At 39.4% G+C, this 115343-nt stretch carries 117 protein-coding genes, 4 tRNA genes and 4 pseudogenes; 84 read left to right on the top strand and 41 right to left on the bottom strand.

Translation table 11 applies throughout. From position 1 onward, the window contains the following. Positions 1–652: 652 nt before the first annotated feature. The 6 genes from AC056_RS10870 to astE all read left to right on the top strand — a co-directional run bounded on the left by AC056_RS10870 (position 653) and on the right by astE (position 8154). Complete coding sequence (locus tag AC056_RS10870) at positions 653–1927, top strand: Glu/Leu/Phe/Val family dehydrogenase (protein WP_077163612.1); 1275 nt, start codon at positions 653–655, stop codon at positions 1925–1927. Positions 1928–2071: 144 nt separating this feature from the next. Then, on the top strand, positions 2072–3286 hold the full coding sequence (locus tag AC056_RS10865; RefSeq protein WP_068932525.1) for an aspartate aminotransferase family protein: 1215 nt from the start codon (positions 2072–2074) through the stop codon (positions 3284–3286). An 18-nt stretch (positions 3287–3304) separates the two neighbouring features. Continuing rightward, on the top strand, positions 3305–4336 hold the full coding sequence (gene astA, locus AC056_RS10860; protein WP_077163611.1) for an arginine N-succinyltransferase: 1032 nt from the start codon (positions 3305–3307) through the stop codon (positions 4334–4336). Further along, positions 4336–5805: a succinylglutamate-semialdehyde dehydrogenase gene (astD, locus tag AC056_RS10855; protein WP_077163610.1), complete on the top strand. Its 1470-nt coding sequence runs from the start codon at positions 4336–4338 to the stop codon at positions 5803–5805. Before astA ends, astD begins: the two co-directional genes overlap by 1 nt. Positions 5806–5823: 18 nt before the next feature. After that, on the top strand, positions 5824–7167 hold the full coding sequence (astB, locus tag AC056_RS10850; protein WP_019457827.1) for an N-succinylarginine dihydrolase: 1344 nt from the start codon (positions 5824–5826) through the stop codon (positions 7165–7167). A gap of 12 nt (positions 7168–7179) precedes the next feature. Beyond that, positions 7180–8154, top strand: coding sequence for a succinylglutamate desuccinylase (astE, locus tag AC056_RS10845; RefSeq protein WP_077163609.1), 975 nt, complete (start codon positions 7180–7182; stop codon positions 8152–8154). Between the two features lie 62 nt (positions 8155–8216). On the opposite strand, the gene AC056_RS10840 is transcribed toward astE, so the two are convergent. After that, on the bottom strand, positions 8217–8951 hold the full coding sequence (locus AC056_RS10840; RefSeq protein ID WP_077163608.1) for a hypothetical protein: 735 nt from the start codon (positions 8949–8951) through the stop codon (positions 8217–8219). 581 nt (positions 8952–9532) lie between these two features. On the opposite strand from AC056_RS10840, the gene AC056_RS10835 reads away from it, so the two are divergent. Both AC056_RS10835 and AC056_RS10830 read left to right on the top strand, forming a co-directional pair. Then, positions 9533–9841 (top strand): hypothetical protein, encoded by a 309-nt coding sequence (locus tag AC056_RS10835; protein ID WP_077163790.1) that lies wholly within the window; start codon positions 9533–9535, stop codon positions 9839–9841. A gap of 74 nt (positions 9842–9915) precedes the next feature. Next, positions 9916–11271, top strand: a complete 1356-nt coding sequence (locus AC056_RS10830; RefSeq protein WP_077163607.1) for a S8 family peptidase — start codon at positions 9916–9918, stop codon at positions 11269–11271. 98 nt (positions 11272–11369) lie between these two features. Here AC056_RS10830 and AC056_RS10825 read toward each other — a convergent pair whose 3' ends face one another. Beyond that, on the bottom strand, positions 11370–11801 hold the full coding sequence (locus tag AC056_RS10825; protein ID WP_019457822.1) for a hypothetical protein: 432 nt from the start codon (positions 11799–11801) through the stop codon (positions 11370–11372). A gap of 95 nt (positions 11802–11896) precedes the next feature. Further along, the gene (locus tag AC056_RS10820) at positions 11897–12316 is read right to left on the bottom strand and encodes a hypothetical protein (RefSeq protein WP_004705301.1); all 420 of its coding nucleotides are present in this window, start codon (positions 12314–12316) and stop codon (positions 11897–11899) included. 170 nt (positions 12317–12486) lie between these two features. Between AC056_RS10820 and AC056_RS10815 the strand changes: the two genes are divergently transcribed. Then, positions 12487–13383, top strand: coding sequence for a LysR substrate-binding domain-containing protein (locus AC056_RS10815; protein ID WP_077163606.1), 897 nt, complete (start codon positions 12487–12489; stop codon positions 13381–13383). A gap of 37 nt (positions 13384–13420) precedes the next feature. Here AC056_RS10815 and AC056_RS10810 read toward each other — a convergent pair whose 3' ends face one another. Both AC056_RS10810 and AC056_RS10805 read right to left on the bottom strand, forming a co-directional pair. Then, on the bottom strand, positions 13421–14131 hold the full coding sequence (locus tag AC056_RS10810; protein ID WP_077163605.1) for an aspartate/glutamate racemase family protein: 711 nt from the start codon (positions 14129–14131) through the stop codon (positions 13421–13423). 235 nt (positions 14132–14366) lie between these two features. After that, on the bottom strand, positions 14367–15233 hold the full coding sequence (locus tag AC056_RS10805) for a LysR family transcriptional regulator (RefSeq protein WP_077163604.1): 867 nt from the start codon (positions 15231–15233) through the stop codon (positions 14367–14369). Positions 15234–15341: 108 nt separating this feature from the next. Here AC056_RS10805 and AC056_RS10800 point away from each other — a divergent pair, with 108 nt between their 5' ends. From AC056_RS10800 to AC056_RS10790, 3 genes are all read left to right on the top strand, one after another. Further along, entirely contained in the window at positions 15342–16229 is an 888-nt protein-coding gene (locus AC056_RS10800; protein ID WP_077163603.1) for a DMT family transporter, read from the top strand. A 202-nt stretch (positions 16230–16431) separates the two neighbouring features. Further along, a complete protein-coding gene (locus AC056_RS19585; protein ID WP_153575745.1) occupies positions 16432–16755 on the top strand; it encodes a hypothetical protein in 324 nt (107 codons plus the stop codon). A gap of 330 nt (positions 16756–17085) precedes the next feature. Next, positions 17086–17370, top strand: a complete 285-nt coding sequence (locus AC056_RS10790) for a YciI family protein (RefSeq protein WP_016142940.1) — start codon at positions 17086–17088, stop codon at positions 17368–17370. A 52-nt stretch (positions 17371–17422) separates the two neighbouring features. Here the strand turns inward: AC056_RS10790 and glyS are convergent, their stop codons facing one another. The 3 genes from glyS to AC056_RS10775 form a co-directional block, all read right to left on the bottom strand. After that, complete coding sequence (gene glyS / locus AC056_RS10785) at positions 17423–19492, bottom strand: glycine--tRNA ligase subunit beta (protein ID WP_077163602.1); 2070 nt, start codon at positions 19490–19492, stop codon at positions 17423–17425. Beyond that, positions 19492–20469 (bottom strand): glycine--tRNA ligase subunit alpha, encoded by a 978-nt coding sequence (gene glyQ, locus AC056_RS10780; protein WP_077163601.1) that lies wholly within the window; start codon positions 20467–20469, stop codon positions 19492–19494. The genes glyS and glyQ overlap by 1 nt, the downstream gene beginning before the upstream one ends. A gap of 89 nt (positions 20470–20558) precedes the next feature. After that, a complete protein-coding gene (locus tag AC056_RS10775; protein ID WP_077163600.1) occupies positions 20559–20984 on the bottom strand; it encodes a hypothetical protein in 426 nt (141 codons plus the stop codon). A 30-nt stretch (positions 20985–21014) separates the two neighbouring features. Between AC056_RS10775 and AC056_RS10770 the strand changes: the two genes are divergently transcribed. The 4 genes from AC056_RS10770 (at position 21015) to AC056_RS10755 (ending at position 24837) form a co-directional block, all read left to right on the top strand. Next, entirely contained in the window at positions 21015–21431 is a 417-nt protein-coding gene (locus AC056_RS10770) for a lysozyme inhibitor LprI family protein (protein WP_019457812.1), read from the top strand. Between the two features lie 109 nt (positions 21432–21540). After that, positions 21541–22803, top strand: a complete 1263-nt coding sequence (locus AC056_RS10765) for a putative DNA modification/repair radical SAM protein (RefSeq protein WP_077163599.1) — start codon at positions 21541–21543, stop codon at positions 22801–22803. Between the two features lie 3 nt (positions 22804–22806). After that, complete coding sequence (locus tag AC056_RS10760; RefSeq protein WP_077163598.1) at positions 22807–23604, top strand: TIGR03915 family putative DNA repair protein; 798 nt, start codon at positions 22807–22809, stop codon at positions 23602–23604. 132 nt (positions 23605–23736) lie between these two features. Then, positions 23737–24837, top strand: a complete 1101-nt coding sequence (locus AC056_RS10755) for an HPP family protein (protein WP_077163597.1) — start codon at positions 23737–23739, stop codon at positions 24835–24837. Between the two features lie 68 nt (positions 24838–24905). On the opposite strand, the gene AC056_RS10750 is transcribed toward AC056_RS10755, so the two are convergent. After that, positions 24906–25160 carry a PspC domain-containing protein gene (locus AC056_RS10750; RefSeq protein ID WP_077163596.1) on the bottom strand — a complete coding sequence of 85 codons (255 nt, stop codon included), beginning with the start codon at positions 25158–25160 and terminating at the stop codon, positions 24906–24908. A gap of 241 nt (positions 25161–25401) precedes the next feature. Here AC056_RS10750 and AC056_RS10745 point away from each other — a divergent pair, with 241 nt between their 5' ends. After that, positions 25402–26061, top strand: a complete 660-nt coding sequence (locus tag AC056_RS10745) for a hypothetical protein (RefSeq protein ID WP_077163595.1) — start codon at positions 25402–25404, stop codon at positions 26059–26061. Between the two features lie 68 nt (positions 26062–26129). Here the strand turns inward: AC056_RS10745 and AC056_RS10740 are convergent, their stop codons facing one another. Next, a complete protein-coding gene (locus tag AC056_RS10740) occupies positions 26130–27953 on the bottom strand; it encodes an acyl-CoA dehydrogenase C-terminal domain-containing protein (protein WP_077163594.1) in 1824 nt (607 codons plus the stop codon). A gap of 256 nt (positions 27954–28209) precedes the next feature. On the opposite strand from AC056_RS10740, the gene AC056_RS10735 reads away from it, so the two are divergent. Further along, entirely contained in the window at positions 28210–30558 is a 2349-nt protein-coding gene (locus AC056_RS10735; protein WP_077163593.1) for a hypothetical protein, read from the top strand. 48 nt (positions 30559–30606) lie between these two features. On the opposite strand, the gene aroE is transcribed toward AC056_RS10735, so the two are convergent. The 3 genes from aroE to ribA all read right to left on the bottom strand — a co-directional run bounded on the left by aroE (position 30607) and on the right by ribA (position 33255). Further along, positions 30607–31395, bottom strand: a complete 789-nt coding sequence (gene aroE, locus AC056_RS10730) for a shikimate dehydrogenase (RefSeq protein ID WP_077163592.1) — start codon at positions 31393–31395, stop codon at positions 30607–30609. Between the two features lie 179 nt (positions 31396–31574). Next, positions 31575–32525, bottom strand: coding sequence for an oxygen-dependent coproporphyrinogen oxidase (gene hemF, locus AC056_RS10725; protein ID WP_019457803.1), 951 nt, complete (start codon positions 32523–32525; stop codon positions 31575–31577). Between the two features lie 127 nt (positions 32526–32652). After that, a complete protein-coding gene (ribA, locus tag AC056_RS10720) occupies positions 32653–33255 on the bottom strand; it encodes a GTP cyclohydrolase II (protein WP_001121170.1) in 603 nt (200 codons plus the stop codon). Positions 33256–33558: 303 nt separating this feature from the next. Here ribA and dxs point away from each other — a divergent pair, with 303 nt between their 5' ends. From dxs to AC056_RS10680, 8 genes are all read left to right on the top strand, one after another. Continuing rightward, complete coding sequence (gene dxs, locus AC056_RS10715) at positions 33559–35463, top strand: 1-deoxy-D-xylulose-5-phosphate synthase (RefSeq protein ID WP_077163591.1); 1905 nt, start codon at positions 33559–33561, stop codon at positions 35461–35463. A gap of 121 nt (positions 35464–35584) precedes the next feature. Further along, a complete protein-coding gene (locus AC056_RS10710; RefSeq protein ID WP_019457801.1) occupies positions 35585–36415 on the top strand; it encodes an inositol monophosphatase family protein in 831 nt (276 codons plus the stop codon). A 410-nt stretch (positions 36416–36825) separates the two neighbouring features. Further along, complete coding sequence (locus tag AC056_RS10705) at positions 36826–38721, top strand: DEAD/DEAH box helicase (RefSeq protein WP_077163590.1); 1896 nt, start codon at positions 36826–36828, stop codon at positions 38719–38721. A gap of 403 nt (positions 38722–39124) precedes the next feature. Continuing rightward, complete coding sequence (locus AC056_RS10700; RefSeq protein WP_077163589.1) at positions 39125–39943, top strand: ABC transporter ATP-binding protein; 819 nt, start codon at positions 39125–39127, stop codon at positions 39941–39943. Further along, a complete protein-coding gene (gene mlaE, locus AC056_RS10695) occupies positions 39940–40716 on the top strand; it encodes a lipid asymmetry maintenance ABC transporter permease subunit MlaE (protein WP_004705340.1) in 777 nt (258 codons plus the stop codon). The genes AC056_RS10700 and mlaE overlap by 4 nt, the downstream gene beginning before the upstream one ends. Continuing rightward, positions 40716–41399, top strand: coding sequence for an outer membrane lipid asymmetry maintenance protein MlaD (locus tag AC056_RS10690; RefSeq protein ID WP_019457797.1), 684 nt, complete (start codon positions 40716–40718; stop codon positions 41397–41399). The genes mlaE and AC056_RS10690 overlap by 1 nt, the downstream gene beginning before the upstream one ends. 26 nt (positions 41400–41425) lie before the next feature. Beyond that, positions 41426–42067, top strand: coding sequence for an MlaC/ttg2D family ABC transporter substrate-binding protein (locus tag AC056_RS10685; protein ID WP_039253560.1), 642 nt, complete (start codon positions 41426–41428; stop codon positions 42065–42067). 11 nt (positions 42068–42078) lie between these two features. Then, entirely contained in the window at positions 42079–42366 is a 288-nt protein-coding gene (locus tag AC056_RS10680; RefSeq protein ID WP_019457795.1) for an STAS domain-containing protein, read from the top strand. A 74-nt stretch (positions 42367–42440) separates the two neighbouring features. Here the strand turns inward: AC056_RS10680 and AC056_RS10675 are convergent, their stop codons facing one another. Then, positions 42441–43454 (bottom strand): magnesium and cobalt transport protein CorA, encoded by a 1014-nt coding sequence (locus AC056_RS10675; protein ID WP_004705344.1) that lies wholly within the window; start codon positions 43452–43454, stop codon positions 42441–42443. Between the two features lie 157 nt (positions 43455–43611). On the opposite strand from AC056_RS10675, the gene AC056_RS10670 reads away from it, so the two are divergent. Both AC056_RS10670 and AC056_RS10665 read left to right on the top strand, forming a co-directional pair. Continuing rightward, positions 43612–44193, top strand: a complete 582-nt coding sequence (locus tag AC056_RS10670) for a TIGR00730 family Rossman fold protein (RefSeq protein ID WP_004705346.1) — start codon at positions 43612–43614, stop codon at positions 44191–44193. Between the two features lie 14 nt (positions 44194–44207). Then, positions 44208–44606 carry an NUDIX hydrolase gene (locus AC056_RS10665; RefSeq protein WP_068932463.1) on the top strand — a complete coding sequence of 133 codons (399 nt, stop codon included), beginning with the start codon at positions 44208–44210 and terminating at the stop codon, positions 44604–44606. 5 nt (positions 44607–44611) lie between these two features. Here AC056_RS10665 and AC056_RS10660 read toward each other — a convergent pair whose 3' ends face one another. Then, complete coding sequence (locus AC056_RS10660) at positions 44612–45247, bottom strand: ComF family protein (protein WP_077163588.1); 636 nt, start codon at positions 45245–45247, stop codon at positions 44612–44614. Beyond that, entirely contained in the window at positions 45240–47285 is a 2046-nt protein-coding gene (gene recG / locus AC056_RS10655) for an ATP-dependent DNA helicase RecG (RefSeq protein ID WP_077163587.1), read from the bottom strand. The genes AC056_RS10660 and recG overlap by 8 nt, the downstream gene beginning before the upstream one ends. Before the next feature lie 20 nt (positions 47286–47305). Between recG and AC056_RS10650 the strand changes: the two genes are divergently transcribed. Continuing rightward, positions 47306–48133 carry an NAD-dependent epimerase/dehydratase family protein gene (locus tag AC056_RS10650; RefSeq protein ID WP_019457791.1) on the top strand — a complete coding sequence of 276 codons (828 nt, stop codon included), beginning with the start codon at positions 47306–47308 and terminating at the stop codon, positions 48131–48133. A 67-nt stretch (positions 48134–48200) separates the two neighbouring features. Beyond that, positions 48201–49187: a putative solute-binding protein gene (locus tag AC056_RS10645; RefSeq protein ID WP_039253617.1), complete on the top strand. Its 987-nt coding sequence runs from the start codon at positions 48201–48203 to the stop codon at positions 49185–49187. Positions 49188–49229: 42 nt separating this feature from the next. Here AC056_RS10645 and plsB read toward each other — a convergent pair whose 3' ends face one another. Beyond that, a complete protein-coding gene (gene plsB / locus AC056_RS10640) occupies positions 49230–51803 on the bottom strand; it encodes a glycerol-3-phosphate 1-O-acyltransferase PlsB (protein ID WP_004705358.1) in 2574 nt (857 codons plus the stop codon). 274 nt (positions 51804–52077) lie between these two features. Between plsB and AC056_RS10635 the strand changes: the two genes are divergently transcribed. Both AC056_RS10635 and AC056_RS10630 read left to right on the top strand, forming a co-directional pair. Continuing rightward, positions 52078–52950, top strand: coding sequence for an acyl-CoA thioesterase (locus AC056_RS10635; RefSeq protein ID WP_004705360.1), 873 nt, complete (start codon positions 52078–52080; stop codon positions 52948–52950). A gap of 106 nt (positions 52951–53056) precedes the next feature. After that, complete coding sequence (locus tag AC056_RS10630) at positions 53057–54322, top strand: dicarboxylate/amino acid:cation symporter (protein WP_031944580.1); 1266 nt, start codon at positions 53057–53059, stop codon at positions 54320–54322. A gap of 44 nt (positions 54323–54366) precedes the next feature. Here the strand turns inward: AC056_RS10630 and AC056_RS10625 are convergent, their stop codons facing one another. From AC056_RS10625 to AC056_RS10600, 7 genes and pseudogenes are all read right to left on the bottom strand, one after another. Continuing rightward, positions 54367–55317: a metal-dependent hydrolase gene (locus AC056_RS10625; RefSeq protein ID WP_077163586.1), complete on the bottom strand. Its 951-nt coding sequence runs from the start codon at positions 55315–55317 to the stop codon at positions 54367–54369. A 123-nt stretch (positions 55318–55440) separates the two neighbouring features. Next, a complete protein-coding gene (yihA, locus tag AC056_RS10620) occupies positions 55441–56217 on the bottom strand; it encodes a ribosome biogenesis GTP-binding protein YihA/YsxC (protein WP_077163585.1) in 777 nt (258 codons plus the stop codon). Between the two features lie 108 nt (positions 56218–56325). Next, positions 56326–56763 (bottom strand): RrF2 family transcriptional regulator, encoded by a 438-nt coding sequence (locus AC056_RS10615; RefSeq protein ID WP_039253574.1) that lies wholly within the window; start codon positions 56761–56763, stop codon positions 56326–56328. Positions 56764–56847: 84 nt separating this feature from the next. Next, entirely contained in the window at positions 56848–57612 is a 765-nt protein-coding gene (locus tag AC056_RS10610; protein WP_077163584.1) for a globin domain-containing protein, read from the bottom strand. Between the two features lie 23 nt (positions 57613–57635). Beyond that, positions 57636–57766 (bottom strand): annotated as a pseudogene (locus tag AC056_RS20075) (hypothetical protein). Then, on the bottom strand, positions 57754–59289 hold the full coding sequence (locus AC056_RS10605; protein WP_077163583.1) for a helicase HerA-like domain-containing protein: 1536 nt from the start codon (positions 59287–59289) through the stop codon (positions 57754–57756). The pseudogene AC056_RS20075 and the gene AC056_RS10605 overlap by 13 nt, the downstream one beginning before the upstream one ends. Before the next feature lie 43 nt (positions 59290–59332). Beyond that, positions 59333–60523, bottom strand: coding sequence for a PLP-dependent transferase (locus AC056_RS10600; RefSeq protein WP_077163582.1), 1191 nt, complete (start codon positions 60521–60523; stop codon positions 59333–59335). Between the two features lie 168 nt (positions 60524–60691). Between AC056_RS10600 and AC056_RS10595 the strand changes: the two genes are divergently transcribed. The 30 genes and pseudogenes from AC056_RS10595 (at position 60692) to AC056_RS10450 (ending at position 76893) form a co-directional block, all read left to right on the top strand. Continuing rightward, a complete protein-coding gene (locus AC056_RS10595) occupies positions 60692–61420 on the top strand; it encodes a type 1 glutamine amidotransferase (RefSeq protein WP_019457783.1) in 729 nt (242 codons plus the stop codon). Between the two features lie 241 nt (positions 61421–61661). After that, on the top strand, positions 61662–61973 hold the full coding sequence (gene rpsJ, locus AC056_RS10590) for a 30S ribosomal protein S10 (protein WP_000070912.1): 312 nt from the start codon (positions 61662–61664) through the stop codon (positions 61971–61973). Between the two features lie 57 nt (positions 61974–62030). Next, on the top strand, positions 62031–62669 hold the full coding sequence (gene rplC, locus AC056_RS10585; RefSeq protein WP_002117051.1) for a 50S ribosomal protein L3: 639 nt from the start codon (positions 62031–62033) through the stop codon (positions 62667–62669). Between the two features lie 11 nt (positions 62670–62680). Next, positions 62681–63283 carry a 50S ribosomal protein L4 gene (gene rplD / locus AC056_RS10580; RefSeq protein WP_002049755.1) on the top strand — a complete coding sequence of 201 codons (603 nt, stop codon included), beginning with the start codon at positions 62681–62683 and terminating at the stop codon, positions 63281–63283. Further along, a complete protein-coding gene (rplW, locus tag AC056_RS10575) occupies positions 63280–63600 on the top strand; it encodes a 50S ribosomal protein L23 (RefSeq protein ID WP_003653662.1) in 321 nt (106 codons plus the stop codon). The genes rplD and rplW overlap by 4 nt, the downstream gene beginning before the upstream one ends. 11 nt (positions 63601–63611) lie before the next feature. Continuing rightward, complete coding sequence (gene rplB, locus AC056_RS10570) at positions 63612–64436, top strand: 50S ribosomal protein L2 (protein WP_004705377.1); 825 nt, start codon at positions 63612–63614, stop codon at positions 64434–64436. 13 nt (positions 64437–64449) lie between these two features. Further along, positions 64450–64725 (top strand): 30S ribosomal protein S19, encoded by a 276-nt coding sequence (gene rpsS / locus AC056_RS10565; protein ID WP_001138119.1) that lies wholly within the window; start codon positions 64450–64452, stop codon positions 64723–64725. 11 nt (positions 64726–64736) lie between these two features. Beyond that, entirely contained in the window at positions 64737–65066 is a 330-nt protein-coding gene (gene rplV / locus AC056_RS10560; RefSeq protein WP_001982638.1) for a 50S ribosomal protein L22, read from the top strand. A 1-nt stretch (position 65067) separates the two neighbouring features. Further along, positions 65068–65884 (top strand): annotated as a pseudogene (rpsC, locus tag AC056_RS10555) (30S ribosomal protein S3). Continuing rightward, on the top strand, positions 65824–66237 hold the full coding sequence (gene rplP, locus AC056_RS10550) for a 50S ribosomal protein L16 (protein WP_002049688.1): 414 nt from the start codon (positions 65824–65826) through the stop codon (positions 66235–66237). The pseudogene rpsC and the gene rplP overlap by 61 nt, the downstream one beginning before the upstream one ends. Continuing rightward, positions 66237–66434 (top strand): 50S ribosomal protein L29, encoded by a 198-nt coding sequence (gene rpmC / locus AC056_RS10545; RefSeq protein ID WP_000849927.1) that lies wholly within the window; start codon positions 66237–66239, stop codon positions 66432–66434. Before rplP ends, rpmC begins: the two co-directional genes overlap by 1 nt. Next, entirely contained in the window at positions 66431–66688 is a 258-nt protein-coding gene (gene rpsQ / locus AC056_RS10540) for a 30S ribosomal protein S17 (protein ID WP_001291845.1), read from the top strand. The genes rpmC and rpsQ overlap by 4 nt, the downstream gene beginning before the upstream one ends. Before the next feature lie 92 nt (positions 66689–66780). Continuing rightward, a complete protein-coding gene (gene rplN / locus AC056_RS10535) occupies positions 66781–67149 on the top strand; it encodes a 50S ribosomal protein L14 (protein WP_001982634.1) in 369 nt (122 codons plus the stop codon). 9 nt (positions 67150–67158) lie between these two features. Further along, complete coding sequence (gene rplX / locus AC056_RS10530; protein WP_002049703.1) at positions 67159–67476, top strand: 50S ribosomal protein L24; 318 nt, start codon at positions 67159–67161, stop codon at positions 67474–67476. Positions 67477–67491: 15 nt separating this feature from the next. Next, positions 67492–68028, top strand: a complete 537-nt coding sequence (gene rplE, locus AC056_RS10525) for a 50S ribosomal protein L5 (protein ID WP_004705381.1) — start codon at positions 67492–67494, stop codon at positions 68026–68028. Positions 68029–68037: 9 nt separating this feature from the next. Next, positions 68038–68343 (top strand): 30S ribosomal protein S14, encoded by a 306-nt coding sequence (gene rpsN / locus AC056_RS10520; protein ID WP_001074624.1) that lies wholly within the window; start codon positions 68038–68040, stop codon positions 68341–68343. Positions 68344–68354: 11 nt separating this feature from the next. After that, a complete protein-coding gene (gene rpsH, locus AC056_RS10515) occupies positions 68355–68750 on the top strand; it encodes a 30S ribosomal protein S8 (RefSeq protein ID WP_002049732.1) in 396 nt (131 codons plus the stop codon). A 13-nt stretch (positions 68751–68763) separates the two neighbouring features. Continuing rightward, a complete protein-coding gene (rplF, locus tag AC056_RS10510; RefSeq protein ID WP_004705382.1) occupies positions 68764–69297 on the top strand; it encodes a 50S ribosomal protein L6 in 534 nt (177 codons plus the stop codon). A 14-nt stretch (positions 69298–69311) separates the two neighbouring features. Further along, positions 69312–69662 (top strand): 50S ribosomal protein L18, encoded by a 351-nt coding sequence (rplR, locus tag AC056_RS10505; protein WP_002049741.1) that lies wholly within the window; start codon positions 69312–69314, stop codon positions 69660–69662. 2 nt (positions 69663–69664) lie between these two features. Then, positions 69665–70162 carry a 30S ribosomal protein S5 gene (rpsE, locus tag AC056_RS10500; protein ID WP_001141025.1) on the top strand — a complete coding sequence of 166 codons (498 nt, stop codon included), beginning with the start codon at positions 69665–69667 and terminating at the stop codon, positions 70160–70162. 6 nt (positions 70163–70168) lie between these two features. Continuing rightward, the gene (gene rpmD, locus AC056_RS10495) at positions 70169–70345 is read left to right on the top strand and encodes a 50S ribosomal protein L30 (protein ID WP_000849088.1); all 177 of its coding nucleotides are present in this window, start codon (positions 70169–70171) and stop codon (positions 70343–70345) included. Between the two features lie 3 nt (positions 70346–70348). Then, positions 70349–70789: a 50S ribosomal protein L15 gene (rplO, locus tag AC056_RS10490; RefSeq protein WP_002049750.1), complete on the top strand. Its 441-nt coding sequence runs from the start codon at positions 70349–70351 to the stop codon at positions 70787–70789. Positions 70790–70834: 45 nt separating this feature from the next. Further along, complete coding sequence (gene secY / locus AC056_RS10485; RefSeq protein WP_170318186.1) at positions 70835–72154, top strand: preprotein translocase subunit SecY; 1320 nt, start codon at positions 70835–70837, stop codon at positions 72152–72154. A 20-nt stretch (positions 72155–72174) separates the two neighbouring features. Then, positions 72175–72291: a 50S ribosomal protein L36 gene (rpmJ, locus tag AC056_RS10480; protein ID WP_000867907.1), complete on the top strand. Its 117-nt coding sequence runs from the start codon at positions 72175–72177 to the stop codon at positions 72289–72291. 107 nt (positions 72292–72398) lie between these two features. After that, the gene (gene rpsM, locus AC056_RS10475) at positions 72399–72755 is read left to right on the top strand and encodes a 30S ribosomal protein S13 (RefSeq protein ID WP_000090816.1); all 357 of its coding nucleotides are present in this window, start codon (positions 72399–72401) and stop codon (positions 72753–72755) included. Between the two features lie 19 nt (positions 72756–72774). Beyond that, on the top strand, positions 72775–73161 hold the full coding sequence (gene rpsK, locus AC056_RS10470; RefSeq protein WP_001040166.1) for a 30S ribosomal protein S11: 387 nt from the start codon (positions 72775–72777) through the stop codon (positions 73159–73161). Between the two features lie 12 nt (positions 73162–73173). Continuing rightward, entirely contained in the window at positions 73174–73800 is a 627-nt protein-coding gene (gene rpsD, locus AC056_RS10465; RefSeq protein WP_002049716.1) for a 30S ribosomal protein S4, read from the top strand. Positions 73801–73817: 17 nt separating this feature from the next. Continuing rightward, entirely contained in the window at positions 73818–74825 is a 1008-nt protein-coding gene (locus AC056_RS10460) for a DNA-directed RNA polymerase subunit alpha (protein WP_004705386.1), read from the top strand. A gap of 18 nt (positions 74826–74843) precedes the next feature. Next, entirely contained in the window at positions 74844–75221 is a 378-nt protein-coding gene (gene rplQ, locus AC056_RS10455) for a 50S ribosomal protein L17 (protein WP_002049717.1), read from the top strand. Positions 75222–75402: 181 nt separating this feature from the next. Then, positions 75403–76893 carry a flavin-containing monooxygenase gene (locus AC056_RS10450; protein ID WP_039253594.1) on the top strand — a complete coding sequence of 497 codons (1491 nt, stop codon included), beginning with the start codon at positions 75403–75405 and terminating at the stop codon, positions 76891–76893. Positions 76894–76942: 49 nt separating this feature from the next. On the opposite strand, the gene AC056_RS10445 is transcribed toward AC056_RS10450, so the two are convergent. Further along, entirely contained in the window at positions 76943–78115 is a 1173-nt protein-coding gene (locus tag AC056_RS10445; protein ID WP_019457781.1) for an acyl-CoA dehydrogenase family protein, read from the bottom strand. A 189-nt stretch (positions 78116–78304) separates the two neighbouring features. Here AC056_RS10445 and AC056_RS10440 point away from each other — a divergent pair, with 189 nt between their 5' ends. From AC056_RS10440 to AC056_RS10420, 5 genes are all read left to right on the top strand, one after another. Then, positions 78305–78562, top strand: coding sequence for a succinate dehydrogenase assembly factor 2 (locus tag AC056_RS10440; RefSeq protein WP_002049719.1), 258 nt, complete (start codon positions 78305–78307; stop codon positions 78560–78562). 6 nt (positions 78563–78568) lie between these two features. After that, positions 78569–78958 (top strand): hypothetical protein, encoded by a 390-nt coding sequence (locus AC056_RS10435; protein WP_077163581.1) that lies wholly within the window; start codon positions 78569–78571, stop codon positions 78956–78958. Between the two features lie 767 nt (positions 78959–79725). Continuing rightward, complete coding sequence (locus AC056_RS10430; protein WP_019457778.1) at positions 79726–80811, top strand: hypothetical protein; 1086 nt, start codon at positions 79726–79728, stop codon at positions 80809–80811. 84 nt (positions 80812–80895) lie between these two features. Then, complete coding sequence (gene rrtA, locus AC056_RS10425; protein WP_004705397.1) at positions 80896–81462, top strand: rhombosortase; 567 nt, start codon at positions 80896–80898, stop codon at positions 81460–81462. Positions 81463–81649: 187 nt separating this feature from the next. After that, positions 81650–83845, top strand: coding sequence for a TRAP transporter large permease subunit (locus tag AC056_RS10420; RefSeq protein WP_077163580.1), 2196 nt, complete (start codon positions 81650–81652; stop codon positions 83843–83845). 146 nt (positions 83846–83991) lie between these two features. On the opposite strand, the gene AC056_RS10415 is transcribed toward AC056_RS10420, so the two are convergent. The 4 genes from AC056_RS10415 to rnr form a co-directional block, all read right to left on the bottom strand. Continuing rightward, positions 83992–84423: a hypothetical protein gene (locus AC056_RS10415; protein WP_077163579.1), complete on the bottom strand. Its 432-nt coding sequence runs from the start codon at positions 84421–84423 to the stop codon at positions 83992–83994. 11 nt (positions 84424–84434) lie between these two features. After that, on the bottom strand, positions 84435–84644 hold the full coding sequence (locus AC056_RS10410; protein ID WP_002049754.1) for a YheV family putative zinc ribbon protein: 210 nt from the start codon (positions 84642–84644) through the stop codon (positions 84435–84437). 40 nt (positions 84645–84684) lie between these two features. Next, positions 84685–86739 (bottom strand): M3 family metallopeptidase, encoded by a 2055-nt coding sequence (locus tag AC056_RS10405; RefSeq protein WP_077163578.1) that lies wholly within the window; start codon positions 86737–86739, stop codon positions 84685–84687. Between the two features lie 135 nt (positions 86740–86874). Continuing rightward, positions 86875–89295 (bottom strand): ribonuclease R, encoded by a 2421-nt coding sequence (gene rnr / locus AC056_RS10400; protein WP_213033486.1) that lies wholly within the window; start codon positions 89293–89295, stop codon positions 86875–86877. A gap of 260 nt (positions 89296–89555) precedes the next feature. On the opposite strand from rnr, the gene AC056_RS10395 reads away from it, so the two are divergent. The 4 genes from AC056_RS10395 to AC056_RS10380 all read left to right on the top strand — a co-directional run bounded on the left by AC056_RS10395 (position 89556) and on the right by AC056_RS10380 (position 90549). Next, positions 89556–89646 (top strand) — tRNA-Ser (locus AC056_RS10395). 10 nt (positions 89647–89656) lie between these two features. Beyond that, positions 89657–89733: transfer RNA gene (locus AC056_RS10390), tRNA-Arg, on the top strand. 39 nt (positions 89734–89772) lie between these two features. Next, positions 89773–89849, top strand: a tRNA-Arg gene (locus AC056_RS10385). 106 nt (positions 89850–89955) lie between these two features. Further along, complete coding sequence (locus AC056_RS10380; protein ID WP_077163576.1) at positions 89956–90549, top strand: HAD-IB family hydrolase; 594 nt, start codon at positions 89956–89958, stop codon at positions 90547–90549. Between the two features lie 68 nt (positions 90550–90617). On the opposite strand, the gene AC056_RS10375 is transcribed toward AC056_RS10380, so the two are convergent. Beyond that, positions 90618–92696 (bottom strand): beta strand repeat-containing protein, encoded by a 2079-nt coding sequence (locus AC056_RS10375; RefSeq protein WP_077163575.1) that lies wholly within the window; start codon positions 92694–92696, stop codon positions 90618–90620. A 592-nt stretch (positions 92697–93288) separates the two neighbouring features. On the opposite strand from AC056_RS10375, the gene AC056_RS10370 reads away from it, so the two are divergent. Further along, positions 93289–93365: transfer RNA gene (locus AC056_RS10370), tRNA-Arg, on the top strand. Positions 93366–93478: 113 nt separating this feature from the next. On the opposite strand, the gene AC056_RS10365 is transcribed toward AC056_RS10370, so the two are convergent. After that, positions 93479–94171, bottom strand: a complete 693-nt coding sequence (locus tag AC056_RS10365) for a nitroreductase family protein (protein WP_077163574.1) — start codon at positions 94169–94171, stop codon at positions 93479–93481. 224 nt (positions 94172–94395) lie between these two features. Between AC056_RS10365 and AC056_RS10360 the strand changes: the two genes are divergently transcribed. Both AC056_RS10360 and AC056_RS10355 read left to right on the top strand, forming a co-directional pair. Next, positions 94396–94893 (top strand): YcxB family protein, encoded by a 498-nt coding sequence (locus tag AC056_RS10360; protein WP_004705413.1) that lies wholly within the window; start codon positions 94396–94398, stop codon positions 94891–94893. 41 nt (positions 94894–94934) lie between these two features. Further along, positions 94935–95576, top strand: a complete 642-nt coding sequence (locus AC056_RS10355) for a fumarylacetoacetate hydrolase family protein (RefSeq protein ID WP_049064626.1) — start codon at positions 94935–94937, stop codon at positions 95574–95576. A gap of 75 nt (positions 95577–95651) precedes the next feature. Here the strand turns inward: AC056_RS10355 and AC056_RS10350 are convergent. Continuing rightward, positions 95652–96444 (bottom strand): annotated as a pseudogene (locus AC056_RS10350) (helix-turn-helix domain-containing protein). A 105-nt stretch (positions 96445–96549) separates the two neighbouring features. On the opposite strand from AC056_RS10350, the gene AC056_RS10345 reads away from it, so the two are divergent. After that, the gene (locus AC056_RS10345) at positions 96550–97464 is read left to right on the top strand and encodes a DMT family transporter (protein WP_077163573.1); all 915 of its coding nucleotides are present in this window, start codon (positions 96550–96552) and stop codon (positions 97462–97464) included. A 19-nt stretch (positions 97465–97483) separates the two neighbouring features. Here the strand turns inward: AC056_RS10345 and AC056_RS10340 are convergent, their stop codons facing one another. Beyond that, positions 97484–98731, bottom strand: coding sequence for a YihY family inner membrane protein (locus AC056_RS10340; protein ID WP_004705421.1), 1248 nt, complete (start codon positions 98729–98731; stop codon positions 97484–97486). Positions 98732–99018: 287 nt separating this feature from the next. Here AC056_RS10340 and wrbA point away from each other — a divergent pair, with 287 nt between their 5' ends. Further along, positions 99019–99612, top strand: coding sequence for an NAD(P)H:quinone oxidoreductase (gene wrbA, locus AC056_RS10335; RefSeq protein ID WP_174740740.1), 594 nt, complete (start codon positions 99019–99021; stop codon positions 99610–99612). Between the two features lie 53 nt (positions 99613–99665). Here wrbA and AC056_RS10330 read toward each other — a convergent pair whose 3' ends face one another. The 3 genes from AC056_RS10330 to AC056_RS10320 all read right to left on the bottom strand — a co-directional run bounded on the left by AC056_RS10330 (position 99666) and on the right by AC056_RS10320 (position 101855). After that, positions 99666–100241: a xanthine phosphoribosyltransferase gene (locus AC056_RS10330; protein ID WP_002050789.1), complete on the bottom strand. Its 576-nt coding sequence runs from the start codon at positions 100239–100241 to the stop codon at positions 99666–99668. A 71-nt stretch (positions 100242–100312) separates the two neighbouring features. Continuing rightward, positions 100313–101026 (bottom strand): DUF3108 domain-containing protein, encoded by a 714-nt coding sequence (locus AC056_RS10325; protein ID WP_077163571.1) that lies wholly within the window; start codon positions 101024–101026, stop codon positions 100313–100315. A 157-nt stretch (positions 101027–101183) separates the two neighbouring features. Next, positions 101184–101855 (bottom strand): hypothetical protein, encoded by a 672-nt coding sequence (locus tag AC056_RS10320; RefSeq protein ID WP_004705429.1) that lies wholly within the window; start codon positions 101853–101855, stop codon positions 101184–101186. Positions 101856–102087: 232 nt separating this feature from the next. On the opposite strand from AC056_RS10320, the gene AC056_RS10315 reads away from it, so the two are divergent. Then, positions 102088–102972 (top strand): energy transducer TonB, encoded by an 885-nt coding sequence (locus AC056_RS10315; protein WP_077163570.1) that lies wholly within the window; start codon positions 102088–102090, stop codon positions 102970–102972. Positions 102973–103059: 87 nt separating this feature from the next. On the opposite strand, the gene ybeY is transcribed toward AC056_RS10315, so the two are convergent. From ybeY to miaB, 3 genes are all read right to left on the bottom strand, one after another. Continuing rightward, the gene (ybeY, locus tag AC056_RS10310; RefSeq protein WP_004705432.1) at positions 103060–103539 is read right to left on the bottom strand and encodes an rRNA maturation RNase YbeY; all 480 of its coding nucleotides are present in this window, start codon (positions 103537–103539) and stop codon (positions 103060–103062) included. Between the two features lie 276 nt (positions 103540–103815). Continuing rightward, positions 103816–104904 carry a PhoH family protein gene (locus tag AC056_RS10305; protein ID WP_004705435.1) on the bottom strand — a complete coding sequence of 363 codons (1089 nt, stop codon included), beginning with the start codon at positions 104902–104904 and terminating at the stop codon, positions 103816–103818. A 37-nt stretch (positions 104905–104941) separates the two neighbouring features. Next, the gene (gene miaB, locus AC056_RS10300; RefSeq protein WP_077163569.1) at positions 104942–106393 is read right to left on the bottom strand and encodes a tRNA (N6-isopentenyl adenosine(37)-C2)-methylthiotransferase MiaB; all 1452 of its coding nucleotides are present in this window, start codon (positions 106391–106393) and stop codon (positions 104942–104944) included. A 287-nt stretch (positions 106394–106680) separates the two neighbouring features. Here miaB and AC056_RS10295 point away from each other — a divergent pair, with 287 nt between their 5' ends. From AC056_RS10295 to AC056_RS10280, 4 genes are all read left to right on the top strand, one after another. Next, complete coding sequence (locus AC056_RS10295; protein ID WP_077163568.1) at positions 106681–108624, top strand: lytic transglycosylase domain-containing protein; 1944 nt, start codon at positions 106681–106683, stop codon at positions 108622–108624. A gap of 57 nt (positions 108625–108681) precedes the next feature. Continuing rightward, on the top strand, positions 108682–109344 hold the full coding sequence (locus AC056_RS10290; RefSeq protein ID WP_004705438.1) for a ribonuclease T2 family protein: 663 nt from the start codon (positions 108682–108684) through the stop codon (positions 109342–109344). A 210-nt stretch (positions 109345–109554) separates the two neighbouring features. Further along, positions 109555–110541 (top strand): malate dehydrogenase, encoded by a 987-nt coding sequence (locus AC056_RS10285; protein ID WP_002119517.1) that lies wholly within the window; start codon positions 109555–109557, stop codon positions 110539–110541. 162 nt (positions 110542–110703) lie between these two features. Continuing rightward, positions 110704–110949 carry a DUF2789 family protein gene (locus tag AC056_RS10280; RefSeq protein ID WP_068935656.1) on the top strand — a complete coding sequence of 82 codons (246 nt, stop codon included), beginning with the start codon at positions 110704–110706 and terminating at the stop codon, positions 110947–110949. Positions 110950–110999: 50 nt separating this feature from the next. Here AC056_RS10280 and AC056_RS10275 read toward each other — a convergent pair whose 3' ends face one another. Further along, positions 111000–111527, bottom strand: a complete 528-nt coding sequence (locus AC056_RS10275; RefSeq protein ID WP_077163567.1) for a hypothetical protein — start codon at positions 111525–111527, stop codon at positions 111000–111002. 68 nt (positions 111528–111595) lie between these two features. After that, entirely contained in the window at positions 111596–112201 is a 606-nt protein-coding gene (locus AC056_RS10270) for a 2OG-Fe(II) oxygenase (protein WP_077163566.1), read from the bottom strand. 116 nt (positions 112202–112317) lie between these two features. Between AC056_RS10270 and AC056_RS10265 the strand changes: the two genes are divergently transcribed. From AC056_RS10265 to AC056_RS10255, 3 genes and pseudogenes are all read left to right on the top strand, one after another. After that, positions 112318–113175: a 23S rRNA (adenine(2030)-N(6))-methyltransferase RlmJ gene (locus AC056_RS10265; RefSeq protein WP_004705444.1), complete on the top strand. Its 858-nt coding sequence runs from the start codon at positions 112318–112320 to the stop codon at positions 113173–113175. A gap of 41 nt (positions 113176–113216) precedes the next feature. Further along, a complete protein-coding gene (gene pssA, locus AC056_RS10260) occupies positions 113217–114050 on the top strand; it encodes a CDP-diacylglycerol--serine O-phosphatidyltransferase (RefSeq protein ID WP_004705447.1) in 834 nt (277 codons plus the stop codon). A gap of 17 nt (positions 114051–114067) precedes the next feature. Next, positions 114068–115154, top strand: a pseudogene (locus AC056_RS10255) (DUF6670 family protein). Positions 115155–115343: the final 189 nt, after the last annotated feature.

Raw genomic sequence — 115343 nt, 5'->3', positions numbered from 1 at the left:
AATATTTTTTTAATTTCCATAAAATAAAATGATCATGTTCAAAGGTGTTTTTTAGATTGGTTACTTTTTTATTATAAAAAAGATGAGAAATTGATTATTTTTTCTCTGCTTGTTTATTTTAAAATGTTCTAAATTACCTTGCTCTGTGCTATATTTACTTAAAGATTTTATGTCTATATGAAAGCATCAATTATCTGCTTGAGTACCGATATAAAGCTTGCAGTATTAATGAACAATTTTTATTTAAAAAGACTAATGGAGGGATCTATCGATTAGTCAAAAATAATTTTATGGACTTATGGTTTTTCGGTTTATGAACCCGAGTTCTTTTTAACTCCCAAACGGTTGTATCACCTCTTTTGTACTTATTTCCAATCGGCTTGTTTGAGTTGGTTGCGGTGGACTTTTGCTTTTATAAAGACGTTTTTATAGACAGCAGATGAGGCAAAAGAAAGATTGTAAAAGATATCGATATATAAAAGTAAATCGTACTTTTGATATCACAAGATGGAATTTAAAGGGTCTAAAGCTTTAAAAGGGCTGAAGATTTTATAAATAAATCAAAACATTGTTATTGCAAGGTTTTGGTTGCTGAATAATAAAGACTGCGGATTTATCACATCTGAGTCTGTATAGGTAAATAGGAAAAAAGATGTCAGATCTTTCATACGTAAACGAACATAGCGATGCATGGCAAACTTACTTGGCACAAATTGACCGTGTTGCTCCGTACTTAGACCACTTAGCTGAGTTTATCGACACATTAAAACGTCCAAAGCGTGCGCTTATTGTTGACGTGCCAATCGTAATGGATGACGGTTCTATTCAGCACTTTGAAGGTTACCGTGTACAACACAACTTGTCTCGTGGTCCTGGTAAAGGTGGTGTACGTTACCATCCAAACGTTGATTTAAATGAAGTGATGGCGTTATCTGCATGGATGACAATTAAAACTGCTGTTTTGAACTTGCCATTTGGCGGTGCAAAAGGTGGTATCCGTGTTGACCCACGTAAACTTTCAAATCGCGAATTAGAACGTTTAACTCGCCGTTATACGACTGAAATCGGTCACATTATCGGGCCTCAAAAAGATATCCCGGCTCCAGACGTTGGTACAAATGCCAATATCATGGGTTGGATGATGGATACTTACTCTACAAGCCAAGGTTACACAGTAACTGGTGTTGTAACTGGTAAGCCAGTTCATTTAGGTGGTTCTTTAGGTCGTGTTAAAGCGACTGGTCGCGGTGTATTCGTTACAGGTCGCGAAGTAGCTGCAAAAATCAATTTGCCAATTGAAGGCGCGAAAATCGCTGTTCAAGGTTTTGGTAACGTAGGTAGTGAAGCTGCTTTCTTGTTTGTTGAATCAAAAGCAAAAATCACTCACGTTCAAGATCACACTGGCACAATTTTCAATGCTGACGGTATTGATCTTGTTGCATTACGTGAACACGTAAATGCAAACCAAGGCGGTGTTGGTGGTTTCGCTGGCGCGCAAGCAATTGCTGATGAAGATTTCTGGACTGCAGATGTAGACATCATTATTCCTGCTGCGTTAGAAGGTCAAATCACAGTTGAACGTGCTGAAAAACTTAAAGCTAAGTTGATTTTAGAAGGTGCGAACGGCCCGACTTATCCTAAAGCTGAAGATGTTTTAGTTGAGCGTGGCATTGTTGTGGTTCCTGACGTGGTATGTAACGCCGGCGGTGTAACTGTAAGTTACTTCGAATGGGTTCAAGACATGGCGAGCTACTTCTGGACTGAAGAAGAAATCAACGAGCGTTTAGACAAGTTGATGGTTCAAGCTATGCATGACGTTTGGAATACAGCAAACAGCAATGCTTGTACTTTACGTACAGCAGCTTACATCTTGGCATGTGAGCGTATCTTAAAAGCTCGTAAAGAACGCGGTATTTTCCCAGGCTAATCTGAGGAAATTACCTTTTAGAAAAAGTGGGCTGAGTAAATATAAAGGATGTTATAGAGTTATTTTCTCAGTCCCTTTTTCTAAACAAATTAAATAAAAGACAGTAAGACAGATTAAATAAATTAAATAGATACTGAGGTAAGCATGGAACAGCCAATTTCTGTAACTCGAAGCAACTTTAATGACTGGATGGTTCCAGTTTTTGCACCGGCAAATTTCATTCCGGTACGTGGTGAAGGTTCACGTATTTGGGATCAAGAAAATAAAGAATATATCGATTTTGCAGGCGGGATTGCAGTAAACGCATTAGGTCATGCGCATCCAGTGGCAGTAAATGCATTAACAGAACAAGCAACAAAACTTTGGCATGTCGGCAATGGTTATACCAATGAACCAGTTCTACGCCTTGCTAAACAACTCACTGAAAATACATTTGCAGATAAAGTATTCTTCTGTAACTCAGGTGCAGAAGCGAATGAAGCAGCTTTAAAGCTTGCTCGTAAAGTTGGGCTCGACAGCGGTGTAGCAGGTAAAAGCGGCATTGTGGCATTTAATAATGCGTTCCACGGCCGTACCTTATTTACCGTTTCAGCAGGTGGTCAACCAAAATATTCACAAGATTTCGCACCACTTCCAAATGGTATCAACCATGTTGCCTTTAATGATTTAGAAGCTGCAAAAGCAGCCATTAACGAACAAACATGTGCCGTGATTGTTGAGCCGATCCAAGGTGAAGGTGGCGTTATTCCTGCTGACATCGAATTTTTAAAAGGTTTACGTGCACTGTGTGATGAGTTCGGTGCCTTACTTATTTTTGATGAAGTACAAACTGGTGTAGGCCGTACAGGTTCACTTTATGCTTACATGAACTCAGGTGTTACTCCGGATATTCTTACCACTGCAAAAGCATTAGGCGGTGGTTTCCCTGTGGGTGCAATGTTAACAACTGATAAATTTGCTCCGCATTTTTCAGTGGGTACACATGGTACAACTTACGGTGGTAATCCGTTGGCAAGTGCAGTTGCTGGCGCAGTATTTGAGTTTATTAATACACCAGAAGTGCTTGAAGGTGTAAAACACCGTCATCAATATTTCCTTGATGCATTAAATACTTTAAATGCTGAATATCAAGTTTTTGATGAAATTCGTGGTCAAGGTTTATTGATTGGCTGTGTATTAAAAGCTGAATATGCTGGTAAAGCAAAAGACATTACGACTTGGGCAGGCGAAGAAGGATTGCTCGCTTTAATTGCTGGACCAAACGTGGTTCGCTTTACTCCGTCTCTGATTATTCCTGAACAAGATATTGATGAAGGGATTGCTCGTTTAAAAAGAGCTTTGGCAAAGTTGGCTAAATAAAAAAAAGGAAAGCTAGCCATGATGATTGTCCGTCATGCCGAGTTTCGAGACCTTGAAGATATTTATAAATTAGCAGGTAAGTCAGGTGTTGGCCTGACTTCCTTGCCACAAAATATGGATACGCTTTCGGCTCGAATTTCACGTACTCGCAATACTTTAAATGGTAATGTCCATAAGAGCGAACAAGGTTATTTGTTTGTTCTTGAAGATACAGAAGCTCAACGTGTTATTGGGGTAAGTGCAATTGAGGTTGCTGTAGGTTTAATTGAGCCTTGGTACAACTTTCACGTGGGTACTCAAGTTCACGCTTCAAAAGCATTAAATGTCTACAAATCATTACCGACATTATTTTTAAGTAATGACAGAACGGGAAGCAGTGAGCTCTGTACATTATTTTTAGATCCAGAACGTCGTGAGAATCAAAACGGTAAATTTTTATCAAAAATCCGTTTTATGTTTATTGCTGCTTTTAAGCAATATTTCGAGAAGAAACTCATTGCTGAAATGCGTGGTTTCTCTGATGAAAATGGATGTTCGCCTTTCTGGGATGCGATTGGACACCATTTCTTCAATATGGATTTCTCCACAGCAGACTATTTAAGTGGAATTGGTCAAAAAGTTTTTATTGCGGAACTTATGCCACGTTTTCCAGTTTATGTAGATCTCTTACCAAAAGACGCGCAAGAAGTAATTGGAAAAATGCATCCACATACTCTGCCTGCTTATCATGTGCTTGAGTCTGAAGGTTTACGTTATCAAGGATATGTCGATATTTTTGATGCCGGCCCAACGATTGAAGCCAATATTGATGAGTTGCGCGCAGTAAAAGAAAGCCAATTTTTAACTGTCAAAATTACAAATGATGTAACGGTAGGTAAAACACAATATCTTGTTGCCAATGATAATTATCACGACTATCGAGCCATGTTAATGAAGCTTGATCTCGTAGATAGCACTCTAAATTTAACCCATGAACAAGCTGAGAAACTCGGTGTACAAGAAGGCCACGCTGTTCGTGTGTTATCACTAAATCCTATGGAAGTATCCTGATGTCAAACTCTTTATTTATAAACGGTGTCTGGTTACAAGGCAGCGGTACAACATTTGTAAAAACAAATCCGGTTGATAACCAAACTGTATGGTCAGGTGGTGAAGCTACAGCCGTTGATGTTGATAAAGCTTGCCAAGCTGCACGTACAGCATTTCCTGCATGGGCACGTTTACCTCTTGCTGAGCGCGTTGCGATTGTAGAAAAGTTTGCAAAGCTGCTTGAAGAAAATAAAAAACATTTAGCAGAAGTCATTAGCCAAGAAACCAGCAAACCTTTTTGGGAAACCTTAACTGAAGTTCAGTCAATGATTGGCAAGGTTGCGATTTCGATTCGTGCTTATCACCAGCGTACTGGCGAAAGCTCAACTGAAATGGCAGATGGCGTGGCATCCCTACGTCACCGTCCACATGGTGTACTTGCAGTTTTTGGTCCATATAACTTCCCGGGCCATTTACCAAATGGACATATTGTTCCTGCATTACTTGCGGGCAACACAGTTATATTTAAACCAAGTGAATTAACACCTTGGACTGCTGAAGAAACTGTAAAACTTTGGCAACAAGCTGGTTTGCCAAATGGTGTAATGAACTTAGTTCAAGGTGGTCGTACCACGGGTGAAGCGCTAGCTGCTTCACATGAAATTGATGGTTTATTGTTCACCGGAAGTGCAAACACTGGTTATCACTTGCATAAGCAAATGGCGGGTGCACCTGAAAAAATTCTTGCGCTTGAAATGGGTGGCAATAATGCATTGATTATCGATGAAATTGTTGATGTCGATGCTGTGGTTAATCTGGCTATTCAATCTGCATTTGTTTCGGCGGGTCAGCGTTGTACATGTGCGCGCCGCATCTTGGTAAAAAATGGTGCAGAAGGTGATGCATTTATTCAACGTTTCGTTGAAGTTGCTAAGAACCTGAAAGTGGGTCGCTGGAACGATGAACAACAGCCATTTATGGGTGGTGTAATTTCATCAGTTGCTGCAACAAACATGATGAATGCTCAGCAAAAGTTACTTGAACTCGGTGCCAAAAGTTTATTAGCAATGACTCGTCCACAAGAAGACAGTTCGCTACTGACTCCGGGCATTGTTGATGTAACAGGTGTGGCTGGTATTCCAGATGAAGAATATTTTGGCCCGCTTACGACCATTCAACGTTATGACAGCTTTGATGAAGCATTGAAAATTGCTAATGCAACACGTTTCGGCTTGTCAGTTGGTTTGGTTTCTCCAAAACGTGAACTGTTTGATGACTTACTCATTGAAGCACGTGCCGGTATTGTGAACTGGAACAAGCCATTAACAGGTGCTTCAAGTGCCGCACCATTTGGTGGTGTTGGAGCTTCAGGCAACCACCGTGCAAGTGCATTTTATGCTGCTGACTACTGCGCTTGGCCAATGGCTTCACTTGAAAGTGAAAGCTTAAGTTTGCCAGAAAAATTATCTCCAGGGATTGTGTTGCCTTAAACACTAGGGAAAGAAAAAATGAAAGGATATGAAGTAAATTTCGATGGTTTAGTGGGACCAACACATCACTATGCGGGTTTGTCTTTTGGTAATGAAGCATCAACCAAAAACCGCAATAATACCTCGAACCCAAAATTAGCAGCGAAACAAGGCTTATTAAAAATGAAAGCCTTGGCTGATATGGGAATGAAACAAGGTGTACTTGCTCCGCATGAACGTCCACATGTTCCAATGTTACGCCGTTTAGGTTTTACAGGAGATGACATTAGTGTTGTGGCTCAAGCAATGCGTCATTCACCTGAACTGTTATCATCTTTAAGCTCAGCTTCTCCAATGTGGACTGCAAATGCTGCGACAGTTTCACCTTCGGCTGATAGCCAAGATGAGCGCGTGCATTTTACTGCGGCTAACCTGAACAATAAATTTCACCGTTCAATTGAAGCTGAAACTACAAGCCAAGTTTTACAAGCGATCTTTAAAAATGAGCGTCACTTTGTACACCACGAAGCTTTACCACAAGTGGCTTTGTTCGGTGATGAAGGGGCAGCAAATCACAATCGTTTAGGTGGTGATTATGCTAAGCGCGGTATTCAGGTGTTTGTTTATGGTCAACAACATTTAAATAATGGTTTACCGGGACCAAAGCGCTATCCAGCACGTCAAACGCGCGAAGCGAGTGAAGCTATTGCACGTTTGCATCGTTTAGATGATGCACATACGGTTTTTGTTCAGCAAAATCCGGATGTAATTGATCAGGGTGTTTTCCATAACGATGTGATCGCGGTAAGTAACCAACAGGTTTTATTCCACCATCAACATGCTTTCTTAAATCAAGATCAAGCTTTTGCTGAAATTCGTCAAAAAATGGCAAGCATTGGTGAAGACTTTATTTCGATTGAAGTGCCTGAAAACCGCGTTACTGTAGACGATGCTGTTGCTACTTATTTGTTTAATAGCCAGATTTTGACTCGTCCAGATGGCGGTATGACGATTGTTGTGCCAGAAGAATCTCGTCAAAATGCAGCAGTGTGGGGCTATTTGAACGATATGATTCAAATGGGCACACCAATTGATGCGATTCAGGTATATGACCTGCGTGAAAGTATGCGTAATGGTGGTGGACCAGCATGTTTGCGTTTACGTGTGGCTTTGAACGAAACTGAATTAAATGCTGTAAATCCAAAAGTATTAATGAATGATCAATTGTTTGGAACGCTCAATCAATGGGTCGATAAACATTATCGTGATCGTTTAGCGCAAGAAGATTTAGCAGATCCGCACCTACTTATGGAAAGCCGTATGGCACTTGATGAACTCACCAAAATTTTAGGTTTGGGTTCGGTTTATCCTTTCCAAAAATAATGAGGAGGTGGCATGCAAGATTTTCTAGCATTAACCTTACAGGGTAAGCAGCCTACAACTCGCGAAGGAAAGCAAGAAAACTTTTCTTGGCGTTGGCTAGGTGAAGGACTTCTTGAATGTACGCCACATGCACAGTACGACAAAGCTGTCGTACTGTCAGCTGGGGTACATGGTAATGAAACAGCACCAATTGAGTTGTTGTCTCAACTTTGCACCGATTTATTTGCAGGGCGTTTAAACCTTGCTGTGAGGTTGCTGCTTGTATTAGGTAATCCGTATGCAATGCGCCAAGGCAAGCGCTATGTATATGACGATGTAAACCGAATGTTTTGTGGTGGGTATAAAACTCTACCTGTAACAGAAGAGTCTAAGCGAGCTGAGGTTTTAGAGCAGGCAGTTGCTACTTTTTTTAAAGAAAGTGAGAGTAATGCTAAGCGCTATCACTATGATTTGCATACCGCAATTCGTGCTTCTTTGTTAGCCACTTTTGCTTTATTGCCTTATCAAACGCATGACTATGATGCTGATTTGACAGCGAGTCTTGAAGCTGCCGATTTAGATGCTCTGGTTTATCATCGTGCTGCGGGTAAAACATTTACACATTTTACCAGTGAGAGTTTTAAAGCTGCGAGCGCAACCTTAGAGTTAGGTAAAGCCTTGCCATTTGGACAAAATGACTTAAGTCAGTTTGCTGCAATTGATGAAGTCATTCGTCATGTGGTTTCTGAACAAGTTTTACCGAAGCGACATAAATCGAAAATTCGAGTGTTTCAGGTGTCTGATTCTTTAATTAAAAAAGATGAAGATTTTCAAATGAACTTATCGGCTGAGGCTCCAAACTTTTCGACATTTACGAAAGGTGAAATCATTACCATGCAACCTTCTGGGAATTATGTGGTTGAGCAAGATCAAGTCTGGATTTTATTTCCAAACCCAAATGTGAAAATTGGTTTGCGCGCTGGTTTGGTTTTAACTGAAACTCTTTAAATAACTGATTTAAAGTAAATAAAAAAGGGCAATTGATTGCCCTTTTTTATTGCTAGCTTTAATTAGTTAGTACCGAAAAGACCTTTCATGAAAGATTTCTTTTCAGTTTTTTGGGTAGAGCCTTGAGCACCTGCATTTAAGTTTGCATTTGCACTAACTCCAACTGGGGCAACATTAACACCAACGTTTACACCTGTTTGAGCATTAATCGCGTGCGCTGATTGAGCTGCATTTAATTTTACTTGAGCATCAGCTTTGGTGTCAGCCACTAATTCTTTTTGCTCAGCTTGATTTTGAGCTACGCGAGCTTTAACTGCATCTACACGTGCTTGAGCATTAGCTTGTTTTTCAGCAGTAAACTCTTTTTGTTCAGCTTCATGTGCTGCTACTTTAGTTTTTACCGCATTTAAATGTGCTTTTGTATCAGCTTTCGCTTCAACGGCTAGATTTTTAGTACCGTTTGCAGCTTGAGTCGCTACATTTTTAGTACCTGTTACTGCTTCGGTAGCAAAGTGTTTTGTACCATTTGCAGCTTTAGAAGAAAGTTCAGTCACTTTTCCAGTTGCTTTTTTAGTTGCTTTAACTGTAGTGTCAGCAGCAACATGACCAGCATGCTTTGCTGTGCTACCTACAGTGTGTGCAGTACTTTTGACTGTGTTGGCTACGCCACTAACAAGACCACCCGGTTGTACATTTACTTGGGCAGAAGCGTCTGCATTGATGTCCCCACTTTGTGCAAAAATAGAAGCAGAAGCAAGAACACTTGCAGTAACGATAGCTGTTTTCATCATTTTCATTGCGATATCCTTCAAAGAATATACCCTTTTAGTGAGGTATTTCATAAACGCAATCGCATCATAGTCAAACCTTGCTTTGCTTAGGAATAGACTTCAGCAAAACCTTACAACAGTATTACAGTCACTAAACAGATGAGGGAGAAATTGTGGAGAAAAGAAAATATTAATAATAAAGTGAAATAGATATCTATATTTGACTGTTTAAAAAACTAGTAAAAAAATAATTTCTCTTATTTTTAGAAATACAAATAATTAAACTTATTCAACATGACCATTTTTTTATATCTATAAAGAAGATTTCCTTTTCTTTTTTTAATCGAGATAACGGCATAGTTATTGCTTATTATGAGAATAAGGTGCTTTTTGGCACTTTTTTGAACCATATTCTGCCAGAAATATAAATGCACAGGGCAGAACAGTATTTTTGTTTATTCGGGAAAAAGAATTTTAGTGTTCCTCGGGCTTACATGTTTTATGAAATGAAATTTCACATGACATATATCTCAAGAAATAGCGCTTTATTTCGAATAATCAAAAATAAATAGAGATGTCTATAAACAAAAAAACAGAGATCTTAAATGATGAAAATTATTGCTTCCCTTGTCGTATTACTCGGCTTAGTCGCCGTTGTTCTCTATTTTAAGCCATCAAGCGGTGCATCAGATGTGATGAATTCTACTTTGCACAAGTCGAATTCATCGCAATCAGACACTTCATCTTTACATTCCCAACTTAAGGAGCCTGCTCAACCTAAAAATGTATCTTTAAATTCTACTCAACCTAAACCAGTATCCTCAGATACTGTTCCTTTATATGACACAAAAAGTGATCTTTCTATTCAACCGATTGATCCAGAAAAAGATCCTGCTAATGAAATTAAAACACTTTAAATAATCTAGTTTTCTTTATCCAAGAACTACTAGACGTTCAAATGTTCTTTACCAAAGAACTACGGAGAAAAATAATGCAAAGTAAAACGTTATTACTATTAGGTATATCTACAATATTAAGTACAACAGCTTTCGCTCTTCCTTTGGATTCTAAGGGAGCCAAACAGCAGCTAAATCAGGCAGCAAAACAAAAAGTGTTTCAGGGTAAAATCGATTTAGATGCCTTGGTCACCAATGAGTCTAATGACCTTATCGTTGAATATAATATTCCTACGGAAAGCGTGGCTTCAGGTTTGGAACGGCGAAGTTATATTGCTTCAAATAAAAAGAACTTACAGTCAAGGTTTAATCGTGGTGTAGGGGTGCAAGTACTTCGGGACTACAATAATTTGCCCTTAGCTTTTTATAGAGTTAGTAATAGAGAGGCTTTAGTTGATTTACTAAATGACCCAAACGTTAAGGCTGTATATCCAAACCGAATTAATCGGGCCACTACGATGGAAAGTTTGCCTTTAATTAATCAGCCTCAAGCTAATACCAAAGGCTTTAATGGTACTGGCTCTAGTGTGGCTGTATTGGATACTGGGGTAAATTATTTACATTCGGATTTTGGTTGTACGGCAGTTAATTCACCTTCAAGTACATGTCGTGTCGTTTATTCATTTGATAGCGCGCCAGATGATGGTGCACTGGATGATGATGGTCATGGGAGTAATGTCTCAGCAATTGTGTCTAAAGTGGCGAGTAAAACAAAAATTATAGGAATAGACGTTTTCCGAAAAGTTCGCGTGAATGGTCAATTGTTAAGTTCAGCCTATGATAGCGATATCATTGCCGGTATTAACTGGGCAGTAAATAATGCTAAAACCTACAATATTAAAGCGATCAATTTAAGCCTTGGTGTATCTGGCGTTAAATACACATCACAATGCAGTAATAGTAGTTATGCAACAGCATTTGCAAATGCGCGAGCTGCTGGCGTGGTCCCTGTAGTGGCATCTGGTAATGATGCGTTCCCTGATGGAATTTCGTCACCTGCTTGTGTTGCTGGAGCGGTAAGAGTTGGCGCAGTATATGATAGTAATATTGGTGGTGTATCGTGGGGTAAACCTGTGAAATGTACTGACTCAACTACAGCAGCAGACAAAGTAGCATGTTTTAGTAACGGGGGTAGTCTTGTGACTTTACTAGCTCCAGGGGCAATGATTACAGCAGGTGGCTACACTATGGGCGGTACGTCCCAAGCTACACCACATGTTGCTGGCGCAATTGCACTATTAAGAGCAAATAGTGTGACACCAACCGAAACTATCGATCAGACGATTAATCGTTTAAGAACTACGGGTAAACCTATTACTGACCCAAGAACAGGTTTGGTTTTCCCTCGTATTGATTTACTGGCTGCAACAAATGGTTTAACTATTAATTAAATAGCATATTTATAATTTTTTATTAGGTCCAAGAAATTTGAATGGCTATGGCCCGTTGCAGAAAACTGCCTCTGCAACGGGTTTTTTATGGAAAATCTTTAATCACATTTTGCTAAATTGGCTTTACTAAAATTGCTTTGGAGCTTTTTAAAATTATTTTGAATTGCTGGATCTTGAATATTAAAAGTGGTCGAGCTTTTTGTTGTTGAGTTGGTGGCTTGACTTAGTATGCCAGATGAGTCGGGATATTGTTCGGTAAATGATTGAGCTGAAATCAGACCTTTATTATTAAAAATCCAGTGCTCAGTGACTTGGCCTCCACCTAAGTAACCCGTAAATTCGATCATACAAGCTTGCTTATCATGTTTAATGAGCTTGGCTACATTTCCTGTGGTGGTTGGATAAGCTTCAATATTGGTGTCTTGTTCTAAAACCTTTGATTGAGAATAAGAAGAAACAGATTTAGTAGTTGCACATGCAGATAGTGCGATACAGCATAGTGTTGAAAAGAGAAGTTTTTGACTATTCATAAGGCAGATTCCTAGCTCTTTGTAATGGGTAGTATTTCTTTTTAAACGTATACATTTCTATGAGCGCGAAGTAATCGCGCTTCTCAAACCTAATTTTAATTAGTCGTCGTACTAGATTTACTTAACTCACCTTGTTCGATCGGAATGTTTTCACCATTTCGGCTACTGGTGATATTTTGTTTAGCTTGTTCTATTTTCTCTTCAGTATATGCTTTTGCAGTATCTACTTTTTGCTGGGCAACTTCTGATTTTTCAGCTGTAAATTCTTTAGTGCTTTGCCATTTTTCACTAATTTTATTTGAGGTGTTTTCAGAAGCACCTTGAATAGAGTTCCCTAGGTTTTGTATGCCTTTTCCTGTTTTATATAACAACACACGACCTAAACTTGGATTATCACCATAAGGTTGAGCTTTAGACGTTGTCTCATTTGTAGGTTGAGGCTGTGTTGTTTCAGCAAAGAGCGTCGATGAAGCCAATATAGAGCTTGCAATACATAAAACTTTTAAGGTTTTCATTTGGTTCAAACTCCCCAATGACTGTCAAAATATCAAGTGCTGATCTTACTGTTAAAAATAAACCTTGTGCAGCAATGAGATAAAACCCATACGATTTAATTACGATAAATCATCATTTCAAATATACTTAAATAACTTATCTAAATTCCTAGAATGATCTGGAGCTTCAGGTGATACAAAATATAGAATTAAAATGGTTATATGATCTGATCATTCTAGAAAAATACCGAAATTTTACAATCGCTTCTGATATTAGAAATATTTCACAGTCTTCTCTAAGCCGCCGTATTCAGGCTCTAGAAAATAGTTTGGGATTTGAGGTTTTTGACCGAGAAACTTCGCCGTTACAGCTCACAGAAAAGGGTAAGCTTTTTGTTCTGCACGCCAGAAATTTGCTAGATGATTTTGAGTTCAATATAGATCGAATTAAAGGTGACAATCATGTTAGAAGTAAAGTCACTATTGCATCTGCGCATTCTTTGGCAGGTTATATTTTTCCTAAAATTTTAGGAAATTTAAAAAACTACCAAGAAAAGATTTTTCATGTTGAAGCCATTAACGTAAATGAAACCGTAGATTCTCTTAAAAATGGTCAATGTGACTTTATCGCATCTTTTTATGATGATGATCTTATGAATCCACAGTTTTTGTGCCATAAACTATTTTCAGCAAAGCTTTATTTAGTCACTGCACCTAATCATTTAGGTCGTCCCAAATATTCACTCGAAGATGCTTCAGTTCCGCTCATGAATTACACCGACGATAGTTACATGGGTAAAAAAGTAAATAAGTTTCTACAAGAGCATCATTCAGATAAATTTGAGACAAACTTTGTGTCTTCAATGAGTTTATTACTTAAAGACATGATCAAAGGTGGGTATGGAGTAGGGTGGTTACCAGATTACAGTATTCAGGAGGAGCTTGAAAAAAATCAACTTTTGATTGTGCCTTTGAAAGATTCAGTCTTATCTGTAGATATTTATTTATATCGTAGTAGTGCGAGGCTCAATACAGCTTCTGAAAGTTTATGGAACTTTATGAAGGCAATTGATTGGACAATTGCCTAAACTAATTTATGCAAAAGTTGCATTATCTTTAATTTAACTATGCAACTTTTGCTATGGGAGCGTTTTGATACCACGCAATCGCATTTTTAATGAGTACGTCGGTTGTGTCTATGAATAGTTCAGGATAAGCCTCAATACTTTCTTCTAAAATGAGAGGTATTTCTGTACAAGCCAACAGGAATTTTATATTTCTCTTGTTAGTGTAAAAATTAATAACTTCCTTCATCATTTCTCTAGCTTGTTGAATATTTCCTGCTTTGTATTGGTAAATACTTTGCATTACTTTATTTTGCATTTCGGCAGAAGGAGTAGAGAAACCAATACTATTTTCAATAAACTGGCTTTGATAAAGCTCGGTGTTTATTGTGGCAGATGTAGCAAGAATACACACCTCATCAATTTGACTGTCTTGAATAAAATGAACCGCAGACTCAATGATACTGATCATTTTAGTTTGGGTGCGCTTTTGTAGTTGGTTAAACCAGAAATGAGCAGTATTACAAGGAATAATGATACAACCGACTTGTGCTGCTTCTAAGATTTTAAGATATTCAGCCATTTTTGCGAGTGGTTTATCATCATGATTTATAATGGATTGAGTTCTGTCAGGTATATCTGGGATAGAAACTGTAACGACAGGAATATGTTCTTGATCACAATGTGCTGGTGTATTTTTAATAATTTTATTCATAGCATCAATCGTAGCTTGTGGTCCCATACCACCTAAAATTCCAATTGCTTTATTCATGTTGAGCGACTCAAAAAATTCTATATGTTTAGAATGAGCGTATTTTTATTAGGATCATTGCAAAAAGCGGATGGCTTATGCAGATTTTATTTCTAAATCAAAAATTAATTTAATTTAAAGTATTTGTTTTATAAGTATAAAATTTAAATTTCTGAAATTTGGTTATGCTTTTTATGCATGACGATTTTATATAAAGCATAGATTTTTGCATGGATAGTTTGTTTCAAGCAAAAACCTAAACGATAAATTCAGACTTAATTAAGTCTAAAAACATATCTCTCGCTTTGTGATTGCTTACATTTTTGTGCCAGAAAAACTGGTTTTGCATAAAGGCAAGATGTTCAAATTTATAGCCTCGAATATTGGTTAAGTTTTTATATTGCTCAAAAAGACTCTTCGGCACTAAAGACACACCAGAGCCTGCACTCACGCAACCAATAATCGTGGCATAACTGGTAATGCTGGTGATGGGAAGTGAAATATTCTTGAGTTTAAGCCAATCTTCGAGAGCTGCACGGTAAGGGCAGCCTTCAGTCCACATAAAAATTTCCTTACCAATCAAGTCTTCTTGGCAGTGGATTTCACCGAAAGATTCTGGGGCAATTAAAATAATTTCTTCTTGATAAATACCCAGCTTATTTAACATTGGAAATTCAATATTACCCGCGACAATTGCACCATCGAGTTTATGCTGAGAAATATCAACTAATAGCTGTTTCCATGTGCCAGTAATAATTTGAATGGAGACCTCTGGATAGCGCTGATGATATTTCGCAAGTAAGCTAGGAAGACGAGTTGTGGCAGACGATTCAATCGCTCCAATTTTGAGTGGGCCAGAAGGCGGTGCATCTGGGTGAATACTACGTTTTGCCTCATCGCATAGCGCTAAAATTTTATGGCAATAATTAAGAAAAATTTCACCAGAAGGAGTGAGGTTTAAACTTTTTCCTTCCCGATAAAATAGCGGTGCACCTAGTTCTTCTTCGAGTTGTTTAATGCGCGTTGTGATATTGGAGGGTACACAATGCAGTTGCATTGATGCCTTTGCCATTGTTCCGCATTCAACCACGGTTTGAAACATTTTTAACTGAGTGATATCCATGTTTTATCATTCACTTTTAATGAATATATGACTTAATATAAGTTAATTTTATTCAACTATCCATGCGCATATGATGGAAGTGTTCCATTTCACTAGTGCAGATTTAACATGGCAATTTCCCTTGCTGCCGAAACCCAGCCTCCCGTATTTAAGCTCTCTTTATGTATTGCTGTAACCGTCTTTTGTTGGGGTTATTCCCCTATTGGCGTACATAGTGCTTTACATTCATATACACCTCAGCACATTGCCTTGCTCCGTTTTTTGATTGCATCTGTTTTTTTACTACTTTTGGTCATGAAAAAAGGCATTCAGCCTTTAAATTGGAAAGATGTTCCTGCACTTGGGGTGTTAGGATTTTTCTCTGTAACATTGCATCATTTGCTTATAAATACAGGGCAGCAATATGTGACTGCGGTTGCATCTAGTATTTTGAGCCAATCCATTCCACTATTCACTTTTATTATTTCAGCTTTGCTTTTTAAAGAAAAAATCAGTTTTAAACAGTGGTTGTGTATTTTGCTGGGACTTTGCGGCGCCGTGTTGGTGGTCAGTGGAGATCATGGTTTTGGTGTGCCGAGCCCTTATAGTTTGTTGATTGTTTTAGCTGCAATTGCATGGGGGCTGTACTTTAATTTATATAAGAAATTTGCTTTAAATTATGATGCTTTGAGCATGATGTGCTACATCATTTGGTTCGGTACCATTCCTTTACTATTTTATAGTGCCCATTTACCGAATGAGATGTTACATGCTACTTGGCAAGCCAATATGTCAGTTGTCCTATTAGGTATTTTCCCAAGTGCGATGGCTTATGTACTTTGGGGTTATGTACTTAAAAATATGCCGTTAACGATTGCATCGAATTTTTTATATTGTTCGCCGATTGTCGCTATGAGTTTGGCAGTTCTTTTCTTAAATGAAAAACCATCAATGATGGTGCTGCTAGGTGGAGTGATTATTGTGGGGAGTTTGGTGTGGATGAATTGGAAAAAATAATTCTTTGAGCCAGCCAAGTAGATAGCAATTAAATATTATCGTTGTTGAGAGCTGATTTAAAATGAGAGTATTTTATTAAAAAAATGATCATTTAAATCAGCATAACTTGATAGCTATATCTTATAACTCAAAATATTAGTAGTGGAATCATTCTATCCTTTCTACTTTCTCAATATAGTCAGAAGAATTATATGTAATTGCAATGACTACTTTCTCTCTGCTAATTACTGAGTCTGGGATTAATAGAGTTTCGTCCACGGAATCGAGTGGTAATTTACTCGGCATTACACTATGTATTGACGACACGATTGTATTCGCTATTAAGCCGTTATATAAAGCCACTCCGTATGCTTTGGGTTTGTTGTTCATTTTATACGAAGTGATTGTATCTACTCTTTTATCACCAATGAGTCTACTTACTACAGGGGGATGGAATTTATTTAAAAATTCATTTCGAGACATTCCAACTACATTAATCTTTTCTGTAGCAGGTGGATTTGCAGTGTTAGGTAAAGTGATCCGATGAGGATCTATAGAACAGCCCATTTGTCCAACAGATAACATAGAAATAACAAGTAATAGAATATTCTTCTTCATTTATTTATAACTCTAGATGATATTAATTGATAAAACCAGCAGACTTATAACGATATTTTTTAAAAATATCAAATTATTATAATGACTTATATAAGTAAAAGACTTGTATTAGGTAGTGTGGTGAAAAAGTTATAACACTCTAATAATTTTGTCGTTGGGTGGAGTAATTATTGTGGGGAGTTTGGTGTGGATGAATTGGGGGAATAGGCGTACTATCGAATAAGCATATGTAATGCGCTACTTGCTTTAAGAGAATGAGATGATTGTTGTTACCTTGACTTATAAAAAACCGTTAGCCGAAGTTGATGCTGTACTCAAAGAACATATTGCGTTTTTAGATCATTACTATGAGCAAAAGAAGTTTTTAGCATCGGGACGCCGAGAAAATAGAGTAGGTGGGGTAATTTTGGTGCTAAGCTCTTCGATTCAAGAAGCCGAAGAAATCATGAAAAATGATCCGTTTTATATTCATGATGTGGCCGATTATGATTTTATGTGGTTTGAGCCATCGAAAAGTTTAGAAGAAATTAAAGCATTTGTTTAACGTAAAAAATAAAGGGATCTCTAAAAGATCCCTTTATTTAATAATGAGCTAATTAGCCCTGCAATACACTCACATCAGCTACAGCAGTAAACAAGTTACGTAACTGAGCCAATAAACGTAAACGGTTTGCTTTCAGGTCAGCATCATCTGCCATTACCATTACGCCATCAAAGAATGCATCAATCGGCGCGCGAAGTGCTGCAAGCTTAGAAAGGGCAGCAGTGTAATCTTTTGCTGCAAGTAATGGTTCAACCACAGGAGTTACTGTTTGAAGCTCAGCAAATAATGCTTTTTCAGCATCTTCAACCAAGTTTGCTTCAACTACAGAACCTTCTGGTGCAGCTTCTTTTGCAAGAATATTAGCAACACGTTTGTTTGCAGCAGCAAGTGCAGCAGCTTCAGGTAATGTACGGAAGTGGTTAACAGCATTTACGCGCTTGTCAAAATCAAGTGGAGATTTTGGTGCAAGTGCTTGAACTGCTTGAAGCACATCAACAGCAACACCTTGGTCTTCGTACTTAGCACGGTAACGACCTTCCAAGAAAGCAACCGCATCAGCACGAGTTTTGTCGTGGTCTTTAACGATATTGCCATAACCTTGAAGTGCAAGATTTACTAACTCTTCAATAGTTACATCTAATTCATTTTCAATGATTAAACGTAAAATACCAATTGCTGAACGACGAAGAGCAAATGGGTCTTTAGAACCTGTTGGCGCTTGTCCAATACCGAAAATACCAACTAGAGTATCTAAACGGTCAGCAAGGGCAATCGTTGTACCTGTTTTGGTTTTTGGTAAAACATCACCAGCAAATTTTGGTAAATATTGTTCACCTAAAGCTTCTGAAACTTCAGTGTTTTCACCTTCAATACGCGCGTAGTAAGTACCTGCAATACCTTGAAGTTCTGGGAATTCACCAACAAGCTCAGAGGTTAAGTCGCATTTAGCAAGTAATGCAGCTTTTTCAGCATCTGCTGGGTTTGCCCCAGTGATCGGAGACAACGCAACAGCAAGTTTTGCAATACGTGTTGATTTGTCCCAAAGCGTACCAAGCTGTGCTTGGAATACCATATTTGCTAATTTTTCTTTACGAGATGCAAGCGGTTGCTTTTGATCTTGTAAGAAGAAGAATTCAGCATCAGACAAACGAGGACGAACAACTTTCTCGTTACCTTCAATAATTTGAGTTGGATCTTTAGACTCAATATTTGAAACAGTAATAAAGTAAGGCTGTAATTTACCTTCCGCATTGATCAAACAGAAATATTTCTGGTTGTCTTGCATTGTCGTAATAAGAGCTTCTTGAGGAACAGCTAAGTAGCGTTCTTCAAAAGTTGCACGTAAAGCCACAGGCCATTCAACGAGGCTTGTTACTTCGTCAAGTAAGTCAGCTGGAACAATCGCAGTTGCGTTCACTTCATCAGCTAACTTTTTCACTTGTTCTTGAATGGTTGCTTGACGCTTTTCAAAGTTCGCAACGACATAAGCTTTTTCTAAAGCAGCTAAATAGTCATTTGCATGCGCTAAAGTCACAGCTTCAGGTGCATGGAAACGGTGACCATAAGTCACATTGCCAGCTTTATGATCTTGAATAGTCGCGTCAACAATTTGGTTATCTTTAAGTAAGAGAACCCATTTCACTGGACGTACAAATTCGGTGCGGCTTGCAGCAGAACGCATACGCTTAGCAATTGGTAAATTGTCTAATGCAGTTTGTAAAATCTGTGGAAGTAAAGCATCAAGGCTTTGACCTTTTACATCTTTTAAATAGCAAACTTTTTCAACTTTACCAGCTTGGAAAGTAGAAAGCTGATCAACTGTAATACCTTGACCACGCATAAAGCCTTCGAGTGCTTTAGTTGGTTTGCCTTCTGCATCGTAAGCTGCTTGAACAGCAGGACCGTCAAAACGTTTTTGTGTATCCGCTTGAGCAGCATCGATATCTACAATTTTAAGCGCTAAACGACGTGGCGCTGCATAAGCTTCAATTGATGCGAAGTTTAAACCTGCATCTTTTAAGCCTTTTATCGTTTCAGCTTTTAGGGCATCACGTAAGTTTTTTAAGCTTTTTGGTGGAAGCTCTTCACAGCCAAGTTCGAATAAAACAGTATGTTTGCTCATTAGTTTTTCTCCGCCTTTGCTGCTTCACTTTCAGCTTGTGCTTTTAACTGTGCCAATACTTCATCACGTAAGTGTGGTTCTGCCATTGGGAAGCCAAGCTCTGCACGTGCTTGTACATAACTTTGTGCAATAGCACGCGCTAAAGTACGTACACGTAAAATGTAACGTTGACGCTCAGTCACAGAAATTGCGCCACGTGCATCAAGCAAGTTAAAGGTATGAGACGCTTTAACCACTTGCTCATAAGCAGGAAGAGAAAGTTTTGCTTCAATTAAACGGTTTGCTTCTGACTCGTAAAAATCAAAGAGTTCAAATAGTTTTTCAACTGGAGCGTATTCAAAGTTATAAGTCGATTGCTCAACTTCATTTTGATGGAATACATCGCCATAAGTTACAGTACCGAATTGGCCTTTCGTCCAAATAAGGTCATAAACCGAGTCTACACCTTGAAGGTACATCGCTAGACGTTCTAAACCATAAGTGATTTCGCCTGTTACCGGATAACACTCAACGCCACCGACTTGTTGGAAGTAAGTGAACTGAGTCACTTCCATGCCGTTAAGCCAAACTTCCCAACCTAAGCCCCAAGCACCTAGCGTCGGAGATTCCCAGTTGTCTTCTACGAAGCGAATATCATGAGTAAGCGTATCAATCCCGATTGCTTTTAAAGAATCAAGATAGAGCTGTTGGATGTTATCTGGGTTTGGCTTAAGCACCACTTGGAACTGGTAGTAGTGTTGCAAACGGTTCGGGTTTTCACCATAGCGACCATCTTTTGGACGACGTGAAGGTTGAACGTATGCCGCGTTCCAAGTTTCAGGCCCTAAAGCACGTAAGAATGTTGCGGTGTGGAATGTTCCAGCGCCCATTTCCATGTCGTAAGGTTGTAATACGACGCAGCCTTGTTCGGCCCAGTAGTTTTGTAGGGCAAGAATTAAACCCTGAAATGTATCAATATGCGAGATGGCGCGACTCATGTAGCATCCACGAATTTATGAGAAAAATTGCCCCTAAGTATAAGGATTTTGTAGGGGAGTGGCAAAGGCTTAATCAAAGGAATACGCGATTAGCCTATTTGTTTTCGGCTTAGCCACTTCAAGCTTAACCAGTAGCAAAAGCCGGTAAATAAAATCATGAGATAAAAACTGTAAATCTTATAAATATCCCACCAAGGAGATGGAAATGACCCGACAAAAAACAAACGTGCAATAGGGCTTATCAAAATCCAGATCGCAGTTGCGCTAATGAAAATACTCATCAGATTTAAACGATTTTTACGGGCGAGTAAATATGAAATGACATATGTGAAAGGAGTAACCAGAAGGCCATAAAAAAGTAAATAAAATAAGAAGTGGGCTAGAAAAATAACTCCAATCGAATAAAGGTTGAACTCAGCATTTAATGTCATTACTCCTAAGGCAGATAAACTTAGCAATGGTATAGGTGCAAGCGCAAGTGCGTGAATAATCGTTTTTTTGTTATATTGAAGCATATTAAAAAATTATAGAACTGAGAAGAAGTTATGTTGAAATTTTGCTGCAAACTTATTGTTTTATCCAGCCTTTTCTGTAGTCCGTGGTTATACGCACAAACCGAAACTGATGAGCAAGATGAATACAACCAATGTGTAGACCAGACTATTAAAGAAATGAAGCTTGAAAGTATTAATAACATGGTTGTGTATAGTTGTTCTGATAAAGCTAAAAAGACTTATGAAGAAAAAATTGTTGCTCTGATTGATCAAATTCGTGCACAAAGCGAAGAATACAAACAGCCAGAACGTTACCAAGATATTTTAAAATCTCAGCGACTCTGGAAAGCCTATGTAGATCAGGAATGTAATAATGCAGGTTCATACATTGGCTCACCGATGTATTCATATTGCCCAATGCAAGAGTATGAAAAGCGTGTAAAGCAGCTTGAAGAATACGTTAATTAAGCTAGTTCATTTTAAACGTCATCTCATGACGCTGACCGTACTTCACTAGATTAAATTTAAGAATGCGACATGATATTTTTTAAACGATGCCACAAATGAGTCGTTTGATATGTCTGATCGCATTCGAGAAAAACTACAGATTCTTGCTGATGCTGCTAAATATGATGTGTCTTGTTCATCAAGTGGCAGTGACCGTAAAAACAAAGATAAAGGTCTAGGGGATGCTAGTCATTCGGGTATTTGTCATAGCTATACTGAAGATGGCCGCTGTGTATCTCTCTTAAAAATTCTATTTAGTAATGTTTGTATTTTTGACTGCGCCTACTGTGTTTCACGCCGTTCTAATGATGTCCAGCGTGCGGCATTTACGGTGCAAGAGGTCGTAGACTTAACTATTAATTTTTACCGCCGTAATTATATTGAAGGGTTATTTTTAAGCTCAGGCATTTTTAAATCGGCGGATCATACGATGGAGCGTATGCTTCAAGTCGTGAAAAAGTTGCGTCTTGAAGAAAACTTTAATGGCTATATTCATCTAAAAACCATTCCGGGAGCATCGCCTGAACTGATTCATGAAGCAGGTTTATACGCTGACCGAATGAGTATTAATTTAGAGATGCCAACTGAGATTGGGCTAAAAACTTTCGCCCCAGAAAAATCACATCAGGAAGTACAAAAAGATTTAGGACTAGTCCGTGACAGGCTCATTCAGCTTAAAGATGAGCGACAAATCATTAAGCATGTACCGAAATATGTACCAGCAGGGCAAACCACTCAAATGGTAGTGGGGGCACATCAAGAGTCAGACCAAGATGTCTTGTTTATGGCAGACAAGCACTATAAGGAATTTAAACTCAAGCGCGTCTATTTTTCGGGTTATATCCCAATTAATACCGAAAATAATTACTTGCCAGCAGTGGGTTCTGCACCGCCGTTGCTTCGTGAAAATAGGCTCTATCAAAGCGATTGGTTGATGCGTTTTTACGGTTTTCAGGTCAATGAAATCGTCAATGAAAAACACCCAAACTTAGACCTTGATGTAGACCCGAAATTAAGCTGGGCTTTAAGGCATCCTGAACAGTTTCCAGTAGATTTAAACCGTGCAGATTATCAAATGATTCTGCGTGTACCGGGCATTGGGGTGAAATCGGCCAAGAAAATTGTGCAGGCTCGCCGTTTTGGAAAAATCCATATCGATTTACTTAAAAAATTAGGCGTGGCCTACCAGCGTGCAAAATTCTTTATTCGCTGTGAAGACAGTCCAAAATTCCAAAAGGAACTATCTTCTGGGTATATTCGACAGCAGATTTTAACGCAGGGATCTTCGAAATATGTGCAGCAACTCTCGCCACAATTAAGCCTTGGGTTTTAGGCCATGTTTAATGAGGAAGTTGCTTACTATTTTGATGGTTCAATGGTTGGGCTGCTAAGCTGTGTTTTTCGTGCATTTCAATTTAAAGAATTACAGGTCAAACTCTGTCTGAATGATGCAGCTCAGCATGGCTTATTTGCCGATAAAATTGAGGTTGCAAATAACGAGCAACATGCCGAACGTGTGTGGTCTGCGTTACAAAAAAAGCTTTCATCTTCTTCGTTAAAACAATTTTATTTTGCTTATTTATCTGAATCTTTAGACGCCTATCAGCACTTATTTAATTACTGTATTTATGTGTTTAGTAGTCATTCGTCTGTAGAAAAAGATTACTCGCACCCAAGTGTTCTAGCAATTGCACAGTGGACGAAAAAAGTCGGGCGAGAAAAGCATAGAATGGAGGCTTTTATTCGCTTTAAGAAAACTAAAGATGAGCTTTTTTTAAGTCTGGTTCGTCCCGATTTTAATGTTTTACCGCTTATTCAGCCGCATTTTAAACGGCGTTATCAAGATCAGCGTTGGCTCATTTATGACGAGCAACGTAATTTTGGTATTTATTATGATTTAAGTGAAATACATGAAGTTTCACTCGAAGCTTCTGAAGTTGACCGTAATTTAAAAAATGGCATGAGTCAAAGCTTTCAACTTGAGCTAGATCAACAAGAAGTTTTGTATGATCAACTTTGGAAAGATTATTTCAAGAGCGTAAATATTACAGAACGCCAGAATATAAAACTTCATGTGCAGTATTTGCCAAAACGTTACTGGCGCTACTTAAATGAAAAATTGATGGAATATTAAAGTTTTAAAATAGTAAGAATAACTTCAACAAATTCTCTGAACATTAAAAGATATAATTTAAATGCATTTTATATGGCTTTGGGCGTATACTTTTGCCCGTTATAAATAACGGCATATCCCCAAAGGTGTACTGTGAGTGTTATACAGCGAGAATGGTTACAGATTTTAAAACCAAATTTTAAGGTTTTACCTCTTAAAGAGCGGTTGCTTTGCGGTATTGGAGCGTTGTGTGGTTTAGCAATTTCTTCTTTAATTAGCTGGTATGTTCTTGGCGGAATTAATGCTTGGTACATCGCGCCTATGGGTGCCTCATCTGTTCTTTTATTTGCAGTTTCAACCAGTCCATTGGCTCAACCTTGGAATGTGATTGTTGGCAATACTTTAGCTGGCATTATTGGCGTTGCTTGTGCACAGTGGATTCCTGATTTAACTACGGCTTTTAGTGTGGCTGTCGGGCTTGCCATCTTTTTAATGATGACTACCGACTCGTTACACCCACCAAGTGGAGCAGTTGCAATTACGGCTGTACTGGGTGGTGCAGCCATCCATAAATTAGGCTTTTATTTTATTTTTTATCCAGTTTTACTCAATTCGCTTCTTTTACTTGGGTTTGCTGTTTTCTTCAATCGATTGATTGGGCGACATTATCCCGTTACCGCACATTTAAATGAGCGAAGTAAGGACCCAACGCCAACTCAGAAAGTGTCGATTCAGCCAAAAGATATCGAGTATGCATTAGGGCATCACACTGAACTGTTAGATATTAGCCAGTACGACTTAGAAAAAATCATTTTAGAAGCTCAAGAACATGCCAATGAACGCATGGTGAACCAATATATCTGTCAGGATATTATGAGCCGTGATGTGATTAAACTACATGAAAATGACGATATTCACCAAGCACTCGATAAGTTTAAACAAGTGAACTTGATGAGCTTACCTGTGGTCAATGCAGACAACCATTTGGTCGGAACTTTAGCGCTCTATGAAGTCGTCGAGTGGTTTAAAGGCGCAGCCGATCCAAGAAACTCTTGGCAGCATTATGTAAAGCAGATCATGAGTCGTCGAGTGGTTACTGTACTACCAACCCAACCTATTCAAGATTTAGTGCCATACTTTGTTGAAAAGTCTTTTAACTACATTCCTGTTGTTGAAAATCGTAAGCTTATAGGAATGATTAGCCGTGCAGATATGATTGCTGCATTACAGCAACAGCTAAATCGGAAGCTATAATTTTAGAATAAAAAAAGCTACGGTTGATTAGGGGATGCAACCGTAGCGACCAAAATAAACTAAGTTATTTAATGTACTTGTTCTTCTCGTACAGTACGAACAGGCTGTTGATAACCATGGACTTGTTCAGGCTGTCTTTTAGGAATGACTAACCATAAAACGAGATAAACTAAAATCCCTGGGAAAGCCGCACTCATTACCGAAACCAATACGAAAATAATGCGTAATAAATTTGTGTTCCAACCAAAACGTTCAGCAATACCGCCCATTACACCGGCGATCATGCTTTGTCGGTTCGAGCGATATAAACCAGAATTGGCCATCTAATTCTCCTCAAATATATAAACTACAAGGAATCATTTATTCACTTGTTTAATAAAGATATGGAGATCGAATTACCAAGTTAAAGTCTTAATAAAACTAAAAATGGTTAAAATATGTAAACGATTTAAGGGAATGAAAGAAACATCAACTAAAATGCACTTTTTCAGGGCTAAATCTTATTTATATAGGTAAATAGTTCTTGGATTAAAGATAAACTTGTAACATTGCTGTCGTATTTAAATGATGTATATATCTTTGAAGCAGTCTGGTTTTGTAATAAAGCATTTAGGTTTAATGATTATCCTAGGCATAGGGTTAACTGCCTGCGATATAAACCATGCGGAATCGAAAGATCATTCCAGCGTATCCACGACAGCTTCAAAGCATGAAAATGATGCTATAAAAAATAATTCGGCAGTAACAACTTTAGATGCTGCGGCTGGTCGGACTTTTCTACCAAATAATTCACAAGGCCACTTACAGAAATTGTCAGCCTCATCATTACAGTATGTTGGACGTTATCATACTCGCATATCTTGTACAGATGCTTTTGCTGATTGTGAGAATGGGGAAGCAGAATATATTTTAAATTTACTAGCCGATGGTTCTGCCTACTGGAATGTAATTCATTACGGACGTATAGGTACTAAAGATGGAGCTAAAAGTGCGGTTGTAAATCAATTGTGTCCTAACTTAACGTGGAAAGTAGATAATGTAGAACATAATTTAATTATTCATTGCCCCGCATCAGATGTGAATTTCTACTTTAATATTGATTCAGAAAGAATTTTATCGGTAAATTTAGAAAAACTCTTTTATAGTGATTATGGTAAAAATCGTGAGTTTCTAGAACAAAATTATTTTGTACCTACAAAAGCTTATATCCTTAAAAAAGAATAAAGTTAATTTAAATATAAAAAAGAGCGCAATATAAATTGCGCTCTTTTAATTTTAGTATTTACAAATCATTAGTAGTCGAAGCTAAAGTGTTCAACTGGTAATGAAGTAAGTGTGCGAGATGTAGTTACCATCGATTCTGCATGACCTTGTGCACGTGGCAATAAACGGTCGAAGTAGAAATCAGCAACTTTAATTTTTGCTTTATAGAACTCAGGGGTTTCTTGACCGTTGCCAGCTTCTAATTTTTCAGAAGCAATCACAGCTTGTTGAGCCCAGAAGTAAGCCATCATGACATAGCCTGAGAACATTAAGAAATCTACAGAAGCAGAAGACACGATGTCGCGGTCTTTACGAGCAGCAAGCATGATACGAACTGTTAAAGTGTTCCACTGAGCACAAAGCTTAGTTAAGTCCCAAGCAAAACGACGTAAGTATTTATTACGTGCGTGAGCAGCACAGAATTTTAAGATTTCAGCAGTGTATTCACGTACTACTTTACCTTTTGAACTTAACAACACTTTACGACCAATTAAGTCGAGTGCTTGAACACCAGTTGTTCCTTCGTATAGGGTCGCAATACGTGCATCACGTGCGATTTGCTCCATACCCCATTCTTTAATATAGCCATGACCACCGTAAACTTGCATACCGTGGTTAGCTGCTTCTAAACCAAGTTCAGTTAAGAAACCTTTTAAGATCGGGGTATAGAAACCAAGTTTGTCATCGTAGTCTTCGAAAGCAGCTTGGTCACCACGTGTTAACGCATCTGTCATTTTGTCAGCAATTTGCGCAGCGTAGTAAATCATTGCACGACCGCCTTCAGCGATTGCTTTTTGAGTTAAAAGCATACGGCGTACGTCAGCATGGTGAATGATTGCATCAGCAACTTTATCTGGATCTTTCTTACCAGAAAGGGCACGCATAGACATACGGTCTTTAGCATATGGAAGAGCACCTTGGAAAGATAACTCAGCATGTGCAATACCTTGAACAGCAGTACCGATACGCGCTGTGTTCATGAAGGTAAACATTGCATGTAAACCTTTGTTTACTTCACCAATCAGGTAACCGGTTGCATTGTCAAAGTTGAGTACAGCAGTTGCAGAAGCACGAATACCCATTTTGTGTTCAATTGAACCACAAGTTACGGTATTGCGTTCACCCACACCGCCATCTACTGTAGGCATGAATTTAGGTACGATAAACAATGAAATACCACGTGTACCTGCTGGCGCATCTGGAAGGCGAGCAAGTACGATGTGAATAATGTTTTCAGTTAAATCGTGTTCACCCGCAGAAATAAAGATTTTTGTACCCGTGAGTTTGTAAGTACCATCTGCTTGAGGTTCAGCTTTAGTTTTTACTTGGCCTAAGTCTGTACCACATTGAGGTTCAGTTAAGCACATTGTGCCGCTCCATGTACCTTCAACAAGTTTAGGCATATATGTTTGTTTTTGCTCATCTGTACCGAATTGCAAAATCGTGTTCATACAACCTGAGCTTAATCCTGGATACATGGTAAATGACCAGTTTGCAGTACCCATCATCTCTGATTTAATCAGGTTTAGAGACATTGGTAGGCCTTGACCACCAAATTCTTCAGGATAAGAAAGTCCTTGCCAGCCACCCATTACGAACTGGTCATAAGCTTCTTTAAAACCTTTTGGCGTTTTTACTTCGCCGTTGTCAAAATGGCAACCTTCTTCATCGCCAGATTGGTTAAGTGGTGACAGTACATTTTCACAATAATCTGCCGCACCTTCAAGAATCATATCTACAGTATCTGGATCTGCACTTTCACCATTTGATAAAGTTTTATAGTGAGCAGGATAATCTAGTACTTCATTCATTAAGAAGCGGATATCGTGTAGGGGAGCTTTATATGCTGGCATGGCTTTAATCCTAATTTTGAATCATTGTGGGATTATCTCAATCGATGATTTGATTATTCACTCGCATGATAAAAATACAATGTTAATCACACCCGAAAAGAATGTCAGAAAAGCGAATTTTGTCGAAAATAAATACACCGTAAATTATATTTTCTGATAAAGTCAGGGCTTATACTTTTATGTGAAAAAACAACTAATTTTTTATTTTTAGCAAGTTTTGCTGAAAAGATAAAGCGATAAGGTTTTAAAAAAGGTTATGCATTTAAAATATCTCAGTTTATGTTTATTTAGTTTGGGCTTGACGGCGTGTGCGCAACACAGTGTGCGTCCGCAATTAGCCTCTGCGAATTTAGAGCAAAAAGCTATTCAAAGCGTTAACGCGATGTATGAATATCCAAGTTATGATTATCGCGGAAACTTTAAAATTACGGTTGATCCATCACAAATAAAGCAAAATTCAAAAGCTGAAAATACGCCAAAGCTTGATGCTGAATTACAAAAGAAAGTCGATCAGTACTTACGTGAGCAAAAGGTTGGCTTAAGTAAAGCACAGAAACAAACCCTCTATGCGGCTATTGCAAATGAACAAGGTGATTTGGGACTGACCTCATCAGCACGTTCTGACAAAGTAAACGCCGTATTAATTAATTTATTAAATGATCTTCAATTTAGCTATGACGGCTCAATTCATTATCGTCAGAAAATGGGTTCATTTAACCTAACTGCTAGATATGAAAAGCCAACGCTATTGGTCCAGGCAAAATTGCCAATGGTGCTTGATTTAGAAAATTATAAGTTTTATGTAAATTACTTCGGTTTAATGCCGTATTTAGTCAATAAAGAAAATCAAAACAATTTAACTTACATTGATTTTTCAAAATACAAAGACTTCTTTAAAAATGTCGATATGAAGAAGTTTATTGAATATCTTAAAGCTTCTAGTGCAGTGTCATATCGGTTGGCTGACCCGCAAAACTTACAACGTGTATCTCTGACAGATACTGATCGTAAGGCTGGGGCTGTTGATAAAATTCGTTTGAAAACTACGATTGAAGAGTTGCTTTTAGAAGTTGAGCTGTATGGTCAGGTCAATGATAAATACCTTCAAAAAAGTGTTTTAGGCTTCGATAATGAAAAGATGGCAGAAAAGGTAGCAACTGAGCTTGCTGCTTCTGAAGCAAAAAAAGGAGCAACTAATAAGGAAGAACTAAAAGTTTCTTCCGATGACGCTGCTGCTGTAAGTCAGGAACTATATAGTTTAATCAACGCACACTTTGATGGCGCTCTTTCATCAGATGATGAAGGTGAAGATAATTTAAGTGCGGCGGCGCAAGCTCCTGAAGCTGCAGATGCATCGGCTTCTGAAGACGAAGATGCCAGTGAAGAAGCTGCTGCAGATGGTGTACAAGATGCACAAGCTGAAGAGGTTGTAACTCTCACTGAAGATCAATGTATTGAATTAAAAACACTGAAGAAACCTGTTGCTTTAGGTGATATTAATTATTGCCAAGTTTATGGCATTGATGTGCTAGACCAGAGCGCTGCAAGTGCTGAAAAAGTTCAAACTAAGTCTCGCCGAGACGCTTTAAAACAAACGTTTGAAGCTTATAACCAAAACCAGTTTATCAATGATGAAGCTTTCAAAGCTTTATGGTTAAAACATAAAGCTGAGATTGAGCAAGCTTTACCGAAGCAAAGAAATCCAATCACGATTGATGTGGCTTTAGATGACAAAGGCCGTGCAGTGAACATGGCTTATGATGTTGCTTATACGCCAGCCGAGTTTAAACATAGCTTCAATATTAAAGCTGATATGCAAATTTTAAACTACGGTAAAGCGACCTCAATTGATCAACAGCAGCTTAAACAAGCCAAATCTGTAGCTGAAGCAAGTAAAGGTTCTATGCTAGAAAACTTTATTAAAGGTTTTGGTGACAAACTCGGTCAAGGTGATGTGTTAGAGCATCCAGTAGGCACGCATAGTGACGTACAAGATCTAGATGCAAATCTGGCTGTACTTGCAGATAAAACCTATGACGCAACGCATGCCTATGACAAAACTTATAAAGCAGTATTTATTGCCAAATTGACTGCTGAAAAACCGTCATATATTAAGTATTACTCTGTTCAACAGCTACAAGAAATTGCTGAGGTTTATGCTTACTGGTTCTCAGAAGAAGATACCTATAATCCTCAAGGAAAAGCCTTAGAACGCATTACAGCTTTACAGAAAAAGCATCATCTTGAGCAAGATGAGCAGTTTGACCATGAGTTAGGTCGTGCTGTAGATCATATTGTAATAGAGACCATGCAAGGTAAAGCAGGGCGTGAAGCTTGGCAGAAATTACAGAAGCAATATAAGCAACCAGCCCAACTTTTCTCAAAACAGTATCAGTTAGAGTTTGAAAAACAAAACGGTGTTTCTGCTGAAGAAAAACATTTGTTATCAGAAACCGCTGATATTTTAGGAAACGTTTATGTGGCCGCTCGTAAACAACAGCTTACGGAAAAAACAATTCAGAAGTTAAAACCTGAACATAATGAATTTATTGATTATGAAATTTTCCGAGATGTTTATAAGCAAATGGTCGCTGCTAAAAAATAGTAAATGAGATAAAAAAAGAACCTACTTTAAGTAGGTTCTTTTTTTTGTTTATAAGAAATCTTTTAAGTCTGGCCTTACACCATTCCAGATATAAAAAGCTTCAATCGCTTGGCCTACTAACATGCCAAAACCTTCTGCATAAGGCACATTGCGTTGTTTCGCTTGATCTAGGAAATTAGAAGGTTTGCCGTAAGCCATTTCGTAAGCATGTTTGAATTGTAATTTTTCAGGTAATTGTAAAGCATCGCCTGAAAGGCTTGCAGAAGTCGCATTAACTACAATATCAAAATTCCCTTCTAAGTCATTTAGAGAAATAGCTTGTAATTGAGCTTGCGGAACTGCTGTTTTTAAGTCATCTACGAGTTGCTCTGCACGAGCCAGAGTTCGATTTGCAATCATAATCTTTTTAGCGCCAGCTTGTACAAGCGGATAAATAACACCACGAGTTGCACCACCAGCTCCTAAAATTAAAATAGTTGTATTATCAAGGTTCCATTCTAATGCTTGAATTGCAGCAACTAAACCTTGACCGTCAGTATTGTCACCATGCAATTTGCCATTTTCCATCCATAACGTATTTACAGCTTTAGCAATTTGGGCACGCTCAGTTAACACATCACATAAAGCAAAAGCTTGCTCTTTAAACGGAACGGTAACGTTCATACCACTTCCGCCCTCTGCAAAGAAGCCGCGCATGCTTGATTCAAAGCCATCGAGAGGAGCCAGTCGTTTTTGATAGTCGAGATCAACACCTGTTTTTTCAGCGAAAGCATGATGCAATTCAGGAGAGCGTGATTGTTCGATCGGGTTGCCAATTACTGCAAACTGTTTGGTCATTCTTGTATCCAAAATTTTAAAATGGCGTGAAGCAGATAAAGCCTATACTAAATATTCAGCAGGCCTCACTATAAGTCAAATTGGCACAAGAAAAAATATTGGGAGGGTGTCAGAAACCTTGAAAAATAAAAAAGGAGATTCTTTAGGGTGGAAGCCAAAGAATCCCCAAAACAAAAAAACTAAGCGACTTTTTCTTTTAGACCTAACCAATCACGCGGTTTTAAATAGTAGTCAGTTAAACGTTTCTCTGGTGAGTCTTCATCCCACTCAGGACGATATGACCATGCAGCTAAGTTAGGAAGGCTGACTAAAATAGACTCAATACGGCCACCTGTTTGTAATCCAAACAACGTACCACGGTCATAAACCAAGTTATATTCAACATATCTACCGCGGCGATAAAGCTGAAATTCTCGTTGAGCTTCGGTATACGGCTGTTCACGGTGTTTTTCGAAAATTGGCAAAATGGCATTTAAATAACCGTTGCCTACAGCTTGAATATATTTAAAGCAAGTTTCGAAATCCCAGCAATTTAAGTCATCAAAAAATAAACCACCGACACCGCGCTGTTCGTCGCGATGCTTTAAATAAAAGTAGTCATCACACCATTGCTTGTGTTCGTTGTAAACATTGTCTCCAAAAGGTTTACATAGGTCATAAGCAGCTTGATGCCAATTTAAAACATCTTGGTCATCTGGATAAAATGGCGTTAAGTCAAAACCACCACCAAACCACCAAATCGGATCTTGTCCTTCACGTTCTGCAACGAATAAACGAACATTTGCATGAGAGGTTGGAATATTTGGGTTTTTAGGATGAATAACTAAAGAAACACCGAGTGCTTGAGCTTTAGCACCTGCAATTTGAGGGTGACGTTCTGTTGCAGAAGCAGGAAGTTTGCTAATGTTGATGTGAGAAAACATCACACCGCCTTTTTCGATCACTGTACCATTTTGCAGCACACGTGAACGACCGCCACCACCTTCTGGGCGTTCCCAATCATCAATAATAAATTCTGCCGTACCACCGCCAGCTTTTTCTTGTTGTTCTAAACCAGCGCAAATACGGGCTTGTAAATCGAGGAGAAATTCGCGGACACGTTGAATATCTGTGGAAGTCGGATGTTGCATAATGACCCTCAAAGATGATTGATATAAATTAAATACATCAAAACATAAAACCATAAAAAAAGTAAGGGATTTTTTCTAAATCTTGAAAAAATCCCTTAAACATTGTTTTTAAACTTTACCCTTGAAATCAAAAATCATCTTTTTGATAAAGGTGATCCATTCTTTCACGTTTGGTTTTTAAATATTGTTCATTAAAAGGATTACGACCTACGGTTAACGGTACACGGTCTACAACGTTAATACCTTGATCTTTGAGTGCCTGAATTTTCAAAGGATTATTGGTAATTAACTTCACTTCTTTTACTTTTAAGTGGTCGAGCATAATGCTACACATATCGTAACGACGTGCATCGGCAGGTAAATTCAATAGTAAATTGGCATCTACCGTATCGTGTCCCTGATCTTGTAGGGCATAAGCACGAATTTTATTGGTTAAACCAATTCCACGACCTTCTTGGCGTAAATATAAAATTACGCCTTGTCCTGCTTCATTGATGAGTTTTTGAGTCGCTTGCAATTGTGGGCCACAATCACATTTCAATGACGCAAAAGCATCACCTGTTAAACATTCAGAATGTACACGGACTAAAACAGGGCCTGTTGGCGGATTTTCTAACCCTTTAGAAAGTGCCACATGTTCTTCACCTGTTGCTGGATCTTGAAACACAGAAATATTGAATTCACCAAAAGCGGTCGGGAGTTTTGATGTTGCAATGAACTCTATAGGCACAGATTAACTCATCTTTTAACCGAAAACGGTTTAAAGTATAGCGTAATGCTGGGAGATTGGTCGAATTGTCATAATCATTTTGCACACTAAGGTTTTCTTTTTTGTATAAAGAAGACGATAATAGTTGATAAATAGTCAGATTATTCAGGATAATCTGCCAACCATACCCATAATGTATGAGAGACTGCTTTGCATGATCTCGTTCGCAAATGTGGCTGATTGAAGGTGACTTCATTCGATTGTATGATCGACCCATTTTGACCCAGCTTAGGATTTGCCAGGCTTATAAAGGCTTTGCCACATATGTTGTATACCGAAATTCCAACTCAACGCCCTGTTACGCCATTGTTAGATGCAATTGATCATCCTCAACAATTACGTCAGCTCGAGCATAGCCAACTGGTTCAAGTGGCTGATGAGTTGCGTCAATATATTTTATATGCAGCAGGCCAGAGTGGTGGCCATTTCGGTGCTAACCTCGGCGTGGTTGAGCTGACGGTTGCGCTGCATTATTGCTTTAATACACCAAATGACCGTTTAGTTTGGGATGTGGGACATCAAGCATACCCACATAAAATCCTGACTGGACGTCGTGAACAAATTACCACTATCCGTTCAAAAAATGGTTTAGCAGCTTTCCCTGCCAGAGAAGAATCAGTTTTTGATACCTTTGGGGTAGGGCACTCATCGACAGCTATTTCTGCTGGCTTGGGCATGTCACTTGCACGCCGTTATCAAAATGACCCATGTGAAGTGGTATGTATCGTAGGTGATGGGGCAATGACTGCGGGCATGACTTTTGAAGCGATGAATGATGCTGTTGCACATGATGCTGACTTGATTGTTGTACTCAATGACAATGACATGTCAATTTCTTGCAGTACCGGTGGCTTCGCTAAGCATTTAGCTGCAATTTGGGAAAAGGGTCATTTAGTCAATGTAGATGAACATGGAGAGGCTTACATTCAGCCACACCCAAAATGGACCTATAACTCTCGCTTACACCAATCAGCAACCGATGCAGCAGATAATTTATTTAAAGCAATTGGTTTTGACTATTTTGGTCCATTTGATGGGCATGATGTTACTCAATTAGCTCAAGTTTTTAACGCGCTCAAAAAACGTAAAGGACCGCGTTTAGTACACGTTTATACCAAGAAAGGAAAAGGATTTGCTCCTGCTGAAGCAGACCCGATCACTTACCATGCGATTGGTAAAATAAATGCCTCTTCAGGTGGCAAAACTCCACCAAAGTATTCTGATGTATTTGGTGAGTGGTTGTGTGATGAAGCTGTTCAAGATGAACGTCTGCTTGCGATCACACCTGCGATGTGTGAAGGCTCAGGTATGGTTAAATTTGCCAAGCAATTTCCACAGCGTTTTTTTGATGTAGCGATTGCAGAGCAGCATGCTGTAACACTCGCGGCTGGTATGGCTTGTGAAGGGCTCAAACCTGTTGTTGCAATTTATTCAACATTTTTGCAGCGCGGTTACGATCAGCTTATTCATGATGTTGCTTTACAAAACCTTGATGTAACTTTCGGAATCGACCGTGCAGGTTTAGTGGGTGAAGACGGCCCAACTCATGCTGGTGCTTATGACTATGCTTATATGCGTACTGTCCCGAATATGGTGATCATGGCGCCAAAAGACGAAAATGAATGTCGTCAAATGCTTCATACTGCTTATGTCTACAATGGCCCAGCCGCTGTACGTTATCCACGTGGTGCTGGTGTTGGTGTCGAAATTCAAAAAGAAATGACGATTCTTGAATTAGGTAAAGCTGAAATCGTTGCAGAAATTAATGCAAACAATGATGAGCAAATTACAATTCTAGCGTTTGGTAGCCGTGTCATGGTTGCTATAGAAGCTGGTGAGCAACTTGCACAAAAACATGATGTTGGTGTGCGTGTGGTAAACATGCGCTTTGTAAAACCGCTTGATGAACAAATCATTCGAGACTTGGCTGAGCATACTCATTTATTCGTAACAGTTGAAGAACATGCGATTATGGGTGGTGCAGGCAGTGCAGTGAATGAGTTTATGGCACAAGAACAAATTGTTAAACCTATCATTAACTTAGGTTTGCCAGACTCATTCTTACATCAGGCTTCACATAATCAAATGCTGCAAGATTGTGGTCTAGATACGAAAGGTCTTTTGAACTCAATTGAGAGAGCTTGGCTTAAGCAAAATCAGGTCGTTTAAGCCTTTCACAAAAAATTTGAAACATTTTTTCCCATAAAGCGCATTCATTTGCTAAAATGTATGCGCTTTTATGCATTATTCTTTGTCAAAATCTTCAAATTTGTATTGTAGTGGGTGTTCAATGGAACCTATGGTGGTTATGGCTGCGCGTGCGGCTCAAACAGTTGGTCAAGAGCTTTTAAAAGCGCATCAAAATCGTCATAAACTCGATTTGCAAGTTGAAGAGAAAGGCATTGATGGCCCGGTAACACGTGTAGATCGTTATTTGGAACAATTAACGATTGATACATTACGTAAAAGTTATAAAAACCATAGCTTCTTAGGTGAAGAGTTTGGTATGCAAGAAGGCAAAGGCCACGATGCAGACTGGTGCTGGGTCATTGACCCGCTTGATGGCACGCAAAACTTTATTAATGGTTTCCCTCATTTCTGTATTTCTATTGCAGTTCAACATAAAGGCGTTACTCAGCACGGCGTAATTTACGACCCAGTGCGTGACGAATTGTTCTCTGCAAGTCGCGGTCGCGGTGCGGTTATGAACCAACGCCGTATTCGTGTAAATGTAAAAGATAGCTTAGAAAATACATTCTTGGCAGTAGGCCATCCTTACCGCGCTAAACGTGCTGGTGAGATCGTATCTTATGCAGAACAACATTTCGCATCATTATTAGCAGTGACTCAAGCGGGTGCTCAAATCCGTCGTGGTGGTTCAGCTGCTCTAGACTTGGCTTATGTTGCTGCTGGTCGTTTCGATGGTTTCTTTGAACTTGGTTTAAAACCATGGGACATCGCTGCTGGTGAGCTTATTATTAAAGAAGCGGGCGGTGTAGTTGTTGATGCTCGTGGTGGCAATGATTCACTTGAAAATGGTCAAGTGATCGCATGTTCACTTAAAATGTTAAAGCCATTAATGCAAACTGTTGTTCCTGCTTGGGACAAAGCTGCAAAATAATTTAGAAATAGTTTCTCTATTAAGACCCTCTTTTTATAGAGGGTTTTAACTTTTTAATGATCGGTAAAATACAAATAATAATAGAAATAACGAGAAAGTTGATTAAAACACATGACTTTTAAATTCTTTCTGCTATAATCCGCCCACGCACTTAAATTTCCGTTCATTACCTGAACATTCTGTTCTATTCATTGTAAGCGCACGCTGTCCATAGAGAGGACCATTTCTTGCGCCCCGATCGCTCAGCGATTCTTCAGGTTCGGCCGTAATCAAGCGTGCGTTTAATCCACATCGTCGTTACTCGGATTGCCGCTGAATAATAAGGTTCAGCTAATTTTGCTTTGCCGCTTTGTGCCGATGTCTATTTTGTACTTATTAAAAATGGAGCACCCATTAGGGTGAAACTCTCTATGAGCAAAACTTTTGCCGAATTTTCTTTGCATGAAACCTTACAACAAGCGCTTGAAGGTTTAGGTTTTACTACCCCGACTCCTGTGCAAGAACAATCTATTCCTGCAGCTTTAGAAGGTAAAGACCTTTTAGTTTCTAGCCAGACTGGTTCTGGTAAAACTGCAGCTTTCTTATTGCCGACATTAAATAACTTGGCTGGTCAAGAAACTTTCGTTCCGTTCAAAGAACGCATGAAAGCAGTAACTCAACCAAATATTTTGGTTATTTCTCCTACTCGTGAATTAGCACAACAAGTAAGCCAAGATGCAATTGCATTTGTACGTCACATGAAAGGTGTTCGTATTGCTGCAATTATGGGTGGTATGCCATTTGCTAAACAAATTCAACAGTTAAAAGGCGCGCAAGTTGTTGTTGCAACACCGGGTCGTTTACTGGACTTGGTAAACCGTCGTCAAATTAAATTAGACCAAGTAGATGCTTTAATTGTTGATGAAGCGGACCGTATGCTTGACCTAGGCTTCTCTGAAGACTTAGAAGCAATTAGCGAATTAGCGGCTAACCGTAAACAAACATTAATGTTCTCTGCAACATTTGCTGATCGTATTATTCGTCTTGCAGCATGCATGATGAAAGATCCAATGCGTATCGCAATTGAAACTGGTCATTCAACCAATACAGATATTACGCAAACATTGCATTGGACTGATGGCTTTGAGCACAAGAAAAAATTACTTACTCATTGGTTAAGTGATGAAAACTTAGATCAAGCTGTAGTTTTTGCAAGCACTCAAGAAGACACTGATATGTTGGCTGAAGAACTTGCAGAAGCAGGTCATTCAGTTGTTGCACTTCACGGTGCGATGCCACAAACAGTACGTAACCGTCGTTTACGTAGTATCCGTGAAGGTCGTGCGAAGATCTTAGTTGCAACTGACGTTGCTGCTCGTGGTCTTGACGTACCGACTATTTCTCACGTAATTAACTTTGGTCTTCCGATGAAGCACGAAGACTACGTACACCGTATTGGTCGTACAGGTCGTGCTGGTCGTACAGGTCAAGCGATTACTTTAGCGACTTATCGTGAACGCGGTAAGATTCGTGCACTTGAAGAATACTTAGAAGCTCGTTTAAGCGTTTCTGAAATTGAAGGCTTAGAGCCATCTCCACCTCCTGCTCGTTCAGGTCGTGATGGTGGTGGTCGTGGTCGTGGCGGCAATGGCGGTGGCCGTGATGGTCGTCGTGGTGGCGGTTTTGGTGGTGGTCGTCGTTTTGAAGGCGAAAGCAACTTCAAACGTCGTGAAGGTGGTCGTGATGACCGTCCACGTCGTAGCTTTGATGACAAGCCACGTGGTGATCGTCCATTTGGTGGCGAAGATCGTCCACGTCGTGAGTTCAATTCAGATCGTCCACGCCGTGAAGGTGGTTTTGAAGACCGTCCACGTCGCGAAGGCGGTTTTGAAGATCGTCCACGTCGTGAGTTCAACTCAGACCGTCCGCGTCGTGAAGGTGGTTTCAATGATAAACCGCGTTTTGACTCGAATGATGACAACCGTGGTAACCGTGTAGACTATAAACCACGTCGTGAAAGCGGTTTTGGTGATCGTCCAAAACGTAGCTTCGGTGGTGAAGATCGTCCACGTCGTAGTTTTGATGACAAGCCACGTGGTGAGCGTCCGTCATTTGGTGGCGAAGATCGTCCACGTCGTGAGTTCAACTCAGATCGTCCACGTCGCGAAGGTGGTTTTAATGATAAGCCACGTCGTAGCTTTGATGACAAACCTCGTGGTGAACGTCCATCGTTTGGCGGTGAAGATCGTCCAAAACGTAGCTTCGGTGGTGAAGATCGCCCACGTCGCAGTTTTGATGACAAACCACGTCGTAAATTCGACCGTTAATCTTTAAAAAGATTAAAAAAAAGGCCAGTTAATAAACTGGCCTTTTTTATTTTTCAGTTTTGCTATAAAATAATAAAGTGTGAAGCAGTTCAAATTTAATTGTAATAATGCGTAAAAGTAATCGAAAAAGGGCATCTTTGGCATGGTTGAGTAAATTATTACTTCAACATGGGTTGCCATATCTTTTTATTGTGCTCGCTTTGTGCAATGGGATTTACTTTGCCTATGCTTTGCTAACAGGCCATTTTGTAGATCAGTTCCAAGTGCTCAATCAGTAATTCCCTTCAAAAACTAACCTATATTTATACGTTTAGTTGTCTTTGCTTTTGTCAAAATTACAACAAGATTCCCAAAATTCAGTGTTATAGTATGCGGGCATAAAAGTGCAGGAATGATTGCCATTATGAATAATAAAACTCCTCTCTCGGCTCAATCACTGATAGAAGTGAAAAATTTGAGTTTTAATCGAGGGGAACGCGTCATTTATGACAATATTAGTTTAAATATACGTCGCGGTCAGATTACGGCCATTATGGGACCATCTGGTACAGGTAAAACGACTTTATTACGTTTGATTGGTGGACAACTTGTTCCTGATCAGGGTGAGGTTTTGCTTGATGGTAAAGATATTGCTCAAATGTCGCGTCAGGAATTGTTCGCCGCTCGTGCGCGTATGGGAATGCTCTTCCAAAGTGGCGCTTTATTTACCGATATGTCGGTTTATGAAAATGTCGCTTTTCCAATCCGTGCACATACCAAGCTTTCTGAAAATTTGATTGCTGAACTGGTTGCTTTAAAGCTTGAGTCTGTTGGCCTGCGTGGAACAGAACAGCTCATGCCTACCGAGTTATCAGGCGGTATGAATCGACGAGTTGCTTTGGCTCGTGCAATCGCGCTTGATCCAGATTTAATCATGTATGACGAACCATTTGCTGGGCAAGACCCGATTGTAAAAGGTGTTTTAACTCGTCTAATTCGTTCGTTACGTGAAGCTTTGGATTTAACCACCATTATTGTTTCGCATGATGTTTCCGAAACCTTATCTATTGCCGATTACATTTATGTCGTAGCGGAAGGAAAGATTCAAGGGGAAGGAACGCCGGAAGAATTGCAAAAATATGCTTCTCCTTTTGTAAAACAGTTCTTAACCGGTTCGGCAGAAGGTCCGGTTGAGTACCAGTTTAGCCACCAAGCTTATTTAGATAACGAGGTTCGTCCATGAATACGATTGCCTGGTTAGGTAGACTCGTTATTGAGCGGATTCGAGGGATTGGTGTTGCGGCACTGATGCTCTTACAGATTATTTTTTCATTACCTTCATCGGGTGGTTTTGGGCGTTTCGTCTATCAAATGCATCGTGTAGGGGTAATGTCTTTACTTATTATTACGGTATCAGGTTTATTTATTGGTCTGGTACTCGGACTGCAAGGCTACTCAATATTGGTCAATGTGGGTAGTGAATCAATGCTAGGCACTATGGTGTCTTTAACTTTGCTACGTGAGCTTGCACCAGTTGTTGCTGCTTTACTATTCGCTGGGCGCGCAGGTTCTGCATTAACTGCTGAAATTGGTTCAATGAAACAAAGTGAGCAGCTTGCCAGTATGGAAATGATTGGTGTTGATCCTTTAAAGCAAATCGTATCACCACGTCTTTGGGCTGGCATAGTCAGTTTGCCAATGTTAACCGTTATCTTTGCTGCGATTGGTATTGTTGGCGGCAAAATGGTTGGCGTTGATTTTCTTGGCGTTGATGAAGGCTCCTTCTGGAGTGGTATGCAAAATAATGTTCAATTTGGCCATGATGTTGTAAATGGCATCATTAAGAGCATTGTATTTGCTTTACTTTGTACATGGATTGCAGTTTTCCAAGGGTATGCGTGTGATCCAACACCTGAAGGCATTGCGACAGCAATGACCCGTACGGTTGTATATTCTTCATTATGTGTTTTAGGTTTTGATTTCGTGTTGACTGCGGTCATGTTCGGAGGGATTTAATGAAATCACGTACTAGTGAGCTGGCCGTAGGTATTTTTGTCATTATCTTCGGTATTGCTTTGTTTTTTTTAGCGATGAAAGTAAGTGGTTTAGTTGGTACAAACTTGAGTGATGGCTACACGATGAAAGCTCAGTTTGACAACGTTAATGGACTTAAGCCTCGTGCTAAAGTAACGATGAGCGGTGTAACAATTGGTCGTGTTGATTCAATTACACTTGATCCGGTTACACGTTTAGCTACAGTAACTTTTGACCTTGATGGAAAACTGACAAGTTTTAATGCTCAGCAGTTAAAAGAAGTTCAAAAAAATGCTTTAGACGAATTGCGTTATAGTTCTGATTATACGCAAGCGACGCCAGCGCAACAAAAAACAATGGAACAGCAACTGATCAGTAACATGTCATCCATCACCAGTATTGATGAAGATGCTTATATAATGGTTGCAACCAATGGTTTGTTGGGTGAGAAATATTTAAAAATCGTACCAGGTGGTGGTCTTAACTACCTTAAACGTGGTGATACGATTTCTAACACCCAAGGAACGATGGATTTAGAAGATTTAATTAGTAAATTTATTACTGGTGGTGGCGCAGGTAAAGTTGCCGCTGGTTCATCATCCTCAGCAGAAGAAAAAGCTCCTGCAAGTACTGACAGCAGCGCACAGCCGTCATTTGTTGAGTAAGAGATTATTTGAAGGAGTGGTTCCAGGTGAATAAGTTGTTTAAACAAACCCTGACAGCAAGTATTTTGTCTACTATGATTGCTGGTACAGCTTTTGCTGCACCTTCAGAAGCACCACCTGATTTTATTAAGCGTGTTGCTGATGGTTTGATTGCGCGTTTGAAAACAGACCATGCCAAGTTGCAAAACAACCCTGCTTTGGTTAAATCAATCATACGTCAAAACTTAGACCCGTATGTTGATTCACAAGCTTTCACTCGTATTGTGATGGGTACTTATGCAACAAATCAGTATAGTACTGCTGCACAACGTGCTCAGTTTGAAACAAACTTCCGTAATACTTTAATTGAGAATTACGGTAGTGCATTTGCTAAATACACAAACCAAACTTACACCATGCGCCCTTATAAAGCGACAGCAGGTAAAAACCCTGTTGTAACTTTAGATTTCAACCATAATGGCGACAAAATTCCTGTGTCGTTCCAGTTGGCTGATAAAGGCTCACAGTGGAAAATCCGTAACATCAATGTTTCTGGTATTGATTTAGGTTTACAGTTCCGCAACCAGTTTGCTGCAACTGTGAAACGTAATGGTGGCGATTTGAATAAAGCAATTGCGACATTCCAACCTGATGCAGATGCTGCTGTTAATCAGAACAAACAAAAATAAGTAGGTGAAGAGTGGTTCAGTATCTTAACCAAGAGTTAGTTGTTTCAGGCAAAATCGATTTTGAAAATGCTGAGCAACAATACCAAGCTGGATTGGCAATTATTAAGAAGCAAACAAGCTTTCCTTTAATAGTCGATCTAAAACAGCTTGAGCATGGTAATACGTTGGCATTGGCGGTGTTAGTCCAATGGCTACGTCAGACTCCGCAGAAGGCTGGCTTACATTTTAAAAATGTTCCAGAGAAGATGCTGAAAATCATTCAAGCTTGCCATTTGCAAGAAGACCTACATTTGGTCTAGTCATGCAAAAATAAAAAAAGCACCTAAATTTAGGTGCTTTTTTTATAAAAATTAATAGGGGGTAAGTGCAGGCTTTAAATCCATTTCTTCCAGCGGAAGTAAATGATAGGGCCAATAAAAAAGCCGACAATAATTAATAGCACTGCGATAAAACTACTTTTACCATGAGCAAAAGGCAATACTTCAGTGTTCATACCATAGATACTCGCGATCAGCATTGGTGGCGCTAACATACTTGGTAAAATCGAGAATCGACGAATCGTATCGTTTTGCTCGGTGTTAATGAACCCAGACGTTGTATCAAGTAAGAACCGTACTTTTTGGAATAAGAACGCATCATGTTCTACAAGTGAGCGGACATCTTCACTGAGCTCTCGGATATCTGCGTCGTAGATGTGACTACCTAAGGCTCGTGGACGAGATAAAAAGGTTAAGACCCGACGTAAATCAATTAAACAAAGTTGTGCCTTTCCAAGCATGTCTTCTTGTTGAGCCAAGCGGGTAATCATGTCATCAAGGTCTAAAATTTTCTCACGTTGATGGTTGTTAAGCACCTCAGTAGAGTATTTTTCTAGATCCTTGTGGATATCTTCTAAGATATCCGCAAGCTCATCTAGCTTTGCTTCAAGCAGTCCTAATAAAATCCAAGTTGGATCTTTATAATCCATTTCATAGTCGTTACGGCGAGCTCGGGCACGAAATGCACGAAACGCAACGAGCTTTTCACCGCGTAACGTAAATAAGCGATCTTTGTGTAAAATAAATGCTACGGTTTGCACCATGGCAAGCATATGTGATGACTCTTCAGCATCTCCATCGACCTGATAATTTTTATTTTTCGTTAAAAAATAGGTGCTGATATGCAAAATACCGTCATCATCGCGGTAGAATCGAGCAGAAGAAGAAATGTCTTCTAGGGACTTTAGTGTAGGTAAGTTCTGATCGTAGGCATCTAAGACCCATTGTTGTTCTTCTTGAGAGGGTGCAATTAGATCAAGCCATACTAATTCGGGATGTAGATCAAATCCACCGTTGATGGTGGCATCTTCCAGACTTCCGCGTTCTGTGGCATAAAAGGCTTCAAGCATGTGTCTTTTTTCCTCACGCAGTCTGATGGAAATTGATGGGTGTATTTTAGACAAGGATTTGCCGAAAAACACTTGCCAATACACTATTTTGCAAAAAAAAACTCTGTCGATAGTCTAGTTTGTCAGCATGACAGTTCAATAAAACGGTTTTTATACTATGAATTCAATTTGCATTTTCTGTGGTTCATCTTTAGGTTCAGACCCAATCTTTCAACAAATTGCTCAATTAACCGGTCAAACTATTGCCAAGCAAGGTAAAACTCTCGTTTATGGCGGTGGTCGTTCAGGTTTAATGGGCGTTGTCGCTGATAGTGCTTTGCAAGCCGGTGGGCAGGTCATTGGCGTCATTCCTCGTGCTTTAGTCGATCGCGAGTTAGCTCATCCCGGACTGACAAAATTATATGTCGTCGAGAATATGCATGAGCGTAAGACCAAAATGGCAGATCTGTCGGACGGTTTTATTGCGTTACCAGGTGGGGCAGGTACATTGGAAGAAATCTTTGAACAATGGACATGGGCACAATTAGGTATTCATCAAAAGCCGTGTGCTTTTCTAAATGTAGCGGGCTTTTATGAAGATTTGCTTAAAATGGTTCAAGGAACTGTAGATAAAGGTTTTAGTCAGGCACGGTTCGCTGATAAATTGATCGCTTCGGATAAAATTGAGGATATTCTTCAACAATTTGAACAATATCAACCACCAGCTCCAAAATGGGCTAATGCAGATGTTCAACCATAAACGAGGTTAAATCGGTGAAAATAATTACGGTCGCCGCTGCGGTGATCTTAAATGAGCACAATGAATTATTACTGGTTAGAAAGCGTGATACACAAGCTTTTATGCAAGTAGGCGGTAAGCTGGAGCCGAATGAGGCTCCGGAAACAGCCATACAACGTGAAATTTTGGAAGAAGTTGGCAGCTCTTGCGTAATAGAACAGTTTATAGGGCGTTTTGAGACAGCGGCTGCTAATGAGCCAGATCATACGCTGATTAGTCATTTATATTTGGTTCGATTAAAACAATCCCCACAAATTGCAGCCGAGATTGCTGAAATGAAGTGGATAAAATTTAATGATTCCGAAACTAAACTTGCGCCATTAACCAAAGAAATAGTAATTCCATGGTGTGAGCAAAACTTATCTGCAATTTAATAATTTTAATATGATGTAGATGAGGCAGCAGCTAGGCAGCTTGCATAAATAGATGTGCACCCTAGCTGTTTTAGCACTAGACTTAAAGCGGAAATTGAACTTCCTGTTGTGATCACATCATCAATAATCAGCACACGACGGTAGCGCCGTTTTTCTTGAGGTATCGCAACAAATTGCTGTTCAATATTTTCAAATCTTTCGAGTCGAGATAATCCTTTTTGTGAACGCTCATTGAGGCGTTGGACAGGCTGCCAAACGGGTATTCTTAATTGTTTACTTAGAAGCTTGGCAAGTAATAATGATTGATTAAAACCTCGCTCCGTTAGACGCTCTTTAGAAATGGGCATCGGTACTATGGCTTGTACCTTAGGAAATTTTAATTGCTGTAAAATTTCAGCAAGTAGGGTTTGGTAATGTAATTTTTGTTCATATTTAAACTGCTGAATTATGCGGTTCATTGGATAGGCATAATGGCAGGCCACAAGGACAGATAGATCATTTCGCTGAACTGTCTGCTTAAGCCATGGCAGTTGTTCCCAACATTCTTTACAAAGCGAGTGCTTACCCCGCGTTCCTATTTCACATAACAGGCAAGGGGACAATAACTGAAAAAGATATTGAGGATTGAACAACTTAAACATAAGCGTATCGGGGTGCTTCAGGTAGCCAGCGTTTCAAGAGGGCATCAGCTTGTTGTGGATAGTCTTTTAGAACCTGTTGTGCAACATAATGCGCTTGACTCAGTAAATGATCATCTCGTTCTAATCGCGCGACTCTAAATCCCATATCACCTGTTTGTTTTGTTCCTAATAGTTCACCAGGGCCTCTCAGCTCAAGGTCTTTTTCTGCAATCACAAAGCCATCGTTACTTTCTCTTAAAATCGAAAGTCTTTCTTGCCCATTTTGTGAAAGTGGTGGTTTATAAAGAAGAACACAAAAACTAGCCTTTGCACCTCGTCCGACACGACCACGTAATTGATGTAGTTGTGAAAGGCCTAAACGCTCAGCATTTTCAATAACCATAATTGAAGCGTTAGGTACATCTACACCGACTTCAATGACCGTTGTCGCAATTAAGAGCTGTAGTTCGTTTTTTTTAAATGCTTGCATAACAGATTGCTTTTCATCAGCTTTCATTTTGCCATGAACCAAACCGATATTAAGTTCAGGAAAGCGCTCTCTCATTTCTTGATAGGTGGCTTCCGCGGCTTGAGCATCTAAAGTTTCGGACTGTTCAACCAGAGTACATACCCAGTAAGCTTGTTTGCCTTCTCGACAATTTGTAGCAATTCGATTTAGCACTTCTTCACGACGGTCTAGCGGAATCGTGACTGTCTGAATTGGTGTACGACCTGGTGGTAATTCATCAATAATGGATGTGTCTAAATCGCCATAAGCACTCATAGCTAATGTTCTAGGAATTGGCGTTGCAGTCATGACCAATTGATGTGGAGTGAGTTGTTCTGCGCCTTTATTGCGTAGAGCCAATCGTTGGTCTACACCAAAACGATGCTGCTCATCAATAATCACAAGACCTAACTTTGCAAACCCAATGTTATCTTGAAATAAGGCATGAGTACCTACAATCAGTTCGGCATGACCTTCTTTAATTTGTTGTTCAGCTTGTGCTCGCGCTTTACCTTTTTGTTTGCCTGACAACCAAGCGACCGTAATGCCTAAAGGTTCAAACCAACGTTTAAAATTTAAATAATGCTGCTCTGCCAAAATTTCGGTAGGTGCCATTAATGCAACTTGCCAATCGGCCTCTAATGCATGACATGCTGCAACTGCTGCAACCAAAGTTTTCCCTGCGCCTACGTCACCTTGTACTAAACGTAGCATAGGCTGGTGTTGTTTTAAGTCGCTTAAAATTTCTTTGGATACACGCTTTTGTGCATTGGTCATTTGAAAAGGTAAGGCTTCTAACAGTTTTTTTGCCAGTACCTTACTACTTGGGAAAGCGGGTGAGGCAATTTGACGAATATAGGCCCGTCGTGTGAGAAGGCTAATTTGGTGTGCGACCAGTTCTTCAAAAATAAGACGCTGCTGTGCGGGGTGAGATCCTTCGGCCAACTGAAGCATATTGGCATCGACAGGTGGCTCATGAATGTAATGTAATGCTTCTTTGAGTGCATATCCATTTGTATATTGTTTAGGGAGCAACTCAGGTAAGGCATCACTATGATGCTTCAACGCCTGTTTAACATATTCGCGTAATTTAGGTTGTGTTAATCCATCAGTACTCGGATAAATTGCTGTGAGCTGCGTTTTTGGCAGAGGTGTGTGTTCATTAATGAGCTGAATTTCTGGATGATAAAGCTCAAGTCCTCGTGCACCTACGCGAACTTCACCAAAAATACGTAAACGGTTACCAGGTTTTATTTTATCGGTTAAGTTTTTATAAATATGATAAAAACGTAAAGTCACCTTACCAAATTCATCTTGTATTAATGCAGCCATAGATTTACGTTTACCTGGAGGGAAATCAACAGATTTGACTTCACCCTCAAGTAAATAACTACGACCAACCACCAACTGATTCATAGGAATAATGGTACTGCGATCTTCATAATCACGGGGCAGATGAAACAGTAAATCATCTGTGGTAAAAATATTTAGTTTTTCGAGTAGGGCTGCTGAAGCCGATCCAACGCCTTGTAACTGATGGACTGAAGTCATGTCCCCTCAACGAGTTCTCTATGCATATATTATTTATCGGTTATGGTAAAACATCTCAGCGTGTTGCTAAACAACTATTTGAGACAGGACATCAAATTACCACAATTAGCCGTAGTGAAAAAACAGATCCTTATGGGACACACCTCATACAGGATATTTTTACGCTCGATTTAAGTGAAATTGCGCCTGTAGATGTCGTTTATATTTTGCTTTCTCCAGACGATAGTACAGTTCAAGGTTATCATCATACTTACGTGGATAGTATTGAGCCTATTCGACAGGCCTTAAAATCACATCCGGTCAAAAGATTAATTGTGGTGTCATCTACGCGGGTATATGGTGAAAATTCTGGTGAAACGATTGATGATGATAGTCAGATTCACCCGAATGATGCTCAAGGCCATATTCTTCATAATATGGAATTGCTATGGCAGAAATACTTTCCAGCTCAATGTGTGATTGTACGTCCCACAGGGATTTATGGTGCTTCGGTTGATCGATTAAAACGAATGGCTGAAAACACACAAACCTATCCAAATATTCACTATAGTAATCGTATTCATATTGATGACTTGGCAAGATTTTTAGCATTTTTAGCCGATTATGAAAAACCACATAAGAGTTATCTTGTTGCCAATAATGCCCCTGTACCGTTACATGAAGTCATCCTTTGGTTTCAGAGCCAGTTAGACTTACCGCTACTTACTTTAGATTCAGCTCATGTTTCAGGTAAAAAAATATATGCGAAACATTTATTTGAAACAGGTTTTCAGCTTGAACACCCAATTTGCTTTAATGACTATTTATTATGTTTAAATGCTCATGGTACAAATCAAAATTTAGACTAAACTTTAAATAACAATAGAAATACCTGAAGAGGCAAATAAATTGCCGATAAAGATAAAAATGTTGAAAGTGAAGAAATTTTGTTTAGCGCTTATTTTGAGTGCAACGTCTGTTGCGAGTTGGGCAGAGGATCAGTTGTGGTGTACATATGATCCTATGGGCACCCAAGGGGATATAACACGTCGTTTAAATGACATCCGATTATATGCTCAGCAATATAATGTCAAATTCAAAGTTGTCAGTTATCAAAAAGAGCAGCAAGCCATTCAAGCTTTTGATGAAGGGAAGTGTTCAGGTTTAGCAGCCAGTAACTTTAATACGTATCAATACAATCATTTTATGGGAAGTAGTTCAGGTATAGGCCTTATACCTAATAACAGGACTGCCCGAAATTTATTACAGCTTTTAAATCACCCGACAATTGAGAAAAAACTCATTAATCAAGACTATGAAGTAGTTGGTATGATTCCCGTAGGAACTGCCTATATGGTCATGAAAAACAAAAAAATATCGAAAGTGGCACAGCTTAGAGGTCAACGAGTCGGGGTATTAGCCAATAATCCGCCACAGCAGGCGTTGGTGAGAAGTGTAGGTGCACAGCCAGTCTATGTTGATTTATCCAATGCAATCACTCAGTTCCAGCAAAACAAAATCGATATTATGCCTGCACCGATTTATGGGCTTTTACCATATAACTTACAGAAAGATTTTGGGCCAGACACTCAGGTGATTAACTTTCCATTGGCTTATTTTGGGGTAAATCTAATTATTAAGCCTAAATCGTATCCTGCCAATTTTGGCCGAAAAATTCGTTCTTGGTTTGTGCAAAATAGCCAATTATTAACGAATCGAGCGATACAGTGGGAAAACCATTTACCTGCCTATTATTGGGTAGATGTTTCTTTTTACGAAAAGCAGAGCTACGACATTATGGTAGCCAAAATACGCAATCAATATGTGCGTTCTGGATATTACGATGCTTACTTTGTTGAATTAATGAAGCGCTTACGCTGTATTGATGATCCACGTTACTTCGAGTGTTCAATGCCTCGATAAAATAAAAGGCAACTTAAGTTGCCTTTTATTTTGAGTCAAACTTTAAGATTTTTTACGTTTTAAACGACGTTTCGCTTGTTGAGAGGCCATTGCTTCAAGTGCTTCTTTTAGTTCTTCATCAGTAAAGGTCGTGATGTGCTGCAACATCTGCAATGTTACTTCATCAAGTACTAACTGTGCGCCTGCTGCCATTTGACGGAAATTATCGTCAAACTCAATCTGACCTTGGTCATTAGTACGGATGTAATTTTGCTGAGTTAAAACTTTAATAAAGCTTTGGAACAATGCTTTGTCAAAGAACTCTGGAGAATTAAACTCGTAAAGAACAGACAAGCGTTGTCCTAATAAATGACTTAGTTCTTCAACTTGTTTTGCTGAAATATTGCCTGAACCGCGCTGAGTAATTAAAGCTAAAGTCATGTAATAACGTTCAAGACTTTGCTTAACAGGTGTTGCCAATACAACAAGCTGATTGTGCTCCTCAGTGTTTGGTGCAGAGCTAATCAAGTTACCTTCTTCATCTTGATGAATAAGGTTTGATTGAACCAATGCATCTGCATATTGTTCAATCTGTTCTTTAAGCTCACTGCTTTGCCACTTAAGGAACAGTTCAGCTTTTAAGAATGGATAAAGTGTGTAGATGACATTACTTAAATCAGCACGACTGATTTTACCGTTATGCTCAACAAGCGATGCAACCAATGAAGGTAAAACGAAAGCATGCAAAATGTTATTACGGAAGTATGTAAGCAGAACTGCTTGATTATCTTCAATCGCAATAATATCGCCCAGTGCATGCTGTACACGCTTAATTAATTTTAGCTTTAAGCCGTAAGCAATAATTTCCTTGCCAGATAGTGGCGTTACTTCTGTACGCTGATCGTATGGGAAATTCGATGCTAAATTGCGGTAAGCTTCAAGCTGCTTAATACAGATTTCTTCATCAAGGGTATGCTTTGGAGTAGCAAGCAAAATAATTGAGAGTAAAGAAACCGGGTTAATGACTACCGCACGGTTAATGTTTTCTAAAATTGCATGTGCAGAGCTATTTACAGCATCTGAAACGGCTTGAGGAATAGGGTCGTCATTTTTCTCGATATAGACATTTTCTGCGTTATGCTGTTTAAGCAAATCATCAAGAAAAACGGGTTCACCAAAGTTAACGTGTACCTTACCGAAAATGCGTTCAATTTTTCGTAATGTTTTAACAATACCAAAAATAGATTCAGCTTCTTTTGGCTTACCTTGCATTTCGCCAACGTAAGTCGAACCTTCCATCAGGCGCTCATAACCAATATAAGTTGGTACAAATACAATTGGCTTTGTACGGCCACGTAAATGGCTATGAACCGTCATGGCAAGCATACCGGTTTTCGGTGGTAATAAACGACCTGTTCGCGAACGACCACCCTCAATAAAGTATTCAAGTGGCGTATTGCGAGAAAGAATGCTGTATAAATATTCTTTAAATACAGTTGTATAAAGACCATTACCACGGAAAGAGCGGCGAATAAAGAAAGCACCACCACCACGTAAAAGCTGACCTACGAAAGGCAAGTTTAAGTTGTCACCAGCAGCAATATACGGAACCATTAGGCCGCGTCTATAAATCACATAAGACAATAATAGGTAGTCAATATGGCTGCGATGACACGGTGTATAAACAATTTCGTAATCTTTCGCGAGTTCACGAACCGTACTAAAGTTGTGAACCTCTACGCCGTCATAAAGCTGAGTCCATAGGCGTGTTAATGCTAAATCTGCAAAGCGGACTGCTGAGTGTGAGTAGTCAGATACGATTTCATTGACATAACCAATCGCACGACGTTCTGCTTCGAGCATACTGATTTTGCCTCGAATACTCTCACGTCGAATAGCCTCTTGCACGTCACGAGACTTTACAACTGACTGCATGACATTGCGACGATCTGATAAGTCAGGGCCTAAAACCACTTCACGTTGACGGTCAAGGTAGTCATTTAAAGTGCTAACAATATAAGTCGCTGGTGAAAGGTTTGGATAATGCTGTTGAGCATATTCAACAAGGTCACGTAAAGACTGCGGTTCATGGAACTCCAAATAAGATTGGCGACCATGTAAACCGATATTCACAAGCTGCTTAACTGTACTTGGTGTTGCCCATGTGTCTGAGAACAAGAGCTTGAACCAAGAGTCTTCTTTATCTGGAGAACGACCCCACAAAACGGTTACTGGAACCAGTTCTATATCGAGCTCAGGATTTGCCTGTAAAACTTCAATCAGTTTAATTAAGCGAGGTGGAAAAGCATGAGGTGGGGGATTTAACAGGTTATTTTCATCATTATGTTGTAAAAATAAAACTGATGCTTTTTCCTGATGAGAACCGATCACTAATGGATCTAATGCAGGCTTTAAATTTAAACGACGAGTTTCCCCATCCACCACTAAAGCATTGCTGCGAGAATGGTTTTGTAAGACATAGCACACCACTTTTTGGCGCTCAGTCTTTGCTTCAGTTTCCGTTGTTTCTGATACTGGTTCAGTAGGAACTTCCCCAAGAACATGTGGTGTTACCACGAGGTCAAGTAGCTTACTCGAAAGCCGACGATACATTTGACCAAACCCACTCTTGGACATAAGAACTCCTACTTCTTAAAGACAAATCCCGGCACCAAATGCAGAGGGTAATTATTTTGAGGCATTTATTAAAAAAACAATATGCTACTTTCTTATAAATTATAATGCTTTTGGCATTTTTTATCGTTAAAAATCGTATTTTTAGCTGTTTTAAGGGTAATGTTCGTCAGAAGTTGACTGATTGTTCCATGTACAAATAGTTTTTTATGGCACAATAGATTCTACACATCTGTCTTTTAATACCAATTTTGCCTGCAATATGAAGGTATCTCTCATGAATGCGTTAACCCAAGAACTGGTTGAGCTGCTCACTTTAGAAAAGCTTGAAGAAAATATTTACCGTGGAATTAGCCGTAATTTGGTCGGTAAACGTGTTTTTGGAGGTCAGGTTTTAGGTCAGGCTTTACGTGCTGCCTCTTATACAACCGACCGTCCTGCGCATTCAATGCATGCTTACTTTTTATATGGTGGTGACATTAATGCTCCAATCATCTATGAAGTAGATCGTTTGCGTGATGGAAAAAGCTTTGTTAGCCGTCAAGTTCGGGCAATCCAGCATGGTCGAGTTATTTTCTCGGCAATGGTATCTTTTGCTAATCCTGAAGAAGGCTTGAACTACCAACATTCAGAACCAGAATACCCTGCTCCTGAGACGTTAAAGTCAGAAAGTGAGCTTAAAGAAGGGATTCTTAATTTTGTACCAGAGAATGTCCGTGCAAGTTTCATGCGTGAACGTCATGTTGAAATTCGTCCGATTGATCCAGTCAATCCATTTCAGCCTCAGCCGGAAGCACCGTTCAATGCGCACTATATCCGTACCCATGATCGCATTCCAAAACAGCTAGATGACATTGCTTTACACCAAGCAATTGTAGCGTTCTATTCAGATTTTACTTTAATGACTACGGCTTTAAGACCTCATGGTTTAAGCTATATTTCTCCAAGTTTGCAGTGTGCCAGTATTGATCATGCCATTTATTTCCATCGCCCACTTCGTGCTGATGAATGGATGCTTTATGACATGGAAGCCACAGTGAGCGCAGCTTCTCGCGGTCTAAACTTTGGCCGTATGTGGCAAAATGGGCAGCTCGTTTGTAGTACGGTGCAAGAGGGTTTGATACGTTTGCGGGAAATTGAAACTCAATAATTAATAATGAGCCATCTAAAAAGATGGCTTTTTTATTTTTAATTCAAAGCATGTGACAAAAAATTGCTCGAATGAAAATCAAGCTCATGTCATATTTGCAAAAGTATTGCCTACTGAAAAAAATAACGTTGATATGAACTTAAATACACAAATTCTGATTGCCGCGATTTTAGGTTTAGCCTTTGGCTTCCTACTCACCATGTATCCTGATACTGCTTTTGTAAAGCATAGTTTATATGGCTTGGGTATATTGAGTAGTGTTTTTATTGGGCTACTCAAAATGTTGTTGGTGCCATTAATTTTTAGCTCGATTGTAGTTGGAGTTTCAAATTTACAGGCAGGCGGACAGCTAGGTCCTGTTTGGAAAATCACATTTTTATGTTTTATCACCACCACCACATTGGCCTTAATCTTAGGTATTGGCTGTGCTCATTTATTTGAGGTGGGCCGAGGCGTGGATATTTCAATTTTTCAGGCATCAATGCAGAGCTATCAAGCACCAGATAGTTTAAATCCAGCAACTTTTTTTACTAACTTTATTCAAAATACTTTAATTAATCCCTTTAAAGCATTTAGCGACGGAAATGTTTTAGCTGTTGTGGTATTTGCACTATTTGTAGGTTTTGCATTGGTTCAAGGTGGTGAGCGTTTTAAGAGTATTCGTTTATTGAGTCATCAGTTTTTTGAAATGATGATGATGCTGGTTGGATGGGTAATGAAACTGGCACCATTAGGAATTTTTGCATTACTTGCTAAATTAATGGCGACAGAAGATATTTCAGTATTAAGTCGCTTGGCAGAGTTTGCTGTTGTGGTAACTGGAACCACTATTTTTCATGGTGCTGTTGTTTTGCCATTACTGCTTTGGATTGTTGGTCGTATGAGCCCTTGGACTTTTTTCAAAGGTACGCGTACAGCCTTAATTACTGCATTTGCAACAAGTTCTAGTTCGGCAACAATGCCACTGAGTATGAAATGTACACAGGAAAACTTAGGTGTTCGTCCTCAAACGGCAGGTTTTGTTATTCCACTAGGCTCGCAGCTTAACATGGATGGTACAGCTTTATATGAAGCTGCCGCTGCGCTCTTTGTTGCAAATTTAGTTGGACTAGACTTAAACCTAACTCAGCAAATTGTTGTGTGTTTAACTGCGATGATTGCATCACTTGGAGCACCGGGAATTCCGAGTGCAGGTATGGTCACCATGATTATGGTATTGCAGTCTGTGGGTCTACCAGCCGAAGCAATTGCTATTTTACTTCCAATCGACCGGTTGCTCGATACAGTAAGAACGGTGGTAAATGTGCAGGGCGATATGATGATTAGTGTGGTTGTAGATCGATATACCAAAGAGAAAGATATCAGTATCTGATCACTCAATAAAAAAGCAGGATTTATATCCTGCTTTTTTTATTTTTAAGCGGCTTGTAGCTCGGCTCTTTTTGCTGCTGGAGATTGAGATAAATAACTTACCGCATCTTCAGTGCTACCTTCTTTAACTGGATCATACCAAGGCATGAGGTAATCAATTTGCTGAGCAATAAGCCAAAACGGATTTGGTAATACCTGATTATCCTTACGGCTAATCTTATACCACTCTACAGCAACCCAAGCTGGAAAAAATTTAGATTTGGCAGCATCGGCAAAGCGAGGATCTTGCTTCATGATATGTGCTGCACCATCTACCCACAATCCCAGCACAAGGGTAATAACTGCAATGCTTAAGTAGTAACGTGGAATATATCCGCCACCAAGATGACGATATAAATCAAACGCTACTGTGCGATGTTCAATTTCTTCAGAACCATGCCATTTAACCAGATCAACCATTTCAGGGTCTGCGCCTAGTTCCTCCCAACGGTTGTTATAAAGCGCATATTTACCGAGTACACAGGTCATATGCTCAACAGTTGCAATAACACCTAAACGGAATAAATCCCATTGCTCTTGCAAGAACTGAGGCACTTCTTTGTCAAAAGGTTTATCTGCCAAAGCGGTGGTAAATAGATAATTCATAATGTCCAGATTTCTCTGGATATCAATATTACGTGCACTTAAATATTCTTTATTGGCAGAAGAGTGTGCATTTGCATGCATAGCCTCTTGGCGAATAAATGCTTGAACGTCCTGTTTAAGTTTTTCATCGGTAATGCGAGGTAAAACTTTGTTATATAAACGGCAGAACCAGAACTCTCCAGCAGGCAAGATATTATTAATTTCATTAATAAAGTAACTTGCAAACGGTTGGTTTGGAATCCAGTCTACAGGCGTGTCTTTCCAATCAAATTTCACCTTGCGTGGAAGAATTTTATAATCAATAGAAGAACCTAAAGCCTTATTCTTCAAAAAAGATAGCAATTTCATCATTTAGTCCTGATTTTTAACTCGATGAAGTTATAACGAGTATAAAAAAAGCCCCTGCATTTGTGTTTAGCAATAGGGGCCATTTGAATATAAATTTGATAAAGAAATTGTATCTGTTATGACGATTTACTCTTCAGCATCCTCATCGCTTGCTTCAGGAATCGCATCAACGTTAAATTCTGGCTCTTGATCAAGCGTAAAATGTAAGCGTCCAGCCATTACACTGGCGAGTTCTTCTAAGCCTAGTTTGTTCAATGAAGAGAAAAGCTGAATCGAGAAATCAAGCTTCATTTTTTTCAGTTGTTGTTTAACTTCAAGCAAGACTTTGTTTGCTGGGCCACGATTAAGTTTGTCTGCTTTAGTTAAAAGAATATGTACAAATAGATGGCGTGAATAAGCCCACTCTAACATCATCATGTCAAAGTGCTGTAAAGGGTGGCGAATATCCATAAGTAAAACTAATCCTTGTAAGCTTTTACGATGGATTAGATAGTTCTCTAATTCTTTTTGCCATACACGTTTCATGTCCTCTGGTACGGCAGCATAACCATAACCAGGAAGGTCAACTAGGCGCTGATCAGGATTACCTAGGCTGAAGAAGTTAATCATTTGTGTACGGCCAGGTTTTTTTGAGGCGCGTGCAAGTTGTTTTTTGTTGGTTAAGGCATTAATAGCACTAGACTTACCAGCATTTGAGCGTCCTGCAAAAGCAATCTCGTAGCCACTATCTTCAACACAAAGTGCCAATTTAGGTGCACTCATTAAAAACTCAGCTTGGCGTAACCAGTTCAGAGATTGTACGGCATATTCCGTGATCGCTGGATCTGGTTTCTTTTCATAACTGATCTTTTGTTTGGGTGCGAGTCTGGCTTTGGTGTCTTTCGATTTTTCACTACGACGCATAAAAAATAACTTTTTAAATGAGAGGGCTCGCGCCTAGTATAAAGGAGCTTGGTTATTCTTGCTAATTTTCAGTAAGCTTGCTTGTAAAGATAAATAGAATTACGAAGTTTAGATTTGCAAAAAGTCTATCGGAGAGGTATTTGAAGCAGATCTCGGCTTTTGTAAGACTTCTCCAAGTGTGTACTGGTCTAAGCTTTGATAAAAACTTTCTAAAGCCTGATCGAGAATTCCTTTTAAGCCACAATGAGAGCGTAAAACACATGGTGGTGTATTGCATTCAACGATTTGATTATCACCTTGTAATATACGAACAATTGCACCCAAATTTGAGTTTAGTGCATTAGGATTTAAGCGAATTCCTCCACCTTTGCCGCGAATGGTAATAATCCATTCTTGCTTACCCATGAAATGAACAACTTTAACCAGATGGTTTTGCGAAACATGCAAATCTTTCGCGATTTCTGCAATCGTATACGGTGCATCACTTGGTCGAGCGACGTACATTAATATTCGTAAAGCATAATCGGTAAATTTATTAAGTTGCATGATCACCAAAAACTAAAGGTTGACGGACGATCATCTTAGCCTGAAAGTCTAAAGAAGAAAACTTTCAGGCCAGAGCTTTTTATATTAGAGCGTTAAAGGAGCTGAAACTTGTACTTGGTCACCCACTCTATAGTGCTCAAGTAAAATATTAGCAACGGAAAATTCAGTATGATTTTCTTCTGGCTGCACCTCAAAGTGGTACGCATTATTTTCCTGAGCTTCTGTAAATTTAAATGCTTTAGGTTGTTCCAGTTGTTGCTCAGGAACTTGAACTTTTACTGAAATAAAAGCATTTGCTGGGCTAGTCAGTACATCTTCATGATCAGTCGCTTTTAACGTAAAGCGCTTGCCAGACTCAAGTGGATCAATTTGTGTAATTTCAAATGAACGCCAGCCAGCCCATCCACCTTTTAAGCTTTCAAGCTGTTCATATTTTTGTTTTTCAACGCCAATTAAAATATCTGCCAACTGTAAATAAGCTTGTTTCCACGCTTCAATCAGTTCTGATTCAAATGGGACATTTAAAACTTCACTAATTGAATGAAGTAAGTTGTCTCCAACAATTACATATTGATCTGGTTGAATATCTAAACTTACGTGCTTAGTGGTAATACGCTCAACTGCTTTGGCAAGCACTGTAGGATTTTCAATATTTTCAGCATATGCGAGTACTGCTGCTGCGAGGGCGCGAGGTTGGCGTAAGCTTGTCTGGTCATCTAGGTTAAAAACATTTTTTAATTCAGGACTGTTATTTAACATCCGCTTATAAAAGTATGTGGTCAGTGTAACGCCGTGTTCACGCAATACAGGTACAGTAGATTTTACGAGTTCAATTTGTTGTGGAGTCATGGCTAGACCTTAATTATCTGGCTTTATAAGATGTATTTAAAATACATCTTATAAAAATTAATCGCAATAGTTTTCTTAATAAAACCATAAAAAATTTAAGGGATATAAAATCCCTTAAAATAAAGTGCTGATTTAAATGGTCTATTTTCCAAATAATGAGCCAAGTAATCCGCGTACCAATTTCTGTCCTGTACTGCCGCCTAAAGTGCGTGCAGCGCTTTTTGCAAAAGTTCCCACTATATCTTGAGTTAGTTTTGCTCGTTCTTTTGCAGCACGTTCTTCTTCCTTTTGCTGTTCTCGTGCTAAACGTTCTTGTTCCTTGGCTTGTTGCTTCGCTAAAGCTTCTTGCTCTTTGGCAAGCTCAGCATCCTGTTTTTGCTGCTCACGTTCAGCAACTTTATTTTGGAGCATTTCATAAGCGCTCTCACGGTCTACAACTTGTTCATAGACACCAGCAATAATACTTTGGGAAATTAGGGTTTTTCGTTCTTCAGGTGTAATGGGTGTAAAAGAGGAGTAGGGGGCCATCACCCAGCCACGCTCTACAATTTGTGGAGTACCTTGTTCATCTAGGCAACTAATGAGGGCTTCACCTACTGCTAGCTGTGTAATCGCTTCATCCACTTTGAAATTAGGATTAGCACGAAACGTATCTGCAGCAGTTTTTACTGCCTTTTGATCTTTCGGAGTAAATGCGCGTAGAGCATGTTGTACGCGGTTACCAAGCTGACCCAAAACACTTTCTGGTAAATCAAGTGGATTTTGAGTAATAAAATAAATACCGACACCTTTAGAGCGAATTAAACGTACAACTTGTTCAATTTTCTGTTGTAAAGCTTGACTGGCATTATCAAATAACAAGTGAGCTTCATCGAAGAAAAACACGAGTTTTGGTTTATCCATATCGCCAACTTCTGGAAGCTGTTCAAATAATTCGGAAAGCATCCATAATAAAAAAGTAGCGTATAGCTTGGGTGTATTCATTAGCTTGTCAGCAGCAAGAATATTGATATAGCCGCGGCCATTAGCATCGGTTTGTATAAAGTCCAGAATATTTAAAGCTGGCTCTCCAAAGAATTGATCCCCACCTTGGTCGGCAAGAGCGAGCAAATTGCGCTGAATTGCTCCTAAACTGGCTGGAGATAAGTTGCCGTACTCAGCTTTAAATTCCGCTGCATGTTCACTCACAAAAGTGATCATGGCTTTTAGGTCTTTAAAGTCGACTAACAGTAATCCTTGATCATCTGCGATGCGGAAAACAGCAGATAGAACACCTTCTTGAGTGTCATTTAGATTGAGTATACGTGCTAATAAAATTGGCCCAATTTCAGAAATAGTGGTTCGAATAGGATGGCCTTGTTGCCCAAATAAATCCCAAAAAATAACGGGATTGGCAGCAAAAGGAACGCTATCAATTTGTAGAAGCTTTAAACGCTCATTAAATTTATCCGAAGCCTCTCCAGCTTTTGCTAGGCTAGAAACATCGCCTTTTGCGTCGGCAAGAAAGACGGGAACACCGATTCTAGAAAAACTTTCTGCAAGAACCTTTAGAGTGACTGTTTTACCTGTACCCGTAGCACCTGCAATTAAACCATGCCGGTTAGCAAATTGAGAAAGCAAAACAATTTCTTTAGAGGTGTCATTAATATTTTTAGCAATAACAATCGGTGTACCCATATATTTTTATCCTTCGGTGTGAGTCACTGTTGATCTTGTCGTTTTACAAATATTTCAGCGCATTTTCGATATCTTGAATTAAATCTTGCGGATCTTCCAGACCTATACACAAACGAACCAATAAACCTTGTTGTAAATGTGTATTTTCAAGTTTTCGCATCATTTTTAGATCATAAAGCATGACAAGACTAACTGGACCACCCCAACTAAAACCAAGTTTAAATAGCTTAAGAGCATCGCAAAAGCGACGTATAGCTGAAATATCATAATCAGGTTTAAATATGACACTGACTAATCCTGCACTCTTACCTGTAGTGCAAATCTCTTGCCAATATTGATGACCTGGGGAAGCTTTATCACTTGGATGTAGAACTTGTGCAAATTGAGGCTGTTGCTTTAACCATTCCAATAAAGTTTTCGCATTATTTGATTGCTGTTCATATCGTAGAGACATGTGTGCGAGGCTACGCTGAACTTGTGCTGCATCATCTCCTGAAATAGCAATACCTAGAATTGCATGTGTACGGAACAGGCGGTGATATAGTTTTTCATCACGAGTTACAATGCTACCCATCAATATATCGCCACCACCACTTGGATATTTGGTAAGTGCATGCACAGTTAAGTCAACTGATAGATGTTCGTTAGAAAAATCAAAAGCATTAAATGCAAGCCCAGCCCCCCAGGTGTTATCTAAAGCTGTTAAAACACCTTGAGCTTTTGCCTTTTTTACTAACTCTTTAAGATTTGGAAACTCCATAGTGACAGAGCCCGCGGCCTCTAGCCATAAAAGCTTGGTTTGTTCAGTAGGTTGAAAAGTTGAAACATCAATTGAATTATAAACTTTAACCCTGATGCCATATTGTGCTTTTAAATAGTTTAAATGCTCTAGGTTTGGACCATATATATTGTCTGGTACCCAAACTTCATCACCTGTTCCTAAGAAAGCAGAGTTAACTATATTTATTGCAGATAAACCACTTGGTGCAAGTAAGCCGTACAAACCACCCTCTATTTGCGCAATATTGTCGGCTAAAGTGAATGTGGTAGGTGTGCCATGCGTCCCATAGCTATAATCATAAGGGTCAGTCCAATGGCGATCAAAAAGGTGCGTAGTTGATTTGAAAATAATAGTTGATGCACGAAATAAGGGAGGTTGCACGGTCTCGATAAACTGAGGTGCTTTTCGTGGTGCATGAATGAGTTGGGTTTGAAAATTGTTATGCTTTTTCATAGGGCGCTGTACTTTAAATAATAAGATTAGATTAAGAGAAAACTTACTTATTCGCTAGATTTTTGATTATTTCTAAGATGTTTCGTTACTGCTGTAACATTCACTAAAAACTTGGCTTTATTTTTGCAAAGATCTAACCAACATTCTAACAACAATAGGTTTAAGCGCATGAAGTCGCATTTACGTGTTCACTATTTCCAACATATTGCTGGTGAAGGTTTTGGAAGTTGCTACTCATTTTTAAAAGCTCATCATGCAACTATTAGCTCTACTGAGTTTTTTGCACTTCCAGTTGACCGTTCTCTTGAAATAGAAGCTTTGCCACGAATTGAAGAAGTTGATTTGTTATTGGTTATGGGTGGAACCATGAGTGTTAATGACGAAGCAAATTACCCATGGCTGAAAATAGAGAAAAGATGGCTACGTCGATATTTAGCGGCAGGTAAGCCAGCTATAGGTCTTTGCTTGGGAGGCCAACTGATCGCAAATGCATTGGGTGCAGCGGTTAGCCGTAATCGTTATCAAGAACTTGGATGGTCGACAGTTCAAAGAGTTGCAAACTTACCTCAGGAAAGCTTTCCTTTGCCTGAAGAAATTAATGTGATGCAGTGGCATAGCGAAACATTTGAAATACCTAAAGGTGCTATACGTTTGGCTGAGAGCAATGCTTGTCGTAATCAAATGTACCAGATTGGAAAGAATGTACTAGGCTTTCAGTTTCATCCAGAGATGACCCCAGCAGCCCTAAAACTTCTTTTGGAAAATGAGGAAGAACTTTCAATTTTTAGTGGGGAATATGTGCAATCTACACGTGAGCTTGAATATTCAGAGGCAAAAAAATTTGAACAGGGTAATCAGCTTTTAAATAAAGCGATTGAATTTGTAATAAATACCTAAAATGATTAACTAAAACAGGATTTGAGCAAAAAATAGAAAAAGAGAATTGCATAAGACTTAAACAATCGTTATAATGAGCGACCCTCAATAAGAGGGCATTTACTGCGAAGAAAGTAGTAAATGTGCATTACAGTCGTGGCATCGATCATGACCTTAGTGATTATCACTGCCTTTGACACTTACCAATGGGTGAGATGCGTCAAAGGTGATTCTTTATATATTTGGCTTGGAGTTTACTGGTATGTCTAACCAGAGAATTCGTATCCGTCTTAAGTCTTTTGATCATCGTCTGATTGATCAATCTGCTCAAGAGATCGTAGAAACCGCTAAGCGTACTGGCGCACAAGTGTGTGGTCCAATTCCGATGCCTACTCGCATCGAACGCTTCAACGTTCTTACTTCACCGCACGTTAACAAAGATGCGCGTGACCAGTACGAAATCCGCACCTACAAACGTTTGATCGACATCGTTCAACCTACAGATAAAACTGTTGATGCATTGATGAAATTAGATCTTGCAGCTGGTGTTGATGTTCAGATCGCTTTGGGTTAAGGCTTTCGGTTAATTAACGATTAGTTAATTAGGCCGCTTTTTTAGAGGTTTATGCACATGGCTATTGGTTTAGTCGGTCGCAAATGTGGTATGACTCGCATCTTTACAGATGCTGGTGTTTCTGTACCTGTTACAGTCATCGAAGTCGATCCAAACCGCATTACGCAAATCAAAACACTTGAAACTGATGGTTATCAAGCTGTTCAAGTAACTACTGGTGAACGTCGCGAATCTCGCGTAACTAACGCTCAGAAAGGTCACTTCGCGAAAGCTGGTGTTGCTGCTGGTCGTTTAGTTAAAGAGTTCCGTGTTACTGAAGCTGAGCTTGAAGGTCGTGAAGTTGGTGGTACTATCGGCGTTGATTTGTTCACAGTTGGTCAAGTTGTTGACGTAACTGGTCAATCAAAAGGTAAAGGTTTCCAAGGTGGTGTTAAACGTTGGAACTTCCGTACCCAAGACGCTACTCACGGTAACTCAGTTTCTCACCGTGTATTAGGTTCTACAGGTCAAAACCAAACTCCTGGACGCGTGTTCAAAGGCAAAAAAATGGCTGGTCACTTAGGTGACGAACGCGTAACAGTACAAGGTCTTGAAATCGTATCTATTGACGCTGAACGTTCTGTTTTAGTTGTTAAAGGTGCAATTCCTGGTGCAACTGGCGGCGACGTAATTGTACGTCCTACCATCAAGGCCTGAGGGGAAATACCGTGAATTTGAAAACTGTTTCCGGCTCTGCTGTTGAATTGTCTGAAGTTGCTTTCGGACGTGAATTTAACGAAGCTCTTGTACACCAAGTTGTTACTGCTTACTTAGCAGGTGGTCGTCAAGGTACTCGTGCTCAAAAATCGCGTGCAGACGTTTCTGGCGGTGGTAAAAAGCCATTCCGTCAAAAAGGTACTGGTCGTGCTCGTGCGGGTTCTATTCGTAGCCCTATCTGGGTTGGTGGTGGTAAAACTTTTGCTGCTCGTCCACAAGATTGGTCTCAAAAAGTAAACCGTAAGATGTACCGCGGTGCAATGCAATGTATCTTAGCTGAACTTGTTCGCCAAGATCGTCTTGTATTAGTTGAAGAGTTTGCTGTTGCTGCTCCAAAAACTAAAGAATTGCTTGCAAAGCTTAACGACTTAAATGCTGCTCGTGCATTAATCGTTACTGACGCTGTAGATGAGAACTTATATCTTGCAGCACGCAACCTTCCACATGTAGATGTGGTAGATGCAACTGCAATCGATCCTGTGAGCTTGATCGCGTTTGATAAAGTTGTGATGTCTGTAGCTGCTGCTAAGAAAATTGAGGTAGAACTCGGATGAACAACGAACGTATCTATCAAGTCCTTAAAGGACCAGTCTTCTCAGAAAAGGCACAAGTTTTAGGTGATACTGTTGGCGTTCAAGTATTTAAAGTAGACATCAATGCTACTAAACTTGAAGTTAAAAAAGCAGTTGAAAAACTTTTTGGTGTAGAAGTTGTTAAAGTTAACACTACTATTACTAAAGGTAAAACTAAGCGCTTTGGTAAAACATTAGGACGTCGTTCTGATGTTAAAAAAGCATACGTCACCCTGAAAGCCGGCCAAGATGTTGAAATGGCTGACTTGGGCGATACCGCTGAAAGCGCAGCGGAATAAGGACGAAAATTATGCCGATTCAAAAATGTAAGCCAACGTCTCCAGGACGTCGCTTTGTAGAGAAAGTGGTTCATGACCACCTTCACAAAGGCGCTCCTTACGCACCGTTGGTTGAAGCTAAAAAACGTACTGGTGGTCGTAATAACAACGGTCACATTACTACTCGTCACGTTGGTGGTGGTCATAAACAACACTATCGTATCGTTGACTTTAAGCGTAACAAAGACGGCATTCCAGCTGTTGTAGAGCGCATTGAATACGATCCAAACCGTACAGCACATATTGCTTTATTGAAATATGCTGATGGTGAGCGTCGTTATATCATTGCTCCTAAAGGTTTACGTGCTGGCGATAAAGTACAATCTGGTAACGATGCTCCAATTCGTCCAGGTAACTGCTTGCCACTTCGTAATATGCCGATCGGTTCTACGCTTCATAACATCGAACTTAAAATTGGTAAGGGTGCGCAATTAGCGCGTTCTGCTGGTGCTTCTGTTCAGTTGTTGGGTCGTGATGGTTCTTACGCAATTGTTCGCCTTCGTTCAGGTGAAATGCGTAAAATTCATGTTGAATGCCGCGCTGTAATTGGTGAAGTTTCTAACCAAGAAAACAACCTTCGTTCATTGGGTAAAGCTGGTGCTTCGCGCTGGCGTGGTGTTCGTCCTACCGTACGTGGTATGGCGATGAACCCAGTTGATCACCCGCACGGTGGTGGTGAAGGGCGTAACAAAGGTATTCAACCTGTAAGCCCATGGGGTCAAAAAGCTAAAGGGTACAAGACACGTACCAATAAGCGTACGACTAAGATGATTATTCGCGACCGTCGCGTCAAGTAAAGGAATCTGACTAATGCCTCGTTCTCTGAAAAAAGGCCCATTCGTCGATGCGCACTTGTTCGCTAAGGTTGAAGCGGCTGTTGCTAGTAACTCTCGCAAGCCGATTAAAACTTGGTCTCGTCGTTCGATGATCCTTCCAGATTTTGTTGGTTTAACAATCTCTGTTCATAATGGTCGTAATCACGTTCCAGTAATTGTTACTGAGCATATGGTTGGTCATAAACTCGGTGAATTCGCGCCAACTCGTACCTATCGTGGTCACGGTGTTGACAAGAAATCTAAACGTTAATAGGTGTCATGATGGAAGTAACTGCTAAATTACGCGGTGCCGCTATCTCGGCACAAAAGGCACGTTTGGTTGCAGATCTTATTCGCGGCAAATCTGTTGCGCATGCTTTAAACATCTTAAACTTCAGCAATAAAAAAGCTGCTGTTTTAGTGAAAAAAGCATTAGAATCTGCGATTGCAAACGCTGAACACAATAACAGTTTAGATGTTGACGATCTTAAAGTTTCTACGATTTACGTTGATGAAGGCATGAGCCTTAAACGTATTATGCCACGTGCTAAAGGCCGTGCAGATCGTATTACTAAGCGTACTTGTCACATCACCGTTAAGGTAGGGGTTTGATATGGGTCAGAAGGTTCATCCAATCGGTATCCGCCTAGGTGTTGTGAAACGTCATAACGCTAACTGGTATGCGAATCCGAAACAATACGCTGAATACTTGCTTAAAGATCTTCAAGTTCGTGAGTTTTTAACTAAAAAGCTTAAGAATGCGATGGTAAGCAATATTCTTATCGAACGTCCATCAGGCGCTGCTAAAGTAACTATTAGTACAGCTCGTCCTGGTATCGTAATCGGTAAAAAAGGCGAAGATATTGAGAAATTACAGCGCGAACTTACCAGCATTATGGGTGTTCCAGCGCAAGTAAGTATCAACGAAATTGATCGCCCAGACTTAGATGCGCGTTTAGTTGCTGAAGCAATTGCTTCTCAATTAGAAAAGCGTGTTATGTTCCGTCGTGCTATGAAGCGTGCGGTTCAAAACACTATGCGTGCTGGTGCTAAAGGTATCAAAGTTGAAGTGTCTGGCCGTTTAGGTGGTGCAGAGATTGCTCGTACAGAATGGTATCGTGAAGGTCGTGTACCTTTGCATACATTACGTGCAGACATTGACTATGCAACTATGCGTGCAGAAACAACTTACGGTACGATTGGTGTTAAAGTTTGGATTTTCCGTGGCGAGATCTTAGGTGGCATGAAACAAGTCATGAACCCTGCTCCTGCTGAAGATCGTCCAGCTAAACGTGGTCGTGGCCGTGGTGAAGGTCAAGAGCGTCGTGGTCGTCGCGGTGACCGTGCTGCTGACAAGGGAGAATAATCCATGTTGCAACCTAAACGTACCAAATTCCGTAAAGTGCACAAAGGCCGTAACACTGGTCTAGCGCATCGTGGTAGTACAGTATCATTTGGTTCGATTGCAATTAAAGCAACTGAACGTGGTCGTATGACTGCGCGTCAGATTGAAGCTGCACGTCGTACTATTAGCCGCCGTATTAAGCGTGGTGGTAAAATCTTTATTCGCGTATTCCCGGATAAACCAATTACTCAAAAGCCTCTTGAAGTGCGTATGGGTAAAGGTAAGGGTAGCGTGGAATACTGGGTTTGCCAGATCCAACCAGGTAAGATCCTGTACGAAATTGAAGGTGTGAACGAAGAATTAGCGCGTGAAGCATTTGCTTTAGCTGCTGCTAAGCTTCCGTTTAAAACCACTATCGTGACTCGGACGGTAATGTAATGAAAACTAAAGATCTACGTGAAAAATCGGTAGAAGAGTTGAAAGCTTTGCTTGATGAGCAACAGCTTAACCAATTCCGTCTTCGTATGGCGAAAGCAACTGGTCAGTTGGGTAAATCGCACGAAGTGCAAATTGCTCGTAAGACAATTGCTCGTATTAAGACACTCCTTACCGAAAAACAGGGGAACGGACAATGAGTGAAAAAACAGTCCGCACGTTAACCGGCAAAGTCGTAAGTGACAAAATGGATAAATCTATTGTTGTTCTTATTGAACGCCGCGTTCAACACCCGTTGTATGGCAAGTCAATTCGCCGTTCAACTAAGTTACACGCTCATGATGAGAACAACGTTGCTAAAATTGGCGATGTTGTAACCATTAAAGAAAGCCGCCCAATTTCTAAAACTAAAGCTTGGACTTTAGTGGAAGTAGTTGAAGCAGCTGCTGAGTAATTCGACGTTCTTGTTGCATCATCGGTCAATTTCGAGTACTCTTTGAGCCTTTCGAAATTGTGACCGGTGATGCTCGGTTTTGGAGTAGGGCAATGATTCAAACCGAAACTATGCTCGACGTAGCAGACAACAGTGGTGCTCGCCGCGTACAATGTATTAAAGTACTTGGTGGTTCACATCGTCGTTATGCTTCTGTTGGCGACATTATTAAAGTTACTGTAAAAGAAGCAATCCCACGCGCACGTGTTAAAAAAGGTGACGTGATGAATGCGGTTGTAGTTCGTACTAAATTCGGCATTCGTCGTCCAGATGGTTCTGTGATCCGTTTTGATGATAATGCTGCAGTTATCTTGAACAACAACAAAGCTCCGATTGCTACTCGTATCTTCGGACCAGTGACTCGTGAACTTCGTACTGAACAGTTCATGAAAATCATTTCATTGGCTCCTGAAGTTCTATAAGAGGCAATCATGGCTAAGATTAAAAAAGGCGATCAAGTTATCGTGATCGCAGGTAAAGAAAAAGGCAAACAGGGTACTGTATTGTCTGTTTCTGAAGACCGCGTTAAGGTTGAAGGCCTTAACTTAGTGAAGAAGCATCAAAAGCCGAATCGTGTAACTGGCGCTGAAGGCGGTGTAGTTACTCAAGAAGCTTCGCTTCATATTTCAAACGTGGCAATTTTAAATGCTACAACCCAGAAGGCTGACCGTGTTGGTTACCAAGTGATTGATGGCGTGAAAACTCGCGTTTATAAATCAAATGGTGAATCAGTGGCGGTAGCGAAGTAATAGGTTGAAAAGGCAATGGCCAGACTTAAAGCACGTTACAATGATGAACTTAAAGCAAAGTTAAAAGAAGAACTTAGCATTAAGAACGTGATGGAAATTCCACGCATCACAAAAATTACCCTAAACATGGGTGTAGGCGCAGCTGCAACTGATAAGAAATTATTAGATGGCGCTGTAGTCGACATGCAATTAATTGCTGGTCAAAAACCAGTAATTACACTTGCTCGTAAATCTATCGCAGGTTTCAAAATCCGTGATGGTTGGCCGATTGGTTGTAAAGTTACTTTACGTGGCGACCAAATGTACGAATTCTTGGACCGTTTGATCTCTATCGCAATCCCTCGTATCCGTGACTTCCGTGGTTTCTCTGCGAAATCATTTGATGGTCGTGGTAACTACTCAATGGGTTTGAAAGAGCAAATCGTTTTCCCTGAAATCGATTTCGATAAGATTGATCGTATTCGTGGTATGGATATTACCATTACTACGACTGCTCGCACCGATGACGAAGGCCGTGCGCTTATGCGTGCATTCGGCTTCCCGTTCAAATAAGAGGTCGATATGGCTAAGAAAGGTATGATTAATCGCGAATTGAAACGCGAAAAAACTGTTGCTAAATACGCTGCAAAACGTGCTGAATTAAAAGCTACGATTGCAAACGTAAATGCTAGCGACGAAGAGCGTTTCGAAGCGATGTTAAAGTTACAAGCATTGCCGCGTAATGCATCTCCGGTACGTCTTCGTAACCGTTGTGGTTTAACTGGTCGTCCTCATGGTTACTTCCGTAAGTTCGGTTTAAGCCGTAACAAACTACGTGACACAGTAATGCAAGGTGATGTACCAGGCGTTGTTAAGGCAAGCTGGTAAGGAGCGACTAAATGAGTATGCAAGATACCGTTGCCGACATGCTAACACGTGTTCGTAACGCACAAATGGCTAAGAAACAAACTGTTTCTATGCCTTCTTCTAAGTTGAAAGTTGCTATTGCAAACGTACTTCAACAAGAAGGTTATATTTCAAATGTAGAAGTTGCTCAAGAAGAGACAAAATCTACTTTGACTATTACTTTAAAATATTTCGAAGGCAAACCAGTTATCGAAATGGTTAAGCGCGTAAGCCGTCCAGGTCTTCGCCAATACCGTGGTAAAGATAAACTTCCAAGCGTTAAGCAAGGTTTAGGTATTGCAATTGTTTCTACAAGCAAAGGCATCATGACTGATCGCGCTGCACGTGCTGCGGGCGTTGGTGGTGAAGTTATTGCTTTTGTTTCTTAATAGGTGATTCCTCATGTCTCGTGTGGCTAAAGCCCCAGTAACTGTACCTAATGGTGTAGCAGTTACTCAGAACGGCCGGCAGGTCGAAGTGAAAGGCACTAAAGGTACATTGTCTTTCAACCTGCATGCGCTGGTCGAGCTAAAACAGGAAGAAGGTAAACTTCAACTTGCTCCAGTTAAAGAATCGAAAGATGCTTGGATGCAAGCTGGTACTGCTCGCGCTGTATTGAACAACCTTGTAAAAGGTGTTAGCGAAGGCTTCGAACGTAAGTTGCAGCTAGTTGGTGTTGGTTATAAAGCTGCGGTTAAAGGTACTGTTGTAAACCTTAACCTTGGTTACTCACACCCAATTGACTACGCTTTACCAGAAGGTGTAACAGCGGAAACTCCAACTGCTACTGAAATCATTTTGAAATCAGCAAACAAGCAGTTGTTAGGTCAAGTAGCGGCAGAAATCCGTGCATACCGTGCTCCTGAACCATATAAAGGTAAAGGTGTTCGTTATTCGGATGAAGTCATTCTTCGTAAAGAAGCTAAGAAGAAATAAGGCGCGAGGTTCTTATGAACGAAAAGAAACAATCCCGTTTGCGTCGTGCGAAAAGCACACGCTTGCACATTCGTGCATTGGGTGCGACTCGTTTGTGTGTAAACCGCACTCCGCGTCACATCTATGCTCAAGTTATTTCAGCAGATGGTGGCAAAGTTTTAGCGCAAGCTTCAACTTTGGATGCATCTTTACGTAGCGGTACTACAGGTAATGTAGATGCAGCTACTAAAGTAGGTGCTTTAATCGCAGAACGTGCGAAAGCAGCTGGTGTAACTAAAGTTGCATTTGACCGTTCTGGTTTTAAATATCATGGTCGTATCAAAGCCTTGGCTGATGCTGCTCGTGAAAACGGCTTGGAGTTCTAATCATGGCTAAAGTTGAACAAAACGAAGGTCTTGTTGAAAAGCTGGTTGCCGTTGATCGTGTAGCCAAAGTTGTTAAGGGCGGTCGTATCTTCTCTTTCACAGCATTAACAGTTGTGGGTGATGGTAATGGTCGTGTTGGTTTTGGTCGTGGTAAAGCACGTGAAGTTCCAGCTGCTATTTCTAAAGCGCTTGAAGCTGCTCGTCGCAACATGATCACTGTAGACCTTGCTGGTACTACTTTACAACACCCTGTGAATGCTCGTCATGGTGCAAGCCGTGTATACATGCAACCTGCTTCAGAAGGTACTGGCGTAATCGCTGGTGGCGCAATGCGTGCCGTTCTTGAAGCTGCAGGTGTACATAACGTACTTGCTAAATGTTATGGTTCTACTAATGCTGCTAACGTAGTAAACGCAACTTTTAAAGGTTTGCGTGATATGACTTCTCCTGAGAAAGTCGCTGCGAAACGTGGTAAATCAGTAGAAGAAATTCAAGGGTAATCAATCATGAAAACGATTAAAGTTACCCAGACTAAATCTTCTTCACATCGCTTGAAAAATCACAAGCTTTGCTTACAAGGTTTAGGTCTGCGTCGTATTGGTCATACTGTAGAAGTGCAAGATACGCCTTCTAACCGTGGTATGATCAACAAAGTCTACTATATGGTTAGTGTAGAGGAATAAGCCATGACTCTGCGTTTAAATGAGCTTGCACCTGCAGAAGGTGCAAAACGTGAACACCGTCGTTTAGGCCGTGGTATCGGTTCTGGCGTTGGTAAGACTGGTGGCCGTGGTGTCAAAGGTCAAAAATCACGTAAAAGTGGTGGCGTTCGTCCAGGTTTCGAAGGCGGTCAAACAGCGATTTATCGTCGTTTACCTAAATTCGGTTTCACTAGCCAAATCGCTTTAAAAACTGCTGAAGTACGTTTGTCTGAGTTAACTAAAGTGGAAGGCGACATTGTTAGCCTTGAAACTTTAAAAGCTGCGAATGTTGTTCGTCGCGATCAAATTCGTGCTCGTATCGTGCTTTCTGGTGAAATCACTCGTGCATTCACTGTTCAAGGTGTTGCATTGACTAAAGGCGCTAAAGCTGCAATTGAAGCAGCTGGCGGTAAAGTCGAGGAGTAATCTCGAGTGTCTATGTCTCCTAGTTCTTCAGGTCATGTCAACATGATGAAAGGTCAGCCATTTCATGTGAAATACCGTGAAATTATTCGCCGGATGAGTTTTCTAATCGGTGCATTGCTGGTCTTTCGACTAGGAGCGCATATTCCAGTACCAGGCATTAATAATGCTGCGTTAGAAAATTTATTTCATGCAAACCAAGGAACTATTCTTGGGCTATTCAATATGTTTTCTGGCGGTGCTTTAGAGCGAATGTCTATTCTTGCTTTAGGGATCATGCCTTATATTTCTGCATCAATTATTGTGCAGTTAATGTCAACAGTGATTCCTTCTCTTGAAGCCTTGAAAAAGGAAGGGGAGCAAGGTAAGCGTAAAATTAACCAATATACGCGTCAGGGTACATTATTACTTGCAGTGGTTCAGGCAGTAGGTATGTGTGCAGGCTTAATTGGTCAGGGTATTACTCTGTCTACGGGTCTTGCATTTTATATTCCTGCTGTTACGTCACTTATCGCTGGAACTATGTTCTTAATGTGGTTAGGTGAACAAATCACTGAAAGAGGTATCGGTAATGGTATCTCAATGATTATTTTTGCAGGTATTGTTGCTGGTTTGCCTAAATTAATTATGCAATCAGTGTCATCTGTAGATAATGGTCAAACAAGTTTGATTGGTCTTGTCATCTTTGGTCTTTTGTCTCTTGGCGTATTGGCTGCGATTGTGTTTATTGAAAAAGCACAGCGTCGTATTCCAGTAAACTATGCACAAAAGCAACAAGGTCGTCGTATATTTACAGCTCAGCAAACACATCTACCATTAAAAATTAATATGGCTGGTGTGATTCCTGCGATTTTTGCAAGCTCTTTATTGTTGTTCCCAGCTAGTTTGGGTCAATGGGTAGGTAGTGCAGATCCGAATGCTGGTTTAATTAAGCGTAGCTTACAAGATTTAGCTCTGGTATTGTCGCCTGGACAGCCTTTGTATTTGGTGCTCTTTGGTGCGTTAATTATCTTTTTCTGTTACTTTTATACGGCTTTAGTATTTAGCCCTAAGGAAGTATCAGAAAATCTAAAACGCAGCGGAGCTTATGTGCCTGGTATTCGCCCAGGTGAGCAAACTGCTCGTTACTTAGATCATATTCTTAATCGTTTGACGTTTATTGGTGCGATTTATATTACAGTCATTTGTTTAATGCCAATGATTTTACAGAGTTCTTTTGGTATTCCATTCTATTTAGGTGGTACCTCATTACTTATCGTAGTCGTTGTTGTTATGGACTTTATGGCTCAGCTACAAGCGCATTTAACTTCTCATCAATATGACAATCAAACATTAATGAGAAAAACGACTGCTCATCCTAAGGGATAAGCGCACTTAGAGGTTTCATCATGAAAGTACAAGCTTCTGTAAAGAAAATTTGTGGTAGCTGTAAAGTTATCCGTCGTAATGGGGTTATTCGCGTGATTTGTAGCGCAGAACCTCGTCATAAGCAGCGTCAAGGTTAATCTAATCAAGACCTGTTGATTTCAGTAGGCGAATTGGGTTAATATCCGCCCCTCAAGATTTTTGTGGGGCGGTTGATTATCTCTACTGCCTTTTTGGAGAAAAGTGAATGGCTCGTATTGCCGGTGTAAACATTCCGGATAACAAGCATGCTGTTATCTCCCTCACTTATATCTTTGGTATCGGTCGCCATACTGCTAAGAATATCTTAGCTACAGTTGGCATCACTGAAACTACTAAGATTCGTGAGTTGGACGATGCACAGCTTGATGCGATTCGTGCAGAAGTTGCTAAGGTTCCTACCGAAGGTGACTTACGTCGCGAAATTTCCATGAACATTAAACGTTTAATGGATTTAGGTTGCTATCGTGGCCTTCGTCATCGTCGCAGCTTGCCTGTCCGTGGTCAACGCACCAAAACTAACGCACGTACCCGTAAAGGTCCGCGCAAACCGATTAAAAAGTAAGATTTCTGGAAGCTAAAAGATGGCTAAAGATACTCGCACACGCAAGAAGGTCACTCGTACCGTCTCTGAAGGTGTTGCACACATTCACGCGTCTTTTAATAACACCATTGTTACGATTACCGATCGTCAAGGTAATGCATTGGCTTGGGCTACCTCAGGTGGACAAGGCTTCCGTGGTTCACGTAAATCAACTCCGTTTGCTGCTCAGGTAGCTGCTGAAGTTGCTGGTAAAGCAGCTTTAGATTACGGTTTGAAAAACCTAGACGTCCTTGTAAAAGGTCCTGGTCCAGGTCGTGAGTCTGCGGTTCGTGCATTAGGCGCAGTGGGTTATAAGATTAACAGCATTACCGATGTGACTCCAATTCCTCACAACGGTTGCCGTCCACCTAAAAAACGTCGCGTGTAAGGAGAAACATTCATGGCTCGTTATATTGGTCCAAAATGCAAACTCTCTCGCCGCGAAGGGACAGACCTGCAACTTAAATCTGGCGTTAAACCATTTGACGTCAAAACTAAAAAAGCTAACAAAGCACCTGGTCAACATGGTCAGGCTCGCGGTGGTAAGCAATCTGAGTATTCACTACAATTACGTGAAAAACAAAAAGTCCGTCGTATTTACGGTGTGTTAGAGCGTCAATTTAGTAACTACTATAAAGAAGCAGCTCGTGTTAAAGGCGCAACTGGTGAGAACTTGTTGAAATTGCTTGAAAGCCGTCTTGATAACGTTGTTTATCGCATGGGTTTTGGTTCTACACGTGCAGAAGCTCGTCAGTTAGTAAGTCACCGTAGCATTACTTTGAATGGTCGTCGTGTAAACATCGCGTCTATTCAAGTTAAAGCGGGTGATGTAATTGCGGTTCACGAAGGTGCTAAACAACAATTGCGTATTAAAAACGCGATTGAATTAGCTGCTCAACGTGGTATTCCAGCTTGGATTGATGTTGATCATTCTAAACTTGAAGGTACGTTTAAAGCTGCACCAGATCGTTCTGATTTACCTGCTGAAATCAACGAAAGCTTGATTGTAGAATTGTATTCTAAATAATCCTTGAGGTAGCAATAATGACGCGTACTGCAAACGAGTTTCTCACTCCGCAAGCGATCAAGGTCGAAGCGGTAAGCGGGACCTCGGCAAAAGTGATTCTAGAACCTTTAGAGCGTGGTTTTGGCCACACTCTAGGTAATGCTTTACGTCGCATTCTATTGTCTTCTTTACCTGGCGCTGCTGTGGTTGAAGTAGAGATAGAAGGTGTCGAGCACGAGTACAGTACTTTAGAAGGCTTGCAGCAGGACATCGTCGAGCTCTTGCTGAACCTAAAAGGATTGTCTATTAAGCTGTTCGATCAAAATGAAGCTTATTTAACATTAGAGAAACAAGGTCCTGGCGATATTACTGCTGCTGACCTTCGTTTACCTCATAATGTTGAAGTGGTTAACCCAGATCATTTAATTGGTACTTTGAGTGCTTCAGGTTCATTAAAAATGCGCTTGAAAGTTTCTCAAGGTCGTGGTTATGAAACATCTGATTCTCGTTTCCCTGAAGGTGAAACACGTCCAGTAGGTCGTTTGCAATTAGATGCTTCTTATAGTCCGATTAAACGTGTTTCTTACACCGTTGAAAATGCGCGTGTTGAACAACGTACCGATTTAGATAAACTGGTAATCGACCTTGAAACAAATGGAACGGTTGATCCGGAAGAAGCAATACGCAAAGCGGCAACAATCTTGCAACAACAAATTGCAATTTTTGTTGATCTTCAGAAAGATCAAACTCCAGTTGCTCAAGAACCTCGTGAAGAAGTTGACCCAATCTTGCTTCGCCCAGTAGATGATCTAGAGCTTACTGTTCGTTCTGCTAACTGTTTGAAAGCAGAAAATATTTACTACATTGGTGATCTCGTTCAACGTACTGAAGTTGAGTTGTTAAAAACGCCTAACCTTGGTAAAAAATCGTTAACAGAGATCAAAGATGTTTTGGCATCGAAAGGCTTACAACTCGGTATGCGTCTTGAAAACTGGCCACCAGCTAGTCTTCGTATGGACGACCGTTTTGCCTATCGTAGCCGTTAATTAAGTAGGACTATCACCATGCGTCATCGTAATAGTGGTGTGAAATTAGGCCGTACAAGCAGCCATCGTAAAGCGATGTTCCAAAACTTGGCTAATTCTTTATTTGAACACGAGTTGATCAAAACAACTGTTCCTAAAGCTAAAGAATTACGTCGTGTTGCTGAGCCTTTAATCACTCTAGCAAAAAACGATACTGTAGCAAATCGTCGTTTAGCATTTGCTCGTACTCGTAATGCTGCAACTGTAGGTAAATTATTTACCGTACTCGGCCCTCGTTACAAAGAACGTAACGGCGGTTATCTACGTGTTCTTAAAGCGGGCTTCCGTGCTGGTGATGCAGCACCGATGGCTTACGTTGAGCTTGTAGATCGTGAAGTGAATACTTCAGCTGAATAATTGATATTATTCGAAAAAGGCCGGCTTTATGCCGGTCTTTTTTATTTTCTAAAAGTTATAAAAATAAAAAATTGTCCCCAAGTGACATAAAAAAGCGGATAAACGGTCAAACTTGACATTGTGTATTGTCAAAATTGTGCTTTAATAAAGTCATATTCTCAACAATGGGTATAAAAATAAAATGGAAAAGCAAGTTGATATTCTAATCATTGGTGCCGGCATTTCAGGAATCGGAGTTGCTGCCCATCTATCTAAAAACTCTCCGCAGCGCCAATTTGAAATTTTGGAGCGTCGTGAATCTTTTGGGGGGACTTGGGATCTTTTCCGTTATCCTGGTATTCGTTCAGATTCAGATATGTCTACATTTGGTTTCAACTTTAAACCATGGTGTAAAGCAAATGTACTGGCTGATGGTGCTTCAATTAAAGGTTATTTAGGTGAAGTAATTGATGAGTTCAAATTAAAAGAAAAGATTCACTTTGGTCATCGTGTGCTTTCTGCAAATTATGATTCTACTTCAAAGAAATGGCATGTTGTTGTCGAGGATAGCAATAAAAAGCAACAGACTTGGGTAGCTAACTTTGTTGTAGGTTGTACTGGTTATTATAATTATGACCAAGGTTATGCTCCGACTTTCCCTAATCAAGATGCTTTTAAAGGTCAACTCATTCATCCGCAGCATTGGCCAGAAAACTTAGACTATACAGGTAAGAAAGTAGTAATTATTGGTAGTGGAGCTACTGCAATTACTCTGGTTCCAGCAATGTCAAAAGGTGGAGCAGGTCATGTGACGATGTTACAACGTTCGCCTACGTATATTGCAACTGTTCCTTCTATTGACTTCATCTATGAAAAGACTCGTAGATTTATGTCTGAAGAGGCGGCTTACAAATTTACCCGTGCTCGTAATATTGGTATGCAACGCGCAATTTATGCATTATCTCAGAAGCATCCTAAAACAGTTCGTCGTTTACTCTTAAAAGCAATTGAAATGCAGCTTAAGGGTAAAGTAGATATGAAACACTTTACGCCTTCTTATAATCCTTGGGATCAGCGTTTATGTGTAGTACCTGATGGTGATCTATTTAAGATTCTTCGTGAAGGTAAGGCGAGTGTTGAAACTGATCAGATTGAGAAATTTACAGAAACTGGTATTCAATTAAAGTCTGGTAAACACCTTGATGCCGATATCATAGTATCTGCAACTGGTTTACAAGTTCAAATTATGGGTGGTGTTCAAGCTAAAGTTGATGGTAAGCCAATCAACTCCTCAGAACATATGCTTTACAATGGCATTATGCTAAGTGATATTCCAAATATGGCCATGATTATTGGCTATGTGAATGCATCTTGGACATTAAAAGTTGATATTGCAGCTGATTATATTTCCCGTCTATTAAACTATATGGACAAGAATAACTATGATGAGGTTATTCCAGCGGGTAATAAAAACGAAATGGAAGAAGATACTGTAATGGGTAAATTGTCTTCTGGTTATATTAGTCGTGCAGCTCATGAGCTTCCAAAACAAGGTAAGCATGCTCCATGGCAAGTAACCAATAATTATCTTGAAGATAGAAAGTCATTACAAAATGCTAAATTTGATGATGGTATTCTTCATTTTCACAAACATTCAGATGTAAATACACGTAAGCCAAAGCTAGTGTCTTAAGATTTGAAATAAAAAAGGAGGCAAATAGCCTCCTTTTTTATGCTTGGTATTAAAGTGTCCTAGAGATTAATTCTTTCATAATTTCGTTTGTACCTGCATAAATGCGGTTTGCTCGGTGATCAATATAAGCACGAGCAATTGGGTATTCCAGCATGTAACCATAACCACCATGTAATTGAAGACATTCATCGACTATTTTCGAGAACATATCCGAAATTTTATATTTAGCAGCTGCGGCAGCTTCAACACTCAACTTTTCTTCAAGTTGTAATTCCATACAACGATCTAAATAGGTACGGCAGAAATCAATTTCAGTACGTAGTTCTGCGAGTTTGAAACGTGTATTTTGGAAAGCACTAATTGGCTTGCCAAATGCTTTACGATCTTTTGTATATTGAACAGTATGTGCAAACGCTGCTTCTGCACCAGCTTGGCAGATAATTGCAACCAACATACGCTCCCATGCTAATTCTTTCATGAGCATAATAAAGCCCATACCTTCCATGCCTAAAAGATTTTCTTTAGGAACACGAACGTTATCAAAGAAGAGTTCACATGTATCTTGGCCTTTCATGCCAATTTTATTGAGTGGTTTACCTTTAGTAAAACCAGCACGGTCAGCTTCAACAATAATAAGTGATAAATTGGCAGAGCCTTTATCACTGTTGCCTGTTTTACAGACCACGATGGCCATATCACACAAATAGCCATTGGTAATAAATATTTTTGAACCATTAATCACATATTCATCGCCATCAAGAACGGCTGTAGTTCTTACAGCTTGTAAATCTGAACCTGTGCCTGGTTCTGTCATGGCAATTGCGGTCACTGTTTCACCAGTTGCCATTTTAGGGAGCCATTTTTGCTTTTGTTCTTCGTTTCCAAAGTTATTGATATAGTTGGCGACAATATCGGAATGTAGCGAGAAACCTGTACTTGAGTCCATTGCGTATGCTTGTTCTTCGATAAGAATCATACTGTATAGGCGATCCACACCTGAGCCACCGTATTGTTCTGGCATGGTGGTGCACAGTAAACCTAATGCACCAGCTTTATTCCAAAGATCTCGGTCCACATGTTGTTGTTTTTCATATTTTTCAGTATTTGGTACAACTTCCTTCTCATAGAATTTACGTACCGTTTCACGAAAAGCTTCATGTTCTTCGTTAAATAGATGGCGAGGTAACATATTTGGAATGGGACGAATAGCACCAGATTGCATTGTATTTCTTCCTTGGTTTGGGCTTGATGTTATGAGTCTAAACATAAGGCAAGCTCATTAGGTCTAACAATGTGATGAATGCTCATTTATAGCTATGAAGTGATAAGTTTGGTCAATTTGAGATTTTTAGCGAACTTTCTTATGTGATCAGGTAAACTAGGCGCACTATCAACGCAGATGGGGAAATAAATGTCTGAAGAAATGACCTTGGAAGAACGTAAAGTAGTTTATCGCGCACGCCGCGGTTTAAAGGAAATTGATGTCTATTTTGACCCGTATGTGAAAAATTATTATTTAAAGGCAGATCCAGCAGAAAAAGCATTGTTTGCTGAATTAGTAGAGCAGGAAGATCCTGATTTACTTGACTGGTTTATGGAAGTATCTGAACCGCCGCGTACAGAATTACGTGATTTTATTCATAAATTAAAGCATTATGTTCATGGCTGATTAGTTTTGGTCAACCAATTGAATTTTAAACTGAAATATAGCCGTTTCTCGATTATATTTCAGTTTTTTATTGGCTTAAGCTTAGCAGTTCTGTTTTATCAACTCCTACCAATACTCTGGTGGTTGGTTACGGTCAGTTTACTATTTATAAGTTTTGTTTTCTTTTTAAAGCGACCACGGCTCGCTCAAATTGCTTATTTAGATCAGAAATTATGGTCACTTAGCTTTCATTCAGAACAAACCATTTCTCGTGTAGAAATTTTAAAAATAATTGATTATCAGATTTTCATAGTGATCTATTTTGAAGGGCATAAAACATTAACTTCTGTGATTTGGTTTGATCAAATGTCCTTATCTCAATGGAAACAGCTTAAGACTTTAGAAAAATTCTATTAATTGTTAGACAATTCTACATTTGTATATTTATTTAAAAATTTGAAAAATCAAACAATTAAGATTTATTTCTTTTCGGAAAATGTAAATTGTCTAGTTAAAATACAGAAAAAAGAGCAAGAAAGCTAATTGTCCGACAATTTCTCAATATGGTTATTATTCTATCGGTTAAAGTACAAACACCAACGTAAAGTGTGTCGGAGGTCTCAAATGGAGATGCCAACATGGTCGTTCTTGGTCATTGCCATCATTCTGGCAGTGGTGATAGGAAGAGCAGGAACTTTACTCAGGGAACATCTTAATAAAGCTAATTATAGCAAAGTTAAGAGACAGAGGATGCAAAGGTCGTCGGTCAGTCAATAGTTTAATTGGTTAATCGATTCATTTCATCAAGTGTCCAGTTTTACTGGGTGCGAATGTAGTAAGGAGGTCTCTCATGGAGATTTCAATGTGGATGTTTCTGTTAATTGCAGTTGTTATGGCTGTAGTAGTAGGAAGAGCAGGAACTTTACTCAAGGATTATATAGAACAACAATAATATAAGCCGTTAAAAGCTTATCCCAGTTAATAAGTAGCATGTGCTGAACCGTCGCAATGCTACTTTTTTTTGCCTAAAATTTTTGTTTCCCTCAAAAACTGTCAATTTTATCTGCTGTAAAGTGTGTCAAAGTATAAGCGCTACAATTAGAGTAATTACTCTTTTATTCAAGATATGCATCTGCTAATGTACATCTGAAAAGGAAAAAACAAATTACATCGAGGACAGGAAGATGTCTAAAGTCCAAAAAATAAGCCAAGGTTTGGCGATGAGTTTTCTTGCAGCTTCAGTTTTATCAGGTTGTTCATACGTCGTGAAAAGCGGAGCAAATGTTGCTTTAGGTTTTACGGAAAAGCACGTTGTTCCACCTATTTTGGCAATGCAAGATGCTGAAATGGTTTGTAATACTGGTAGTGCCTTAACTCCTGCAATCATGTCGACTAAAGGGATGGGTGCAGATCCTACTCGTGTTGCTGTCTTAATGTATGCTGCTTCAGGTGTATGTGCGGAAAACCAAGCATTAGAACAGGAGTTACGTTATTTGCGCGCTTCAAAAGCAGGACAAGTAACAGAAGCTCAAGATGCACGTATTGCGCAGAAGCGTTGGGCTGCAATTGCTGCAGAGCGGCAATATACGGGCTATAAATTATTCGCTGATCGTTGGGAATCTAAATATAAGTACCATTTAGGTGACTCTTGTCCAACTATGCGTAGTGATACCGATCAGACTGTATATCTACTTGGAATGATCAGTGGTCTTCAAGCGGTGACGAATGACATTAACTCAGGTGGTTCTGTCAATGTTCCGAAAGATATTGCTGCTATCGTAGAGCGTGGCATGGTTTGTCTTGATAACCAAAAGTTCTGGGGAGCACCAAATGCAACACGTGCGGTGATCTGGACTTTATTACCAGGAGCTAATGAAGGTAAGCCAGACCCGTATGAGACTTTAAAACAGTCAGTGCAAATCGGTGAACAAAAAGGTGTCCGTTTGTCTCACGCACTCTATGCTGTAGCTGCACAAGCAAGTGGTGATGATGCCAAAATCCGTGATGCATTAAAAACTTATGCAGCATCTCAAGCAGATGATAAACCAGTTAATCCGAACTTTAAGTTAATCGATAGTATGGCTGGTTTAATTGTTCGTGGTATTTCTGACCGCTATTGGACTGAGCATACAGGCGTTCGTACAGGTGACGGCGGTATGTCTCATTTCTGGGATGAGAAAAACGAGGGTTCAGCAGAACTGGATGAGTTATTTGACGGTGGGGCTGCATCAGAAGTTCCAGCAGACTCAGCAACTGCACCTGCACAGTAAAAAGATCTGAAGAAACTAACTCCTTGCGTTGCTACTTATTTTTCGTATTAATCGTAAGGAGTCTAGTTTTAAAAGGAGTGTGCTATGAAGGATCATGTACTCAATAAAAAAGTGCTTTTGGTCGCAGGGTGCATTTCTGTTTCTGCATGTCTACAAGTATTTCCAGATTATTTTATTTATTGGCGTGAAAGCTTACTTGGTGAGTTTTGGCGTTTGTGGACAGCGCATTGGGTACATGTGGGGTGGATTCACTTCCTTTTAAATATGATGGCATTTGCATGTTTGCCCTTCATATTTCCACATACCAAAGTGTGGCATATCTTAATTCTTCTTTTTCTTCTACCACCATTTATTAGCTTGGTGTTCTATTTTTATTTACCTTATATCGATGCATATGCCGGCCTATCTGGTGTACTTCACGGGCTATATACAGCCGTTGCTCTAGTTTATTTGCAATATCGCAAAGAACGGAATTTTGCATTGTTAGTTTTAGGACTAATTATTGCCAAACTGGTTTGGGAAAACACCTTTGGGCAAACGGGCACTGCACAACTAATTGGTAGTCCTGTTTTAACCGAAGCACATTTGTATGGTGCGATAGGCGGTGCAATCTTTGGGGGATGCTATTGGCTTATACAGAGATTCAAGTAGGAAGATTGACAATACAAACTGTTAAAAAAGAGATTTTAGTCATTCTTTATTGATAAAGTTTGATGCAAATTTGATCGTTGAATAAAGGGATTGGTAGAAAGGGGATGGACGATACCCCTGACCAAGGAAATTGCATGACTCAGAGCCTTTGTTATGAGGGATTTGAGAGAACAAAATTGGAATATTTATGCAAGAATATCAAGAAAAAAGATCTGGATTAGGTCTGCTGGGTTATATATGGAACGAATGGATCTCAACATTCGTAATCCTCATTTTGCTATTAATGACACTAATCATTGGTACCGGGGAGATGATCCACGGGCAATTATTACGTATCGGGGAGCGCCTTTATGGTGACCCTGCGATAGGCATGCAATATTCATTTTTGCGTGCTGAACCTGAAAAGCCATCTTGTGATCGAAATCCAAATATTGATGCTCAAGTAAAAGAGCAAATGAAAGCGAATGCATCTGATGATTTCGCAAGCTTCTTTGGTGCTGCCTCAGAAAGTGATGTCCGTGCATCCTTACAAGCCGCAAAGCAGCAATGTGAAGATAAATATAAGGCCTACGATAAAACTATTAAATATATTGAGGCAAATCCGGGAGTACGTACATACCGTACGATTGAAACGGGTTTCTTCGGTATATTTAAATTTGGTACAGAGAACCGCGCCATTTTACTGGTCTTTATGGTTTTAATTTCTGCAATTACTGCATCATTGAAATATCACCATATTGGCTTGCGTAATCCAGCAACAAAAATTGATTACAAAGTGTATTCTCTCTTTATGTTGCTTGGTAATGCACTACTAAGTTTTTCTGTGATTAGTCAGTATCGTTCTGTCATTAATTCTGGGGTAACACCTACTTATGAAACAGTAACAATTTACTGGATATGGATGATTCTGTTTGTTGTTCTGAGCTTAATTAGTCTGTATCAATTATTTGTTTCACCTCCACCAAAACGTGAAGGCGGTAACATAGGCTTAGCCTTACTCTCTGTGCCTTTATATGCTTATATGGCACTAATTACAGGTATTGTCTTCACATTCTTTATGGACTATCCAATGGGGCAAGGGATTTACCTTGGTTTGTTGGTTGAGTTCTCAGGTATTTTCTTAAATCTTGCCTTATTTATTTGGGCAGGTATGTTACTTACACAAACACGTGTTATGGACTTGTTCTTAAATGTACTTCGTCCATGGAACTTAGCGCCAGAAACCTTAACTTGGTTAATTCTGATTGCTGCTGCTGTACCAACAGCTTATACAGGTGCATCAGGGATTTTCGTTATTGCGGCCGGTGCGATTATTTATAAGGAAGTTTGGAATGCAGGTGCTCGCCGTCAGTATGCACTTGCTGTATCTGCAATGTCAGGTTCATTAGGTGTTGTGGTACGTCCATGTCTATTGGTCGTTTTAATTGCCATGCTAGACAGTCGCCATGTTACATCTGATGAATTATTTGGACATGGTATTTACGTATTCTGGTTAACTGCATTTATTTTCTTAGGTGTATCTCTTTTCTTGGCAGAAGAAAAGTTCCGTGTGAACTCACCGAAAGTAGCACTTCCAGGCATGGCACGAGCTTTCGTACCCGTTATTCCATATATCTTAATTACAGTAGTTGTTCTTGCATTTTATAAATATGCATTAGATACCGGAATGAATGAATTTACTGCACCAGTCATTCTGCCACTCGTACTGATTGCGATGATCTTGTACGATAAATTGGTGATGCCTAAAGAGACACCAGCTTTAAATATTCATGAAGCAATTGTTCGTGAGCATGAGAAAAAATCTCCGTTCTTACAATCACACGATCCGCATAGTTCGCAGTTCCGTCTTGGTTTTGGTGGTGCATTGCGTTTTGCGACATCAGAAACCGTTGGACATATCGGTGCCTTAATTATTTTGATGGCATTGTCTGCAAGTGTAGGTGGTTTAATTGAGCGCTCTGAAGTGGTTGAGTTATTACCAACTCATTTGGGCAGTATCTATATATCACTGGCGTGTATTGCATTGTTGCTTGCTATTATCGGTATGTGTACAGATCCATTTGGTGCTGTAATTTTAGTAGCAGCAACGATTGCGCCTGTAGCTTACGAAAATGGTATTCATCCAATTCATTTCTGGATGATTGTATTGGTTGCATTCGAATTTGGTTATGTAACACCACCAGTTGCCTTAAACCATCTACTCACGCGGTTGTCCGTCGGAGATGATGAAGTGAACGCTGCTGATGCTGAAGCGAAAGAGAAATACACAAGTTTCTATTATCGATATGAACGTTGGTTATTACCAATTATTGTCTTGTTCTCTTCGTTGGTACTGGTAACTTATGCTCCATTAGTACTGAAACTTTTTGGTTGGTACAAATAGTTTTAAATGTATAAACCTAATAAAAACACTCTCTAAGGGGGTGTTTTTTTTATGGTGAGTTTTTAAATAAGCCAGTTTCTAATTAGTAAAAAAGCTAGTTCAAGGTGAACTAGCTTTTTTACGTTATCTTTAGATTTAGGCAAAAGCTATTGTTGTTTAACCTGAGCTTCGAGCAGTTTTACTTGCTCTTCTTTTAGCTTAATAAGTTGATCGGCATCAGCGTGTTGAGCTTTTAAAGTCGCTTCCTGATCTTGTAATTGATGGTTGATATCATTGAGCTTAGAAACTTCTTCTTTTGCTAAAGATTCTTGAGCTGGAACAGGCTGTTTGAGCACATCTTCATTCACAAGCTGCTGAGAACTAGCAGTTTGCGGTTGAGCTACAGGTATGGAACTTGCTGAGGGTGCTGTAGGTTTTTCAGGAGCAGGTGTCGATACAGGATGAGGATCGACTATCGGTGCTGGCGATTCAGTTTTTTTTAAAAACCATTGTGCTGCGAAAAAAAGCACTGCCAGAATGCTTAAGCCCCCAATTAAAATCCACAAGAGTTTTGAGTTTTGTTTTCTTTGTAGTGGCATCTCTAAGACCTTTAGTCAGAACGACGAGGCTTGAACTGTATTACTCCAACTTCATCAGGTATAGCAGGTGTTTCCGGTTCATCAACATGAGTCGGACGATTTTCGCTATAACCGCATTCGATACATTCAATCCATTCGTCTTCAGCGGTGGTTAGCATGACAATCCGATCTATGGCTTCACATTTTGGACATTTAGCCCCAGCAATGAAACGTTTTTTCATCTTTATCACCCTAACCACACGATCAATTTAGGCCCATAGTTTAAGCGGTTTTGTTGTCGTTCGTCCAACCTTGATGACGTAACAATGCATCAATTTTTGGTTCACGACCACGGAAATTGACAAATGCTTCAAGAGCAGTATCTTTCCCACCTACAGCTAAAATTGCTTGACGGAATTCTTTACCTGTTTGAGTGTTGAAAATACCTTCATGTTCAAAGCGGTCAAAAGCATCACTTGCTAAAACTTCTGCCCACTTGTAAGAGTAGTAACCCGCCGCATAGCCGCCTGCAAAAATATGGCTAAAGCTATGTTGGAAACGGTTGTAGTCGACAGTTGGTACTACTGCATATTGTTGGCGTATGTCATTTAATGTCTCTTGAATTTGCTCGCTATTCAACGCAGGAGTCTTGGTGTGAATAGTTAAGTCAAACAGTGCAAATTCAAGTTGACGTAAAGTTTGCATACCAGATTGGAAGAAACGCGCATTTAATAAAGCATCAAGTAATTCTTGAGGTAAGGTCTGCTTGCTCTCAATATGTTCACTTAAAACATCAAGACTTTCTTTATCCCATGACCAAAACTCCATAAACTGACTTGGTAACTCGACTGCATCCCAAGCAACACCGTGAGTACCTGCAACCGAAATATTATCTACTTCAGTTAGCATATGGTGTAAGCCATGTCCAAACTCGTGGAACAAGGTAATAACTTCATCGTGAGTCAGTAAGGCTGGCTGATTACCTACAGGTGGAGTGAAATTACACACCATATAGCAAATTGGTTTTTGTAAACCATGAACAGTTTGCATACGTGAGCGGAAGCCGCTCATCCATGCGCCGCCGCGTTTACCGGTACGTGCATATAAATCAAAGAAGAACCCGCCAACCACTTGGCCTTGGTCTTCTAACTCAAAATAACGTGCATCTGGATGCCAAACAGGAGCTTCACGTTCAACGATATTAATGCCGTATAGGCGCTGAACAATCTGGAATAAGCCCTGAATGACTTTCGGAGCAGGGAAGTAAGGTTTTAATGCTTCTTGAGATAAGTTGAACTGTTGCTGTTTAAGCTTTTCAGAATAGTAAGTCGTATCCCAAGGTTTGAGCACTTCAATTCCATCTTGTTTGGCAATTGCTTGTAGCTCAGCAACTTCTTGAAGAGCAGGTGTACGTGCATGCTCAGCGAGATCAACTAAAAAGTCATGTACCGTTTTTACATCTGGTGCCATTTTGCTTGCAAGAGAATATTCAGCGTAGTTATTGAAACCAAGTAGCTTCGCCATTTCCTGACGAAGACTTAAAATTTCTTCCATAATTTTGCTGTTATCAAACTCAGTTTGCTCAGACTGATCAGATGCGCGAGTAACATAGGCTCTGTAAAGCTCTTCACGTAATGCGCGATCATCTGCATAGGTCATGATTGCAAAATAAGCTGGGAAATCTAAAGTCGCTACTGCTTGGTCAAGCTCGCGCTGTTTACCGTACTGCTTTAATAATTCAATATTACTTTCTGGAAGACCTTTTAACTGATCTTCTGTAAGCGGTTTAAAGTAGGCTTGTGTAGCATCAAGTACATGGTTCGAGAAATCAGAAGAAAGCTGTGAAAGACGTGCAGAAATTTCTGCATAGCGTTTTTTCTTTTCACCTTCTAGAGCAACGCCAGAAAGCTTGAAATCACGTAATGCGAGGCGGATGGCACTTTGTTGCGCAGCGCTAAGTGTTGTATAGCTCTGACCATCATGAATATGTTGATAAGTCTGATATAGAGCCGTGTGTTGGCCTAGTTGAGTGTAATATTCACTTAAAGCGGGTAAGAGTGACTGATAGACTTCTCTGGTTTCTGCATTACTCATCACTGCATTTAAATGTGACAACACTCCCCATGATTCACTAAGGTTATTTTCAAGTGCATCAATTTGTTCAAGCACGGCAAGTTGCTGATCTGTCTCGGATGGTGCAACCGTAAGGGTATTTAAGAACTCTTGTCCTGCTTGAATTGCTTGTTGAATGTCTTGTTTTAAATTATCTAATGTAATTTGGTCAAAGCGGGGAGTAGGTAGAGTTGCTTGCTGTAAAGTCATTGCTAGTAGCCACATTATTTTTTAAACATAGTATTAGATGTAGGTATTGTTAGGCAGGAAATCAAGCTTAATTTGAAAAATAAACGTTCTAAAAGTATTAAGCCCCCATTTTTGGGAGCTTAATAATAAATAATGTAAAAAAACTATGGATTAGTCAGCCTTGGACTTGGCATTCGACTTTTTCTTTTTGGGTTTTACTTTTTTCTTTACTTTTTCTGGCTTGGCCTCTGCTTTCGTAGTGGTTTTTTTACCAGACTTTTTAGTATATGAACTTGGTTTACCTTTTTCCTTCTTTTTACGGACAGGTTTTTCACCATCATTTGAAGTGGTAGGTGGTTTACCAAAAACTTCTTCAGTTGCTTGGGTTGATGTTCTGGTTGTACGTGGGGCACGACTGCGAACTACTCGTCCAGCATGGGTGACTTGCTGAATAAGTTGAAAATCGATCTTACGTTCTTCTAGATTTACAGCAGCAACCTGAATCTTAACTTCATCACCTAAACCAAAGACCTGACCGCGATTTTGTCCAATAAGGTTTTGACTCGCTTGATCATAAATAAAGAAGTCATCGCCAAGCTGGCTAATATGAATCATGCCATCGACATATAAGTCTTTAAGGGTAATAAATAGGCCAAATTCAGTGACAGCACTTACTATACCAATGAATTCATCACCTAAGTGCTGTTGCATATAGTGGCACTTCAACCAAGTCGTTACACTGCGAGATGCTTCATCTGCACGGCGTTCAGTTTGAGAGAAATGTTCACCAGCATCGTCTAAAGCTGCACCCGAGAGTGGGGACGGCTTTTGTTTTAAATGAGCTTTAATTGCGCGATGTAACAATAAGTCTGGATAGCGACGAATTGGTGAGGTGAAATGCGTATAAGCTTCATAAGCTAAACCATAGTGGCCTGCATTTTTTGCGCCATAGTAAGCTTGCATCATTGAGCGTAATAACACGGCATGAATGCTTGGTGCATCAATACGGTCTTTAGTTGCCTCAATAACTTTTTGATAATCTGCTTGAGTTGGTTGGTCAGGGAACGGTAAACCAAGAAGTTTTACAAAGTCTTTTACTTTCTGAATACGTGAGAACTCAGGCGCTTCGTGTACGCGATATAACATTGGAACATCATGTTCTAATGCATATTCAGCCGCAGCCACGTTAGCAAGCAACATGCATTCTTCAATAAGTTTGTGTGCTTCATTACGTGTGCGAGGCAAAATTTCTTTAATTCCACCTAGCTCATCAAAAGTCATATACGTTTCAATGGTTTCAAATTCCATTGCATGACGATCAGCACGTAAATTTTTCAAAATCTGATAAAGCTGGAAAAGCGTATTGAGCGATTTGTGAATATCACGATCTTTCGGAATTGCGTCAGTTGCACCGTCAAAATATTGCGCTACCTGCGTGTAGGTCAAACGTGCTTTTGAATGCATGACCGATGGATAAAACTCATAACCCGTTACACGACCAGTACGGGAGAGTTTCAGGTCACAAACCATACATAAGCGATCTACATGCGGGTTAAGTGAACATAATCCGTTTGATAATGCTTCTGGTAGCATTGGTAATACAAAATGAGGGAAGTAAACCGAAGTACCACGTTCTTCCGCTTCCTCATTAAGAGCTGAATCTAAGCGCACATAATGGCTCACATCGGCAATTGCAACTACAACGCGATAACCCCCACCTGGACGTTTTTCTGCATACACGGCATCATCGAAATCTCGTGCATCTTCACCATCGATTGTGACAAGCGCTAAATCTCTTAAATCAACTCGCCCTTCGCGGTCTTGTGCAGAAGGTTCTTTAAAACTTTCAGCTTCTTTTATAACTTCATCTGGAAATTCGTAAGGTAAGCCAAACTCAAGAATGGTCTGCGGGATAATAATTTCGGTATCCGCTTTATCTGCCATAGATTGAATAATATGCGCTGTTGCAAACTCTTCACGTGTTGGGTAGGTATCTATAGCAATACGAAGCATGTCGCCAACATTTGCGTTGGCATGTGCAACTAATTCTTTTTCTAATGGAATCGGTTGGTGCTGATTTGGATTATTAGGTTGAATAAAGTATTCACCGTCGTGTATAGACAATTTACCAATTAACTGTTTTACACGGTGCTGTAGAACCTCGGTAATGAAACCCCACGGTTTACCTTTACGATCTACTGATGTCTGTCGAACTCGAACCCGATCACCATTAAAGACTAAGCGTAATTCACGTTCAGGAAGTAAAAGGTCATTTTGGCCGTCAATATGAGCGGTACCTAAACCTTTACTATTAATATAGACAGTCGCTTCATAAGTGGGTTGGTCTGCCACCAACTGAAACTTAAACCCGTCTTTCATGATTTGACCATCGCGAACCATTGCACTTAAGCGATGACTAAGAGCTTCGATACTTTTCTGGTCTTGAATATGAAAATGGTCAACAAGTTCTGCATGGGATTGTGGTGTCTGCAATTGCTCCAATGTATCTAAAATAAGAGTACGGCTTGGAATCGGATTGTCATAACGTTCAGCTTCAGCTTTCGCTTCGGGGTCAGCCCAGTTTTTTGTCATGTCTTTTGGTTTCACGCTTGGCAGATAAGTTTAGCATAAGTCATGCAGACCCGAACTGCACGTTTAGGTTTGCAATAATGTGTATGCACTACTGTATTTTAATGAAGAAATAATATCTATCTTAACAAGCGTTTGATCGAAAAAGATGAAAATAATAAGGAAATTGCTTAAAAAATAATTCATTGAACTAAAAAACAAGAAAATTTCACTATGATGACTTGAACAATAGGGTTTTAGTTTGTATTATGGCGGCTCGTTCCGGTGAGGTGGATGAGTGGCTGAAATCACTTCCCTGCTAAGGAAGCATACCTATTACTGGTATCGAGGGTTCGAATCCCTCTCTCACCGCCATTTACTTAATGCGCTCATAGCTCAGCTGGATAGAGCACTTGGCTACGAACTAAGGGGTCGGGAGTTCGAATCTCTCTGAGCGCACCAAGTAAAATAGAACGAATCGCTGAAAGGCACACAAGTTACGCGCTCATAGCTCAGCTGGATAGAGCACTTGGCTACGAACTAAGGGGTCGGGAGTTCGAATCTCTCTGAGCGCACCAACTTGAAGAATTAACCGCTTTTATAGCGGTTTTTTTGTGTCTGCTATTTAGTAATTTTTAAAAATTTAAATTTATAACTTTTTAATTATATTAGAGATAATCATAAATGAATCTGGCTTTATTTGATTTTGACGGCACGATAACCCATAACGATACTTTTAGTTTGTTCCTTAAATTTTCTTTGAGCAGGAAAACTCAAATACTTGGTGGTATTCGACTTGCACCTTATATTGCGGGCTATAAGTTTGGCTGGGTAACGGATAGAACTATACGGACCAAGCTCTGTCAGGTAGGATATGTTGGCTATAATGCCGATTCTCTGAAACATATAGGACAAGAGTTTGCTAACAAAGTAATTCCTACCTGTATTCGTGAAAATGCACTAGAACGTATTCTCTGGCATAAACAGCAAGGGGATCAGGTTGTTGTTGTATCTGCTTCGTTAGGGGTTTATTTAGAAAGTTGGTGTCAGTCATTAAACTTAGATGTTATTTGTAATCAACTTGAGATACATAATGGTGTCTTGACTGGTAATTTTATTAATGGTGATTGTGGTTATTTAGAAAAAGTAAATAGAATAAAAAATAAATATGATTTAACCAAATATTCTACTATTTATGCTTATGGTGATACTCCTAATGATTATCCGATGTTAGGGTTAGCGCATAAGAAATATTATAAATGGCAGGAAATGAATTAATATTAATTAATCTTTAAAAATATATACAAAAATAAAGCCACTATAAATAGTGGCTTTATTTAATTTTATTAAAGAGTGTGTGAAGAGCTATATAAGAAATTATCAGTAAGTAATGATTGAGGAACTAAAGTATGAACCGTATTTGTTACGCTTGATACTGTAGAAGTTACTCCTCCTAAGTTACCTGTTAATCCACCTAATAGCCCAGAAATCACATCTGAGCTACCTGTGCCAGTTACACCACCAGTTAAGCTACCCACGATATCTGTTACGATGCCAATAGGATTGCTGCCAGCTGTACCGCCAGTTACGCCACCAATGATATCGGTAACTGTACCAAGTGGATTGCCACCAGTTAAACCACCAAGAAGATCAGTAACTACACCGAGTGGATTATCGCCACCAACACCACCAGTTACGCCACCAATAGCGCCAGTCGCACCACCAAGAATGTCAGTTAAAATACCAGTCGCAGTTGTACCATTTGTAATGAGTGTGTTGACAATATCAGTTGCATGATCAGTTGCACCTTGGATATTACCGCCCACCAAATCAGATACAACCTCAAGCGCACCATTCACTGTATCGTGAGACGTTTCAAAAGTTAAAGTGCCAAGATGAGCAACATCGGTAACAGGGTGTTCCGTTTGAGGAAGCACACCAACCACAGTGTCTGCAACAGTATTAATTGCTGTATTAATAATACCAGTTTTTAAAGTTTCCACGCCCTGAAGAACATCGATACCACTTTGGACCACATCAATTACTGGAGATATAGGAGATGTGCCGCCACCAATAATACCGCCAGTCACACCGCCAAGAATGTCAGTAACAGTACCAAGTGGATTGCCGCCAGTAACACCACCAGTCAAGCCGCCGATAGTGCCAGTCACACCGCCAAGGATGTCAGTAACAGTACCAAGTGGATTGCCGCCAGTAACACCACTAGTCAAGCCACCGATAGTACCAGTCACACCGCCAAGGATGTCAGTTAAAATGCCTGTTGCAGTTGAACCGTTATTAACAAGTGTCCCAAGAATACCTGTTGCAGATTGAGTAGCTCCTTGAATGTCGCCACCTACTAAATTAGATACTGTTTCTAATGCGCCATTGACTGTATCGCGAGAGGTTTCAAAAGTTAGAGTGCCAAGATGAGCAATATCGGTAACAGGATGTTCCGTTTGAGGGAGTACGCCAACTACAGTGTCAGCAACAGTATTAATTGCTGTATTAATAATACCAGTTTTTAAGCTTTCAACGCCTTGAAGAATATCAATGCCGCCTTGAACTACATCAACAACTGGAGAAATAGGAGATGTACCACCACCAATAATACTACCAGTTAAACCACCGATAGTGCCAGTCACACCGCCAAGGATGTCAGTTACTGCACCGATTGGATTGCCGCCAGTGACACCGCCAGTTAAACCACCAGTCAGACCGCCGATAGTGCCAGTTACACCGCCAAGGATATCAGTTACTGCACCGACTGGATTGCCGCCAGTGACACCGCCAGTTAAACCACCAGTCAGGCCGCCGATAGTGCCAGTCACACCGCCAAGGATATCAGTTACCGCACCGACTGGATTGCCACCAGTCACGCCGCCAGTTAAACCACCAGTCAGACCGCCGATAGTGCCAGTTACACCGCCAAGGATGTCAGTTACTGCACCGACTGGATTGCCACCAGTCACGCCGCCAGTTAAACCACCAGTCAAGCCACCGATAGTGCCAGTCACACCGCCAAGGATGTCAGTTACTGCACCGACTGGATTGCCACCAGTCACACCGCCAGTTAAACCACCAGTCAGACCGCCGATAGTGCCAGTTACACCGCCAAGGATGTCAGTTACTGCACCAACTGGATTGCCGCTAGTAGCACCACCAGTTACACCACCAACAGCACCTGTTACTGTTCCGACTACACCAGAAACTAAGCCTGTTGTGTGAGAAACGGTATTGGTTACAGTTGAAACAACATTAGAAAGTAAGCCTGATGTTGAAACATTTCCAGTAGCAATATTTATATCAGAAACGTTTACGTTAACAGAGGAACCTGTATTTACAATTGGGGTTACCGATATAATATTACCCAAGTCTTGGGTAACTTTTGATATCGAAGTTACTAGATTTTTTAATAAGAACATGATGGTCTATTTCCTGTGTATTTATGTATTTTTAAGTAAGTATTTATTTATTACGTTAGGCAATTATTGAGATATGCTTCTCAATAATTAAAAATTAGTATTGGGTACATCTCAAAAAGTGTCAATGCATATTTCTACTCAAATAATTTGATACTTATAATGTTTTGACAATTAGATATTCATTTTGATTTAGACATAAAAATAATAATTTTTTTTATAATATATGGTTTAAAGATCAATGTATTTTTTCCTCTTTTTTTGATTATTTTTTATAAATATTAAAGCTAAATAAACTAGCTAATAAAAATATTTATGGGCAGATAGAAATATTTTATTTATATAATCCTGACTAAAAAACTATACTTTTATTTTTATGCATTTGGCCAAAATGCCCAAATTGGAGTGTAGCCGTAAAGAACTTTAATTGAAAAAAAATATTTCAAACTGATTTCATAGCTAAGCAGACTACATTCCTGAGCGAGATCATACCTTTGTATTTTCTTATGGCTAAGAACTAGACGTTCGATGTCAAAAAGATGAAAAATGTCTTTCTAAAATAGAAAAAATGCGTATAATGCCCTCCATCAAGTACGCGCTCATAGCTCAGCTGGATAGAGCACTTGGCTACGAACTAAGGGGTCGGGAGTTCGAATCTCTCTGAGCGCACCACTTGAAGAATTAACCGCTATTTATAGCGGTTTTTTTGTGCCTATTTTTTATAGTTTTATTAAAAAAGCTGGTGCTCATGGCAACCAGCTCTAAACAATAGTACAAAATATTGATTAGCCAAATGTTTTAAAGCGGCTTGAATCATCAATAAAGGCTTTTTCTCCAGCATTTCCTTCAATAGAACCGAAAACTAACTGAGCTCTTAGCTTCCATTCAGCTGGGATATTGAAAGCAGTATTAATTTTCTCATCAATAATTGGGTTGTAGTGTTGCAATGAAGCACCAACACCTTGTTCAGCTAATACGTTCCAAACTGCAAATTGAGCGATTGCTGTTGAGTGCTCAGACCAGATTGGAAAATTATCAGCATAAGCTTCAAACTGTTCTTGTAAGCCTTTAACCACGTTCTGATCTTCATAAAACAAAACTGTGCCTGCACCAGCGGCAAAACTTTGAATTTTTTGTTCTGTTCCAGATACAGCTTCAGCTGGGATAATACTTTTTAAAACTTCTAGAACAGTATCCCAGAATTTTTGATGTGATTGTCCAAATAAAATAACAGCGCGAGATGATTGAGAGTTAAATGCAGAAGGACTATGTCTGATTGCTTCTTGAATTAATTTTTCAATTTCGTCGTTGGTTTGGCTTAAGTTATTTCCAATTGCATAAATAGAGCGGCGGTTCTTAATGAGTTCTAAGAAAGAAACTGCGTTTGAAGGCTCTAGTTTTTGAGTGGCTTTAACAGCCACATCTTCTTGAGTTGCCGATTTTTGATTTAAGCCAAATAGTTTTGCAAAGAAAGACATGACGAATTCCACTAAAAGAGACAATAGAAGCATTCTATAAATTTAAGAATATGAAATAAGCCTTATAAATATGAATCTATGTTCTATATATGAAACGAGTAAGCCGCTTGTACAACTGAAAGTCTTATAACTTGAGCAAAAATAAAAAATCACTTTTGATTCATTTTAAAGCGTAGATGAATATGCTCTAATAGTTTCGATTTATTCAATATTGACACATTGTGATGACCGAGCAAAAAAGCGCTTTATCTTTACGTTATTATTTAAATTTAGAAGAGTCTCAAGACGGGTTTGGCTTGGTGACGTTCGGAAAGAAGCAATTCAGCCGTTTTTTAACCCCTGTTATTAGTGTTGCAATCATTATTTGGGGGCTTTATTTAGGTTTCTCAGGTGTTGGTCGTTACTATGTTGCTTTAGGTGTTTTTTTCCTAATTATGCAAGGTTTAATGCGCTATTGGCTTTTACCAATGATGTTTAAACGTCAGTTTGTACGTTATCAGTTTGGTAAGAGTGAGCAGGGAATCGATTTATATCAGGATTATTTTGAACTTTATGCTGCGGGTCGTAAACAAGTTGTACAGTATGGTGACGTACAAACTTTTGCCATAGGTAAATTGACTTATATGCTTGAGCTAAAAAATAAGACGGTCATTATTGTACCTAAACGTGCTTTTGCTCAAGCTTCAGATCAAACCGTATTTGAAAATACATTTAAGAAATAAGTTATTGGAATTATTAGTCGCAACAATATAAAGGAAGCCTCATGAATACACGTCCTTCAAAAATCGTTTGCGTAGGCAGAAGTTATGCCGATCATGTAAAAGAGCTGAACAATGCAATGCCGGGACGACCAGTATTGTTTATCAAACCGCCAAGTAGTTTGATTGGTTTAGATGAAGGTATTTCGTGGAATCCATCTTGGGGTAGTTGCCATTTCGAATGCGAATTTGTTTTACGTATTGATAAGCCACTAAAAGGCGAAACTGATCCGCAAAAAGTATTGCAAGCTATTGGTGCGGTAACTTTAGGGTTAGATTTAACTTTGCGTGATATGCAAAATGAATTGAAGGATAAAGGCCAGCCTTGGGAAAGAGCAAAAGCATTTGATGGTTCATGTGTACTTGCGGACTGGGTAGATGTAAGTGAAATTACCAATTGGGAAGATACTAAGTTTACTTTCCATATAAATGATGAATTACGTCAAGATGGTAATACAGCCTTGCTTATGTTTAACATTGCTTACTTATTGGTTGATATAAATCAGGTGTTTTCACTTGAACCGGGCGATGTCATTATGACAGGTACGCCAGCAGGTGTAGGGCCGTTGAATGCTGGTGATCAGTTAAAAATGACTTTGAAAGGTGCTACTCAAGATTTTGTTTGGGAAACCTTTGTTAAAGCATAATTTGATTTAGAACATTAAGTTTTGAACCCTATTATTGAACTGATAATAGGGTTTTTTATTGCACTCGACATTAAGTTATTGATAGAGTTTTCGGAACTGGTCTGGGGTAAATCCCATCCAGCGTTTAAACATATAAATAAATGCTGATGCACTGGCATAACCTAAATCAAAAGCAATGCTTTCAATTGTTTTTCCTTGATTAAGCATAGTCATTGCTTTCATAACTTTTAATCTTTGTCTCCATTCATGTAAAGACATGCCTAACTCTTTTTGACTGTAACGAGCCAAAGTCCTTTCGGTCATATTTATACGTTCAGCGAGTTCTTGCAAAGTACTGTTATCGGCAGGGTTATGATGTAAATCATTTAAAACTTTTGCTAAGGCTGGATGATGTGTTGTTGGTAAATAACTACCGACTAATTCAGCTTCTATGAGTTGATCTAATAGAACCTGAAGTAGACGTAAATATTCAACTTGAGTTTCATCCTGATGATATTGCCTTAAGTGGTCTAACAACAGGTACAAGCGGTGAAGTTAATAATATTCCTGCTTTCTGCGGTAACTTTTGGCACAGACTTTCATGAATATATAAGGTTGCATGGGTTACTTCATTGCGATTAATTCCGCTATGTTTGGTATAAGGTGGTAGCCAAATCCCGTAAGGTGGCGGCGTTAAATAGTTGATTTGATCAATATTAACTTCAAGTACACCACTAAAAGCATAAATAAATTCACCCCATGCATGTGCATGTTGAGGATAAACTGTTTCTGCTGGCGCATTTCGCACACGAAACCAGAGTAAATCAGGAATTGAGTTGTGAGCGGGAATTTCTAGAAAATCTTGCACACGTTGAGCTGATTTTTTCATCTATGAAAATTGCCTGAAAATGCAAATAGCTTGTCTGTTTTTCACTATATCATGCAAATACGACAGTTCTATAGTCTGATTTTTCGCTATAAATAAAGGTAACAAATGGACGAGCGCAAAAATCTGGATACCAGAGCTTCGGCTTTAATGGTGCTTTTATGTATGATTTTAGGACTTCAACAAGTGGTTCTAAAAATAGCGGCTACAGATATTACGCCGATTATGCAAATTGCTTTATGTTCTGGATTATCTGCACTTTTAGTATTACCTTTATTGTGGCGTGATAGTTCTATCCATCTGTTTTCTTATCAACAATGTAAAGCCGGTGCGCTTGTTGCTTTATTTTTTTCATTAGAGTTCTATTTTGTAACTCAAGCTTTAAAACTCACTTCGACTTCCCATACTGTAGTTTTACTCTATACCGCTCCAATTTTTGTCGCATTGGGACTTCATTGGAAATTTCCTACTGAACGCTTGAACCGAGCGCAGTGGGGAGGCATTACTTTGGCTTTTATGGGAATTATTATTACATTTTACCCGACAGCTACAACTCTAAATGGCGCAGCATTAGTGCAAGTTTTATTGGGTGATTTATATGCACTTATGGCGGGAATGGCTTGGGCATTAAGCACTATTATTGTTCGTTTATCTTCTTTGGCCCAAGCCCCAGCAACGCAAACCTTGTTTTATCAACTCACGGGTTGTTTTATTTTATTAATCTTAATCGCTTTTGCGACAGATCAAATCACAATGCATCTCACGAAATTGACATTTTTAAGTTTAAGCTTTCAAACATTGATTGTATCTTTTGCAAGTTTACTACTATGGTTTTGGCTATTAAGAAATTATTTAGCCTCACGTTTAGGCGTATTTTCCTTTCTGACGCCATTATTTGGTGTGCTTTTTAGTGTGTTGTTCTTAGATGAAAAATTAGAAATCAAATTTGTAGCTGGAAGTATTTTGGTTTTATCAGGAATCATTATTATGAGCTTAAAACAGGGCCAACCAAACAAAGGCTAAACCCTGTTGTTCATGTATATTATTTCTCTTCAAAAATCGTTGAAAGTGGAATAGAAAGCTTTGCAGCTAAATAGTCGTTTGATTCAACTAGTGCAGGGCCAATTCTTTCCATCCATTCGTCGTCGTCATGCACATTGAGTACATCTAGACGTAGGGGAAGTGGATAAGGCAATGCAGTGAAGAAGCTCCAGAAGTCGACTTGAGATAAATTGCGAACTAAAACGTATTCATCTTTATCTGTGCGTTTAACTAAATTTTGCTCTTCAAGTAAGACGACATAAGCGGGCCAACGACCAACTTCACCGCGGCCTAAAATACCTAATGCTTCTTTATCGCTTACACTTTCACCAAGTTTCTGCTTTTTATAAAAGAGTTCTAAAATATCGAGTAGCATGAGTACTGGATGTCTTTTTTGCTCTTTACCTGAATGGAAAGCGGTAAGGGCAAAACTCACCTCGACCCCAAGCAAAACAATATTCCAAGATAAGAAAACCCATAGTAGGAAAATAGGTACTGCCGCAAATGCACCGTATATGATTTCATAACTGGTGAAGTTGGACATTAAAAAGCCAAATAAGTTTTTGAGTATTTCAAATAATACAGCACTTAAACATGCTGCAATTGCTGCTGAAAATAACGGGACCGTGCGGTTGGGAATGGTCCAATATAAAATAAAGAATCCCAATACAGTAAGAACAAAAGAAATGAGCCAAAGTAGAAAGGCGCCATCAAGTTGATAACCTGTAAAGTTATTACTTAATAAGTTCATTGATGCAACGGTTGATGAAATAACGAAAGCACTACCTAAAATAATAGGGCCAAGCGAAATAATGGTCCAGTAGCGCATAAAACCTACAATGCCACTACGAGTTTCTTTCACTCTCCATATCCGATTGAAGGCAGTTTCAATTGTTGTCAGCATTAAAACTGTCGTGACAAATAGGAACAGCACACCAATTACAGTTAAATTACTGGATTTTTCAGTAAATGCATTGAGTGCCTTATCAAATGCAATGGTACTTTTAGGTAAAAAGTTACTATAGATTAAGTGCTGTAACTGTTGTCTAGCAGGTTCTAACGCTTTAATTGAAGAAATAATAACTAAAAATACTGTTAGCATCGGCACAACAGCAAAAAGAGTTGTATAAGTAAGTGCGCCAGCCTGCTCCCGGCAGCGATCAGCTTCAAAACGCTTAATCACGAATAAAATAAATTGAAACCAGGTCTTGTTATAAAAAGGAAGTCTCTTCAAAAAACGTTCTAACATGCGTCATCTATCCCGATTTTTTTAATCATGATGTGGGTGATTGATATTCACCAGTGTCTTCGTTTGAGAACACTATCGTTGATATGGGTAAACTTTAACCTAAAGAATAAAAAGTATTCTGAAAGTTCCGTATGTATCATCGTAACAAAACATCGTAAAAAGCTTTTACCGATATTTGTTACTGTTGCCCTTAAAAATCAATCACCTCTAAAATTTCATAGAATTGGCTTCGCCAAAAAAATAAAAAATACCGTATAGTGTTCTTTTTAACAAAATTCATGAAAGCGATGCAACCTTACATTCTTGTGCTTTATTACAGTAAATATGGTTCTACTAAAGAAATGGCGCATCTTATTGCAAATGGTGTTGAGTCTGCTGGGGTTGCTGTAAAAATAAGAACAGTACCTAATATTGCAACAGTTGTAACAGAGGCTGAACCGAGCATTCCTGAAGAAGGCGATATTTATTGCACTTTAGAGGATTTAGCTAATTGTGCTGGCTTGGCATTAGGGTCTCCAACTCGCTTTGGTAATATGGCGAGTGAAATGAAATATTTCTGGGACCAAACGACAAGTCTCTGGCTCAATGGTGCATTACATAATAAACCTGCTTGCGTTTTTACTTCTTCTGGTTCAATGCACGGTGGGCAAGAAAGTACTTTATTAACAATGTTACCGCCGTTATTTCATCATGGCATGATGATTTTAGGTTTACCAAATTCTATTCCCGCCTTATCAAATACGAAAACAGGCGGAACGCCTTATGGTGCTAGCCATGTGAGTGGTCCACGTCATGACCAAGGTTTAAGTCAAGATGAAAAGGTTTTATGTGAAGCGCAAGGTAAGCGTTTAGGTGAAATCGTAAAAAAACTTCATTCTTAATTTTTATAGTAATAAAAAAGAGCGGAAATCCGCTCTTTTTTATTAAAACAATTTTATTCTTTAACAAAAGTTACTGTGCCATCAGTAAGTGATTTAACTCGCGCTAATGATTCAACGCGGTAACCTTTTTCAAGCAATAAATCACGGCCAGGTTGGAATGATTTTTCAATCACAATACCAACACCTACAACTTCTGCATTTGCTTGATGAATTAAGTCAATCAAACCAAGTGCAGCTTGACCATTTGCTAAAAAGTCATCAATGACCAAAGCTTTATCGCTTGAGTTGATGTGCTTGTTTGAAATAGCAATGGTACTTTCAGTTTGTTTAGTAAAACTAAATACTTTGGCGCGATATAAATCGTCTTTTAAAGTGAGCGATTGATATTTACGAGCAAAAATCACAGGTACACCAAGTTCTAAACCTGCCATGATTGCTGGCGCAATACCTGAAGCTTCAATGGTAATAATCTTGGTAATCCCTGCATCTTTGAAGCGAGCGGCAAATTCTTTACCAATCTGCTGCATGAGGACAGGGTCAATTTGGTGATTTAAGAAAGCGTCGACTTTCAACACTTGATCAGATAGAACGATACCTTCTGTTAAGATTTTCTGTTCTAGTGCGTGCACGGGAGAATCCTCTAGACGGATGCTTTTAAAGCAAATGCGTATTTTAAAAAGCATCCGAAAAAATGCAAGCTTTAATTCGTTTTACCGCTATAACTTGTTAATAACAAACCATAAGATGTTTTGCCATCAATATGGCTTACCTTAACTGGTAAGTAGTCTAATTTAGGTGCTAACCAGAAAATCGTACTGCGATCTGGTCTGCCGTGCTCTAAGACCACTTTTACAGTGTCAAAGGTGCCATAAGAAGTTTTAACTTTTTCGTTGCCTTGTTTTACAAAACGGCGGTTTTCAACTTCTTTTGCATCGGCAAGAGGGTAAGACGATTTAAGTGAACCATTTTTTAAATCTTCACGGACTTGTAATTCAGCATTTAGCTCATCAAGTACGCCTGGCTGCCAAGCAAATGAGCGTGCTTTATCATCTTTCTTAGTGCTGATTGTCTTATTACCAGGGTTAAAATTAATATTCATAGTGTTGTTATGAATTAAAATTTTGCTGGTACGACTAAAGCTTTGTGAACCAATTTTGCCATTAGCAAAACTAAATTTACTTGTTTCACTTGCAGAAGCGATTCCACCAGCTTTTGCAGTGAATAGATAAGTCCAGTTATTTCCTTGTTGACTAAGTGCGCGTGTTGCTGAACCCATGCCTTTATTATTATAGGTAAACTGATAATTTGCCTGAAATGGGCTCATGGCAAGTGCATGGCTAGAGAAACTTGCAATAAGCAAAGTTGTCGAAATACCAGTTGCGATGCTGAATGATTTCAGAAATTTTGTTGCCATAAGTAAATATCCTTGTACAGACTGAAAGGTCAGTGCTGATGCATCTATGACTTTTGCATATTATGCCTGTTGATCATGGAGAAAAAATCAGGATTTATGCTAAATATGTAATCTCTTAGTGTTTTTTAGCAGCGAATTTCTTTAGCTCATACAGTTGTTATGCATCTTTTTGCTGTATTGGCGTAATCTCAGAGTCTTCTAGTTCATCTTCAAAATCGTCATCTTGATCTTTGAAAAGTAAAGCTGCAAGGTTCACATTACCAAAGACGACCAATTCTGCTTCACGAACCCGCGCATAGTTAATATGAACTTTGCCTAATGTTTCAATAATACTGGCTTTCTTACCGAACCAACGGTTCAAGTCTAGGAAGATAAGATCATCTTTTTCTTGGGCTACGTTAAAACGTTCCAAAATCATGCCCAAAGGATCTTTTTTTAGAATTTTGTGATAGTAAAAAATAGCAGCTTTGACAGCAATTTTTTGCCAGAAATTTTTATATTTAGCTTCTACTATTTGTGTATTACTAATCTGTTCAAAAACGATTAGTTGCTGTTCTTTATTAAATTCCATCTGAATCAGTTTTAAGTCGACAGATAAAGTCGTCTCTAAACCTTTGACATGCATTGTGGCATAAAGCCTTAACCAATCGTGATAAAGGTCTGTATGCAAATCATCTAGAAATTCGACATTATTGGTAACATAGCGTTCTAATGTCGCGTTTAGAAAAGTTTGCGACAATGTAAAATCTCTTTCTTCCTCAATGAAGGCTTCAGCTTTGCGGTAGACTTTATGAAGACGTTTGACTAGTGAGGAAAATAGCGTTTGCATAAAAGAACTTCCAGAAGATGAATTATTAAAGAAACAACACACTCTTTATTATGTTAAAAACACGTTTTGATATTGCAGTGTAACAAATTTAATTGATACATTTTCACAAAATGAAAATGGATAAAAACTCATATTTGAAGTGAATCACACTTTTATCCATATTTGAATATCAGTTTGTATTTTGTTCGGTATCAGTACCGTGGGGAAAAGGCATTTATATGCTTTTAAGATTATGTTGAAAAAAAGAAGTCTTCCTATAGAGCCTTTTCTTTATTGGTGGCAAGACCGAGTCTTTATCGTTGCAATAATACTCGCAATCTTGTTGCATACTCTTGTGCTGCTTATTCATTTTGCTATGCCTGCGCCGTCAGAGCAATCCACAAAAGAAATCGCTATATCTATTCGTCCTGCTGAGGATGCTGTTAAGCATGCAGATTTTTTAGCGCAAGCAGACCAACAAGGTTCAGGAACTTTTCGAGAGGCTCATCGGATGTCTAGTAATTCTCCGACGCCTATGACTACTGATGCTTCGACGGGAGAAGCCCAGTTAGAAACTTTAGAAAAAGTACAGCAACAAAGAGAACTTAAGTTTGAAGAAAAAGTACTCATGACTGTGTTGAGCTGGCAGAAACAAGCTGAGGAGAGTCAAAGAAAGAAAGCACTTGAGCAATTAGAAAGCCAGTTTCAAGCTAAAGCTGCAATGGTCGCGAGCCTAGAAGCTCAATATTTACAACGTCAGCAAGATTTCAGTCGTCAACAAAAAATAAAAACAGTCGATGGTATTCAAGCCAAGAAAGATGCTTCAGCAGCTTATTTAGATAAGTTCCGTGAAAAGGTGGAGCTTTACGGTAATCGTTATTATCCAGAAGAAGCTAAACAACAACAATTAAAAGGTGAAGTTCGCCTTATGGTGATTTTGAATGCTCAAGGGGGCATTCGTGCAATTCGTTTACTTGAAAGTTCAGGACATTCAGTTTTAGATGAAGCTGCAAAAGCTTCTGTACGTCGTGGTGCACCATTTGGTCATTTTGATAGCAATATGAAAGATATTTCTGAACTACGTATTATTCGTACTTGGCGTTTTGATCCAGCTGAAGCTGAATTTGAGGTACATTAATGAAAAATGTGGATAACTTGTAGGATATCCACATTTTAAAAATAAATTAGAAAACTGATTCTATTATGAATCGTTTAAAAATGAAATTTATGATTCCTGATAAGGATTAGCAATATTGAGTTTAGCTAAAATTTCAATTTCTAAGCCTTCCATTTCTTCGGCATCTTCATCGCTTGTTTCATGGTCATAACCAAGTAAATGTAAAACACCATGAACCAATAGATGTGCAAAATGATTTTGAGCAGTTTTCTTCTGTTCCAAAGCTTCTTGTAATACTACTGGAATACAAATCACCAAATCACCTAATGGTAGTGCATCAAGCATTGGTAAAACTTCTTCTGGAATATCACTTGGGAATGATAAAACATTGGTAGGTTTATCTTTTTCTCGATATTGCAAGTTAAGTTGATGGCTTTCTTCCAGATCAACACAGGCAATACCAATTTCACAATCTTCTTTGTAGCCAACGTGGCGTAAAGTTGTCTCAATAATTTTTTTGAGTTGAGCTCGTTTGAGCTCTAACTCAGGTGATTGAAAGTCTTGTTGTAAACTTAAACTGATTTTCAAAGTGAATCCTTAGGGTCTGTTAAACATTCACAGATGGTTGCGACATCGAGTGTTTTTAGATGATATAAGGCGTGGACTATGAAATTTAGTTATTCTAAATGAATAGTTCACAACGATGTAGCAACAAAAAACACTCTTGTCCCGAAGGGTTGTAGCTAAAATTATCTCAGACTACGTTATGAAACTTGGAAAGGGGTTTACCCTTCCCATCATTTCATGCCTTGCCTGCTCAATTTTAGCCGACAACGCAATCCAATTTTGAATATTCAACAGACCCTAGGCATCCTGGTGTTGCAAGTCTGCTGCTGTATCGTTTTCAGCAACTAATGCTTCTTGACGTGCTTTACGTTCAGCACGTGCTTCAGCATTAAGACGCTGTTGTTCACCATCCCAACCTTCATACGCTTCAACAATTTTTTGAACAAGTTGATGACGTACAACGTCACGAGAATGGAAACGGGTAATATGAATTTCTTTAATATTCTCAAGTACTCGAAGAGCGTGTGCCAAACCAGATTGTTGGCCTCGAGGTAAATCTACTTGGGTAATATCACCTGTAATCACTGCACGAGAGCCAAAACCTAAACGGGTCAAGAACATTTTCATTTGTTCAGGTGTTGTATTTTGGGCTTCATCCAAAATTACAAATGAATGATTAAGAGTACGGCCACGCATATAAGCAAGGGGTGCAACTTCAATCACTTGACGCTCGATTAGTTTGGCAACTTTTTCAAAGCCGAGCATTTCGTAAAGAGCGTCGTAAAGAGGCCGTAGGTATGGGTCAATTTTCTGAGTAAGATCACCAGGTAAGAAACCGAGCTTTTCTCCTGCTTCTACCGCAGGACGTACAAGTAAAATCCGCTGGATTTCGTTGCGTTCGAGCATATCTACGGCTGCGGCAACTGCTAAATAAGTTTTACCTGTACCAGCAGGGCCGACACCAAAAGAAATATCGCTTTGTAAAATACGCTGTACATAACGCTTTTGGTTGGCACCACGCGGATTAATACGGCCTTTTCGAGTCTGGAAATAGACATCCATCGGTGCATCATGCTCATCCATCTCTTCACCAACCAGCTCGAAATTACGCTCGGTTTGAGAAGATTGAATGAGTAGATGCAACAAGTCAGCACTGATTTGCTGGGATACCTCAGACTCTTCATAGAGTCGCTGCAATAGTGCTTCGGCTCTCCCAACAGCATCTATCTCACCATCTATGTGAAAAACATCTCCACGATGAGTAATTTTGACATCTAAACGCTGTTCAATTTGCTTAAGGTGCCCATTATAGGCACCCAAGATGCTCTTTAAACGTTCCATTGAAACTTCAGGAAATGTTACGGTACGTCGAATCGCTGCAGTCAAGAGAAAACCTTTCAGTAGACTTTAGAATACCTCTACATTACGCCACGTCAGGCTCAAGATTCAAGAGCTCGCCGTAAACTAAATTTAAAGTTTTAATTTCAGTAATCTCGATCTCCGCAAAGCGACCCACCCATGAAGCATCACCTACAAAAGTGACTAGACGAGTATTGTCTGCGGTACCTAATAAAATATTAGGGTCTTGATCAGATACTTTTTCAACGAGAACACGTTCAATTTTGCCAAGCATTGCGTCAGTCTTTTCAATACTAGATTGCTTAATCACTTTCTGAACTTGAGCTAAACGTTCTTTTTTAACCTGTTCAGGTGTTGTATCTGGTAAGTCTGATGCTGGTGTACCAGGACGTTTTGAGTAAACGAAGCTGTATGAGTGGTCGAAATCTAAGTCTTTGATAAACTGAAGTGTTTCTGCGAAATTTTCATCAGTTTCACCAGGGAATCCAATAATAAAGTCGCTCGATAAATGCATGTCAGGGCGTATTTTACGTAACTTGGCAATCTTATCGATATACACATCAATGGTGTGATTTCGCTTCATGGCCTGTAAAACATCGTTAGATCCGCTTTGTACAGGCAAATGTAAATGTGAAACCATTTGAGGTAAATCTTCATAACACTGAATAAGCTCATCAGAGAACTCAAGTGGATGTGAAGTTGTATAACGTAGTCGTCCAATACCCGGAATTTCTGCAACGAGTCGTAACAATTCAGGGAAGGTACAAATGCCACCTTCGAATGTTTCACCACGGTAGCCATTTACATTTTGACCCAGCAATGAAATTTCACGGACACCTTTTTCAGCAAGACCAGCAATTTCTGCGAGTACATCATCTAGTGGACGAGAAACTTCCTCACCGCGTGTATATGGCACTACACAGAAAGAACAATATTTAGAGCAACCTTCCATAATAGAAACGAATGCTTTAAAGCCTTCTACGCGTGGTTCAGGTAAAAAGTCGAATTTTTCAATATCTGGAAAAGAAATATCAACCAGTTTGATTTTATCTTTTTTCGGTTTTTCTATTTGAGCATTATGCTGATCAAGCATTTGCGGTAAGCGGTGGAGGGTTTGAGGGCCGAAAATCATGTCCACATAAGGAGCACGTTTTTGAATATTGTCACCTTCTTGAGAGGCGACACAACCACCCACACCAATCACAAGGTCAGGGTTTTTATCTTTTAATTTGCGCCAGCGGCCTAATTCACTGAATACTTTCTCTTGTGCTTTTTCACGGATAGAGCAAGTATTCATGAGCAGAATGTCTGCTTCATTAGGATTTGACGTTAAAACGTAGCCGTGAGAATCCCCTAAAAGGTCTGCCATACGGTGACTGTCATACTCATTCATCTGACACCCTTGAGTTTCAATATAAAGTTTTTTTATTGAAACATCAGTGGTGTGCGTTGGCTGGGTAACAGTGTTTTCTGAGGCAGCTTTGGCACCATTGGGAATGAAGGTTTGAACCGTCATGCAGGCTCCTAACAGATCGATCTAGTTAAATAATAAAACAACCCAAAACGGGTCAAACCCAACATTATAACAGTATTTGAGCTGAACAGATAAAATTAAACTGCCATAAGCGAGCTATGATTTATGGAGATAAATGACATAAATTTTAATGATGTTGAATCAGAGAGTTACATAACACAACAAAAGAAAGCACGAAGAATAATTAAACTATGCCTAAAGGTGGATAGTCAGGGTTTAACATATTTATGAGACCAAGTAAAAAGAGCTCATCAAACAAGAGTCGTGTGATGAAAAATAAATATGCACATCGTGGCTGGTTAGGGGCTGTGTGTTTACTTGGTTGTTCATTGTCTTATGCAGCAGAAGAACAATTTAATGATGCATTAAATGCCGCAAATAGTGGTAATACAGCCTTGTTAGATCAATATCAGGCTGCAATGCAAAATGACGTATTGGGTTATTATCCTGAATACTGGAAATTAAACAGCAATCTAGGCTTTCAATCTCCAACATCAATTGTAAGTTTTGCACAGCGCTATCCTCAATCTGCTATGGCAGAGAAGCTTGCAGCAGACTATGTAGAAGAAAAAGTAAAACAAGCTGACTTTGTATCTGCTCAACCACTTTTATCTTATGTTTCTAACCCTGATCCAGCCGAAAATTGTGCTTTAGCGCAGGTGAGAGCTAAAAGTGGTGATGCATTAGTATTTGCTGAATATAAAGATGTTTGGTTGGCAACAGAATCTCAACCAGAATCATGTGTTGGGCTAGGTCGTATGATGATTTCTAGTCCATTAATGAGTACTCAAGATAAGCAACAACGTCTTTGGGTACAGCTACGCTCTGGTCTATCTGGACAGGCACTTGCTACTGCTCAAAGTTTAGGAATAAATCTTTCTTTGGCTCAGCTTAACCAGATTCAAGCAAATCCGCTTAACTATTTGTGGACTGCCTCAAAAACTAATGATGCTGATTATGCTTATCTGATTTTTGCATTGGGACGTCTAGCAAATAATGACTTGGGAAATGCTTTTGCAAATGTGCAGCGAGTAGCACAAGGCACTCCCGAGAATGTACAAAAATATCTATATCGAACCGTAGCTTATATTGGCGGAACTACGGTCATGAAAAATAATTTTAACCGAGAAGTTCTTCAATACTTTGATGCGAGTTATGGCTACCCTTTAAGCCCTGAAGAAGCTGAAATTTATGCACGACAAGCGATTCGCTTTAGCGCATGGGAAAGTTTAATTCGTGCGATTGATAGTATGTCGGTTTCACAGAAGCAAGAAGATCGCTGGCAATATTGGTTAGCTCGTGCGACAGAGCAGCGTGGTGATAGCAATTCTAAAAATACGGCACAACGTATTTATAAGAAACTCGCTGAAAGTGGTGATGATTATCACAACTTACTTGCAAAAGACCGTTTAGGTGTACGCTATAATCATCAACCTTATAGTGATGAGCCAACTGCAAGTGATTTGCGCCGTTTAGATCAAAATATTCACTTTAACCGTGCATTTACTCTGAGACGCATTAACGCCAATCCGACTTATACAAATCGTGAATGGAACTGGGCAGTCCGTCAGGCCTATCTCCAACATGATGATGGTTTATTATTAGCTGCTGCAAAGCGTGCTCATGATATGGGTTGGTATGACCGTGCAATTTATGCAGCGGATCGTACAACTAATAAACATAATGATACCTATCGTTATGTCACCCCACATAAGACTAATGTCGTAAGTCATAGTTACAATGCTGGAATTGATCCAGCTTGGGCTTATGGTTTAATGCGTCAAGAAAGTCGGTTTGTTACCTCGGCACGTTCCCATGTGGGGGCAGGTGGCCTGATGCAAATTATGCCTGATACAGCAAAGTTGATTGCTCGTCAGATGGGGGAGACATATAATCCGGCGGCGTTGAGTGAAATGAATACCAATATTCGTTATGGAACATTTTATTTATCAATGATTCAAGGTCAGTTAAGCAATAACCCTGTTTTAGCGACAGCAGGTTATAATGCTGGCCCGAATCGTGCAAGACGTTGGCAACCAGATTACCAACCGATTGAGGCTGATCAGTATACTGAAACCATTCCATTGCTTGAAACAAGAGATTACGTTAAGCATGTCATGACGAATGCGACACATTATGGAGTGGTATTGGGTCAAGGCGCTCAGTCATTAATACAGCGTATGAAAGTCATTCCAATGCGGTCATCACCTTAATTTTAGATGATGAATGATGGAACATTCTTTTAATTGGCATAACCAAGTTTTAATTAAATGAAATATAGATATTTAGGACCTCAATCAATATCACAACTTGCATGGTGGTTAATCTGTGCAAGCATTGGATTGATGAGTTCTGTTTTACATGCGGAACCTGTTAACGTGCAAGGTTATGTCATGCATGTACAGATGACGCCTGCTGTCTGTTCGTTAGATCCTTCTAAACAGAAGCAGCGTAAATGTCTGGAAGGATATTCACTTACAATTACTGGCTTAATGCCAGAAACTACCCGAACTGACTGTTCAACAGAAAGTTCTGCTGCACTATCACCATTACAAGCTAAAGTTGTTGCTCGTGTTATGCCAGACAATAATGCTCGCGTGCAGCTTTGGAAAAGTGTCGGTGGCTGTGTTCCTATGAATGCGAGTCAATATTTCCGTACGATTATTAACTTTGCCGAGCGGTTAAAAATACCTGCTAATTTAACAAGTTCTAGCAATGTAGAAATGCAACAATCTACATTACGTCAGCAGTTTACGAAGCTTAATCCAAGCATGCCTCAAAATGGTATTCGTTTTAATTGCCAGTTATCTCGTTCTGATGTTGTGCTCACAGAAGTTAAAGTCTGTTACACCGTAAATGGCCAATATAAACAGTGTTCAAATCATGTTGTCTCGAATTGTCCAAGTGAAATTACAATTAAAGGTAGTTACTAAGCGAGCTACCATTTCATAAAAAAATGCTGACCATACATTGAATCTATTTGTAAAGATTAATTTGTATTTTCTATCAGACTTTTGGTGAAAATGAGTCGCTTTTACATGCATCTGCAACTTCTTTAGAGTACAATCTTTGCCGTTTATGATGATTTGGTTAGATAGAATCGCTATTTAGCCCGATTAAGGACACTCATTGGAGACAATTACATGAAGCAACCCGTTCGTGTTGCCGTGACTGGCGCTGCAGGTCAAATTGGTTACAGCTTATTATTCCGTATCGCAAGCGGTGAAATGCTAGGTAAAGATCAACCAGTTATTTTACAATTGCTTGAAGTTCCAGTTGAAAAAGCACAACAAGCGCTTAAAGGCGTAATGATGGAACTTGATGACTGTGCTTTCCCTTTATTGGCTGGCATGATCGGGACTGATGATCCTAAAGTTGCATTTAAAGATGCTGACTATGCATTATTAGTTGGTTCTCGTCCACGTGGTCCTGGTATGGAACGTGCTGACTTGTTAAAAGTTAATGGTGAAATCTTCATTGGCCAAGGTCAAGCATTAAACGAAGTTGCTAGCCGTAACGTTAAAGTATTGGTTGTAGGTAACCCTGCAAACACTAACGCTTACATCGCAATGAAATCTGCTCCAGATCTTCCTGCGAAAAACTTCACAGCTATGTTACGTCTTGACCACAACCGCGCGTTGACTCAAGTTGCTCAAAAAGCTGGTGTTGCTGTTGCTGACATCGAAAACTTAACAGTTTGGGGCAACCACTCTCCAACAATGTATGCTGACTACCGTTTTGCAACTGCAAACGGCGAAAGCTTAAAAGACAAGATCAACGATCCAGCTTGGAACAAAGATGTATTCCTTCCAACTGTTGGTAAACGTGGTGCTGCGATTATCGAAGCGCGTGGTTTGTCTTCTGCTGCTTCTGCTGCTAACGCTGCAATTGACCATATGCGTGATTGGGCGCTTGGTACAAACGGCAAGTGGGTAACTATGGGTATTCCATCTGATGGTTCTTATGGTATCCCTGAAGGCGTTATGTTCGGTTTCCCTGTAACAACTGAAAACGGTGAATATAAAATCGTTCAAGGTTTAGAAATTGACGAATTTAGCCGTGAGCGTATCAACTTCACTCTAAACGAGCTTGAAGAAGAACGTGCAGCAATTGCTGACATGGTAAAATAATTCATTACTTTAATGAATTAAAAAGCACTCTCTTGTAGGGTGCTTTTTTATGTTTGAAAATTTATAACTACACACAAAAAACAACAAGAAAATATAGACATAGATATGCAACTAAACCCTATAGTTGTTAGATTATGGAAAAGAAGTTATAGGAGAATAACAGTGTTTGAACAGCAACCGACATTAGAACTTTTATTTGAACAATTGGGATTAGATGCTGATGAGGCAAGTATTGAAAACTTCATCAAAACGCATCAATTGCCTGCTGAACAGAAATTACATGAAGCACCTTTTTGGTCAAAAGGACAAAGTGATTTTTTAAAAAGTCATTGGGAAAAAGATGATGAGTGGATTGTCGTCATTGATGAACTCAATGAACAGTTACATGAAGATAGCCTCAAAAAATAGCAAAATAAAAAGGCCTGTTTATTAGCAACAGGCCTTTTAAAATTCACACTTTAATGAGTTTTTCGTTTTAATAAATCTTTGTACCATAGCTCATGGCGTACTGGATGAAATATCGGATGTTCATGAACCAGTTCAAGATCACATTGATTTGTAGATACATATTTAGTAAGCCAATGCCGAGTGAGGGCAGGTTTTTCTTGTGCTGCCGAAGCATAAGCCAAGAAGAAATAGATATCTGCATGCTCATGATGCGATAGTGGTTTCAAAATTTGCTGAGTAATGAGTGCAAAGCGCTTTTCTTTATTTAATTCAAAATAAATCATATACGCTTTAGCTAAATGCAATGATAAATTTAAATATAAATTCATTGGCATCTCGTCATATTCAATGCGAGCTTGTTCGAGCAAAACAATCGCCTCTTGCAAAAAATGAATTTGCTCTTGGCGAACGCGGCTTAACATCGCGAGTTGCATACGTAAATCTGCACGTTCCAAAGCAAGCTCAGGCGTATTTTCCGTTAAATAGAGTTGGTCTGTTTCACCAATTCTGGTCACAATTGCTTTTGTTTCAATAGACATACGCCTTCGCCCTTTTTAATCAATAGCTCTTATATCGGGGTTATTTGAGAAATTTAAAGAGTACTCATCTAACCCCAAATTGAGTTTCCACTACGAAGCCATGCTGTAATTGATAAGCGCTGCTGTTTAGAAACTAAAACTTCGTGCAATAAGTTACTTTGAAATACAACTAACCGATTAGGTTCAGGTTTAACAATATGCCAATTTTCATTTTTATCTTGTAACCTTAATTGTCCACCCCAGTCTTCTTGCCATTCAGGGTGTAAATAATAAACACTAGAGATAATACGATCATTTTTTTGCTGAGGATTATCACGGTGTAATGCATAAAATTCACCTGCATGGTAACAGGCGAAATGAGCTTCTACCTCTTTAATTCCTAAATAAAATGCTTGATTTAGACTTTGCGATAATAAACTCAGGGTTTCAATATGTTGTTGGGCAATCGGAAGCTGATCATTAATCCATAGAATATGGTCACTCCGAATATTGCTTACCACGCCGTTTTGAATACCAGCTTCTCTGAATTCATCCATATGGTGGCTACATTCATTTGCAACCTGAGCGCGATATAGATCTGAATAAGCATGATCTATAATTGCAAAACCATGTGCATTTAAATCATCTAAAATTTGATCCAGATTCCATGAATCAGGAAGCGAGTGAGAGTGCATATAACCTCGAATAGATCGTAAAATATCAAGCTGCTCTATTTTAGATGATCACAACCTTACGAAAGAATATTTTTTTCATGTTAAACTATTTGTTGAATTGAGGAATTAAAGTCAACATGAATTACCGTCACCATTTCCATGCGGGCAACTTTGCAGATGTTATGAAGCATGTGCTTTTGCTACAGCTTCTCAACCGTTTAAATGCCAAAGATAAACCTTATCGTTATATCGATACGCATGGAGGTGCAGGAAAATATGATTTATCTCAAGCACCTGCGCAAAAGTCAGGAGAATTCCTAACAGGTATTCATCGTCTTGTTCAGCTTTCAGAAATGGAAAAGCGCCAAGCTCCTGAAGCAATTCAACAATACTTAAAACTTGTTGAAGAACTACGCTCTCAAGAAGGTAAGGGGAGTTATCCTGGTTCTCCTTGGTTTGCATTACAAGGTATGCGCGAAATTGATAAAGCGACTATATTTGAAATGCAACGTGATGTTTTTCAGCAATTACGTCATAACATTCATGACAAACGTGCAGGTTTGCACGAGCGCGATGCATATGAAGGCTTACTTGGTGTAATTCCACCGAAGGAAAAGCGCGGTCTAGTCATGATTGACCCGCCATACGAGTTAGAACGTAAAGATTTTCCGCAATTAGTTGAATTGTTACAACAAGCTCATAAGAAATGGCCAACAGGCGTTTTTGCAGTTTGGTATCCAATTAAAGACCGAGCGATGATTGAGCGTTTTGAAAAGAAAATGTTCAAAACAGGAATTCGCCGTCAGTTAGTTTGTGAAATTTGTGTATGGCCAGATGACACTCCTGTAGGTCTAAATGGTTGTGGTTTATTGGTAATCAACCCGCCTTGGCAGTTCTCTGAACAAGCCGATCAAGCCCTACAATGGTTATTCCCTCACTTACGTATGCAAGAAACGGGTGGTCACGCCGCTGTACGCTGGTTAGTGGGTGAGTAATAATTAATCTAAATCAATGCACATGTTTGGAATAGAAAATAATGACAAATGCGCCTAAACCAGAGCAAGATTTAACTCATAATGAACATTCTTTTGATGGGATTACGTTCGAAGTGGTTGAAGAGGAAGATAATCCGGAAGGACAAAAAGTAAAGCGTCGAGGTATTTATCTTTGGCCTAACTTAATAACTACAGCCGCTTTATTGTCTGGTTTCTATTCCATCATTGCGAGTATGAATGGCGAATTTACTCAAGCAATTTATGCCATTTTTATAGCAGCACTGTTAGATGGGTTAGATGGTCGAGTTGCTAGAGCAATCGGTGCGCAAAGTGCTTTTGGCGAGCAATATGACTCATTGTCAGATTTGTTAGCCTTTGGTGTAGCGCCAGCAATGCTAATGTATAGCTGGAGTCTGCATGATTTGGGCCGTATAGGTTTAGCTTGCTGTTTTGTTTATACTGCTTGTGCGGCTTTCCGTTTAGCGCGTTTTAATGTTCAAATTGGAGTAGTTGATAAACGTTACTTTATTGGTATCGCAAGTCCACTTGCTGCAATTATTATTATTTCACTTGTATGGGTTGCGCGAGATTACCCATTCATTTTCGATTTGCGTGATATTGCGATTCAAGTGATTAATTCGGTGATCATGGTGGTGGTTGGACTACTTATGATTTCAAACATTAAATACTATTCATTTAAGCAAATGGACCGTAAGCGTGTTCCTTTTGTAGTTATGTTGCCAGTAGTACTGATTTTTGCAGCAATCACTTATAATATCCCAATGGGTATTTTGATTGTTTCAATTATCTATGCTCTATCGGGCTTTGTTACCACGCTATTAGCTAAAAAAAATAACGAGACTATCAGAACATAAATTATATGAGGTTCAGTATGCCGAAGTTGATGAATCAGATAAATCAATTGCAGCAGCTGAGCCTCAACTCAAATGGGGGCGTTGTATATCAGCCTTCTAGAGGCTTTTTCAAAGTTGTTTATCAAGGTTTAATCCTTCCTAACTTACCTGCGCCACTTCGTTATTTTAATTATATTAGCCTGATTGGACAGCCTAGAATTCCCCTTTGTTATAACGCAAACAGTATTGTGACTTCTGCGATTGATACAGCAACAGTATTGGTCAGTAGTAGTTTACACAGTGTTGATCACTTAAAAATTTATTCAATTCGAAGACAATCTCAGCTTAATCCTAATTACTATCAATTTGATAAAACTGATCTTATTGAATGGCAAATTCCTCAAATTCATCTTAAACGAGTGGATTCTGAGATGAGCTGTGATCTAGTTATTCAAACTCCTTCCAATATTTTGAACTCATCTGCTTTGCAATGGGGAATATCAGACTATTGGACAGTTCTTTGTCATTGTGAAGGTGAAATCTTATATAAAGGGCAAAAATATGAAGTGAGTGGATTAGGGCGATTTAAACATGCTCGAGCATTACATTTACCCTTTCTATCTTTATGTTTTTACACATATCAAGTGATTAATCTCAATGAAACAACCCAAGTCACTCTGACCCAAATAAGAAACCAATGGAATATCGTTTTGTGTTCACGCTTAGATATTCAAGAAATAGGCAAAGAACCATTAACTTTTACCGAAGATGTTAATTTTCATATTTATCGTGTTTATCCAAAAGTTCAAACACCTTTTGGAAGAGAAATGTACTTACCTCGAGAGTTCTTTTGGCAATGTAAAAAAAATGGCAAAGTTATTTTTGAGCTCTATGCTGAAAGTCGTGGTGATTATAAATTTGGATTGGCCGCTGGATATATAGGAAGTTTCAGCTACCAGTTAAGCTGGAATGATCAGTGTCTTCAGGGAGAGGGGGGATATTGTGAATATATCGATTGCCGGCCTTTAAGATGGCAAGAGAAGAACCAGAATGAAAAAAATCTCGATAAATTGCTGCTTTTACAACCATGTTTATATAAAAAATGAATATTTTTACCATTTTTGATCAAAAAGCGAACTGTTGTCACGCTAATGTTTAAAAAGGTATTGCAAAGGGAATTTAATGGTCTATAATGCACATCCATCGGCGGTGATGCAGATAGAAACTTGTTGAAAAACAGTTACTTGTGATTAAGTTAGTTGCTTTAAGTGATGAACTTGATGATAAGGTGATTTGAAAAATAAGTTTTAAAAA

It is taken from the genome of Acinetobacter genomosp. 33YU, assembly GCF_001990725.1.
Classification (GTDB): Bacteria; Pseudomonadota; Gammaproteobacteria; order Pseudomonadales; family Moraxellaceae; genus Acinetobacter; species Acinetobacter seifertii.
Note: the sequence above shows the minus strand (reverse complement) of the source record. Positions and strands in the feature narration are given on the sequence as shown.

Coding starts and splice junctions, on each gene's coding strand:
- AC056_RS10870 (WP_077163612.1), top strand. CDS start 653: ATGTCAGATCTTTCATACGTAAACGAACATAGCGATGCATGGCAAACT.
- AC056_RS10865 (WP_068932525.1), top strand. CDS start 2,072: ATGGAACAGCCAATTTCTGTAACTCGAAGCAACTTTAATGACTGGATG.
- astA (WP_077163611.1), top strand. CDS start 3,305: ATGATGATTGTCCGTCATGCCGAGTTTCGAGACCTTGAAGATATTTAT.
- astD (WP_077163610.1), top strand. CDS start 4,336: ATGTCAAACTCTTTATTTATAAACGGTGTCTGGTTACAAGGCAGCGGT.
- astB (WP_019457827.1), top strand. CDS start 5,824: ATGAAAGGATATGAAGTAAATTTCGATGGTTTAGTGGGACCAACACAT.
- astE (WP_077163609.1), top strand. CDS start 7,180: ATGCAAGATTTTCTAGCATTAACCTTACAGGGTAAGCAGCCTACAACT.
- AC056_RS10840 (WP_077163608.1), bottom strand. CDS start 8,951: ATGAAAATGATGAAAACAGCTATCGTTACTGCAAGTGTTCTTGCTTCT.
- AC056_RS10835 (WP_077163790.1), top strand. CDS start 9,533: ATGAAAATTATTGCTTCCCTTGTCGTATTACTCGGCTTAGTCGCCGTT.
- AC056_RS10830 (WP_077163607.1), top strand. CDS start 9,916: ATGCAAAGTAAAACGTTATTACTATTAGGTATATCTACAATATTAAGT.
- AC056_RS10825 (WP_019457822.1), bottom strand. CDS start 11,801: ATGAATAGTCAAAAACTTCTCTTTTCAACACTATGCTGTATCGCACTA.
- AC056_RS10820 (WP_004705301.1), bottom strand. CDS start 12,316: ATGAAAACCTTAAAAGTTTTATGTATTGCAAGCTCTATATTGGCTTCA.
- AC056_RS10810 (WP_077163605.1), bottom strand. CDS start 14,131: ATGAATAAAGCAATTGGAATTTTAGGTGGTATGGGACCACAAGCTACG.
- AC056_RS10805 (WP_077163604.1), bottom strand. CDS start 15,233: ATGGATATCACTCAGTTAAAAATGTTTCAAACCGTGGTTGAATGCGGA.
- AC056_RS10800 (WP_077163603.1), top strand. CDS start 15,342: ATGGCAATTTCCCTTGCTGCCGAAACCCAGCCTCCCGTATTTAAGCTC.
- AC056_RS19585 (WP_153575745.1), top strand. CDS start 16,432: ATGACTACTTTCTCTCTGCTAATTACTGAGTCTGGGATTAATAGAGTT.
- AC056_RS10790 (WP_016142940.1), top strand. CDS start 17,086: ATGATTGTTGTTACCTTGACTTATAAAAAACCGTTAGCCGAAGTTGAT.
- glyS (WP_077163602.1), bottom strand. CDS start 19,492: ATGAGCAAACATACTGTTTTATTCGAACTTGGCTGTGAAGAGCTTCCA.
- glyQ (WP_077163601.1), bottom strand. CDS start 20,469: ATGAGTCGCGCCATCTCGCATATTGATACATTTCAGGGTTTAATTCTT.
- AC056_RS10775 (WP_077163600.1), bottom strand. CDS start 20,984: ATGCTTCAATATAACAAAAAAACGATTATTCACGCACTTGCGCTTGCA.
- AC056_RS10770 (WP_019457812.1), top strand. CDS start 21,015: ATGTTGAAATTTTGCTGCAAACTTATTGTTTTATCCAGCCTTTTCTGT.
- AC056_RS10765 (WP_077163599.1), top strand. CDS start 21,541: ATGTCTGATCGCATTCGAGAAAAACTACAGATTCTTGCTGATGCTGCT.
- AC056_RS10760 (WP_077163598.1), top strand. CDS start 22,807: ATGTTTAATGAGGAAGTTGCTTACTATTTTGATGGTTCAATGGTTGGG.
- AC056_RS10750 (WP_077163596.1), bottom strand. CDS start 25,160: ATGGCCAATTCTGGTTTATATCGCTCGAACCGACAAAGCATGATCGCC.
- AC056_RS10745 (WP_077163595.1), top strand. CDS start 25,402: ATGATGTATATATCTTTGAAGCAGTCTGGTTTTGTAATAAAGCATTTA.
- AC056_RS10740 (WP_077163594.1), bottom strand. CDS start 27,953: ATGCCAGCATATAAAGCTCCCCTACACGATATCCGCTTCTTAATGAAT.
- AC056_RS10735 (WP_077163593.1), top strand. CDS start 28,210: ATGCATTTAAAATATCTCAGTTTATGTTTATTTAGTTTGGGCTTGACG.
- aroE (WP_077163592.1), bottom strand. CDS start 31,395: ATGACCAAACAGTTTGCAGTAATTGGCAACCCGATCGAACAATCACGC.
- hemF (WP_019457803.1), bottom strand. CDS start 32,525: ATGCAACATCCGACTTCCACAGATATTCAACGTGTCCGCGAATTTCTC.
- dxs (WP_077163591.1), top strand. CDS start 33,559: ATGTTGTATACCGAAATTCCAACTCAACGCCCTGTTACGCCATTGTTA.
- AC056_RS10710 (WP_019457801.1), top strand. CDS start 35,585: ATGGAACCTATGGTGGTTATGGCTGCGCGTGCGGCTCAAACAGTTGGT.
- AC056_RS10705 (WP_077163590.1), top strand. CDS start 36,826: ATGAGCAAAACTTTTGCCGAATTTTCTTTGCATGAAACCTTACAACAA.
- AC056_RS10700 (WP_077163589.1), top strand. CDS start 39,125: ATGAATAATAAAACTCCTCTCTCGGCTCAATCACTGATAGAAGTGAAA.
- mlaE (WP_004705340.1), top strand. CDS start 39,940: ATGAATACGATTGCCTGGTTAGGTAGACTCGTTATTGAGCGGATTCGA.
- AC056_RS10690 (WP_019457797.1), top strand. CDS start 40,716: ATGAAATCACGTACTAGTGAGCTGGCCGTAGGTATTTTTGTCATTATC.
- AC056_RS10675 (WP_004705344.1), bottom strand. CDS start 43,454: ATGCTTGAAGCCTTTTATGCCACAGAACGCGGAAGTCTGGAAGATGCC.
- AC056_RS10670 (WP_004705346.1), top strand. CDS start 43,612: ATGAATTCAATTTGCATTTTCTGTGGTTCATCTTTAGGTTCAGACCCA.
- AC056_RS10660 (WP_077163588.1), bottom strand. CDS start 45,247: ATGTTTAAGTTGTTCAATCCTCAATATCTTTTTCAGTTATTGTCCCCT.
- recG (WP_077163587.1), bottom strand. CDS start 47,285: ATGACTTCAGTCCATCAGTTACAAGGCGTTGGATCGGCTTCAGCAGCC.
- AC056_RS10650 (WP_019457791.1), top strand. CDS start 47,306: ATGCATATATTATTTATCGGTTATGGTAAAACATCTCAGCGTGTTGCT.
- plsB (WP_004705358.1), bottom strand. CDS start 51,803: ATGTCCAAGAGTGGGTTTGGTCAAATGTATCGTCGGCTTTCGAGTAAG.
- AC056_RS10635 (WP_004705360.1), top strand. CDS start 52,078: ATGAATGCGTTAACCCAAGAACTGGTTGAGCTGCTCACTTTAGAAAAG.
- AC056_RS10625 (WP_077163586.1), bottom strand. CDS start 55,317: ATGATGAAATTGCTATCTTTTTTGAAGAATAAGGCTTTAGGTTCTTCT.
- yihA (WP_077163585.1), bottom strand. CDS start 56,217: ATGCGTCGTAGTGAAAAATCGAAAGACACCAAAGCCAGACTCGCACCC.
- AC056_RS10615 (WP_039253574.1), bottom strand. CDS start 56,763: ATGCAACTTAATAAATTTACCGATTATGCTTTACGAATATTAATGTAC.
- AC056_RS10610 (WP_077163584.1), bottom strand. CDS start 57,612: ATGACTCCACAACAAATTGAACTCGTAAAATCTACTGTACCTGTATTG.
- AC056_RS10605 (WP_077163583.1), bottom strand. CDS start 59,289: ATGGGTACACCGATTGTTATTGCTAAAAATATTAATGACACCTCTAAA.
- AC056_RS10600 (WP_077163582.1), bottom strand. CDS start 60,523: ATGAAAAAGCATAACAATTTTCAAACCCAACTCATTCATGCACCACGA.
- AC056_RS10595 (WP_019457783.1), top strand. CDS start 60,692: ATGAAGTCGCATTTACGTGTTCACTATTTCCAACATATTGCTGGTGAA.
- rpsJ (WP_000070912.1), top strand. CDS start 61,662: ATGTCTAACCAGAGAATTCGTATCCGTCTTAAGTCTTTTGATCATCGT.
- rplC (WP_002117051.1), top strand. CDS start 62,031: ATGGCTATTGGTTTAGTCGGTCGCAAATGTGGTATGACTCGCATCTTT.
- rplW (WP_003653662.1), top strand. CDS start 63,280: ATGAACAACGAACGTATCTATCAAGTCCTTAAAGGACCAGTCTTCTCA.
- rplB (WP_004705377.1), top strand. CDS start 63,612: ATGCCGATTCAAAAATGTAAGCCAACGTCTCCAGGACGTCGCTTTGTA.
- rpsS (WP_001138119.1), top strand. CDS start 64,450: ATGCCTCGTTCTCTGAAAAAAGGCCCATTCGTCGATGCGCACTTGTTC.
- rplV (WP_001982638.1), top strand. CDS start 64,737: ATGGAAGTAACTGCTAAATTACGCGGTGCCGCTATCTCGGCACAAAAG.
- rplP (WP_002049688.1), top strand. CDS start 65,824: ATGTTGCAACCTAAACGTACCAAATTCCGTAAAGTGCACAAAGGCCGT.
- rpmC (WP_000849927.1), top strand. CDS start 66,237: ATGAAAACTAAAGATCTACGTGAAAAATCGGTAGAAGAGTTGAAAGCT.
- rpsQ (WP_001291845.1), top strand. CDS start 66,431: ATGAGTGAAAAAACAGTCCGCACGTTAACCGGCAAAGTCGTAAGTGAC.
- rplN (WP_001982634.1), top strand. CDS start 66,781: ATGATTCAAACCGAAACTATGCTCGACGTAGCAGACAACAGTGGTGCT.
- rplX (WP_002049703.1), top strand. CDS start 67,159: ATGGCTAAGATTAAAAAAGGCGATCAAGTTATCGTGATCGCAGGTAAA.
- rplE (WP_004705381.1), top strand. CDS start 67,492: ATGGCCAGACTTAAAGCACGTTACAATGATGAACTTAAAGCAAAGTTA.
- rpsN (WP_001074624.1), top strand. CDS start 68,038: ATGGCTAAGAAAGGTATGATTAATCGCGAATTGAAACGCGAAAAAACT.
- rpsH (WP_002049732.1), top strand. CDS start 68,355: ATGAGTATGCAAGATACCGTTGCCGACATGCTAACACGTGTTCGTAAC.
- rplF (WP_004705382.1), top strand. CDS start 68,764: ATGTCTCGTGTGGCTAAAGCCCCAGTAACTGTACCTAATGGTGTAGCA.
- rplR (WP_002049741.1), top strand. CDS start 69,312: ATGAACGAAAAGAAACAATCCCGTTTGCGTCGTGCGAAAAGCACACGC.
- rpsE (WP_001141025.1), top strand. CDS start 69,665: ATGGCTAAAGTTGAACAAAACGAAGGTCTTGTTGAAAAGCTGGTTGCC.
- rpmD (WP_000849088.1), top strand. CDS start 70,169: ATGAAAACGATTAAAGTTACCCAGACTAAATCTTCTTCACATCGCTTG.
- rplO (WP_002049750.1), top strand. CDS start 70,349: ATGACTCTGCGTTTAAATGAGCTTGCACCTGCAGAAGGTGCAAAACGT.
- secY (WP_170318186.1), top strand. CDS start 70,835: ATGAAAGGTCAGCCATTTCATGTGAAATACCGTGAAATTATTCGCCGG.
- rpmJ (WP_000867907.1), top strand. CDS start 72,175: ATGAAAGTACAAGCTTCTGTAAAGAAAATTTGTGGTAGCTGTAAAGTT.
- rpsM (WP_000090816.1), top strand. CDS start 72,399: ATGGCTCGTATTGCCGGTGTAAACATTCCGGATAACAAGCATGCTGTT.
- rpsK (WP_001040166.1), top strand. CDS start 72,775: ATGGCTAAAGATACTCGCACACGCAAGAAGGTCACTCGTACCGTCTCT.
- rpsD (WP_002049716.1), top strand. CDS start 73,174: ATGGCTCGTTATATTGGTCCAAAATGCAAACTCTCTCGCCGCGAAGGG.
- AC056_RS10460 (WP_004705386.1), top strand. CDS start 73,818: ATGACGCGTACTGCAAACGAGTTTCTCACTCCGCAAGCGATCAAGGTC.
- rplQ (WP_002049717.1), top strand. CDS start 74,844: ATGCGTCATCGTAATAGTGGTGTGAAATTAGGCCGTACAAGCAGCCAT.
- AC056_RS10450 (WP_039253594.1), top strand. CDS start 75,403: ATGGAAAAGCAAGTTGATATTCTAATCATTGGTGCCGGCATTTCAGGA.
- AC056_RS10445 (WP_019457781.1), bottom strand. CDS start 78,115: ATGCAATCTGGTGCTATTCGTCCCATTCCAAATATGTTACCTCGCCAT.
- AC056_RS10440 (WP_002049719.1), top strand. CDS start 78,305: ATGTCTGAAGAAATGACCTTGGAAGAACGTAAAGTAGTTTATCGCGCA.
- AC056_RS10430 (WP_019457778.1), top strand. CDS start 79,726: ATGTCTAAAGTCCAAAAAATAAGCCAAGGTTTGGCGATGAGTTTTCTT.
- rrtA (WP_004705397.1), top strand. CDS start 80,896: ATGAAGGATCATGTACTCAATAAAAAAGTGCTTTTGGTCGCAGGGTGC.
- AC056_RS10420 (WP_077163580.1), top strand. CDS start 81,650: ATGCAAGAATATCAAGAAAAAAGATCTGGATTAGGTCTGCTGGGTTAT.
- AC056_RS10415 (WP_077163579.1), bottom strand. CDS start 84,423: ATGCCACTACAAAGAAAACAAAACTCAAAACTCTTGTGGATTTTAATT.
- AC056_RS10410 (WP_002049754.1), bottom strand. CDS start 84,644: ATGAAAAAACGTTTCATTGCTGGGGCTAAATGTCCAAAATGTGAAGCC.
- AC056_RS10405 (WP_077163578.1), bottom strand. CDS start 86,739: ATGTGGCTACTAGCAATGACTTTACAGCAAGCAACTCTACCTACTCCC.
- rnr (WP_213033486.1), bottom strand. CDS start 89,295: ATGACAAAAAACTGGGCTGACCCCGAAGCGAAAGCTGAAGCTGAACGT.
- AC056_RS10380 (WP_077163576.1), top strand. CDS start 89,956: ATGAATCTGGCTTTATTTGATTTTGACGGCACGATAACCCATAACGAT.
- AC056_RS10375 (WP_077163575.1), bottom strand. CDS start 92,696: ATGTTCTTATTAAAAAATCTAGTAACTTCGATATCAAAAGTTACCCAA.
- AC056_RS10365 (WP_077163574.1), bottom strand. CDS start 94,171: ATGTCTTTCTTTGCAAAACTATTTGGCTTAAATCAAAAATCGGCAACT.
- AC056_RS10360 (WP_004705413.1), top strand. CDS start 94,396: ATGACCGAGCAAAAAAGCGCTTTATCTTTACGTTATTATTTAAATTTA.
- AC056_RS10355 (WP_049064626.1), top strand. CDS start 94,935: ATGAATACACGTCCTTCAAAAATCGTTTGCGTAGGCAGAAGTTATGCC.
- AC056_RS10345 (WP_077163573.1), top strand. CDS start 96,550: ATGGACGAGCGCAAAAATCTGGATACCAGAGCTTCGGCTTTAATGGTG.
- AC056_RS10340 (WP_004705421.1), bottom strand. CDS start 98,731: ATGTTAGAACGTTTTTTGAAGAGACTTCCTTTTTATAACAAGACCTGG.
- wrbA (WP_174740740.1), top strand. CDS start 99,019: ATGCAACCTTACATTCTTGTGCTTTATTACAGTAAATATGGTTCTACT.
- AC056_RS10325 (WP_077163571.1), bottom strand. CDS start 101,026: ATGGCAACAAAATTTCTGAAATCATTCAGCATCGCAACTGGTATTTCG.
- AC056_RS10320 (WP_004705429.1), bottom strand. CDS start 101,855: ATGCAAACGCTATTTTCCTCACTAGTCAAACGTCTTCATAAAGTCTAC.
- AC056_RS10315 (WP_077163570.1), top strand. CDS start 102,088: ATGTTGAAAAAAAGAAGTCTTCCTATAGAGCCTTTTCTTTATTGGTGG.
- miaB (WP_077163569.1), bottom strand. CDS start 106,393: ATGACGGTTCAAACCTTCATTCCCAATGGTGCCAAAGCTGCCTCAGAA.
- AC056_RS10295 (WP_077163568.1), top strand. CDS start 106,681: ATGAAAAATAAATATGCACATCGTGGCTGGTTAGGGGCTGTGTGTTTA.
- AC056_RS10290 (WP_004705438.1), top strand. CDS start 108,682: ATGAAATATAGATATTTAGGACCTCAATCAATATCACAACTTGCATGG.
- AC056_RS10285 (WP_002119517.1), top strand. CDS start 109,555: ATGAAGCAACCCGTTCGTGTTGCCGTGACTGGCGCTGCAGGTCAAATT.
- AC056_RS10275 (WP_077163567.1), bottom strand. CDS start 111,527: ATGTCTATTGAAACAAAAGCAATTGTGACCAGAATTGGTGAAACAGAC.
- AC056_RS10270 (WP_077163566.1), bottom strand. CDS start 112,201: ATGCACTCTCACTCGCTTCCTGATTCATGGAATCTGGATCAAATTTTA.
- AC056_RS10265 (WP_004705444.1), top strand. CDS start 112,318: ATGAATTACCGTCACCATTTCCATGCGGGCAACTTTGCAGATGTTATG.
- pssA (WP_004705447.1), top strand. CDS start 113,217: ATGACAAATGCGCCTAAACCAGAGCAAGATTTAACTCATAATGAACAT.